The following is a 109,717-nucleotide window of genomic DNA, read 5'->3' as shown; positions in this document are numbered from 1 at the left end:
TGACCAGCCCGCACCACAATCAGCGACATGCCCGATCGCCAGATGCCCGTCCAGACCTACCAGACCCCGCCCACCCGGCCCACCCTGCAACTGCCGACCGGCGCCTGCGATGCCCATGTGCACGTGTTCGGCCCGGCCGCGCGCTTTCCCTACGCGCCGGGCCGCAACTTCACGCCGGTGGATGCGCCCAAGGAAACGCTGTTTGCCCTGCACCGGCAACTGGGCATCAGCCGCTGCGTGATCGTGCAGTCGGCTGTGCACGGCTTCGACAACCGCGCGGTCGAAGACGCGATCCGGGCCGGGCAGGGGGCCTACCTGGGCGTCGCCCTGGTGCCCGCCAACGTGGCCGACAGCGAACTGCAGCGTCTGGCCGCCGCGGGTTTTCGCGGCGTGCGTTTCAACTTCATGAAACACCTGAGTGCTGCGGCCAGCGTGGACGAGGTCGTGGCGCTCACCCCCCGCCTCAAGGCCGCCAACCTGCACCTGCAGGTGCACTTCGAGAGCAGCCTGGTGCACGCCCTGGGGCCGGTGCTGGCGCGCAGTGCCGTGCCCGTGGTGATCGACCACATGGGCCGCGTGGACGCCGCACTGGGCGCCACGCACGCCGATTTCGCGGCCCTGCATGCGCTGCTGGCGAACCCGCTGTTCCATGTGAAGCTCAGCGGCATCGACCGTATCAATGCCCAGCCTGCCGCCGCGCCGGCCTATGCGCAGGGCGTGGCCCTGGCGCGTTTGCTGCTGGAAAGTTATCCCGAGCGCTGCCTCTGGGGCACGGACTGGCCACACCCCAACCACACCCACGTGCCCGACGACGGCGCGCTGGTCGATGCGCTCGCACGCATCGCCCCGGACCCCGCGCAACGCGAGCTGCTGCTCGTGCGCAACCCCCAGAATTTCTATCGCTTCGGGCACTGACTCCATGAACAAGACTGCCACTTCTCCCATCGGCCGCCTCGCCGGCAAGGTTGCCTTCGTCACCGGCGCAGGCTCGGTCGGCCCCGGCTGGGGCAACGGCCGCGCCATCGCCGTGCGTTTTGCCGAAGAGGGCGCCAGCGTCTTCGGCCTGGACCGCGACCTGGAGCGCATGGCCGAGACCGAGCGCCTGGTCAGCGCCGCGGGCGGGCGTTTCATCGGCATCCCTTGCGACGTCACGCACGGTGAGGCCATCGCGGATGCCGTGGCACGTTGCATGAGCGCGTTCGGCCGCATCGACGTGCTGGTCAACAACGTGGGCGGCTCGGCCAAGGGCGGCCCGGTGGAGATGGGCGAAGAGGTCTGGGACGCGCAGATCGACCACAACCTCAAGAGCGTGTTCCTGAGTTGCAAGCACGTGCTGCCGCACATGCTGGCGCAGGGCGGCGGCAACATCGTCAACATCTCGTCCACCTCGGGCCTGCGCTGGACGGGTGCCGCGCAGATCGCCTATGCGGCCACCAAGGCCGGGGTGATCCAGTTCTCGCGCGTGCTGGCCGTGCAGTACGCCAAGCAGGGCATCCGCGTGAACACCGTGGTGCCCGGGCAATTGCACACGCCCATGGTCGAGGTCCGGCTCGCGGGCCAGCGCGCCGGCGGTGATGTCGAGGCGCTGCTGCAGCAGCGCCAGTCGCGCATCCCGCTGCCCTTCATGGGCGACGGTCGCGACACGGCCAACGCCGCGCTCTTCCTGGCCTGTGATGAATCGCGTTTCGTCACCGGCACCGAAATCGTGGTCGACGGCGGCATGTCCGTGCGCTGCGACTGAAGCATATGAAACACCCCCTGGGTCGCTTCGCGCCTTCCCCCTGGAGGGGGACGACGCCAGTGGCCTGGCGAAGCCAGTTCCACGGCGTCCGCTGGAACGGCCGGCTGTGCGGCCTGGGATGTCACGCTGCCCACGGAAATACTGCGACATGAACGCGTCATCACCATCCATGAAACGAGGAGACTCCCCATGAATTTCCATCGCTACCTGCGCCGTGCCGGCCTGCTCTGCGCCATGCTGCTGCTGACGGGGGCTGCACTGGCCCAGCCGGCCAAGGTCACCCGCCTCATCGTGGCCTTCCCGCCCGGCGGCCCGGTGGATTTCGTGGCGCGCACCCTCGGTGAGCAGCTGGGCAAGGAGCTGGGCCACCAGGTCATCATCGAGAACAAGGCCGGCGCCAACGGGGCTATCGCAGCCGAATACGTGGCGCGTTCGGCTCCCGACGCCCAGACCCTGTGGCTGACCAGCGTGGGCGCGGTGGCCATCAACCCCGCGCTCTACGGCAAGCTCTCCTACGACCCGCAGCGCGACCTGAGTCCGGTGTCCGGGGTGGTCAACAACGTCGAGGTGCTGGTGGTCGGGGCCAATGCGCCCTACAACAGCGGTGCCGAATTCGTTGCCGCCAGCCGCCAGAACCCGAGCCAGCCGCTGACCATGGCGTCGTCCGGTACCGGCAGCGTGCCGCACCTGGCCATGGAACTGCTCAACGATGCCGCGAAGATCAATCTGCAACACATCCCCTACAAGGGTGCCGCACCGGCCATCACCGATGTGATCGCCGGCCACGTCAACGGTTTCTTCGGTGACATCCCCGGCCTCATCTCGCACATCAAGTCAGGCCGCCTCAAGGCCATCGGCCTGGCCGCGACACGGCGCCATCCGCTGCTGCCCGAGGTCAAGACCTTCGAGGAGATGGGTGTGCCCGGTGTGGACTCCGACAACTGGTACGCTCTGTTCGCCGCCAAGGGCACCCCCGCGGCCGAGATCGATCGCGTGAACCAGGCGGTGCGGCGCACACTGGGCAACGAGGCCGTGAAAGCCAGGCTGCAGGCCTCCGGCGCTGAAGTCGCGCCGTCCACACCGGCCGCACTGGCCGCGCTGCTGAAGAACGACACGGCCAAGTGGACCCGCGTGGTCAAGGCCAAGAACATCCAACCCGACTGAGATCCCACACCCCATGCGCATCACCCCCGTCACGCCCGGCACCCGGCCCGAACTCGCCGACCAGGAGGCGCAGATCCAGGCCGAGCGCGGCCGCATCTCGCCGCTGTACCAGGTGCTGCTCAACAGCCCGCCCATCGCCCACGGCTGGGAGCAGATGCTCTCGGCCGTGCGCAACCGCAACAGCATCCCGGCCGGCCTGCGCGAGATGGTCATCCTGCGCGTGGCCGTGCTCAACCGCGCACCCTACGAGTTCGACGCCCATGTGCCGCACGCGCTGAAAGCCGGTGTCTCGCAGGTCGTCATCGACGGCCTGCGCGCCGTGCCGCTGGCGGCCGGGCTGCCCCTGTCGCCGGCCGAGCGTGTGGCCCTGCGCCTGACCGATGCCATGACACGCGACGTCGATGTCCCCGAGGCGCTGTACGACGAGGTCAGACAGCACTTCGACGCCCAGGGCCAGATCGACCTGGTGGCGACCGCGGCGGCCTACAACATGGTGTCGCGTTTCCTGGTGGCACTGCAGATCGGGCACTGAGCGTGGAGCAGCCTACCGACTTTCTGCTGCTGCAGTTCGGCGTGGATCTGGCGGCGGTGCCGGAACTGGGGCCGGCCGTGGCGCGCCTGTGCGCCGACAGCCGGGTGCCACTGCAACTGCACCGCTTGGCCGGTACGCCGTCGGGTGAGTTCTATCTCTACCTGCGCGCGCCGGCTGGCAGCCGGCTGCCCGCGCAGGCATTGCCGCCGCTGACCGCACTGCTGCAACGCCATGTCGCGGCGGCGCGCGATGTCCGCGCCTCGCGGCTGCAACTGGTCTTCGAGGCGCCGGGCCATTCGTCCGCGCAGGTGCCGAGCTGCCACTACGTGGTCGAGACGGATCCTGAAGAGGGCTGGATGGACGAGATCGCGCGCTGGTACGACACCGAGCACATGCCGGGCCTGGCGGCGGTGCCCGGTTGCATCCTGGCGCTGCGCTGTCTGAATCACGACCATGGCCCGGTCTCGCTGGCCTGCTACGACCTGGTGAGCGACGAGGTGCTGGGCTCACCACCCTGGCTGGCCGTGCGCCACACCGCCTGGAGCAACATCGCGCGTCCGCACTTCACCAACACCAGGCGCACCATGTTCCGTGCGCTGGGCTGATCGGGGTCGTTCCTAGCGCGCCCGGCGCAGGCAGTCCGCGCGGGCATCCAGGATGCGGTCCTCCGCCTCATGGTAGGCGCGTTGTTGCTCCATGGTCGGCCGGCCCTGTGCCTGCATGCTGGCCCTGGCCTGATCAATCTCCCGGTTCGCCATGTCCGTGCAATGCTGTGCGCGGGCTGCGGCGGCCTGTGCGGTCGGGCTGCCGGGTTGGGGCCGACCGGCTTCCTCGCAGGCCCGGGCCTTGGCCGCTGCGGCTTCCAGCGCGGCATGGATGGGCGCCATGAACTGCTGCTGCGTGCGCGTGTCGCTGCCTGGCGCCGGGGCGCGGGCCATGGCCTCGCGCTGGATGCGGGCTGATTCGGCCTCGAACTCGGCCAGGCAGCGCGGGTTCCCGGCCTGGGCCGTGGTGGCCAGCAGCAGGCTGCAGATGAGGGCAAGGGCGTACTTCATCGCGGATCACTCCCATGAAGGTGTTGGGTGAGGCATTGTGCGGTATGGCGACACCTCCCACGTTCAGGGGATGACGGCGCAGGCGCTAGCGGCTAAAGTCGCGCGATCATTCAAGAGGGAGGCTTCATGAAACGACTCGGCCCGGTCCTGCAATTCCTCGGCTGCGAACAGGAGCAGTGGCGCATCAGCGCCCTGTGGGTGCAGGACAGCGCCGACCCTGCGCCCGTCCTCACGGCCGGCGGCCGCCCCGTGCAGGTGGCGCAGGCGACGGTACCCGGCAGCAGCTGCACGGCCTGGCGTTTCGAGTTCGCCGTCGCGCAGACGGCCGCGGCGCAGGACGTGGCCTACAGCATCGGCGGCGAGCAGCACGGCTTCGCCGTGCCGGCGCGCGCCACCATGCCCTCGATGGCTTACGCCTCGTGCAACGGCTTTTCCGATCCGACCCTGATGAAGAAGGTCAAGGAGCCCAACGCGCTGTGGGCGCGCCTGGGCCGGCTGCACGCGGGCACGGACCGTGTCGATAACCAGGCCTATGGGCCCCTGCACCTGCTGCTGCTCGGCGGCGACCAGGTCTACAGCGACGCCATGTGGGCGGTGATCCCCGAACTCAAGGCCTGGTGCGCGCTGCCGCGCGACAGGCGCTTCAAGGCGCCCTTCACCGCCACCCTGCGCCGCAAGGTCGAGGCTCATTTCAGCAGCATCTACCTGGACCGCTGGTCCCAGCCCGAAGTGGCGACCATGCTGGCCCGCCTGCCCACCGTGATGATGTGGGACGACCACGACATCATGGACGGCTGGGGCTCCTACCCGGTCGAGCAGCACCAGTGCCCCGTCTACCAGGGCATCTTCGAGGTGGCGCGCAATGCCTTTGCGCTGTTCCAGCGGCAGGCCATGGGCGCGCTGCCGCCAGCCACGCTGCCGGGGCAGGACCAGCACAACAGCGCCTGGCGCATCGGCGAGCTCGGCCTGCTGGTGCTCGACATGCGCAGCGAGCGCCGCCCGCGCTCGGGCGACGCGCAGGCCACGGGTGGCGTGCTGCAAGCCGAGCAGGTGCTCAGCCCGAAGAGCTGGGCCGCCGTCTACCAGTGGCTGGCGGCCCAGGAGGCCGCGGGGGGTCTGAAGCACCTCTTCGTCATGAGCAGCATCCCCGTGGTGCACCCGGGCCTTGATCTGATCGAGAAGGTGCTGGGCGTGCTGCCGGGCCAGCAGGAGATGGAGGACGACCTGCGTGACCACTGGGCCAGCACGCCACACAAGGCCGAGCGCCTGCGCCTCATCCACCGCCTGCTGCAGGTGGCGGCCCGGGGCGTGCGCGTCACCATCCTCTCAGGGGATGTGCATGTGGCCGCGCTGGGGGTGATCGAGTCCACGCGCGAGGGCGGCAAGGCCTGTGTCATCAACCAGCTCACCAGCAGCGGCATCGTGCACCCGACCTCTTCGGCGACGGAGGTGTTCGTGCTGGAGCACGTGGCCCGGCACGAGGAACACATCGACCGCGGTATCACCACCCGCATGCTGGAGTTTCCCGCCACGGGCCGCTGCATCAAGGCCAGCCGCAACTTCCTCACCCTGCAGCCGGATGCTGCGGGGGGTGAAAACCGTTACTGGGCCAACTGGTGGGTCGAAGGCGAATCCCACCCCTATACCAAGGTGGTCCACCCCACCACCGCACCGGCCTAGGACCGCGCGGCGAGACTCAACGCCGGCCTATGTTCCCGGGGTTGTGGCCATGACCGTGGCCATGGTGGCGAGGGGCGCCGTGCCGCGGGTAGCCGCCGCCGAAGTACAGTTGCACCCCCGCCGACGGGTAACGGTAGTACGGGTAGGGATAGGCATAGGCATAGGGATAAGGGCGCACATAGTAGACCGGTGGTGTGACGACCACGGGCGGCGCATACACCGGCGCGGCCACGATGGGTTCGGGCGGCGGCGCGCCGGGTTCGCCCAGGTCCGCCGGCGACACGCGCAGCGCGATGGTCTGGCCCGGGTCGTAGGGCAGCTGCACCGTGTATTCCTTGTCGGCGTAGATGTAGATCACGCGGTAGCCCACCGTGCGGTTTTCGTAGAAAGTCTGCACGCTGCAGCGCTGCACCTCGTGCAGTTCGGTGGGGGGAGAGCCTTCGATGCGGTCGCCGATCACCGCGCCACCGATGGCGCCCAGTACCGTGGCCGCGCCCGAGCCTTGCCCGGCCGCGTTGCCGACGATGCCGCCAGCGACCGCGCCGATGGCCGCGCCCGCGCCGCTGCGGGGTGGCTGCACCGCAAGCTGCTCGGTGCCGCACACCCGGCGCGGCACCGGCACCTGCTGCACCACCGGGGTGGAAGACAGCACCAGGCCCTGTTCCTGCGCGGCGCACAGGCCGGCGGCGAGCAGGGCGCCGGCCAGAACCAGCGTTCTTTTCATGGTCTTGCTCCTCGTCATGCCCTGTCTAACGCGGCCGGCCGGCACCCGGCCGACGGCTTGGCCCGTCTTTTACCTGTCGCCTGTGTAAAGACGGCCCGGGTGCGGCGACGGTGTAGAGTTTGCTTGTCCCGGTCCCACCACAACAACGAGGAGACATCATGATCCGTACACATGCCGCCCGGCTTCGGGCTTTCCTGGCCTTCGCCTGCCTGTCCCTGGCCGCCTTGTCGGCCGGCGCGCAGACCAAACCCCGCGTGCTCGACGCGGGCGTCGTCAACCCGGCCTCGGCCATCTACATCGGCAACAGCTTCTTCTATTACAACAACAGCCTGCATGGCCATGTGGGCCAGCTCATCGCGCAGGGCATGCCGGGTCACCGCCACCGCGCCAGCTCGGTCACCATCAGCGGCTCGGGCTTCGACTGGCACGACGTCGACTCCTACTTCCGCCCCAACGCCATCGGCGGTTATTCCTTCGGTCCGAACAACGTGGTGAGCTTCAACAAGCTCGACAAGCTGTTCGACGTGGCCATCATGATGGACTGCAGCCAATGCCCGCTGCATCCGCAGCTCAAGACCGTGTTCAAGGACTATGCGAAGAAGCACAGCGACACCGTGCGCAAGCACGGCGCCAAGCCCGTGTTCTTCATGTCCTGGGCCTACCAGGACGCGCCCGAGATGACGGCCCAGCTGGCCGAGGCCTACACCCAGGCCGCCAACGAGAACGACGTCTTCGTCATCCCCGCCGGCCTGGCCTTTGCGCGTTCCATCGCACAAAAGCCGGACCTGAACCTCTACGTCGCCGACAAGCGCCACCCCAGCCTGGCCGGCACCTACCTGGCGGCCTGCACGGTGTATGCGTCGCTGTTCAAGAAGTCACCCGTGGGCCTGGCCTACAACGCCGGCCTGAGCCCGGAAGTGGCGCGCCACCTGCAGACCGTGGCCTGGGAGACCGTGCAGGCCTATTACCAGCCCTGAGACGGGCCGCCCCGGCCCAAGCGCGGACCGGCCGTCCTGCAAGCACGCGGGCGCGAAGCCGTCTAGACTGTGCCCAGCCATCTAGGAGGTCCCCATGTCCGTGTCCCCACGCCGCGTGCTTCCCGTCCTGGTCGGCATCATCATCGGCCTGCTGGGCACCTTCAGCGTGGCGCAGACGGCGCCTGCCGCAGTAAGGCTGCGCGGTACCGTGGTGAGCGTGGCGGAGGCGTCCCTCGTGCTCAAGACGCGCGAGGGCGAAGTGTTCGAACTGCAGCTCAGCGACAAGTTGCTTGTCAACGAGGTCTATCCCATCACCCTGGCCGATGTGCAGCCCGGCAGTTTCATCGGCACGGCGGCGCTGCCGCAGGCCGACGGCAGCCTGCGCGCGATCGCCGTCACCGTTTTCCCCGATGCGGCCCGCGGCACGGGCGAAGGCCACCGTCCCTTCGACCTGCAGCCCCAGAGCACCATGACCAATGCCACCGTGGCCGAAGTCTCGTCCCTGGGCACGGGGCGCCGGCTGCAGCTGAAGTACAAGGACGGTACGCAGACCATCGTCGTGCCGCCCGAGGCCCCCATCGTCACCTTCCGCCCCGGCGATCGCCGCCTGCTGGTGCCCGGCGCCAGTGTCTCGCTGACGGCGCAGGCCATCCAGGGCAAGCCCACGGCCCTGCGCATCAATGCCGGGCGCAACGGTTTCGTGTTGCCTTACTGAGGGCCGGCAGGCCGGCCCTTACTTCTTGGCCGCGCGGTTGCGTTCCAGCTGCACGTCCACCAGCGCCACCACCTCGTCCACGGCGGGATGGTGTTGGCCCTGCTGTGCGGCGACCGCCTGCACGAGGCGGTCCACGCGTTCGATGTTCGGCGCGCCGGCGTACAGGGCGCGCGCGGCTGACGAAGGGCTGGCCAGTCCCTGCGCGGCCGCGGCGTATTTCTCGAAAGGTACCAGGTCTTCGTCCTTCGCGCCGAGCGACTTGCACAAATCACCGACCCAGTTGTAGACCGCGCGCGAAGTGGCCAGGTCGCTGTGCACCGCTTCCTTGATGGGGCGCACGCCTTGCGGCGTCACGCAGCGGTAGTTCCCGGCCAGCAGCATGCTCCATTTGGCCAGCGGCACGAAGACCGAATCGTGCACCTTGAGCTTCACCGGCAGTTCGACCGGTTTGCCGTCCACCTCGAAGCGGATCGCCTCGATGTCGGCCTGCAGGCGGCGCAGCATGGCGGTGTGCGTGTCGGAGACGAAGCGCGCCGCCTTGAAATTGGTGGGCAGGCGCACCTGCAGCACGTTGACCTGTTCCTCCGGCGGGCGGAAGGCCTGCGGGTCGGGGCTGCACAGCGTCATGCTGGCGGGGTCGAAGCTGTCCCACACCGTGGGGTCGGTATAGGCGTTGCGGCAGGCTTCGGTGGTCACGCCGGGCAGGCGTGCCAGATAGGGCAGGGGCGGCATGTTCATGATGGACATGCATGGCACCTTCGACCTGGCCACGGCATCGAGCAGCTCGCGCACGCCGGGGCTGCGGTACTGCGGCTCCTGCATGGCCAGGCCCACCAGGTCGTAGTCGGCAGGTTTCACGTCGGCCGGGCCCGCAGCCAGGAGCTGTCCCGGGTAACGGCGCGAATCCAGTTCCACCAGGCCTTCGCGGCCCTTGATGGGCAGGCGCACGCGGATGCCTTCGCGGTTGATCAGCGCCACCTCGTTGGGCAGGCACACCAGGGTGACCTGGTGGCCGGCCATGACCAGCTTGATGCCCAGCAGAGAACCGTAGGACGCGCCGAGGATGAGGATCTTGCAGGGCTGGCTCATGATGTCTCCTGGTGGGCGTTACCCCTGTTGTCACTCGTCCGCTGCGCAAGCTGGCACCGGCTGGCTGGGTTTACTTGTTCTTGTCCTTGCCGCGCGGAATGACGGCGGTGACCGGCGGCATCGGGCGGTCGGAGGTCGATGTCTTGGGTGGCGAAGTGTCTTTCTTCGGTTTCTTTGCCATCTTGTTGCTGCGTTGTTCACCTTTGGCCATAAGTCCTCCATGGGTTGCGGTCCCGGAACGGCACCTGACCCGCATGGTAAGCCAGAAAACCGGCCGCATTACAAATCGACACGCACATCTCTTGGAGCGGCCATCACCTGGTGCTAGCATGACCGTCCCGCAACCCTGCATCGGCGTGCGTCCATGAACAGAAGCAGCAGAATCGCCCTGGCCTTCCTCGTCACCGCCGTGCTGGTCGGTCTCATCGCCTGGCTGTTCTGGCCGCAGCCGGTGCCGCCTGCGCCCAAGCCGGTGCCCGTGACCCAGCCCGTGAGCGGCGGCGCGGAGCTCACGGTCTCGCCCGTGCCCTCCAACGACCCCATCCGCCATCCTGTGCAGGCCATCGAGGCCACCGAGGCGCCCCCGCGGCCGCTGCCCGCCCTGGGCGAGTCCGACGCGCGCCTGCAGCAGGACCTCAACGCCCTGGTGGGCCGCAAGAACGTGCAGACCTTCGTGCTGCTGGAGAGCTTCGTGCGCCGCGCCGTGGCCACGGTGGACAACCTGGGGCGCGAACACGCCGCCCCCAGCATGTGGCCCGTGCACCCGACGGCCGGGCGTTTCGCCACGCTCAAGCAGGGCGAGGGTGAGGTCATCAACCCCGACAACGGGCAGCGCTACGTGCCCCTGGTGCAGTTCATCGAATCGGTGGACAGCCGCAAGGCCGTGCAGCTCTACGTCTCGCTCTACCCGCTGTTCCAGCAGGCCTATGTGGAACTCGGCTACCCCAAGGCTTATTTCAACGACCGCCTGGTCGCCGTCATCGACCAGCTGCTGAGCACCCCGGTGATCGAAGGTCCGCTGGCCGTGACCCTGGTGGACGTGAAGGGCCCCATCGCCTCCGAGCGCCCCTGGACCCGCTACGAGTTCTCCGACGAAAAGCTGCAGTCGCTCAGTGCCGGGCAGAAGATGCTGCTGCGCACCGGCCCGGTCAACCACCGCCGCCTCAAGGCCAAGCTGCTCGACCTCCGCAAGCTGCTGACCAAGGCCGCGCTGCCGGCCAGCGTCACCCCTTAGGGCCTCAGAGCGCCAGCATCTGCCCGACACGCGGATCGCTGCGCCCGGCCAGCAGTTGCTGGTAGGTCGCGCTCACGGCCTCGGCGCCGCGGTCGGTGTGGATCACGAGCCAGGGGTGCGCGGGGTTGTTCACCTTGCGCATCAAGGCCGACCAGGCCTCACCCAGGCGTTCTTCGAAACCCGCCGGCCCCCAGCCCTCGGGCGGCGGTGCGCTGCGTTTCTTGCCCTGGGCCGGGGCGAAGAACAGCTCGGGCCGTGGCCCGGGCAGGCCGCCGGCACCGCCCAGCGCTTCCCAGTGGCTGCCGCCCACCGAACAGCTGTATTTCAAGGCCGGGCCGAAATGGCCGTGGATCGTTCTGCGCAGGCCGGCATCGCCGGCGAAGTCGATGTAGACCGTGGGCAGGCCCGGGTCCAGGGTTGTCACATCCTCGTAGCGCGTCAGGGCGCCATAACAGCCCAGCCCGCGGGTGAAGTCCAGGTTCCCGGCCGAGGTGAGCCCGTGCACCGTCGGGCCACCGGCGCGACGTGCCAGGCAGAAGGCCGTGCCATAGGCGGTCTTGCTCGAAGCACTGGACAGCAGCAGCTGGCGCGCGCCAAAGAAGTCGTTCTCCGCCATGAAGTCGTCGATCAGGAAGGAGGTGGTGAACAGCGGGCGCAGCACCGCCTGCTGGCCTTCGCGTGCGGGGTCGTAGGCCGGGTCGGCAGCGCAGAACACCAGCTGGTTGTAGACCGCGGCCAGCTCGTGCCGGTGCACCGCGCCGTCCATGAAGCCGCGCCGGTTCACACGGGTCGCCTGCACCACCAGGTAGCGGCCCATGGGCAGGTAACCATAGACGCGCTGGCCGGTGGCCACCTCTGCGTTGCGCGACTCCACCACCTCGGCGAAACCCCAGACCGGGATGCAGCCCCAGCCCTCGGCACCGCTGGGAAAGAACTGCCAGTACTTCATCTTGTCGCCAAAAGCAGCGTAGGTGATGTTGTTGGCTGTCAGTGCAAAGGACAGGACCTGCAGGCGTACCTCGCCCTCTGCCAGGGGGCGTGCGGTGGGGGCGTCGGGGTCAGGCAGCAGGCGGGTGGCGTGCAGATCGGTGCGGCTGACGCAGAAACGGGTAGCGGTGGCATCCATGGCGGTTCCTTCCGAAGTTGGCCAGAGCATGCCTGCACCCGGCCCGCGCCGCTGTCACCCAGGTGATGTGCGCGGGGTCAGCCTCGCGCCCGCAGGCCCTGTACCAGTGCGCCCAGGGCGATGCCGCCCAGGGCCCACAGCAGGTCCCAGTTCCCCGTGCCCAGGCCGGCGATGGCAGGGCCAGGGCACACGCCACACAGGCCCCAGCCCACGCCGAACAGCGCCGCGCCGACAGCGGTGTCGCGGTTCCAGTTGCTGGGATGGGTGTGGAAGTAGCCGCCGAGCAAGGGGCGGTTGAGGAAGCGGGGCAGTACCTTGTAGGCCAGCAGGGTCACCAGCACGGCGCCGCCCATCACCAGCATCAGGCCCCAGTCTTCAAAACGCAGGAAGCTCAGCACCACTTCGGGCCTGACCATGGTGGCGTAGGAGAGGCCGAAGCCGAACAGGGCCCCGGCGGCCAGCGTGGCCAGCGCGCTCTTGACGTTGTGGTGTGTGCTCATTGGGCAATCTCCGTGCTGCGCACTGCGATACGAACTCCTTCGGGCGGCCGTGCGGCGCTCATGCCAACCACCTCGCGGCCAGGTTCGCCGTCAGGAAGGCCGTGGCCATGAAGGTCAGCACCGCGCCCAGCGAAGGCAGCTGCAGCGAGCCCAGGCCGCAGATGCCGTGGCCCGAGGTGCAACCATTGCCCAGGCGTGCGCCGTAGCCCACGAAGAAGCCGCCCAACGCCAGCTGCCAGGCTGGCACCTGCGTGCCCTGCGCGGCACCGCCGGCAAAACCCAGCCACCACACCAGCGCCCCGACGATCAGCCCGGCCGCGTAGACCAGGCGCCAGCCGCGGCTGTCCACGAAACGTGGTTGCTGGAAAAACGGCCGGCGCACCAGGTAGGACCAGCTGCTGGAAAACACCGTGCTCATGCCACCGATGCGACCGGTGAAGAGGAAGAGCAGGGCCGTGCCCAGCCCGATCAGCAGGCCGCCCAGCAGGTAGTGCTGCCAGCCCAGGGGGAAGAGGGTGGTGAGGAGGTTCATGGCACGGCATTATCCGCGCCGCGGCCCGTGCGGCCTGCCGCCTCCTACCAGGCGGTGTCGATCGCGTCCTGTGACGGGCGCACCGAAGGCGGCGAGGAGACGTTGCCGCCGTCCGAGCCCAGGGACAGGCGCTCGGCCTCGTTGAGCATGTCCAGCGGCACGGCATCGCCGGGCTGCTCCAGCGTGACGATGCCCATGCCCAGTTGCGGCAGGTAGTCGTGCCGGCTCTGGTCGCGGCCCACCACCATCAGCGGGCGGCCCACCGTGACCCGCAGCCGCGCGATCGTCTCGTTGACGAATTCATGGCGCGAGTCGGTGGAGATCACCACCACGAAGCAGCGCGGGTGGTACAGGCCCACCACGCAGCGAAAGCCCGCCGCGCGGCGGATGCGCGCGGCCATCGCGGCCAGGATCTGGTGTTCCACGCCGTGGCCGGCCGCCTGGCCCAGCTCGTAGAGGTTGCGCAGGTGCAGGCATACCACGGTGCAGGTGCCGTGCAGGCGCGCCGTGCGCCAGAAGGCGTGCTCGACCTCGGACAGCAACAGCGAGCCGGTGGGCAGGCCGGTGGCCGGGTCGGCGCCGACCTGCAGGCGCGACAGCCGGGTGAGCTGGCGCTGCTGGCGGTTGCGCACGAAGACCAGCACGCTGCAGGCCAGGAAATACGCCACGGCGATCGTCGCCGTGAAGATCCAGGTGCCCAGGCCGAAGCCGGGCACGTTGAGCCCGCGCAGGTACATGCCGGTCACCAGGGCGGCCAGCAGCACGCAGGCCAGCACCATCCAGCGCGCCAGCGGGTCACCCAGCGTGGCGGCGCGCAGCGTGGCCACCAGGCCCAGCACCGCAGCGGCCATGTTGACTGCGGCCGTGAGCAGCAGCAGCTGCCGGAATTCCTCGGGGCTGGCACCTGCCACCATGGCCGCCAGCAGCAGGGAGGCCAGGAACAGCACGCCGGCACCCCAGGTGGTGATGCGGTAGACCGTGCGGTCCTCGCGGCTGCCGCCGAGCCAGATGCCCAGGTAGTGCAGGGCCATGGCGCCGGCCAGCGGCCCCAGGCTGCCCTTGAGCAGTTGCAGCAGCCACTGCGGCAGGCCGGGCCACAGCACCTCGGGCAGGCCGCTCATCACCACGCAGCTCGCGCCGGCGATCACCACGAAGACCAGGTTGCGCAGCGAGCCACGCTTGCGGTTGAACAGCGCGTCGGCCATGGCCAGCGCAGAGAGGGTCAGCAGACCCCCGAGCATGGAAGACCAGACGGCGACTTCGGAAACGGGCATGCGGCATTATGAAGCGATGCCAGCGGGGTTTGACGAAATTTATTCCTCGTTTTCACGGGGATTTCCCCGGGGAGCCCAGGGGTTGCCGCTGCGGCCTACCAGGTCGTGTCGACGCGGTCGGCCGTCAGCGGCCGGCGGGCCTGGGCCATGGCCTCGTGCTCCACCGCGTCGATCACGTCCTGCGGCACGGAGTGGTCGGGCTGTACCGTGCGCATGGCCAGGCCCACCTGGGGTACGAAGGGCTGGCGCTGGTCCTTGCTGCCCACCACCTGCAGCGGCTGCGTCAACAGGCCCAGCAGGCGGGCGATGTAGCTCTCGTTGAAGGTGCGCTTGCGGTCGACGGAGAACACCACGATGAAACAGCGCGGGTGGTAGATGCCCACCACGCAGCGAAAGCCCGCCGCGCGACGGATGCGCGCGGCCGTGGCGGCCAGGATCTGGTTGTCGCTGGTGCGGCCCAGGGAGTCGCCCAGCTCGTACAGATTGCTCAGGTAGATGCCCACCACCACGCAATGACCGTGCAGCCGGCCGGTGCGCCAGAAGGCGTGTTCCACTTCGCTCAGCAGCTTGGCGCCGGTGGGCAGGCCGGTGGCCGGGTCCCAGCCCATCTCCAGGCGCGACAGCCGGATCAGCTGGCGCTGCTGGCGGTTGCGCACGACAATCAGCACCATCACGATCAGCAGGAACAACACCGCGCCGGCCGCGGTGAGGGCCTGCAGGCCCAGGCCGAAGCCCGGGACATGCAGGGCATGCAGGTACAGGCCGGCCATCAGGCAGGCCAGGATCAGGCAGGCCAGCACCAGCCAGCGCGCCAGCGGGTCGCCCAGCAGGGCGGCGCGCACGGCGATCACCGTGCACAACACCACTGCAATGGCGTTGAACCCTGCCGTCAGCATCAGCAGGCCGTGGAAGTCCTGGGGCGAGACCAGCGTGGCCAGCACCGCCATCACCATCGCTGCGATCAGCATGCCGTAGGCGCCCCAGACCGTGATGCGGTAGACCAGGTAGTCCTCACGGTCGCCGCCGGCCCAGATGCCCAGGAAGCGCAGGCCCAGTGCGCTGCTCAGCAGGCCAAAGCCCGCCTTGAGTGCCATCATGAGGCGTTCGGGCAGGCCGGGCAAAAGCGCTTCGGGCAGGCCGGAGAGGAAGATGCAGGCACTGCCGATCGCGAAGATCAGCAGCATGTTGCGCGCCGCGCCCAGGCTGCGTGTCACCACGGTGTCGGCGGCCGCCAGCAGGACCAGCGACAACACTCCGCCGGCCATGATGGCCCAGATGGTGTTCTCTGCCATATCCATGCCGCAATTATCCCTGTCCTGCCAGGGCGGCACGTGCGTGCAGTGTGACGAAGTTGGCAGGAAGCAACGATTTGCTTGCTACAAAAAAAGAAGCGCGCCAGCAGAGCCGGGACGGGGCTTCGCGCCGGATACCCCGGTGCGTGTCCGGTGACTACAGCGCGGCGTTGTCTGTGGTGGACAGGCTGTCGCTGGGCCGGGTGACAATATTGTCTTCCGAGCGGCCATGCCGCAGGGGCGGGCCCAGGGCCTGGCGCTCGGCCTCGTCGATGGTCGCCATGAGATGGGCGCCTCGTGGATCGAGTGTGACGACACCGACACCTACCCGGGGCCAGAAATCCTGATGCGTGCCGTCCTTGCTGGTCACGGTCACGCGCTCGGCGGCCAGGCTGCGCAGCCGCGCCACGGTCAGCCCGACGTACTGGCGGCGCTTGTCTGCGGAGATCACCACGACAAAGCAGCGCGATTGGTAGAGCCCCACGATGCAGCGGAACCCGGCGGCGCGACGGATGCGGGCCGCCATGGTCGCCAGGATCTGCGGCTCCACGAGACGGCCTTCGGTTTCGCCGAGCCCATACAGATTGTTCAGGCGCAGGCAGACCACCGTGCATTCGCCGTTCAGGCGGGCCGTGCGCCAGAAGGCGTGTGCCACCTCCGACAGCAGCACGGAGCCGGTGGGCAGGCCCGTGGCCGGATCGCTCCCCGTGGGCAGCATGGCCAGGCGTTCGAGTTCGCGGGTTTTGCGGATGCGCTTGATGACCACCACCGAACCGACCAGAAAGTAGGCCACCGTGCACATCGCCGTCAGGATCCAGGTGCCCAGGCCGAAGCCTTCCAGTTCCACGCTGCGCACCCACAGCCCCAGCACCTCCAGGGTCAGGCAGAGGCCGGCCAGCACCACCCAGGGTGCCAGCGGGTCGCCCAGCAGCGCCGCGCGCACCGAGGTCGCCAGGCCCAGCATCACGGCGATCACCGTGATGACCGCGGTGGCGTTCAGCAGCTGATGGAAATGCGCGACGGGCGTCAGCGGCACCAGCAGGCCCAGCACCAGCGCGGCCGCCAGCATGAGGCCCGAGCCCCAGTGCGTGATGCGGTGGGTGACCGGGTCCACCTCCGGGCCGCCCAGCCAGATGCCCAGATAGTGCAGCACCAGGGCAGCGCTCAGCGGACCGGTGCAGACCTTGAGCAGGTCCATGGCGCCCTGTGGTGCCCCGTGAAAGAGCGCTTCGGGCAGGCCGGTGCGCATCATGGCGCTGGCCCCGGTGACGACCACAAAGATCAGATACCGCACGGAATTGATGTTGCGCGTGGCCAGGGCATTGACCACGGCGATCGCCGCCAGGGTCAACAACCCCCCCAGCATGGAAGACCAGACGACAAATTCCGTGATGTCCGCGGGTGCATTATCAGACGGTGCGCTTACGACGAACGGACGCGCCGTCGCGCAGGGCTCAGGCCATTCGGGTCCACACCAGCAGCAGGTTGTTGGCCGGCATGGCGTGGCGCGCGGCCAGTTGCAGGCCGGCGGCGCGGGCCACGCTTTCCACGTCCTCGCGCCGGCGGATACCCCAGTCCGTGTTTTCGGCGCGCAGCGCGGCGTCGAACCTGAGGTTGCCCTCTGCGGTGGGCACCTCGTCTTCCAGGTAGGGCCCGTAGGTCACCAGGTGCCCGCCCTCGGCGAGATGCCCGGCCGCGCCGCGCATCAGGCCCGCGCAGCACGCCCAGGGCGCGATGTGCAGCATGTTGGCGCAGTAGATCAGGTCATGGTGCTCGTGCCCGGTGGGCCAGGAACCGCTCAGCACGTTGAGCAGCTGCGGCGGCTGCACGTTGACCAGCCGCGCTTCGCCGATGCGCACCATGATGTCCGGAAAGAGATCGGCCGACATGTCCGTGGGCTGCCAGGTCCACTGCGGCAGGTTGGCCGCGAACCAGGCCACGTGCTGCCCCGTGCCGCAGGCAATCTCCAGCGCGCGGCCCTGTGCGGGCAGCAGCGTGCGCAGCACTTCCAGGATGGGTTGCTTGTTGCGCTCGGCGGGCGCGCTGAAGGCGAGTTCGTTCATGCCATGTTTGTACCGCAGCTTCGCACTCCAGACCACATGCCGCATACGCGATCGTCTCCCATGAACATGGGGGACCCCCATGTTCATGGGGTAGCAAAAGCCCCAACGCTTCCTAGAGTGAAACCAGCGCATGGAAGAGGAGCCGTGCAGCGCATCGCCCCACACATCACATCAAGGAGATCTTTCCATGCACACCGTCAAGATACTGATCGTCACCGATGGCGGTGGCGGCTACCAGCGCCCCACCGCCATCCCGCCACCTGGCAGCACCGCCTTCCACCTGGGCGAATTCGTCCAGGTTCTGCAGGACACCGACTGGGTGGGCTTCAACCTGCAGATCACCAAGGCCCATCGCCGCAACCCGCCGGGGATTGGCGCCGATGTGGTCGACCTCCGGTTCGATACGCACGACCTCTCGCAGTACGACGAGATCCTGCTCTTTGCCATCGAGCGCGACGACACCGTCGCCAATCGCGCCACGGCGGCCGAGGTGCAGGCCATCTCCAACTTCATGGACGCGGGCGGCGGGGTCTTCGCCACTGGCGACCACGAAGACCTGGGCGCCGGCCTGTGCCGCGAGATCCCGCGGGTGCGCAACATGCGCCGCTGGTATTACGACACGGCACCGGCCGGTTTCCCGGTGGCGCCCTCGGGCAGCTCGGCCGACCGGCACGACACCACGCGCCAGGGCTTCGACGCGCTCTACCAGTTCAGCGACCAGTCCGACACCATTGCCCAGGAGATCACTCCGCGGCTCTACTTCGGCGGCAGCAACCGCTACTTCCACTGGCGCTACCCGCACCCGCTGTTGTGCAGCCCGCACGGCGTGGTGCGCCACCTGCCCGATCACCCGCACGAAGGCCAGTGCGAGGTGCCGGCCAATCTGGGCCTCACCGTCCTGGGCCAGGACGAATACCCCGTGCTGCCCGGCAGCAGCACGCGCCTGGCGCCCGAAGTCGTGGCCACCGGTCGTGTCATCGGCGGGCACAAGCTGCTCGACAACGGCGGGGGCGAGGTCAAGCCCACGGTCAACGAGAAGACCTTTGGTGTCATCGGCGCCTATGACGGCCATCGCATCGTGCGCGGAAGCGCCCGCCTGGGTCGCGTGGTGGTCGACTCCACCTGGCACCACTTCTTCAACATCAACCTGATGGGCGCACAGACCGCCGGCATCGACGGCTCGGGCGGCGACGCCGTGAAGGAGCGCGGCTTCTACGCACCGCTCAACCCGGGGCAGGCCGACCACTACCGGATGATCAGGCACTACTTCCGCAACATCGTCTACTGGCTGATCCCGGCCGGCCGTTACCGCTGGATTTTCGAGGCCTTCGGCCGCTTCGTCGCCTCGCCCTTCTTCTACGAGGAGTTCCGCTTCCCCTTCCGCGACCCTGCGCAGATCCCGATCCGCATCCACTTCGCCCTGGCGCAGCTCGCCGAGCAATACTTTGCCTCGGTGCACGGCGCCTGCTCGGTGCCCCTGTTCGTGGGCGTGCTCTGGCGCGAGATCCCGCCGCTGCGCCCGGTCTGGGACAAGCTCCAGCCCCTGCTCGATCCCTGGCAGCCCGAGCCGCCCCAGCCCAGGCCGGGCCCGGACCCGCTGCCCTGGGCCGCTGGCGGCCCCACCCCGCAGGATCTGATGCGCTTGCTGCTGGGCATCACCGTCGCCACCGCCGTGCTGGCGCAGCGCGAGCTCGACGGCAGCAAGGTCAGGGACCTCATGGCCAGACGCGCCGAACTCTTCGAGACGCTGCTGCCCAAGGTGGCCGACCACGCCATCGGCGAATTCCGCGAGGCCCTCAAGGCCCAGAAGAAGGAACAGGGCCAGCACCTTGAGGCGATGGACGCCTTGATGGGCGTGGCCGGCAAGCGCGGCTGAAGCCCGCCGCAGCCCGGTCGGGTGCCCCGGGCTGCGTGCGCTGCGCAAGGTATTGCGCCGCCGTGCGATAGCATGGGCCCATGAGAGTCCAATACGAGAGCGTTCAAAGCGCTGCGCTGTACCCCGATGTTTTCCGTGTGGCCGCGCCCACCGCCCCCGTGGAGCGGCAGGTGTGGCCGCGCAAACCCGGGGTGTTCATCCGCCTGGCGCAAGCCGGCGAAACGGGCGCCGAGGCGGCTCCCGCGGTGCGCGAGCTGGTGGCCGGGCAGCTGGGCCTGGTGCCGCGCTGGGTCAAGTCGGCCTCGGACGCCAAGTTGCGCTCGACCAAGCTGGACGTGGCGCGCTCGGAGATCGTCACCACCTCCAACAACTTCCGCGAGGCCTGGCTGGCCGGCCAGTTTTGCATCGTGCCCATGATGGCCTTCCTGGAGGACGACTGGCGCAGCGGCAAGGCCGTGCCTACCCGCATCGCCCGCGTGGACGGCCAACCCATGGGCGTGGCGGGCCTGTGGGAGCGCTGGGTGGGGGCGGACGGTGAGGCCATCGTCAGCTACACCCTGCTCACGGTGAACGCCAACAGCCACGCGCTGATGCACCGCTACCAGCAGCCCGGCAGCGAAAAACGCATGCCGGCCATCCTGAACGAAGGTGCGTATGAGGCCTGGCTCGCCGCGCGCCCCGAGAAGGCCAGGGAATTCATGCGGGTCTATCCGGCCACCGCGCTGACGGCCAACCCGGTCGAGAAAATCCGCTGAGCGCCCTGCCCGCCCAGGGGCCGGTGCCTCAGTGCGTCACGAACTCGTAGACGATCTCTTCGCTCTCCACCATGTCCAGCACGTCGTTGAGCACGTCGTCGCTCTCCGTGCTGCTCCAGGTCTCCTCGGGGTCGCTGGCAAACAGCGGCTCGATGGCCAGGTCCATGAACTGGCCGTTGGGCAGCTTCAGCACCGGCGTGCCTTCGGAGGTCTGGACCAGCTCCCAGTCGGCGGGCACGGTCATCTCCAGATTGATCTGGACCTTGAGTTTTTTCATGGTGTTTCCTTGTGATTCAGGCGCTGAGGTTACCCCAGGGGCATGACACCCAGCCCGGCGCTCACCTCGGCGGCGTCCGGCCTGACAAAGGGGGTGTTGTGCTTGCCGGTGAGCGGGCCGCCCCCGGGGATCACCTGGCCCGTCGCGTCGAACCCGATGGCCTTGAATTTCCAGACCGCACCGATGTGCTTGAGGTAGCCCAGGTGCGTGCCGTCGGGCCCGTGCACGCTGCGCACGTCGGGGTTCACCGGGCGCAGGGTGAGGGCCGTCACGCTTCAGCCCGCCTGTGTCTCGGCGGACACCATGTGGCCGCGGCCGGCGTGCTTGGCGCCGTAGAGCGCCGCATCGGCGCGGGCCATCAGCGACTCCAGCGAATCGTGCCGGTCGCGGCACAGCGCATGGCCGGTGCTGAAGTCCAGGTTGAAGCGGATGGCCTGCGGTGCGGCCTTGGCCAGTTCGGCGCGCAGGCGCCGGTCAAAGGCCTGGGCGGCCGCGGTGTCGGCATGCGCCAGCAGCACACAGAACTCCTCGCCGCCCAGGCGCGCGTTCACGTCGCCCGCACGCTGGCACTGCCTGAGCAGGCCGCCGAAGAACACCAGCGCCCCGTCGCCGGCCTCGTGGCCGTAGGTGTCGTTGATGCGCTTGAAGTGGTCCAGGTCGATCATCAGCAGCGACAGCGGATAGCCGTGGCGCTGCGCATAACGCAGGGCCCGGTCCGCCTGCTCGGCCCAGCCGTTGCGGTTGAGCAGGCCCGTGAGCGCATCGGTGACCACCAGCGTGCGCAGCTGGTGCTGAGCTTCTTCACGCCAGGCCGCCAGGATGGCGATGTTGATCAGCACCAGCGTCACGTTGGCCGCCACCAGCGCCGTCAGGTTGACGGCCGTGGGCGCGCGGAAAAAGGGATAGAGCTCGGTGAACCAGGCGCCCAGGATGCCGCGCAGCGCGGTGAGCACGGCCATCAGCCCGACGCAGGCGAACAGCAGGAAACGCCAGTTGCCCTGGCCGGCCCCGCGGTTCACCGGCAGCAGGGCGGCGCGCGCCAGGATCAGCAACTGCCCCGCGATCAGCAGATTGGCCCAGCCCACGCGCACCGGGTAGCTGCCGAAACTCAGCGCGTAGCCCAGGGGCGTGGCCAGCACCAGCACCAGCAGCAAGCGGCCCAGCGGGCGCGGCCCCAGCCAGTCGGCCAGGGCGCGATAGACCAGCCAGTTGCTGAAGCTCAGCAGGCCCATGGCCACGCTGGAGAGCAGCCGGTCGGGCCACTGCTCGCGCCAGAAGCCGGCCAGGATCAGCGCCAGCCAGGCGGCCCCGTTGACCATCAGGGAGGCGCGTGCGTTGCGCGCGGCCGGGCTCAGGTTCTGCCCCATGACCAGGGGCAGGGCCAGTGACATCGCCAGCAGGTTGGCGACGTTCAGAAAAATCAGGGTGGTGGGATCGAGCTGCACGGACGTCGAAAGATGTGTGGCAGGTGCATTTTATGCCGCGGCCTGTGACCGGCCAGACCCGCCGGGCGGCCGCTTCCCGGCGTCTCTCAGGTCGTGGCCGCTCCGGGCGCCACGTCGACCGGCGACATCGGGGCCCGCTCGGCTGAGACCATCTGGCTGCGGCCGGCGTACTTGGCGCGGTAGAGCGCCGCATCCGCGCGCGCCGTGAGCGACTCCAGCGTCTCGTCCCGGCCGGTGCCCAGCGCATGGCCGGTGCTGAAGTCCAGCGCGGCGCGCAGTGCCTCGGGCACCGTGCGGCCCAGCTCCATGCGCAGGCGTTGGTCGAAAGCCTGGGCGGCCGCCGTGTCGGCATGCGCCAACAGCACGCAGAACTCCTCGCCGCCCAGGCGCGCGGTCACGTCGCCGCCGCGCTGGCAGCGCCGCAGCAGGGCGCCGAAGAACACCAGCGCCGCGTCGCCGGCCTCGTGGCCCTGCGTGTCGTTGATGCGCTTGAAGTGGTCCAGGTCGATCATCATCAGCGACAGCGGGTACCCGTGGCGCCGCGCGTAGCGCAGGGCGCGGTCGGCCTGCTCGGCCCAGCCGTTGCGGTTCAGCAGGCCCGTGAGCGCATCCGTGACCACCAGGGTGCGCAGCTGGTGCTGCGCCTCCTCGCGCCAGGCTCCCAGGATGGCGATATTGCCCAGCACCAGCGTCACATTGGTGGCCACCAGCATCAGCAGCAGCAGGGGCGAGGGGGTGTGGAAGGAGGGGCTGAGTTCGGGGTTGAACACGCCCAGGATGCCACGCGTGGCCGTCAGCACGGCCATCACGCCCAGGCAGCCCAGCATCAGGAAACGCCAGCCGCCCTCGCTGTTGCTGTCCGGCGCGGGCAGCAGCACGGCACGCGCCAGGATCAGCAGCTGCCCCGTCAGCAGCAGGCTGAACCAGCCCACGCGCACGGGGTAGTTGTCGAAGTTCAGCGCAAAACCGATGGGCATGAGCACGGCCAGCGCCACCAGCAGCCGGCCCAGCGGGCGCGGCCCCAGCCAATGGTCGAGCGCCCGGAAGATCAGCACATTGCTCAGCCCCATGAGCGCCAGCGCCAGGGTGGACAGCAGCCGGTCGGGCCACAGGCCCGACCAGCGGCTGGTCAGGGCCAGCGCCACCCAGATCCCGGCCTTGACCATGAGCGAGGTGCGGGCCAGTCGCGCGGCCGGACTCAGGTTCTGCCCCATGACCAGGGGCAGGGCCAGCGACATCGCCAACAGGTTGACGACGTTCAGGAAAATCAGGGTGGCGGGGTCGAGTGACAAGGGCAGATCGCGGGGCGGCAGGTCCGAGGCGACCGCCAGTTTAGTCGACAATCCGTACACAGATGTGCATGCATACCACCCGGGCTATGGGCCGGGCAGCCGGTGCCGGCCCTCAGTTGCAGGCGCCGCACTTGTTCGGGTCGACCCGCAGCGCGCTGGCCGTGCCCTTCATGCGGCGGCACGACTCCTGGCGCTCGGCCTCGTAGCCGTTGAAGTTGAATTTGCGCTGCACGCAGGCGTTGCTGGAGGCCAGCACGCAGAACGTGTCGAGCTGCGAGTCGCCATAAGGCCGCGCGTTGGCATTGGCTTCCTGCTGGCAGGCCAGCTCGCCCGCGTCGAAGGTGGCCTTGGGCACGCCGCCCTTCATGGCGCCGCCGCTGCCGGCCCCGCCGCTGTTCGAGCCACCGCCCGCGCTGCCGCCGCCGGCCACGCTCTGCTGGAAGTTGGACACGCCGCTTTGTCCGGCCATGCTGTCCTGCAGGGCGCCCGTGATCACCCGGGCCTGCTGCTCCGGGGACAGCTTGTCGAGCCCGCCGATGGCCGCCCCGCCCAGCAGCGCGGCCGCCTTGCCCCACTGGAAACCCGAGGACTCCTGGCGTTGCGGCTGCGGGGCCTGGGCCTGCTGCTGCGCGGCCGCGTCGGCGCGCTTGCCGTTGACCCAGTTGCCGGCGTAGCGGGTGCCGTCCTTGTAGGTCATGACGCCGTAGCCGGTCTCCTCGCCGTTTTCGTATTGGCCTTCGTAGCGCTGGCCGCTGGGCCAGGTGTAGACGCCCTGCCCGGAGAGCTTGTCGTTCGCGTAGCCGCCCACGTAACGGTGGCCGCTGGCATAGACCATCACCCCCTGGCCGTGGCGCTTGTCCGCGACGTAATCGCCCTCGTAGCGGTCGCCGCTGGCCGCGACAAAGACGCCCTTGCCGTGGTACTTGTTGTCGACCACGTCGCCCTCGTAGCGCTGGCCGCTGGGCCAGGTGAAGACGGCCTTGCCGGTCCGCTTGCCGTTGAGGTAGTCGCCCTCGTAGCGCATGCCGTTGGGGTGGACCACCACGGCCTTGCCGTGGAACTGGTCCGCGAAGAAGTCGCCCTGGTAGTTCGTGCCGTCGGCCCAGGTGAAGACACCCTTGCCCTGCTTCTGCCCGTTGAAGAAATCGCCCTCGTAGCGGTTGCCCGAGGCATAGGCCACGCTGCCGCGGCCGGTCTTTTTGGCGTTCACGAACTCCAGGTCCACCGGCGTGCGTTCGCCGCTGGCGCTGATGCGCGTGCCCTGGCTGGCAATGTCGTTCACGAAGCGGCCCTCGAAGCGCGAGCCATCGGCATACTGCAGCACCCCGTTGCCCTCGCGCTTGCTTGCGACGAACTCGCCCGTGTAACGCTCGCCGTTGGCCAGGACCATCACGCCCTGGCCCTGGTACTGGCTGTTGACGTAGTCGCCTTCGTAACGCTGGCCGTTGGGCCAGACCTGCAGGCCCTTGCCGTGGCGCTGGTCCGCGACGAAATCGCCCTGGTAGCGGATGCCGTCGGCCCAGGTGTAGACGCCCTTGCCCTGGTAGCGGTTGTCGAAGAAATCGCCCTCGTAGCGGTTGCCGCTGGCCAGGGTCTGTATGCCCTTGCCCTGGCGCTTGCCGGCGGCGAAATCGCCTTCGTAGCGGGCGCCGTCTTTCCAGACGAACACGCCCTTGCCGGAGCGCAGGCTCGCGGCGAAATCGCCCTCGTAGCGGTCGCCGCTGGCCAGGGTCAGCACGCCCTTGCCCTGCATCTGGCCCTGGACGAAATCGCCCTCGTAGCGTTGCCCGCTGGTCCAGGTCATCACGCCGGTGCCCTGGGGCTTGCCGTTGGCCATGCTGCCTTCGTAGCGTATGCCGGCATCCCAGACATAGATGCCCTGGCCCGTGGCCGCGTCGAAAGAAAGCAGCTTGTCGGCCCTGGCCGGGCTGGCGGCCAGGACGGTGAAAAGCGAGGCGAGGCCGATCAGGACGGAAAGACGCAGGCGCATGGGTGGGCTCACGAGGTGGTGGAGAAGACGTGGGAATCACTATAAGCGAGCCCCCGGCCCGGCCGGCGTGACAAAAGCACGGCTTGTGCGCCCGGTGAGGCTCAGGCCTGCCAGACCCCGAAGCCGGCCGAGCGCAGGTCGATGCCGATCTCGATCTCCTTGTCCACGGCGTCGTCGTAGCGCATGGGGTTGAAGCCCTCGTACAGGTCGGGCAGCAGGCGCAGGCCGTACTTCGTCACATAGCGGTTGGCCTGGATGCCGGCCTTGTGCTTGTCGAAACGCACGTCCGGGTCCAGGCCCGTCATGCCGACGTAGACACAGGGCTGGCCGTCCACGTAGTTGGGGTTGTTCTTCCTGAACCTGGCCTCGTAGAGCACGTCCCGGGACAGCTCGATGACGTAGACGTGGTAGTGGGGGCGGCGGGGCATGGTGGGCGGGCGGTGGCGTCACGCCATTATTGATGGTGGCGCAAGACGGGGTGCCGTCGCGCGCCGCCTTCGTTTTACGGGCGGGTTTCCAGGTGCCGCGCCAAAGCGGTAATAGTTCGCGCCGTTATTGCGGCGATGTGTGAACTACGCCCACGCAGGGGGATGCCAGATGCACACGGCCTGCCCATACTGGGGCCATCGTTTTCTGGAGGAGCACACCATGAAGTCAGCCGCCCTGTTTGTAGTCCTGACCGCGCTGGCCGCAGGCGGCGCGGCGTGGTCCGATACCCCCCGCCAGAACCAGGCGGTCGTGAGCGGCCAGGTGGCGGCCGAAACCCGCGCGGCCCAGCGCCAGGCGCTGGAGCAGCAGGACGAAGCCCGCTACCGGCTTTGCGACGCGCAGCGCGTCGACAACCCCAGCACCCGCAGCATCGACTTCAGCCCCGCCGGCCGCCGCTGCCTGATCGATGCGCTGGGCCAGGCCGCCTCCGTGCAGGGCACGCTGGTGCTGTTGCGCAATGCCTCGGCCAGCCTGCGCAAGACCCCCGAAGACCAGGCCCTGCGCACGGCCGCGCTGCGCGCCGTGGCGCGCGCCCGCGTGCAGCTGGCCGCCGACCTCATGAGCCTGGGCGCGCGTTTCCGGGACGAAGCCGCCGCACTGGACCTGGCCGAGTTCTCCATTCACCTGCCGCAGCTGCATGACGAGCAGCAGCAGTGGCGGCTGCAGACCTACTCGACGGCCGGGCGCCAGGCGGCCCAGGATTAAGCCGGCGCAGGACGCGCGGGCCGCGCCGGCCTATTTGCGGCGCAGGGTGCCGGCCAGGTCGGTGCCCGGGGACACGGTGTTGAAGACCGTGCCGTACTTCTTCACGTTCTCGTGCAGCAAGGCCAGGCGCTGCGCGCTCTCGTCCGTGTCCACGATGATCTCGTAGCGGATGCTTTCCATCCTGGGTGGCACGTCCTGCCGCACCCCGTCCACCAGCACTTCCACCCCGCGTAGCTGGAACTTCAGGATGGGCACCACCCGCTCGATGCCCTTGACCATGCAGGCCGACAGTGCGGCCAGCAACAGCTCTGCGGGGTTGAAGGCTTCGGGGTTGCCAGCCAGGTCCGTGTCCAGCGCGATCTCGGCGTTCTTGCAGACGGCGCGGCTGCTGTGCGCGTCCACGCGGCGGGTTTCCACGTGGAAGGTCATCTTGGCGAGGGTGGGGGTCATGGTTCTGCTTTCAGCTTGATGACGCAGGCGTGATGGTGGGAGTGGCGGGCCAGGATCAGCCGGCAGCGAGCGCGTCGGCCACTCGCTGCGTGGCGGTCACCAAGTCGCTGACCAGGCGCTCGTCCACATCCAGCAGGCCTTCGTATTCGCCCAGGTTGCGGCGGTTGTGGCACAGGTCCAGCACGCGCCAGACTTCGGGCCCCAGCCCCAGCGTGTGCGGCAGCACCTGGAAGACGATGTAGCGGTTGCTTGCGCGAAAGCCCTGCATGCGCAGCGCGGCGAGGCACAGCGCGTGGGCCGCGTTGTAGGCCAGGTCAAACCGGCTTTCGAGCGACAAGCTGGTGTTGCGCGCGTCGTGCAGCCGCGCTTTGCCGGTGCGCAGCAGCCCGGCCAGTTCCTGCGCGTCCGGTGGCTCGGTCTTGAGCGCCTTGCCGGGGCCGCTCAGATTTTCCAGGGGTGTCGGGGGACCCATGGTGCGCTCACGCCTCCTTGCCGATCAGCCAGATCTTGGGTTGTTTCATGACCCGTGTGATGAAGGCATTGTCACGCAGACGGCGTGCCTTGAAATCGGCCGGGGTGTACAGGCTGGGGTTGACCGTGCGGCCCAGGGTCTGGCTTGCGGGCTCCAGCGCGGCCAATGCCTCGCCGTAGCCCAGGTCCTTGCTCACAATGAGCAGGTCCACATCGCTGTTTGCCGTGTCTTCCTGTTTGGCGATCGAACCGAAGACAAAGGCTTGCTCTATCTGCGGTGCCAGCGGCGTCAGGGCCGCACGCAGCACATCGGCCAGGCCCATGGTCTTGAGGACCAGGCCGCGCAGCTCCGCATAAACCGGCGCCGCTGCATTGGCCTGGTAGTGCTTCTGGTTGCCCTGCTTGTGCACCGTCAACACGCCGGCGGCGGCCAGGTCCGCCAGTTCGCGCTGCACCGCGCCCGCGCCCGACTGCGCCAAGGCGATCACCTCATTGGTGTAGTAGCTGCGGTCCGGCGTGCTGAACAGCACGGCCAGCACACGCTGGCGCACCTTGGGGAACAAGGCGTCGGCCATGCGGCTGGCGGGCTGCGGGGTGACTTGATTCGTACCCATTTTGGGTTCGATCATACCCATTTTGGGTTTATTTGCAAGCCTGCCGCAAGGGCGGCTCACTCCTCGATCTTCACGCCCTTCCAGAAGGCCACGCGGCCCTGGACCAGGTGGGCTTCGGGCTTGGGCTCGTGGTAGAACCACACGGCCTCGGGCAGCATGTCGCCGTTGACCATGAGGCTGTAGTAATGCGCCTCGCCCTTCCAGGGGCAGGTGGTCTTGTGGTTGCTGAAGGTCACGTACTCGCGCTTGAGCGTGTGCGCGGGGAAGTAGTGGTTGCCTTCCACCATGACGGTGTCGTCACTCTCGGCGATGACGGTGTTGTTCCAGGTGGCTTTCATAAATGAAAATTCGGTAGTGTGTTCAGACTTTTCCCAAAGGGAAGTGCTTTTCGAAAATCAACAAGTTCTTTTGTTGGTCATAGTGCCACTTGCGAGGTGCAGCTTGCCTTACGGCTGGCGCGGTGTCTTTTGCTTCCGTTCGGGTAAGCCGCAAAAAGATGGATTGAGCAATCCGGGATCTGGATTCCTCGACTTCTTGTTTTGCCCGAGCATGCAAAGCGTCTGCGCTAGCTGCATTGGTCAGTCGGGCGAAATAAGCATGAAAGCATGCTGCGGAGGCCGCCTCTTCAATTCGCCTTTGCTTGCGATACAGTTGCGTCGCTGTTTCATATAGCTGTGCGCCGAGCACATGTTCATTTCTAAGATATGCAAGCATCCCCAAGTTTGCCAGCGTATGAGGGCTAAGTGCCTTTCTCTCAAGCGCAGCAATTTTTCTGATTATTCTTTCAGCGTTTTCTAGATCACCTTGAGCGCCAGTAGAGAACGCAAGATTGTTTAGTAGCATCGCGTTTTCGGGCTCGGAAATGAGTCCTTGACGCGCGTAGTTGCTTGCATCGGTGAAGTTGCCCGATATTCCGGCAATAAACGAAGCTCCAATCATTGGGCGTGATGCAAAGGGTTCGTCAATATGCCAATTCAAGGCATTGGCAAGTGCCCCCTCGAATTGATCGTTAAGAAGCGAGTGGTAATAGCCGGCTTCGGAGGAAATTGGGTTTTGTAGCCACTCTTCCGGAAGATCAGGTTCTAGATTCAATTGTTTTGATGCCCATTGAACTTGGGCCAAAACGTTTTCGTTTGGTTCCACTAAAGAAATGTTGAACAACCTGCGCGCTTCTTTGTTGTACCCGGCTTCAAGTTCAAGTGTGGCAAGAGATCCCGCAAGTTCAGTTATCTCGTGCGGAGCATATGCGTCAGACGCGACGATTTTCTTTGCTTTCTTTACGAAGCGAGAAGTCTTCCCGAGTATCGAACTGATAGCTAGATGTCCTGCCATCAGCCAAGGATCCTTCTCCGTGCGTGCGGTTTGATCAAGCACTGAAAGGGCGATATCGGGTTCTCGCGCATGTAAAAAAAAGCGCGAAGTCCCTCTGAGAATGGTTCTATTTTGTGGGCTAAGGGCGTGAGCAGTTTGAACTGCCTGCTTCGCTGAAAGCGTATTGCCCGCCGCTGCGTGCAATCTCCCTAGGTCTAGCCATGAGAGGGAGTCTCGCGGAAATCTGCTAAGCCAGCGTCGTGTGTCATGTATGGCTGCGTGAACCGGCTTATTGAGATCCAACGGTCCATGTAAGGATGCCTTGGTAATGTCTCCCGTGTGGATCGCTTCGGCAAGACGGCGTAAGCCAATTGGAACGATGCTCTGGCTGTTCAATACGTAGCCGGCCACAATCCTCAGCTTTTCGTTATCTGGCTGTGAGAGCCCGAAGCGAAGTGCATCGGCGGCCAAACCAATCGAAGGCTCTGCCTCAAATTCCGATGCTACTTTCTTGAGCTGGTCTAGATCCGCATCGCTGAGGCTGTTTTCTCGTTTGAGTAGAGAGTCGGAGTCGTTTTTGAGAAAACGAATTCCTGGGTCGGTCGACTTTGTCCATTGCGGCACAACTCGTCTTTGCCAGGAGATAGTCATATCAACGCTCGGTGTGGAAATTTTCCAGCAATGGCGGCTTGTCTGCTCAGCTTGTCGAACAAAGAGACATAACGCTCCAAGCCAATAGGTCTACCAGTGGCTTGCCGACTCTTGGGGTGACCGCGGTCGTATGGCGATGGATGTGCAAGTTGGTAGAAGGCTTCTCCAAGTTCCGCTCTGCAATAAGCAGGTATGTGACTCTCAACGTAACTGCGAACTCGCGTCATAGCCTGGTCGACATAAGGGAGGACGTCTTCATAGCTTCCTGCCCACGGTGCAACGGTCGCGCTGCGCTGCCATTTAGGCGGTAGCAGGTGTTCTGGCAACGCTTGTTGTAGCAACGAAGTTGTCCCCTGAAGGGTGAAAAAGAAGGCAATCATGCTGCCAAGCATGTATGCATCTGTAGCGTATCGACGATCTAAATAGTCAGGCGGCGTGTGTCCGTAGGCGAACTCAGGGGGGCAGTATGTTGGATCTCCAGGGAATAGTTCTCCATCAAGCGGGCCTTGTTTCCCTTGCACTGAGGCTCTTCCAAGATCGGCGACCTTGTGTTGACCTTCGGGGAATTGCAGGATGTTCGAAGGCTTCAGATCTTGATGTGCGATTCCAGCGCTATGCAACTGTTGCAAAGCCGTTGCGATGTTGTGTAGGACTCGCAATCGCGTAGTTGTATCTTCAGGGGATGGGACTCCGAAAGCCTTTCGGACGTCAGGCCCACCGAGTTCGAATATGAAAATGTGGACACGATTGACTGCTTTGGCGATCGGGTCCTTTGACTCGGTTTCAAGGTCAACCACACCCGATTCAAGGAGTCGAACCACTCGCGATAGGTTCCGGTCGGCGCATTCCTGTAAGACAGCGCCTTCAAACTGGATCATGTCAATCACGAACCGGATAGCGTCGAGTTGCTTGTCTGGCTCCGCCATCAAAGCGCGTGTCAGATCCATTGCTTTGAGGAAAGCTTTTTCGCTCCCTCGCTCAACGATATAGCCTACCGAAAAATTCCCCCCGGTCTCACTGTCGGCTTTTCGCAGCATGGAAGTTACCTTCCACCCGTCGCCTACCGTACGCCCGGTCAATTGATCTCTTGGCGTTGTCATGGCATCTCCCTGAGAAATCATTCTGGCGAGCACGGAGCGTGCTCAAGCTCCGCCATCACCAACCGTCTAAGGCCGAATTTATTTCCCCCAACTATCCTTCAAACCGGTGACCCGGTTGAAGACGGGCTTACCCTTGGTGTGGTCCTTCCGGTCCGCCACAAAGTAACCATGCCGTTCGAACTGGAACTTGTCGTCCGCCGCGGCCTGGGCCAGTGAAGGCTCCACATAGGCGGTGACGGTCTTCAGGCTGTCCGGGTTCAGGCTGGCCAGGAAGTCCTTGCCGCCCGCATCGGGTTGCGGGTCGGTGAACAGGCGGTCGTACAGGCGCACTTCGGCGGCCACGCCGTCGGCCACGGCCACCCAGGTGATGGCGGCCTTGGCCTTCACGCTGTCGGCGCCCGGGGTGCCGCTCTTGGTGCCGGGGATGACCTTGGCCTGCACTTCGGTCACCTGGCCCGCGGCATCGCGTTGGCAGCCGGTGCACTCGATCACGTAGCCGCCCTTGAGGCGCACCACGTTGCCAGTGAACAAACGCTTGTAGCCCTTGGGCGGCACTTCCTCGAAATCCTCGCGTTCGATCCACACTTCACGGCCGATAAGGAAACGGCGCGGCGCGGGGGCGACCTGACCTTCTTCCACGTGGGGCAGGGCGGGCAGGCTGCATTCCTCGGTGTAGTCGGCGCTGCCAAAGGCTTCGGCCCAGTTGGTCAAGACGAGTTTCACCGGGTCCAGCACGGCCATGCCGCGGTGGGCCTTGCTCTCCAGGTCTTCGCGCAGGCAGCCGTCGAGCGTGGCGTAGTCGATCCAGCTGTAGTCCTTGGTCACGCCGATGCGTTCGGCAAACATCTGGATGCTCTGGGGCGTGTAACCGCGGCGGCGCAGGCCGACTATTGTTGGCAAACGCGGGTCGTCCCAGCCGCTCACGTGCTTTTCGTTCACCAGCTGGGCCAGCTTGCGTTTGCTGGTGATGACGTAGGTGAGGTTGAGGCGCGCAAACTCGTGCTGGTGCGGCAGCAGGAAGACGTTGGGGCGCTGGCCGTCCAGGGCGTGGGCCAACAGGGGGGTGAACTGCGCGGTTTCCTTCTTGAGCAGGGCGAAGAAGGCGGGCAGGTCGGTCAGCACGGCATCACGGTTGTGTTCCCACTTGGCGAAGAGGGCGCGCATTTTGCCCTCGGCCTCGCTGGCAAATAGCTTGTCGGCGCGGTTGTGGCAGTGCAGGGCAAATTCCTTCTGCGCCTCCAGGCCCTGGGCTTCGATCTTGTCGATCAAGGCTTTCGCCTGTTCAAACTGCGGCGTGCGCAGGATGGGGGCGATGCGCTCCAGCAGCCAGTCGTAGAAGGGGCGCTGGTCTTCGAACTCCAGCGTGCAGATGCTGTGGGTGATGTACTCCAGCGCGTCCTCGATGGGGTGGGCGAAGGTGTACATGGGGTAGATGCACCAGGTGTCGCCCGTGTTGTGGTGGGTGGCCCGGCGGATGCGGTAGATGGCCGGGTCGCGCAGGTTGATGTTGGGGCTGGCCATGCTGATCCTGGCGCGCAGCACGGCGGCGCCGTCCGCAAGCTTGCCGTCGCGCATCTCGCGGAAGCGGGCCAGGTTCTCGGCCGGCGTGCGGGCGCGGTAGGGGCTGTCCTTGCCGGGGGTGTTGAAGTCGCCGCGGTTGGCGCGCATCTCCTCGGGCGTCTGCTCGTCCACATAGGCGTGGCCGGTTTCGATCAGGTACTCGGCGGCGCGGTACATGAAGTCGAAGTAGTTGCTGGCGTAGTAGAGGTGGCTGTCGCCATGCGCGTCCCACGAGAAGCCCAGCCATTTCACCGCGTCGGTGATGGAGTCGACGTACTCCTGCTCTTCCTTCTCGGGGTTGGTGTCGTCGAAGCGCATATGGCAGACGCCGCCGTAATCGCGCGCCAGGCCGAAGTTCAGGCAGATGCTCTTGGCGTGGCCCACGTGCAGGTAGCCGTTGGGTTCGGGCGGGAAGCGGGTGCGGATGCGGGCCGGGTCGGCCACGCTGCCGGGGGCCTGGGCGTGTTCGGTGGCGGTGCCGGGCTTGTGGCCCCACTGGCGGCCGCTGTAGGTGCCGGCGGCGAGGTCGTGTTCGATGATCTGGCGCAGGAAGTTGCTGGCCTTGGCGGGGGCTTCTTTGTTCTCGGGGGTGCTGGGCTTGCTCATGCAGCCATTTTAGATGCCGCTCCCCGGGGCGCGCGGGCTTGCTACCATGGGCGCCACAGGAGGGCTCGTCATGTCCGAGGAAGCGCACAACGTCAGCGTCACCGTCTCTCAGGCCGTTCTGCAAGCTGCCGTGCACGAGGGCTTGATCACCGGCCAGCAGTCCCGGCAGCTCTGGGCGCGCTGGGAGCAGCAGGCCCGGCCGCCGGCTGCGGCGCCCGCCGGGCTGGCCCCGGGGCCGCGTTTCGGCTTCACCAATGTGCTGTATTACTTTGGCGGGATGGTGGCCATCGGCGCCATGACGCTGTTCATGACGCTGGGCTGGCAGCAGTTCGGCGACTGGGGCTTGCTGGCCATTGCCCTGGCCTATCTGGTGGCCTGCCTGCTGGTGGCCGATACCTTGAAGGGCCGGGGGCTGACCACGCCGGCGGGCATCCTGGCCACGCTGGCGGTCTGCCTGGTGCCGCTGGCGCTGTGGGCGCTGCAAAGCGGCCTGGGGATGTGGCCGCCGGGCGGTCCCTCCAATTACCGGGCCTATCACACGCACATTGACTGGCGCTGGCTGACGCTGGAGTTCGGCACCCTGGCCGCCGGGGTGGTGATGCTGTGGCGCTACCGCCTGCCTTTCATGGTGATGCCCATCGCGGTGACGGTCTGGTACATGTACATGGACGTGGCCAGCCTGCTGATGCAGCAGGCCGGTTTTGAATTCAGGTTCATGCGCGACATGTCCCTGGTCTTCGGCATCGGCACCTGCCTGGTCGCCATGTGGGTGGATACGCGCAGCCGCCTGGCCCAGGCGGCCGAGTGGCGGCAGGACTACGCCTTCTGGCTCTACCTCTTTGGCGCCCTCATGTTCTGGGGCGGCCTGAGCCTGCAGAGCTCGGGCTCGGAGCTGGGCAAGGCGCTGTACGCGCTGATCAATGTGGGCCTGATTTTCGGGGGCGCGGCCATCGGGCGGCGGGTGTTCACCGTGCTGGGCGCCTTCGGGGTGGCGGGTTACCTGGGCTACCTGTCGCACCGCGTGTTCCAGAACAGCATGCTGTTTCCGTTTGCGCTCACGCTCCTGGGGCTGGCCGTGATTGCGCTGGGGATCTGGTGGCAGCGCCATGAGAGGCAGATCGAGGCCCGGCTCGGCGCCTGGCTGCCGGCGGGGCTGCGGCCGCGCTGAGCCCGTTCCGGGGTGGACAGGCTGCGCCGGCCTTGTTAGCATCCTGGCATGCTGCGCTTTTTATCAAATTTAACGGCGTGGGCTGCACTGGCAGCCTGCTTGGTCCAACCCGCCTGGGCGCAAAACACCGGGAACTGGGGCGGCCTGCCCAAGCGGCCGTTTCTTGCCATCGATGGCCAGGCGCATTCGGACGAGGCGTCCTACATCGTCCTGACGCCGGACGATCGGCGGGCCGTGACGGCGGCCTACGACGGCAGCGTGCGGGTGTGGGACGTGCAGTCCGGCGAGATGCTGCAGCGCTTTTTCCTGCCCAGGGGCGCGCCCATCAGCAACCTGCTGCGCGGGCTGGCCATGGCGCCAGACGGCCAGCGCATCGCGGTGACGGGCAACAACATGCGGCGCGCCATCGTCATCCTGTCGCTGCAGACGGGGCGGATCGAGCGTGTCATCACGGGCACGGAGAATTCGTCCATCCTGGCCTGGTCGCAGGACGGTCGTTTCCTGGCGGCGGGCAAACCGGGCGTCCGGCAGGGGGTGAGCGTCTACTCGGCGGCCGACGGCAAGGAGGTGTTCCGGGATGCGGACTTTCCCAGCGCGGTGACGGGCCTGGAGTTCCGCGCCGACGGTGCCTTCTATGCGGCCAGCTGGGACAACCGCGGCCAGACCGTCGTCAGGCTTTACAAGCCCGCCGCCGGAAGTTTTCGCGAGGCAGCGCGCAAGACGCCGCGTTGGGGTGACTACCGCAGCCACTGGGATGCCGCGGGCAAGACCATCCTGCTCGGAGCCCACACCCGCCTGGACGGCGAGACGCTGGAAGAAGTGACACACGCACTGAACCGCTCGGGCATGCCGCCCAACGTGGGTTTCTCCCGCGTGGTGCAGGCGCCCGAGGGCGGCCAATTCTTCGGCACGACCTGGTCCCTGCACAGCGGGCAGGGTTTCCTGCGCCGCTGGGCCGGCGCGCATATCGCCGACAAGACCGATCAGCTGCGCCTGCCGGATGCCAAGGTGGCTGATTTCGCCGTCACGCGCAAGGGCGAGGTGGTCTACCTGACGGATCAGGGCGCGGTGGCCATGGTAGACGCGGACTTCAAGCTGGCGTGGCGCGTGGCGGCCGACGTGGCCGACTTCCAGCGCCGCCCCATGGCGCTGAAGGTGACCGAATCGGGCCTGGTGTATCTGCCGGTGCCCGGCGACGACGGCAAACGCGACGTGGCCTTCAACCTGGCCGAGCCGGGCTACACCTCGGTGCAGCGCCTGAAAGTGTCGTGGAAAGAGCCCTCGGCCAGCGGCCGCGATGTCGGGGTGCTGGCCTGGGAGGGGACGGCGAACGCGACGGTCAATGGCGCGTCCCTGCCCCTGGTCGGCAAGACCGAACGCTCGCTGAGCGTGGCGGCGCACTCGACGGACGGGTCGGTGGCCGTGGGCACCAATTGGGAACGGCTCTACAGAGTCTCCGGCAAGGGCGAGCAGCTCTGGATGAAGTACCTGGGCTCGGATGTGCTGGCGGTGAACCACATCGAATCACGCGACCTGGTCGTGGCGGCGACGGCCAACGGCATGCTGTGGGTGTTCCGCTGGGCGACCGGGGAGCCGGTGATGTCCTACTACCTGCAGCCTGCCAGCAAACGCTGGATTGCCATCAGCAGCCAGGGCTACTACGAGGCCAGCGTGGGGGCCGAAGATTCGGCCGGCTGGATTCTGAACCCCACGGCAGCGCGCGCGGCAGACTTCATGCCCATGTCGCGTTTCCGCGGGACGCTGAGGCTGGAGGGGCTGGCCGGCAAGGCCTGGAGCCTGCGCAGCGAGCGGGAGGCCGTGGAGGGCCTGAAGCCGCTGCTGGCCCCGGCGCAGCCCGCGCCCGTCACGGCGACAGCGCCGGCGCCCGCTGCGGCGGTGGCCGCACCGCCTGCGCTGCCGGCCGCGCCCGAAGCTGCAGCGGTACAACCGGCACCGGAAACCCTGGTCATGTCGGCCTCGGCCGTGTCCCTGGAGGCCCTGCCGCCACGCATCGAGATCGTCGCGCCGGGTTACCAGGTGCGCTCCGACACCCGGCAGATCAGCATCCGCTTTCGCGTCATCTCGGCGCCGGAGGCGCCTGTGACCCAGGTGCGCACCCTGCTGGCCTCGGGCTCGAGCGCGCAGCGCAACCTGGCAGTGGGGGCGCGGCCCCAGGACAACGGCGAGCGCGAGGTGACGCTGGAGATCCCGCCCGAGGACACGGACATCCGGCTGATTGCGGAGAACCGTCACGGTGCGTCGGTGCCGACGGTGATCCGCGTCAATTACACCGGCCCCAAACCTGGCAGCGGCCAGGGCGACCTGTACGTGCTGGCCGCGGGGGTGTCGCGTTACGACAACCCGGACTACAACCTGGGCCTGGCGGCCAAGGATGCGCGCGACTTCGTGGACACGCTGCGCAAGCAGCGCGGTGCGCAGTACGGCGAGGTGCATGTGCGCCAGCTGCTGGACAAGGAGGCGTCGCGCCCGGCGCTCGAAGCCGGGCTGGAGTGGCTGCGACACAGCATGAAACCGCGCGACACGGCGATCGTCTTTCTGGCCGGGCACGGCTTCAACGAGGGGCCCACGTATTACTTCATGACCCGCGATGCGAACCTGCAGAACCTGTCCCAGACGGCGCTGCCGTTCACATCCTTGCGCTCCACGCTGACGGCGCTGCAGGGGCGGGTGATGCTGTTCGTGGACACCTGCCACTCGGGCAATGTGATCGGGCGCATGGCCACCCGCCAGGCGCGTGATTCGACTGGCGCGGTCAATGAGATGGCCAGTTCGGAAAACGGCCTGGTGGTCTTTGCCTCGTCCACGGGCGGGCAGTTCTCGCAGGAGAACGCGGATTGGGGGAACGGGGCCTTCACCAAGGCCGTGGTCGAGGGGCTGCAGGGCGCGGCCGACTTCAAGAAGCGCGGGCGCATCACCTACAAGGGGCTGGACGCCTACGTGTCGGACCGGGTGGATGAACTGACCCGCGGCGAACAGACCCCGGTGACGCCGGTGCTGGCCGGTGTGCCGGATTTCGTCATCGCGCTGTTCAGGCGCTAGGCGCGGCCTGGGCAGCGGGTTACGTCTTGTAACCTCCTTCACAAGCGCTTCGTAGCCGGACCGGGGGTGGCGGCGTTGAGGGTACAGGGCAGCCCACCGGCGGCCCCGTAAAGGAGAAACCTCATGACGACCCAAGCCAAATCTTCCGCTGCTGCCCTGGCCCTGGTGGCCGCACTGGGACTGGGAGGCACAGGCGTCGCCCAGGCCCATGGCTCCGACGATGTGTTCTGGTCCATCGCCATGTCGCAGCCCGGTATCCGGATCGGTGTGTCCAACGGCCCCGTGGTGGTGCCGGCACCCTACCCGGTGGTGGTGCAGCCGCGCGTGGTGTACGCCCCGCAGCCGGTCTATTACCCGCAACCGGTTTACCGGGTGGTCTACCCCGGTCGCTACGAACGCGGCCATGGTCATGGCCACTGGAAGGACCGTGACGAGCGCTGGGAAGGCCACCGTGGCGGCCGCGAGTCTTATGACCGTGGGGGCGACCGCTACGAAGGTCGCGGCCACGAGCAGGGCCGTGCTTACGGCAACGGCCCGCGCCCCGGTACCGAGGGGTATATGGGAAATCGCCGCTGAGGAGTAACATGCCAGTGCGCTGCGGTCCTCCCCCGCAGCTGATCGTGCCTTTGCACGGTCATTACACGGCGCTCTTCGGAGCGCCGTTTTTTATGGCGCCGCTGTTGCGGCGCCGGCCTACATGGCCTTGAAGAGGTGGGCGTAGAGCCGGCTGACGGCCAGGCGCTCGGCGCTGCCGCGCAGCTGCAGGCTCAGGCGCCCCGAGGGATCCCGCGTGACCTGCTCGATGGCGGCGGCGCGCACCACGGTGCCGCGGTGCACCTGCCAGAAGGCCTGCGCGTCGAGCTGGGGCAGCAGTTCCTTGAGCGGGGTGCGGATCAGGGCCTCCTGGCCGGCGGTGATGACCCGCACGTATTTGTCGGCTGCCTCGAAATACAGCACCTCGTCCACCGGCACCATGCGGATCGCCGTGCCCACACCGGCCTGGATGAGCTTGAGAGGCGCCGCTGCAGGCGCTGCGCCCGCCTGCAGCAGGCCGCGCAGCTGGGCCAGCGTTGCTTCAAAATTCATAGCGCCCTGGGACCGTCCGGCCAGGGCCTGCTGGACGCGCATCACGGTTTTTTGGAGGCGGGCCGGCTCCACCGGCTTGAGCAGGTAGTCCACCGCCTGTGCCTCGAAGGCCTGCATGGCGTACTGGTCGTAGGCGGTGACGAAGACCAGGGCGGGGAAGGGGCGCGCATCGGGCCCATGCTGCGGCCATTCGTCGGCCAGGCGGGCGGCGGCGTCCAGGCCGCTGAGGGCGGGCATGCGCACGTCGAAGAAGAGCACGTCGGGCTGCTGCTGCAGGGCCTGTTGCACGGCGCTGGCGCCATCACCGGCCACCCCCACGATGCGCAGTGCGGGCCAGGCGCGCGCCAGCTCGGCCTGCAGGGCCTGGGCCAGCAGGGGTTCGTCTTCGGCGATGAGGGCGCGGTGCGGGTTCATGCGGCGGGGAAACTCAGGGTGACGATGGTGCCGCCGTCGGGCGGGGTGGCGAGGTCCAGCGCGGCCTGTGCGCCGTAGGTGCTGAGCAGGCGCTCGCGCACCTGGGCCAGGCCGAAGCCGGAGCCCGCGGGGGTGGCCGGGGTGTAGCCCATGCCGGTGTCGCTGACCACCAGGGTGAGCGCGCCGCCTTCGCGCCGGGCGCACACGTGCAGGCTGCCGCCTGCCACCTTGGGTTCCAGCCCGTGCAGGATGGCGTTTTCCACCAGGGGTTGCAGCAGCAGGGCCGGCACCGGCTGGGCGGCCAGTTCCGGGGGCAGCTCCAGGCTGTAGCGCAGGCGCGGTCCCATGCGCACGGCCATGAGTTCGAGGTAGTCGCGCAGGCGCTCGAACTCGGCCTGCAGGCTGTGGCTGGTGGCGCGCGAGGCGGCCAGCGTGGCGCGCAGGTAGGCGATCATGCGGTCGAGCATGGCGGTGGCGCGCGCCGGGTCGGTGGCAATGAGTGCGCGCAGATTGGCCAGGGTGTTGAACAGCATGTGCGGCTCAAGCTGCGATTCGAGCAGGCGCAGGCGCGCTTCATCGGCCTGGCGGCGGACTTCGTCCACCTTGCGTTCGAGGTAGGCGCTCTTGCCTTTGCTATAAAAATAATAGCTTCCTGCCATCCCGGCGAGCAGGGTGATGAGGATGGAGCTGCGCAGCAGGTTCTCGCGGCTGGCGGCGTCCACCGCCTGCCAGCCGAAGACGGAACACAGGCGGTCGGCGATGGCGCTGCCCAGCAGGTACCCCACGGCGATGCTGCCCACCACCAGCACGATGCCGCGCCAGCCCCGGGGCCAGCCGGTCTCGTCGCTGCCGGCGAGGAGGTCGCGCCCGAAGTCGATGAGGGCCCAGGTGATGCTGGCAATGAAGAAGGAATACACCAGCGGCGGGCCGAAGGAGCGCTCGGGCAGGAAGGCGTATTGCAGGACGGCGACAAACAGTGCGAAGGCCAGCACCTGCAGGTAGGTGCGGCGTTTGTCGGGCCAGTCGGTCTTTTTCATGGCGCGTCGGGGTGGATGTTCAGCGCCGCAGAGGGGGCATGCGCAATCATTCTAGAGGTGCTGGCGGAAGAAGCCGGCGATGCGCTGGTAGAGGGCGGGCAGCTCCTTGCGGTCGAAACCCGGGGGGTCGGCCAGCAGGCGCGCGATGCGTTCGGGCAGCTTGTCGGCCGGGGGCGGTGGCGCGAGCAGGGCGCCGTGGCCGCCCGTGGGCAGCAGGGCCAGTTGCACGCAACTGCTGCAGGCGGCCAGCACGGGGCCGCTGTGGAAAGCGGGCAGCAGCCAGCGGTCCTGCCCGGCTTCGATCAAGGCCAGGGGAATGACCGGCCGGGCCAGGCTGCCCAGGTCGAAGTCCACCGCAAAGGGCACGGCCGCGATGGCGGCGCGGATGCGCGGATCGGTGTGGCCGTAGAGCGTCTCGTCCTGCAGTTTGTGGCGGATGATGATTCCGGCGATGCCTTGCTTGAGGCCGTCGAGCCAGCCACCGGTGAGTTCGCTGGCCCCGCCGGTGCAGGCGGCGAAGTCTTCGGCCAGGTGCGCCTCGCAGTGGTCGCGCAGGCGCGCGGGGGACCAGCGCCCGCCGGCCAGCGTCAGCGTGGTGTGGCCGCCGGCGGACATGCCGTAGACGCCGACACGCTGCAGGTCGAGCAGGGGCGCGAAACGCACATCGCGGCCCAGCACGTCGATGGCGCGCGAAACTTCCAGCGGGCGGCGTTTCCAGCTCTCGGGGCCGATCTTGCTGTGGTCGCGCCAGTTGTCGCCGGCGTGTTCGGGCAGGGCCACCACAAAACCGGCAGCGGCCAGGGACAGGGCCAGATCGCTCTGCGACCACGGTTCGCCCCCGGAGCCGTGCGAGAGCACGATGAGGCGGCCGTTGCCACGCTCGGGCGCGCCCTGCGGTGCGACGGACAGCGTGAGACGGCCGCGCTGCACGGCCTGAGCCGGGCTGCTGGAGGGGTAGAAGACGGTGACGGGGCCGTCACCCTCGCTGCCGGGCAGTTCGTCCAGGCCCACGGCGGCCTGGGCGGCCAGGCCGATGAGGGCGCTGGCGGCCAGGGTGGCGAGGCGCAGCAGGTGGTTCAGGGTGGGGTGGTTCATGGTGTGCCTGTAGTGTCGCGGTTTACCAGGGATCACGCTGGGCCAGCAGGCGCTGGCGTTCGCGTTCCACCAGGCGCTCGTGCAAGGGGTAGCCGTGGGTGGCCAGCAGCACCGCGAAGCCGTGGAGGGCCAGGCCCAGGCCCCAGCCCAGGGCGGGGTAGACGGCCCAGTGGCGATCGCCCAGGCTGGACAGGCCCGCCAGCAGCAGGTTGACCAGGATGTAGATGCAGGCGTGGAAGTACCAGCCAAGCTTGGCCTTGGCGTGGCGGCGGGCCAGGCGGTCGAGGTCGGCTTCAGGGTGCGCAGTGTGCATGGTGAGCTCCAGGGGGTTGAAGAAGGGATGGAGAAAGGGGTTCAGGCCAGGGCCAGCCACTGTTTCCAGAGCAGGTTGCCGAGGTAGCGGTTGGGCAGCAGGGTGAAGCTGCCGGCCACGATGCAGGCGACGACGTAGGTGATGCGCATGACCCGGCGGTGGCCGGCGATGTCGTGCTGGGCCAGGTACCAGAAGGCGCCGAACAGCGCAAAGAAGACGACAGGGATCAGCAGGTGGATGGGCGTGTAGCCCTCGATGTTCACGATGGTGGTGCTGCGGATGAACAGGGCGGAGAGGGCGGTGACGATCATCAGCGTGACCCAGGCGTAGCCGAAGGCGCGGTGCAGGCGCGGGCGCTGGGTGCGGCTCTGGCGCGCCCACAGGGCCAGCGGGCCGATGACGGTGGCCGACAGCGCGGCGCTGAGGTGGATGGCGATCGTCGGGGTCAGTTCCAGGGCCATGGGGCTCTCCTTGGGGGTTCGATGAGCCGGACTGTGCGACGGCCCCGGCCGCCGGGCCAGTGCCTTGCGACGGAGGGCCGCGGGCGTGACGCCAGATGCCGCCAGGCGGCGCCAGCGGCGGGCGGGTTTGCCGCGTCTTTACACAAGCGACACCTGTCCAAGGCACGGGATATGGCCTTCTTCCTACAATGGACCACATGAAAAAGACATATGTGGCGGCGGGCGCAGTGGCGCTGGTGCTGGTGGGGGCGCTGGGCTGGTGGTGGATGCAGCGCGGCGGCAGCGGCGAGGTGCAGTACCGCACCGCGAAGATCGAACGCGGCCCGCTGCAGGCGGCCGTGGCGTCCACCGGGGCGGTGAGCCCGGTGACGCAGGTGACGGTGGGCACCCAGGTGTCGGGCCAGATCAAGGACCTGTACGTGGACTTCAACGCCGAGGTCAAGGCCGGCCAGCTGCTGGCGGTGATCGACCCGGAGACGTTCGAGTATCGCGTGCGCTCGGCCCAGGCCGACGTGGACGCCGCGCGTGCCGTGGTGCTGACGGCGCAGGCCAATGTGGTGGCCAGCCAGGCCCAGGTGTCGCGCGCCAGGACCGACCTGGCCGAAGCGCGCCGCACGCACGAGCGCAACCTGATGCTGGTGGGCAAGGGCTTCATCGCGCAGAGCACGGCGGACCAGTCCAACGCCCTGGTCAACACCAGCGCCGAATCGGTGAAGGCGGCCGAGGCGCAGCTGGGCGTGACCGAGGCGCAGGTGAAAAGTGCGCAGGCCGCCGTGGCCCAGCGTGAGGCGGCGCTGGCGCAGGCCCGCATCGACCTGGTTCGCACGCGCATCACCTCGCCGGTCAACGGCATCGTGATCAAGCGTTCCATCGAAAAAGGGCAGACCGTGGCGGCCAGCCTGCAGGCGCCCGAGCTGTTCATCATTGCCCAGAACCTGCGCGACATGCAGGTGGAGGCCGCCATCGACGAGGCCGACGTGGGCCGCATCCGCAGCGGGCAGAAGGCCAGCTTCACGGTGGACGCCTTTCCCGGCCAGACTTTCGAGGGGCGGATCGGCCAGGTGCGCAAGGCTGCCACCAATGTGGCCAATGTGGTGACCTATGTGGCGGTGGTGAACTTCTCCAACCCGGACGGGCGCCTGCTGCCGGGCATGACCGCCAATGTGCGCGTGGTGACCGACACGCGCGAGAACCCGCTCAAGGTGCCCAACGCCGCGCTGCGCGTGCGCGTCACCGGCGTGGAGCCGGTGGCCGAGGCGCCCGCCGGCACGGCTTCGGCGCCTGCGGCCGCAGCACCGGCGGCGGGTGGCAACAACCCCTTGAGCGAATTCCGCAACCGCCTGGTCAAGGAGCTGCAGCTGAGCGCAGCGCAGGTCGAGAAGGTGGATGCGATCTACGCGTCGGCGCGGCCGCAGTTCGCGCGCCTGCGCGAGCTGGCCGAGGCCGACCGGACCAAGGCGCGCGAGCGCATCACCGCCGACATCCGCGCGCGCATCGCCGACGTGCTGACGCCCGAGCAGAAGAAGCGCTACGCTGCGCTGCAGGCCGAGGTGGCGGGCCGCACCGTGACGCGCGGGCGCATCTACCTGATGGGCGAGGACGGCAAGCCAGCGGCGTACAACGTGCGCCTGGGCATCACCGACGGCACCAGCACCGAGCTGATCGTGCCGCCGGATGCACCCGAAGCCGCGGTCATGAAAGAGGGCGCCCCGGTGATCACCGGCACGGTGGGGCCCGGCGCGCCGGCCACAGGGTCTGGCGCCCGCCCGCCGACCGGTCCGCGCATGATGTTCTGATCGCGCTGCGGTCCCGCACGAATTTCTGAACGGACGGCAAGGCATGGCCCTGATCGAAGCACGCGAGCTGAGCAAGACCTACACGATGGGGGACACGACCGTGCACGCGCTGCGCGGGGTGTCGCTGGACATCGAGGAGGGCGACTTCGTGGCCATCATGGGGGCCTCGGGCTCAGGCAAATCCACCCTGATGAACATCCTGGGTTGCCTGGACCTGCCCACGGCCGGTCGTTACCACCTGGCCGGCGAGGAGGTGGAGGGCATGCAGGCCAACCAGCTGGCCTCCATCCGCAACCGGCGCATCGGTTTCGTGTTCCAGCAGTTCAACCTGCTGCCGCGTACCAGTGCACTGGAGAACGTGGAGCTGCCCATGGTCTATGCCGGCGTGAAGCCGCTGCCGCGGCGTGAGCGCGCGCTGGCTGCGCTCACGCGCGTGGGCCTGGGCGAGCGCTGGCAGCACACCCCCAGCGAGCTGTCGGGCGGGCAGCAGCAGCGCGTGGCGATCGCGCGCGCGCTGGTGAACGACCCGCAGCTCATCCTGGCCGACGAGCCCACCGGTGCGCTGGACACCAAGACCAGCGACGACATCATGCGTCTGCTGACCGAGCTGAACCAGCAGGGCATGACGGTGGTGATCGTCACGCACGAGACCGACATTGCGGCCTGGGCGCGGCGCAAGCTGGTGTTCCGCGACGGGCAGATCATCGAGGACGTGCGCCAGCCCGGGCACGTCGAAAAGGAGGCGGTGGCATGAACTGGCTGACTGCTCTGCGCACGGCCTGGCGCGCCCTGGCCTCGAACACGCTGCGCAGCATCCTGACCATGCTGGGCATCATCATCGGCGTGGCCGCGGTGATCACCATGATCGCCGTGGGCAGCGGCGCCACCGAGCGCGTGCAGGCGCAGATGAAGGGCCTGGGCTCCAACATCATGCTGGTGGTGCCCGGCGGTGTGTCGCAGGCCGGCGTGCGCCTGGGCGCACAGACGCGCCAGCGCCTGACCGAAGAGGACGCGCTGGCCATCGCGGTGGAGATTCCCGAGGTGCAGGTGGCAGCACCCACCTCGCGCACCAGCGGCCAGGTGGTGTCGGGCAACAGCAACTGGGGCACGACGATCTACGGCGTGACCAACGATTTCCTGGAAGCACGCGACTGGGGCCTGTCCTCGGGCCGCGAGTTCGACCAGGCCGAGCTGGCCGGTTCGGCCAAGGTAGCCTGGATCGGTGCCACGGTGGCGCGCGAGCTCTTCGGCGAGCAGGACCCGGTGGACCAGGTGGTGCGTGTGCGCGGCGTGCCCATGAAGATCATCGGCGTGCTGGCCTCCAAGGGCCAGAACTCCATGGGGCAGGACCAGGACGATGTGCTGATGATGCCCATCAGCACCTTGCGCAACCGCATCTGGGGCGGCGATGCGACCAGCCGCCTCAAGCGCGTGGGCACCATCCTCGTGAAGGTGCGCGAGGGCCAGAGCATGAAAGGTGTGGAGGAGTCGGTGAAGGACCTGCTGCGCCAGCGCTTCAAGGTGCCCAGCGGCGTGGAAGATCCCTTCAACGTGCGCAACCTCACCGAGATCCTGCAGGCGCAGGAAGAGGCCAGCCGCATCATGACGCTGCTGCTGGCGGCGGTGGCGGGCATCAGCCTGATCATCGGCGGCATCGGCATCATGAACATCATGCTGGTCAGCGTGACCGAGCGCACGCGCGAGATCGGCCTGCGCATGGCGGTGGGCGCACGCCCGGCCGACATCCTGGCGCAGTTCCTGATCGAGGCGGTGACGCTGAGCCTGATGGGCGGCGCCCTGGGTGTGCTGCTGGGCGCGGTGGCGACCTGGGGCGTGGGCGCGCTGGCCGGCTGGCAGGTGAACATGTCGATCGGCGCCATCGTGCTGGCCGTGGGCTTCTCGGCCCTGGTGGGCGTGTTTTTCGGTTTCTACCCGGCGCGGCGCGCCTCGCGCCTGCTGCCGATCCAGGCGCTGCGCTACGAGTAGGCGGGGTCAAGACCCCTCTGTCGATATACATATGGATACACGGCCCGCCGGGGAGCCGGCAGAATAAGCGCCTTTGCCGACGAAGGAATTTCAAGTGCCAAGGTTCAGACCCAGCGGTTGCGGATTCGAGCAATCCATGCAGAAGGTCCAGCGTGTGGAGGACTTCCGCGAACTGCTCCAGGTGATCTCCGCCTATGTGGGCCGCAAGGTCAACCCCGAGGAGATCAAGATGGACCCCTACGGCATGGACCCCCGCAACCGATGGGACACCTGGGCGGTGATCCTGGTCGACCACGGTCCGATCGGTTTCACCAACGCCTGCCTGGACCCGGACTTCAACCCCGAACAAAGCCAGTTCTCGGGGCTTGCGCCACTGTAGGGCCTGCCGCCCGCCGCTGTCCGATCGTCGGGGGCAAGCGGGCCGCACGCGGCCTGGATGAACGGCAGGCGCGTCAGTCATGCGCCAGGCCCCGCTCGATTGGATGGAGAATCGGGCTCCATGAGCAATACCCCTTCGCCCGCCGCGCCGCCAGCTTCGCTGGGGGCCGCCTGGCTCGTGGGGCTGGCTTACGTCGTGTTGTTCGTGATGCTCGACTGGGCGAGCTACATCCGGCCGTTCCAGGGCCTCAACATCACGCCCTGGAACCCACAGGCGGCGCTCGCCGTCGGCTTGCTCCTGTGGAACCGGCGCTGGATCTGGATGGTCTGGGTGGGGCTGCTGGCCGCTGAAGTGGTGGTGCGTGGCCAGCCCGTCGACTGGTTGGCACTTTTGACCTCGACCGGCGCGCTCAGCCTGATCTACGCTGCCGTGTCCCAGGGGCTGGCAACCACGCTGGGACGTCCGCCTGCGCTGGCGAAACGACGCGATCTTCTCTGGTTCACAGGCATCCTGGTGGCCGGGGCACTGCTCAATGGTGTGGTCTATGTCATGACCCTGTCGGCAGCCGGTCTGGGGCCCACTGGCCCGATCTACGAAGCCATCATGAGGTTCTGGGTTGGCGATGCCGTCGGTCTGGTCGTCGTGCTGCCGATGCTCTTGGTCATGATGAATCCTTCGCGTCGTGCCGCCCTCGTGGCATCTCTCAGAAGTCCGCGCTGGTGGGGCGTCACGGTTCTGCTGTTCCTGCTGCTGTGGATCGGTTTTGGCCGGTCCGGGCAGGAACACTACAGATACTTCTACCTGCTGTTCCTGCCGGTGGTGTGGATGTCCGCGCAGCTTGGGGTGGTGGGGGCCGTGCTGGCCTCTGGCCTCACGCAAATCGGCCTGATCATCGCCGTCCAGTCGCTGCCGCACCAGGACCTGGCGGTGTTCGAGCTTCAGGTGCTCATGGCGGCCATTTCCATGACCGGCCTGCTGCTGGGTGTCGTGGTGGACGAGAGAGCCCGCGCGGCCGTGGAGCTGCAGAGCAGTCTGCGGCTGGCGGCGGCCGGTCAGATGACGGCGTCGCTGGCGCATGAGTTGAGCCAGCCGCTCACGGCCTTGAGCAACTATGCGCACGCCTGTCAGATGCTGGCAGCCGAATCGCGTGGCTTGCAGGCCGAGGAGCGGGATCGCCTGCTGGAGGTGACCCGGCGCATGGTGGAGGACGCCGCACGTGCCGGGGCGGTGGTCAAGCGCCTGCGCGACTTTTTCAGAACCGGCTCCACCCATCTGGAGGCGGTATCGCCGGCCGCCCTCCTGGGTGAGGCGATCGATGCGCATACGCGTCGCGCCGATGTGCTTCAGATCCGGATGGAAAGCCGGATCGAGGAAGGATTGCCTGCGGTATGGATCGACCCGATCCAGATTGCCGTCGTATTGCGTAACCTGATTGCAAATGCCATAGACTCCGCTTCTTCCGCGGGCGGGGGCGGGCACATCCTGATCAGCGCCGCGATCGCCGATGACGAATTGCGGATCGACGTGCAGGACAGCGGCCCGGGCGTTGACACGGTCCGCGTGCAAACCCTGTTTGAGCCCGGCGCCTCAGACAAGCCGGGTGGCATGGGCATCGGTCTGAGCATCTGCCGTGCCATCGTCGAAGCGCATGGCGGCAGGCTCTGGGCGGAGACCGGGTCTGGCGGACGTTTCTGCTTCACGCTGCCCATGGATAAGGATGATCGTTCCGGAGTGACACATGCATAAAGAGACGGTGTTCATTGTCGATGACGATGCATCGGTTCGAGACTCCCTTGCGCTGCTGCTCAGCCTGCAGGGGTATGTCTCGGCGTCGTTCGCCAGTGCCGAGGATTTCCTGGGTGCGCTTCAGCCCGATTGGCGGGGCTGTCTGGTGCTTGATGTCCGGATGTCCGGCATGTCCGGCCTGGAGCTTCAGCGCTGTCTGCGGGAACGCGCGCCGACCTTGCCCGTCATCGTCATCACGGCCCACGGGGATGTGGCTGCGGCCCGGCAGGCCTTCCTGGCGGACGCGGTGGATTTCATCGAAAAGCCTTTCGATGGCAAGCAGATCCTCGATGCGCTCGCGAAGGCCTTTGCCGGTTTGCGGGCGGTGGCCAGCGCCCAGAAGGAGGGCGCGGAAGCGACCCCGGTGCGAGGTCAGCTCTCGGCACGTGAACGCGAGGTCATGAAGCTGATCGTCGAGGGCCTCCACAATCGCCATATCGCCGACAGGCTGGGCATCAGCCCCAGGACCGTGGAAGTCCACAAGGCGCGTGTGATGGAGAAGCTGGGTGTGCACAACATCGTTGAGCTCGTCCGCCTGGCAGACAAGGGCCTGATCTGACCCCCGCGGCCTGACCGCAGCGACGTCAGAGGTCGGTGTAAAGCCCTTACGTGATGCGCGTACGGGGGTGCCCGAATTTCCTTCTGCGCTGCTGATTGATAACCTCAATCCGTTCCGAGGTTCAAGATGAAGATCTGACAACCTCTTATCCAACGGAGGTTCAGCGTGTTCGGCAGGCAAGGCGTATTCAACCGGAATGGCAGGCACTTCCGTGTCTCGGCAGGCCCATGAACCGGCTCTGGTTGGCGCTGTTGCCCGAGCTTCGGCAGTTCCCCCAGGGCAAGCAGGGCGAGGCGCTGCAACTGGCGCGCGGCTGCGAACTTGAGCCCCTGGAGCTCATCGGCATCGCGGTCTGGCTGGTGCCGGTGATGACACTCGCCAAATACATGCTCAGCCAGGCGTCCCTCGGCGAGGATGCTTTTGCAACGCTGGTGATGAACGTCTTTGTCGTCGTGCCGTTGCTGGCCGCCGTGTTCGCACCCATCCACATCCGCCGCCTGCGCCGCGGCCTTCGCAAGCAACTGACGCAGCAGGGACGGACGTGAGTGTGATCGAGTGGGTGGGCGCAGGGCTGTTTGCCCTGGCTCTGGTGCATACGTTTTCGACGAAATTCTTCGAACGGATGGCGCATCGCCGGCCGGACCATGCCGGCATCTGGCACCTGCTCGGTGAAGTGGAGGTCGTCTTCGGCTTCTGGGCCATGGTGCTGGTGCTGGCCATGGCAGCCCTGCAGGGCACCCAGGCGGCCACCAGCTACCTCGATTCGCGGAATTTCACCGAACCCATGTTCGTCTTCGCGATCATGGTCGTTGCCGGCAGCCGCGCCGTCTTGCAGCTGGCCCGTAGCAGTGTCAACGCCATTGCCCGGTTCGTCCCGCTGCGGGGCGGAATGGCGTTCTATTTCGTCGGGCTGTCGTTCGTGCCGCTGCTTGGTTCGCTGATCACGGAGCCCGCGGCGATGACCCTGGCGGCACTGATGCTGCGGGAGAGGATCTTTGGCGCCAATGCTTCGACCAAGCTGAAGTACGCCACGCTGGGTGTCCTGTTCGTCAACATCTCCATTGGGGGCACACTCACGTCCTTTGCCGCCCCGCCCGTCCTGATGGTGGCTGCCAAGTGGAACTGGGACAGCTGGTACATGTTCGCGCACTTCGGCTGGAAGGCGGCACTGGCCGTCGTGATCAATGCCTTGGTCACCACACTTGTTTTCAGGGGCGAGCTTTCCCGTCTGTTGCGGACCGTGCCATCGACCGAGAAGAATCTCCCTCTGTGGGTCGGCGGGCTGCACATCCTGTTTCTGGCGGGCGTGATCGCATTTGCCCACCATCCCGCCGTTTTCATGGGGCTCTTCCTGTTCTTCATGGGGTTTGCGACGGCGTACCCCCAGTTCCAGGACCGCCTCATGCTGCGGGAGGGCTTGCTCGTGGCCTTTTTCCTGGCCGGCCTGGTCGTGCTGGGCGGGCAGCAGCAGTGGTGGCTTGAGCCGCTCCTGCGGGGCATGGACGCCACGACCGTGTACTTTGGGGCCACCGTCCTGACGGCCGTGACCGACAATGCCGCGCTCACCTATCTCGGCTCCCTGGTCGAGGGCCTGAGCGACAGCTTCAAATACGCGCTCGTGGCCGGCGCTGTGACAGGTGGGGGCTTGACGGTCATTGCGAATGCCCCGAACCCTGCCGGCTTCGCCATCCTGCGCGGCAGCTTTGAAGACGAGGCCATCCACCCGCTGGGATTGCTCGTGGCGGCGCTGCCGGCGACATTCACGGCGATCCTGGCCTTCCAGCTGCTGTGACCGGCGAGGGGCGCTGACGCGCCCGGCGCTGTGCCGCAGGGCGGCACCCGGGCGCCAGCGATAATCCACGGTCTTCATTGGAGTCCCCGTGGATATCACCCTGCTGATCAAGGCCGCCCTGATGGGCATCGTCGAAGGCCTGACCGAATTCCTCCCCATTTCCAGCACCGGCCACCTGATCCTGGCCGGCGCGCTGCTGGGCTTCGATGACGAGAAGGCCAAGGTCTTCGACATCGCCATCCAGACCGGTGCCATCCTGGCCGTGATCCTGGTCTACTGGCAGAAGCTGCGCGCCACCGTGGTGGCCCTGCCCACCAGCCGGCAGGCGCAGCAGTTCACGCTCAATGTGCTGATCGCCTTCGTGCCGGCCGTGGTGCTGGGCCTGCTCTTCGGCAAGGCCATCAAGGCCCACCTCTTCACGGCCGAGGTGGTGGCCACCACCTTCATCATCGGCGGTTTCATCATCCTCTGGGCCGAGCGGCGCCAGGCGCGCGCCGACACCGCATCGCGCATCCTCGACGTGGACCAGATGGGCTGGAAGGACGCCGTGAAGGTGGGCCTGGTGCAGTGCCTGGCCATGATCCCGGGCACCAGCCGCAGCGGCGCCACCATCATCGGCGGCATGCTGCTGGGCCTGTCGCGCAAGGCAGCCACCGATTTCTCCTTCTACCTGGCCATCCCCACGCTGATCGGCGCGGGCGCCTACAGCCTGTTCAAGGAGCGTGCGCTGCTCTCCCTGGCCGACCTGCCCATGTTCGGCGTGGGCCTGCTGTTTTCCTTCATCAGCGCCTGGCTGTGCGTGCGCTGGCTGCTGCGTTTCATCTCCACCCACAGCTTCAACGGCTTCGCCTGGTACCGCATCGTCTTCGGTGTGGTGGTGCTGGCCACGGCCTGGAGCGGCGCGGTGCGCTGGAGCGCCTGAGCATGACGCGGCTCGCCTCACGCTTGCTGTGGGCGATGCTGCTGGTGCCCCTGCTGGCTGCGGCCGGGAAGCCGCCCTCGGGCGTGCGCGTCGACGTACCGGGTGCCGTTGTCCTGACCGGTTACTGGTTTGCAGCTGCAGCGCCGGGGCCGCGCCCTGCCATCGTGGCCCTGCATGGATGCAGTGGTCCCTACGACACGCGCGGGCAGCTGACGGCGCACCTGCGCCGTTACGCGGCGGACCTCAACACCGCGCAGATGCACGTGCTGGTGCTCGACAGCTTCGGCCCGCGCGGCCTGCGCTCGATCTGCGAAATCCCCCAGAGCAAACGTCCCGTGCGCGAAACCGACCGGCGCGCCGATGTCCAGGCAGCGCTGCGCTGGCTGGCGACCCGGCCGGAGGTGGACGCGACGCGCCTGGTGCTGCTGGGCTGGTCGCATGGGGCGCAGACCGTGCTGGCCGCGCTGGATGCCAGCGATGCGGCCGTGCAGGGGCAGACCCTGCAGCCGCGCGCTGCCGTGGCCTTTTACCCCGGCTGCACCGGACCCTTGAAGAACACGGGCTACAAGCTGCAGGTTCCGCTGCTTTTGATGGTGGGCGAGCGCGACGACTGGACGGCCGCCGCGCCCTGTGTGCGCCTGCACCAGCGCCTAGTGGCGCAGGCGCCGCGCTTTGAATTCGAGGTCTATGCCGACAGCTACCACGGCTTCGACAGCCTGTCGCCCGTGAAGGTGCGCGACAACGTGGGCAGCACGCGCAGCGGCCGGGCCACGGTGGGCGGCAACCCGGCAGCCCAGGTGGCGTCGCGTGAGCGGATGTTGCGTTTCCTGGACGAGCAGCTGCGTTAGCCGGCGGCCTTGAGTTCGCGCACGCGCTGCAGGTTGAGCAGTGCGGCCTCGATGGCGGCTGCCGTGGTGACGGGTTGCTCCATGGGGAAGAGGTGCGAGCCGTCCAGCATGCTGATGCGACCCTTGGTCACCTTCTCGGTCATGGCCATGCCGACCTGCTTCATCTCCACCGAATGGCGACCGCCGATGAAGGCGGCTGGGCACTTGAGCGGGTGGCGCTTGAGCAGGTTGTCCAGGTGGTGGGGGATGGTGTTGTAGATGGCGGTCTCGACTTCGCGCGTGAAGCTCAGCACGCGCTTGCCGTCTTCGTCGTGCATGCCGTGCTCCACGTAGTCGCGCAGCACCTGCTCGTCCCAGTGGGCGAAGGCCTTCTTGTGGCGCAGGTGTTCGAAGGCGGTGTCGGCGTCGGGCCAGCTGTTGCGGCGGGCCTTGCTGATGGCACCGGGCGAGACCGCCCCGATGAGCTGGGTGCGCTTGGCCACGTTCACGCTGGTGGCGCGCCAGCCGCCCAGGATGGGCGAGTCGATCAGCAGCACGCCGCAGGCGAGTTCGGGGTGGCGCGCGGCGGCCATCAGGCTGAGGAAGCCGCCCAGCGAATGGCCGACCAGGAAGGCGGGCTCGCCGCTCTTGTTCACCTCGGTGGCCGTGAAGTCGGCCAGCTGCTGCACCAGGTGCGGCCAGTTGCTGGTGACGGGGTAGCGCTCGTCGTGCCCGAACTTGTCCACGGCCTTGACCTTGAAGCCGCGCCGGCGCAGCTCGGCAAAGAGCACGCGGTAGGTGCTGGCCGGGAAGCTGTTGGCGTGCGAGAAGACGATGGGGGGCAGGTGGGAGTTCATGTGCGGGTGGCCAGTTTCTTGAGCGCGTAGAGGGCGTCGAGCGCGTCACGCGGGCTCAGGTCGTCGGGGTTGATTCCGGCCAGCTGGGCTTCCACCGCGCTGGGGGCGCTGGCTTCCACCACGGGCGGCGGCGCGAACAGGTCCACCTGGGCCTGGCTGGCGGAGGCCGAGGTCTCCAGCGCTTCGAGCGCGTGGCGCGCATGGTTGACCACGGCCGCCGGCATGCCGGCCAGGCGCGCGACCTGGATGCCGTAGCTGCGGCTGGCCGGGCCGGGCTGGATCTCGTGCAGGAAGACGATGTCGTGGCCGGATTCGGTGGCGCTCACGTGCACGTTGATGGCGGCGTGGTGCTGGGCCGGGAACTCGGTGAGCTCAAAGTAGTGCGTGGCGAAGAGCGTGAACGCCTGAGTCTTGTCGTGCAGCTGGGTGGCGATGGCGCCGGCCAGGGCCAGGCCGTCGAAGGTGGAGGTGCCGCGGCCGATCTCGTCCATCAGCACCAGGGACTGCGGCGTGGCGGCGTGCAGGATCTGTGCGGCCTCGGTCATCTCCAGCATGAAGGTGGACTGGGCATTGGCCAGGTCGTCGGCGGCGCCGATGCGGGTGTGGATGGCGTCGATGGGCCCCAGGCGGCAGGCGCTGGCCGGCACGTAGCTGCCCATGGAGGCCAGCAGCACGATGAGAGCGACCTGGCGCATATAGGTGGACTTACCACCCATGTTCGGGCCGGTGATGATCTGCATGCGTTGCTTCGGACCCAGGCGCGTGTCGTTGGCGATGAAGGCGCCGGAACTCGTCTCGGCCAGGCGGGCCTGCACCACGGGGTGACGGCCGGCCGTGATCTCGATGCAGGGCTCGTTGGCAAAGCTGGGCGCGCACCACTCCAGCGTGAGCGAGCGTTCGGTCAGGGTGCACAACACGTCCAGCGTGGCCAGGGCCCGCGCCGTGCGCGTGAGGGCGGGGATGTGCGGCGCCAGCTGGTCCAGCAGCTGTTCGTACAGCCACTTCTCGCGCGCCAGGGCGCGCTCCTGGGCGCTGAGCGCCTTGTCCTCGAAGGCCTTGAGCTCGGGCGTGATGAAGCGTTCGGCGTTCTTGAGGGTCTGGCGGCGGCGGTAGTCCTCGGGCACGCGGTCCAGGTTGCTGCTGGTGATCTCGATGTAAAAGCCGTGCACCTTGTTGAACTGCACGCGCAGGTTCGTGATGCCGGTGCGGGCCCGTTCACGTGTCTCCAGTTCCAGCAGGAACCCGTCGCAGTTGTTCTGGATGGCGCGCAGCTCGTCGAGCTCGGCATCGAGACCGTCGTTGATGACACCACCGTCGCGCACCAGGGCGGCCGGCTCGGGCAGGATGGCGCGGGCCAGCAGTTCGGCGCAGCCCGCGGGCGGCAGAAGCTGTTGCGACACCTGTGCCAGCAGGCCGGTCTGTCCATGCAGTACCGGCGCCAGTTGCTCTGTTTTTTGTAGCGTCTGCTGCAGTGCCACCAGTTCACGCGGACGCACCTGGCGCAGCGCGATGCGGGCGGTGATGCGCTCCACGTCGCTGCAGCCCTTGAGCTGCTCGCGCAGCCTGGGCCAGGGGCCGCCTCTGAGTGCGCCAAGGGCGTCGAGCCGCTGCTGCGCCGGGGCGCGGTCGCGCGCGGGCTCCAGCAGCCAGCTCTTCAGCAGACGGCTGCCCATGCCGGTCATGCAGGTATCGAGCAGGGAGAAGAGGGTGGGGCTGTCTTCGCCGCGCAGGGTCTGCACCAGTTCGAGGTTGCGACGCGTGGTTTGCGGCAGGTCGATGAGCTGGTCGTTGCGCTGCACGCGCACGTTGTACACGTGACTCAGGGCGCGGCCCTGGGTGTGTTCAGCATAGGCCAGCAGGGCGGCGGCGGCGGCGTGGGCCTGGGGCAGGTCCTGTGCGCCCCAGCTGGTCAGGCTGGCAGCCTTGAGCTGTTCGAGCAGTTTGCTCTGGCCCAGGGCACTGTCGAACTGCCATTCGGGGCGCAGGGCCAGGGCCACGCCGTTCGTCTGCTTGAGCGCCAACAGGCGTTGTTCGAACGCGGGCGTAGAACCGGCGCTGTAGATGAGCTCACCGGGGGCGATGCGCGCCAGCCATTCGGGCAATTCGTCGGGGCTGCATTCGGCCAGGTAAACCTCGCCCTGGGTCACGCTGAGCCAGGCCAGGCCCAGGGCATTGCGCGGGCCCTGGTGCACGGCCAGCAGCAGGGATTCGCTCTTGTCGCTGAGCAGGGCGGAATCGGTGAGCGTGCCCGGGGTGACCACGCGCACCACCTTGCGCTCGACCGGGCCCTTGGCGGTGGCCACGTCGCCCACCTGTTCGCAGATGGCGACCGATTCGCCCAGCTTGATCAGGCGCGCCAGGTAGGTCTCGACCGAGTGGAAGGGCACGCCGGCCATGACCACGGGCTGGCCGCCGGACTGGCCGCGCTGGGTGAGGGTGATGTCCAGCAGGCGGGCAGCCTTCTCGGCGTCGGCGTAGAACAGCTCGTAGAAGTCGCCCATGCGATAGAACAGCAGGGTCTGCGGGTACCCGGCCTTGAGGCCGAGGTACTGCTGCATCATGGGGGTGTGGAGGGCGAGATCGGCCAGGGTGGACATCCGGGCGAGTCTATCAACACCGGGCGGACCGGCCCCGGCGCGGCGGCGCTTTGGGCCGGGAGTCTGCCGGCGCCGCTACACTGTGGACCAATCAAAAAGTGAGAGTGTTCATTCACATACGGGTGGGGGTTCCATGGGCTTGAGACTCAAATTCAATCTGGTGCTGATCGCGGTCTTCCTGGTCGGCTTTGCTGCGGCGGGCATGATCTCGCGCCAGCTCCTGCAGGACAACGCACGCGACGAGGTGGTGCGCAACGCGCGGCTCATGATGGAGACGGCCCTGTCGGCCCGGTCCTACACGATCGGGCAGATCAAGCCGCTGCTCGACCCCCGGCTGGACGAAGTCTTCCTGCCGCAGAGCGTCTCGGCCTATGCCGCAACGGAGATCCTGTCGGCCGTGCAGAAGAAGCACCCGGGCTACAGCTACAAGGAAGCCACGCTCAACCCCACCAACCCGCGCGACCGCGTGACCGACTGGGAAGCCGACATCGTGCAACAGTTCCGCCAGGACGGCGAGGTCAAGGAGCTGATCTCCGAGCGCTCCGGCGCCACCGGGCGGCTGCTCTACATTGCCCATCCCATCCAGATCACCAATGCCGCCTGCCTGGCCTGCCACAGCGTGCCGGCCGCCGCGCCGGCGAGCATGCTCAAGATCTATGGGGAGGCCAACGGTTTCGGCTGGAAGCACAACGAGATTGTCGGCGCGCAGGTGGTGACCGTGCCGATGGACGTGCCCGTGCAGAACGCCGACCGCGCACTCAAGGCCTTCCTGATTTCGCTGGCCGGCGTCTTCTTGCTGGTCTTCGTGGTGCTCAACATCATGCTGAGCTGGATGATCGTGCGTCCGATCCGCAAGATGTCGCAGGCGGCCGACCAGGTCAGCACGGGCGACTTCGACGTGCCGGAGTTCGCCGAGGGCGGACGTGACGAGGTGGCGGTGCTGGGCGGCGCCTTCAACCGCATGCGCCGCAGCCTGGACAAGGCCATGCAGATGATCGACCGCGGCGACTGAGCCCGGATCGGGGCACGGACATGGAAGACGGTGTGCAACCCGGCGACGCAGCGCCCAGGACCTCGGATGTCGCGGCCCTGGAGCCGGGCCAGACCATCTACGAATACCGCATCGACAAGGTGCTGGGCGGCGGCGGCTTCGGCATCACCTACCTGGCGCAGGACGTGAACCTGCAGCTGCCCGTGGCCATCAAGGAGTACTTCCCGGCCGACGTGGCGGTGCGCGGCGAGGACCGCTCGGTGCGCGTGCGCACGCCCGAAGGCGCCTCGCGCTTCGACTGGGGCCTGGAGCGTTTCGTGGACGAGGCGCGGGCGCTGGCCTCCTTCCGGCACCCCAATATCGTGAAGGTGCTGCGCTACTTCAAGGAAAACGGCACCGCCTACATCGTCATGGACTACGAGTCGGGCGACCCGCTCAAGCACTGGGTGATGCAGCAGCGCGGGCTGGACCAGGCGGCCCTGCTGCAGCTGGTCTACCCCCTGCTCGACGGCCTGGAGGCGGTGCACAAGCTCAACTTCCTGCACCGCGACATCAAGCCCGACAACATCTACATCCGCGCTGACGGCAGCCCCGTGTTGCTGGATTTCGGGGCCGCGCGCCGTGTCAGCGCCGACCACGACATGACCAATATCGTGAGCCCCGGTTTCGCGCCTTTCGAGCAGTACCACAGCAAGGGCAACCAGGGGCCGTGGACCGATCTGTACTCGCTGGGCGCGGTGCTCTACTGGATGACCACGGGGCGCAAGCCGCTGGAGGCCGCGGCGCGCGTGCGCGAGGACGCCATGCCCCGGGCCGTGGACGTGGCTAGCCGCACGGCCTTCGGCGAGCCGCTGCTGCAGGCCATCGACTGGGCGCTGCAGCCCCACGAGAAAGACCGTCCGCAAAGCGTGGCGGCGCTGCGCGAGGCACTGCGCAAGACCGAGTTCGCGCCCACCGAGTTCAGGACGCAGCTGAACACGCAGCTCCACACCCAGGTCCAGACCCAGGTGCTGGACGGTGCGCGCAGCACGTCGCGCACGGCTGGCGATGACCATTCGCGCAAGAACGTGATGGGCACCATCATGTTCCTGGACCTGGTGGCCTATTCGACGCGCAGCGTGGACCAGCAGGTGGCGCTCAAGACCCAGTTCAACGAGCTGGTGAGCAAGGCCATCGACGGGGTGGACGCGTCCTCGCGCATCATGCTGGACACGGGCGACGGCGCCGCCATCTGTTTCCTGGGCGACCCCGAGGAGGCGCTGGTGTCGGCCCAGCTGCTGCGTGACCTGATGCGGCAGAAGTACAACGAGAAGCTGTCCATGCGCGTGGGCCTGCACCTGGGGCCGCTGCGCATGCTCAAGGACATCAACGACCGCGTCAACGTGGTGGGCGACGGCATCAACGTGGCGCAGCGCATCATGGATTTCTCCACCGCGAACCAGATCATGGTTTCGCGCGCCTATTACGACGTGATCTCGCGCATCAGCGATGGTGCCGACGAGCTGTTCGAGTTTCTCGGTGAGCGCTATGACAAGCACCAGCGCGCGCACGAGATCTACCGTCTGCTGGACCAGCGCGGCGCCCGCCTGAGCCTGGCCAACGACGAGGCCACCACGCTGCTGATGGCCGATGTGCAGCCCATCGCGGCCGAGGTGGTGCAGGCCATCGAGACCGAGCTGACCCGGGCCATCGGCCCGCTGGCGCACGTGCTCATGAAAAAGAGCGTGTCCCGTGCCGCCGATGCCCAGGGCCTGCGCGAGCTGCTCTCGGTCTCCATCCAGGACCCGGCCGCGCGTGAGGCCTTCGTGTCGGGCAGCAGCGGCAGCCGTACGGGCGCGAACACCACCCTGCCGCCCGGCGGCCGCAGCAACCCCTCGGTGCGCAGCCAGCCGCTGACGCAGCCGATCACGCGCCCCTACTCCGGCAGCAGCAGCATCAGCAGCCGCAGCAACGCGAGCGGGGTGTCGAACTTCGAGCCGGCCCAGCTGGAGCCGCTGGAGCGCGCGCTGAGCCAGTACATCGGGCCGCTGGCGCGCACCCTGGTGCGGCGCGAGGCCGCGAAGCATCGGGAGTGGGCGGCGCTGCTGCAGGCCCTGGCCCAGCAGATCGACAAGCCCGAGGACCGCCAGCGCTTCATGGCGGCCGGGGTCAAGCTCGCGCGTTGAGTCTGAGGGTCAGGCCAGGCCGAGCAGCCTGGCCAGGCTTTTCTCGTCGCCCGGCGCCTCGATCATGAGGTGCTGCTCCAGTTCCCGCAGGTGCTGGTCCATCAGCTGTACGGCGCTTTCGGCGTCGCCGCGCGCGATGCAGTCCACGATGCGTTCGTGTTCGTCATGCTCGCAGGCCGCGTTGCCCGGGGGCTGGTGCACGGCCACGATGAGCGAGCAGCGCGAGACGATCTCGGTCAGGTAACGCTGCAGGATCTCGTTGCCCGAGAGTTCGGCCAGGCGCAGGTGGTAGGCGCTGGCCAGGCGGGCCCAGGCCGGCTGGGCGAAGCGGTGCATGGCCTGGTGTTCCTCGCGCAGCTGTTCGCGCAGGGCCTTGAGGTCGCGCGCGGTGGCGCGTTCGGTCACCAGGTGCACGATGGCGGCTTCCAGCGCGCGGCGCGCCTCGAAGATCTGGCGCGTTTCCTCGCGCGTGGGCACGGCCACGATGGCGCCGCGGTTGGGGCGCAACTGCACGATGTGGTCGTGCTCCAGTTTTTGTAGCACCTTGCGCACCACCGAACGGCTTACGCCGAAGAGTTCGCACAGCGGGGCCTCGGGCAGCTTGGTGCCGGGCTTGAGGCGCTGGCTCATCACGCTGTCGAAGACGGCGCGGTAGATGCGCTCTTCCACGTCGTTGCCGTCCTCGCTCTTGAGCAGGCTGTCTTCCATGCGCGGCACGGCGGCGGCCTTGCGGGGGGGGGCCGCGCGCTGGGGACGCTTGGCGCGGGCGGTGGTGTCAGTCGATTTCGGCATGCAGGGTACGGGCCAGTCGGATCAATGCCAGGTCGCTGCCTGCGGGGCCCAGCAAGGAGATACCCAGCATATCACCGGAGGGCGCGCGCAAAGGCAGGCTGACCTGGGGCAGGCCCGAGAGGCCGGCGATGCAGGTGATGGCCATGCTGCGCAGGCGCACCGCGTCCACCGCGGTGGGATCGGCATGGCGCAGCGGGGCCAGGCTGGCGGCCGAGGGCAGCACCAGCACGCCGTCCGTACCCAGCAGGCTGCGCACCTGGGCGCGCATGGCGGCTGCGGCACTGCGCGCGGCGGCAGCGGCCTCGGCCGTGACAGTGCTGGCGTTGTGCCAGCGCGCCGCGATGGCCGGGGCGAAGACGGGTTGTGCCTGGCTGATCCAGGCGCCGTGGGTGCGCCAGCCCTCAAAGGCGCCGGCCGTGACATAGGTCTGGCGCCATTGGGCCAGGCCCTGGGGTTCGGCCACGTGCACCACCTCGGGGGTGACGGCCAGGCGCCTGGCCAGCGCGTCACGCACGGCCTGCAGGGGTTCGGTGAAGACGGGGTCGGCCAGTTCCCAGGCATCCTGCGCCACGAGCAGGCGGCGCGGCACGTAGCTGCTGGCGGGCAGCAGCACGGTACCCACGCGTTCGAAGACCTCGCCGTCGCCAGCCAGCCAGGTGGCGGTGTCGAAGCTGGGGTGCAGGGGCACCAGGCCGCGGGTGGAGACCAGGCCGTGGGTGGTGCGCAGGCCCCACAGGCCGCAGTAGCTGGCTGGCACGCGCGTGGAGCCGCCGGTATCGGTGCCCAGTGCGAAGTCGACCAGACCGGCGGTGACGGCGGCGGCCGAGCCGCTGGAGGAGCCGCCGGTGACGCGGTCCGGGTAGCGGGCATTGAGTGGCGTGCCGTAGTGGATGTTGTCGCCGTGCAGGCTGTAGGCCAGCTCGTCGGTCAGCACCTTGCCCATGAGGGTGGCGCTGGCGTCCAGCAGCTGGGCCACCACGTCGCTGTGGCATGTGGCCACGGGGTGGGTGGCCAGCCAGGTGGGGTTGCCGGCACCGGTGGGGTGGCCGGCCACGTCGAACAGGTCCTTGGCGGCGAAGCGCAGGCCGGCCAACGGACCGGAGCCTTGGCCTTCGACGACAAAACGGCCGTGTGGCACCCAGGCGCCGACGGTGTCTGTGATGGGGAAATTCATAGATAGTCCTCGGGGTGCTGGCGGGCCAGGCCCTCCATGTGCTGGCAGATGGCGCCGGGGGTGGTGAACCAGATCTCGCCGCCTTCGCGCGCCGCGGCCAGATGCTGCAGCGCGCGGCGCAGGTGGCGCAGGCGGTAGGGCTGGCCCACCAGATAGGGGTGCAGGGCGATGCCCATGACCAGGGGCTGGGTGCGCGACTGCTCGAGCATCTCGTCGAAGTTGTCGATGACCATCTGCGCGAAATCCTTGCCGTCCATCTGACGGCCCACGATCATGGGGATGTCGTTGAGCTCCTGCGGGTAGGGGATGGACCAAAGGCCGCGGCCATCGCGGGTGCGCATGATCTGCGGTTGGTCGTCATGGCTCCAGTTGAGCGTGTAGTTGTAGCCGGTCTCGGCCAGCAGGTCGGGTGTAAGCGGGCTCTCGGAGATCCAGGGCGAGAGCCAGCCGGTGGGCGCCGTGCCGCTGCGCAGCTGGATGCGTGCACGGCACTGCTGCAGCAGTTCGCGCTCGGAGGTTTCGTCCAGTACACCCTGGCGCTCGGCATTGCTGTGACCATGGCCCACGATCTCGTCGCCGCGCGCCACGCAGGCGGCCACGAGTTCGGGGCAGTGGTCGTAGAGCGCGGTGTTGATCAGTGCGGCAGAGGGCAGACCCAACTGGTCGAACAGCGCCAGGCAGCGCCAGGCGCCCACGCGGTTGCCGTATTCGCGCCAGCTGTAATTGAGCACGTCGGGCTGCGGCGAGGCCGGGCCGATCATGGCGCCCAGGCCTTCACCAAAGGCGAAATGCTCGATGTTCAAAGCCAGGTAGACCGCCAGGCCGGCACCGCCGGGCCAGCGGTAATCCGGCCGGCGCGTGATGGGCCGGTAGGCAAAACGCCCGTGGTCGGGCAGGGGGCCGAGGTATTGGGCCGGCATGGTGTTCATGCGCCTCACAGCGTCGCCAGGCCGGCGCGCACCAGCAGCCATTCGGCGCTGTCGTTCCAGACGTCCATCTGTGTGATCAGGCCCCGCTGCACGACGTAGCGGTCCACATAACGGTTGCCCTCGAAGGGCGTGCCGTCGGGCCAGACGCCATAGAGCGTGCCGCGGCTGTAGACCACGGTCTCTGCCGCTGTGCCGCCGGCTACGGTCTCGGTGGCCTCGATCTTTTTCCTGACCCACTGATAACGCGTGGCGTTGAAGGCCGCGCACTCGGCGGGCACGCGCATCTCACGCCCGCCCGTGAAGCGGATGCGCAGGCCGGGCGCGACAAAGCGGCTGGCGGCGGCGGGGTCCGGGATCATCAGCAGGCGCAGGTATTCGTCCACCACGGCGGCGGGGGTGGCGGCTGCCTCGGTCTGGTTCATGGTCTTGGTTTCCATGGTCGTTTCCCTCTCGTTAAGCCCTCTTTTGGTGCCGGATGCACCATCCGGGTCCATCGGGCGTGTGCGATAAAAGTGATTGCAAAAGATGTGCCATATTGTCAACAATCTAATCATATATATGAAAACAAAGAAATCACCATCGTGAGAACATTGGCACGCGAATTGCATGGTGAAAGAGCCCGCGGGTTGACCCGCTTTCTGTCCTTCCACTCACAGGAGTACCGCCATGAACCCTTGCTCTTTCTCTGCGACGCGTCGCGCGCTGCTGGCCACCGGCCTGGCCCTGGCCGCCGCCGGCCCGGTGCTGGCCAATGAACCCATCAAGATCGGCCTGGTGACGGCGCTGTCGGGTCAGTCGGCCCTGGCGGGCGAGGCCATTACCCGTGGCATGCAGGTCGCCATTGACGAGATCAACGCCAAGGGCGGCCTGCTGGGCGGGCGCAAGCTGGAGCTGGTGCGCCGCGACGACGAGGCCAACCCCGCCAAGGGCGTGGTGGCCGCGCGCGAGCTGATCTACCGCGAGAAGGTGGCCGTGGTCTTCGGCGGCCTGGACACGCCGGTGTCCATGGCCATCGTGCCGCTGATGAACCAGGAGAAGGTGCCTTTCATGGGCCCCTGGGCGGCTGGCACCGGCATCACCAAGAACGGCGCCAATCCCAACTTCGCCTTCCGCGTGTCGGCGGTGGACGAGATCGTGGACGTGGGCATGCTGGCCTACGCGCAGAAGAACTTCAAGAGCGCCAAGCCTGGTCTGATCCTGGTGAACAACCCCTGGGGCGAGAGCAACGAGAAGGGCCTGAAGGCTGCCATGGCCGCCAAGGGCGTGACACCCGCCGGCGTGGAGAAGTTCGAAGGCAATGACGTGGACATGGTGCCGCAGCTCACGCGCCTGAAGGCCGCCGGTGCCGATACCCTGTTCATGGTGGGCAATGTGGGCCCCTCGGCCCAGGTGGTGAAGTCGCTGGAGCGCATGGGCTGGAAGGTGCCGGTGGTGTCGCACTGGGGGCCGGCCGGTGGCCGTTTCACCGAGCTGGCCGGCGCCATGGGCAAGGACGTGCACTTCGTACAGACCTACAGCTTCTTCGGCAAGCAGTCGCCGGTGGGCCAGCGCGTGATCAAGGCCCTGATGGCCAAGTACCCCGCCATCAAGGGCCCCGACGACATCTCGCCCGCCGTGGGTGTGGCCAATGCCTACGACGCCATGCATCTGACGGCGCTGGCCATCCAGGCCGCCGGCTCCACCAGCGGTGACGCCATCCGCCAGGGTTATTACAAGATCGACAAGTACGAAGGCCTGATCAAGACCTACGTCAAGCCCTTCACGGCCGAGGTGCACGACGCGGTGCAGTCCGGCGACTATGTCTGGGCCCAGTTCATCGACAACCGCATCGTGCCGGTCGGCATGAATTGAGCTGCATCAGCAGCGAAGGCAACGAGGGTCATCGCCTTTAGGGGATGGCCCCGATTTTTTGGGTGTGAAGAGGACGCGATATGTCGGAGTTATCCGCGCTGGTCAGCGGCCTGGGCCTGGGCAGCATGTACGGGCTGATGGCCCTGGGCTTTTATGTGACCTATGCCGTCAGCGGCACGGTCAACTTTGCCCAGGGCAGTTCCATGATGCTGGGCGCGGTGCTGACCTACACCTTCGCGCAGACCTGGGGCTGGCCGGGCTGGGCGGCGGTGTTGCTGGCCCTGGCCCTGTGCGCGGTCTACGGCCTGCTCGTGGAACTGCTCGCGGTGCGGCCCTTCGTGAACCGCGGCTCGGACGCCTGGCTCATGGCCACGGTGGCACTGGGCATCGTGCTCGACAACGTGGTCATGGCCACCTATGGCAAGGAGCCGCGCAGCCTGCCCTCTCCGCTGGCGCAGTCGCCGCTGGAGGTGGCGGGGGTCGGCCTGGGGGTCTACCCCTTGCAATTGCTGATTCCCGTCGTGGGGCTGGCGCTGGCCGCCGTGCTGCACACCCTGAGCCGGCGCACGCGCTGGGGCACGGCCATGCTGGCCGTGGTGCAGAACCGTGCGGCTGCACGCCTCATGGGCATCCCGATCCGGCGCGCCGTGGCGCTGGCCTTTGCGCTCTCGGCCCTGTTCGCGGGCATCGCCGGGGTGCTGATCGCGCCGCTGACCAATGTGCACTCCGACATGGGCACGCTGTTCGGCCTGAAGGCCTTTGCGGTGGCCATCCTGGGCGGCATCACGAGCGCCTGGGGCGTGATGCTGGCCGGGCTCCTGTTCGGTGTGGTGGAGGCCTTGATCACTGCCACCCTGGGCTCGGGTTACACGCAGATCCTGACCTTCACGCTGGTGATCGCGGCGCTGGCCTGGCGGCCCAACGGCCTGTTCGGCCGGGCGGAGGTGAAGAAGGTATGAACCCCTCTCTTGTGAAACGGCCCCTGCTGGGCCTGGGCACGCCGCTGCAGATCCTCGCGCTGCTGGTGGTGCTGGCGCTGGGCGCGGGCCTGGCGCTGACGCTCAACGGTTACTGGGTCTTCGTGCTGGCGCAGGTGGCGCTGCTGACCCTGGTGGGTGTGGGCCTCAATGTGCTGGTGGGCCTGAGCGGCCAGGTGTCCTTCGGGCACGTGGGTTTCTACGCCATCGGTGCCTACACGGTGGCCATCCTCACCACCAAGGCCGGTGTCAGCTTCTGGCTGGCCTGGCCGATCGCGGCCGTGATCGGCGGCGCTTGCGGCGCGCTGCTGGCGGTGCCGGCGCTGCGTGTGAAGGGGCCTTACCTGGCGATGATCACCATCGCCTTCGGTTTCATCGTCGAGAACGGCATCATCGAGGCTGGCGCGCTGACCGGCGGGCAGAACGGCATCATGGGCCTGACCGCACCGGCCCTGGGCGGCCTGGCCCGGGGCGAACGCGCCGTGGCCCTGCTGGCCATCGTGGCGGCCGGCCTGGGGTTGGCGGCCTACGCCTGGCTGGCGCGTGGCACCTGGGGTGCGGCCATGCGCGCGGTGCGCGACGCCGAGACTGCCGCCGAATCGGTGGGCCTGAACCCGCTGGTGATCAAGACCGTGGCCTTTGCCGTCTCCGCGCTGTGCGCGGCCGCGGCGGGTGCGCTGTTCGCGCCGCTCTCGGGATTTGTCACGCCGCATACCTTCGGTTTCCTGCAATCCATCCTGTTTGTGCTGGTGGTCATGCTGGGCGGTGCCGGCTCCGTCACCGGCCCGCTGGTGGGCGCGCTGCTGGTGGGCCTGCTGCCCGAGCTGCTGTCGGGGCTGGAAGAATTTCGTTTGCTCTTCTTCGGCGTGCTGCTGCTGGTGGTGCTCTGGGTGGCCCCCGGCGGTGTGGTGGGCGGCTTGCAGCGCCTGCGCGACCGCTGGCAGTCGGCCCCGGCCTACGCACCGCGTGTCCAGACGGCTGGCCGTCTGGCCTTGCCGGCGCGTGCGCGCGTTGGCCTGCAGGCCCAGGGCCTGAGCATGCAGTTCGGTGGCGTGCGTGCCGTGTCCGAGCTGAGCTTCGAAGCGCGGGCCGGCGCGGTGACCAGCCTGATCGGTCCCAATGGCGCGGGCAAGTCCACCGCGCTCAATATGCTGGGCGGTTTTTACCTGCCCACGGCGGGCGCCTTTGTGCTGGGTGCCGAGCCCTTGGCGGGCCGCAGCGCGATGCAGATCGCGCGCCGCGGTGTGGCGCGTACCTACCAGACTTCACAGCTCTTCGGCAGCCTCAGTGTGCTGGACAACGTGGTGCTGGCCATGCAGCGCGGCCGCCTGGGCCCGCTGCTGGGCGCGGCGCGCCGTCGTGCGCCCGCGCACACGGCGCGTGCGACCGAGCTGCTGGCCTTTTGCGGGTATGTCGGGGACCCGGCCGCGCTGGCCGCGGACCTGGCACATGTGGACCGGCGCCTGGTGGAGATCGCCCGTGCCCTGGCCACCGACCCCGAGGCCTTGCTGCTCGACGAACCGGCTGCCGGCCTGTCACGCGAGGACAAGGAGCGCCTGGGCGCGCTGTTGCGGCGCATCGCCGTGGCGGGCATCACGGTGCTGCTGGTGGAACACGACATGACGCTGGTGATGGGCATCAGCGACCACGTGGTGGTGCTCGACGCCGGCGTGCGCCTGGCGACCGGCACGCCGGCCGAGGTGCAGGCCAACCCGGCCGTGCAGCAGGCTTATCTGGGGGAATCCCTCGCAGGTGAAACACAGTCGCGTGCCGTCGACGGCGGTGCACGCCCCGAAATGCTCGGTGTGGGGGCGCTGGTGGCCGGTTACGGCGCCGATCCCGTGCTGCACGGGATCGATCTGCAAGTGCGCCGTGGCGAGGTGGTCGCCCTGCTGGGGGCCAACGGCGCGGGCAAGTCCACGCTGATGAAGGCGCTGGCCGGTCTGCACCGGCCCGTGCAAGGCGGTATCCACCTGGAGGGCCGAGAACTCAAGAACCTGGGCGCCGAGCAGGTGGTGGCCCAGGGCGTGGTGCTGGTGCCCGAGGGGCGCCAGGTGTTTCCTGAACTCAGCGTGCTGGACAACATCCGCCTGGGGGCCTTCCTGCAGCCCGCGGACCGCGAAGCGCGGGTGGAGGAACAGCTGCAGCGTTTCCCGCGCCTGCGCGAGCGCCTGCACCAGCGCGCCGGCCTGCTCTCGGGTGGCGAGCAGCAGATGCTGGCGATCGCGCGCGCGCTGATGTCCAGGCCGCGTATCCTGCTGCTGGACGAACCCTCGCTGGGTCTGGCGCCGAAAATCATTGCCGAGCTGTTTGCCGCGCTGGACCAGCTGCGGCGCGAGGGCATGACCCTGCTGCTGGTGGACCAGATGGCCGGGCTGGCGCTGGCCCTGGCGGACCGGGCCTATGTCATCGAAGGCGGGCGTATCGTGGCCCAGGGTACGGCGGCGGAGATTGCGGCCGACGGTGCCCTGGCCCAGGCCTATCTGGGCGAGCAGGTGGGACATCACTGAGACATCATCGAGAAGTGGGAGCGAACATGGCGATGGAGATCAATGCGCCGGCCGTGCTGGCCGAAGTCACCGCGGCCTTTGCGCGGTACGAGGACGCGCTGGTGCACAACAAGGTGGAGGTGCTGGACGAGCTGTTCTGGGACAGCCCGCACACGCTGCGTTACGGCGTGACCGAGAACCTCTACGGCGCTGCCGAGATCCAGGCCTTCCGCGCCAGCCGTCCGTCGACCGGTCTGATGCGTGAGCTCACGCGCACGGTGATCACCACCTATGGGACCGACTACGCCACGGCCAACACCGAGTTCCGCCGCGCGGGCAGCACGGCCATCGGCCGCCAGAGCCAGACCTGGCTGCGCACGCCCGAAGGCTGGCGCGTGGTGGCCGCGCACGTCAGCCTGCTGGCAGCGCCGGCGGTGTCGACGCGCTGATCAGCGCGCCGCGTAGGGGATGGCGGCCAGGCACAGGCAGGCCACGCTGCTCAGACGCAGGCGCAGCGGCAGGTACCAGCCGGGCAGGGCATGCCGGCGTACCAGGCGCCTGTCCTGAACATAGTGCGCCACGAAGGCGAGGATCAGCAGCAAGGCGGCCAGCACGGTGCCTTGTGCCAGCAGCAGGGGCAGCAGCAAGGCCACCCAGCCGGCCAGGGCCGGTACCACGCTCCAGATGTAGAGGGGTCGGGCCTGGCGCTCCTCGTTGGTGCCCATGGCAAAGGCCCAGTGCAGGGCGCCCACAAAGCTCAGGATGACCGCGCCATAGGCCAGCAGGGCCTGCTGCCAGGCTTCGCGGTGTACCGGATCGGCCAGCGAGCCCCCGGCGCTGAGGGCAAATGGCAGCAGGCCGCCATAACCCAGCCAGGCCACGCTGGCCGGCAGGCGCGGGTTGGCCGCACTCATGGCTGGCGCTGGCTGCGCGCCAGTTCGTGGGCGCGCAGCTGGTCCAGCGTGACATAGTCCAGCGCGCGCAGATGCGTGCATTCGAGCACCACGGGCGGCGCCACACCGGCCTCCAGCGCCTCTTTCCAGCGCAGGGCGCACAGGCACCAGCGGTCCCCGGCTTTCAGGCCGGGGAAGCGGTACTCGGGGCGCGGCGTGACGAGGTCGTTGCCGCTGGCCACGGAGAAATCGAGGAAGGCCTGGGTCAGGCGCGCGCAGATCACGTGTGAGCCCAGGTCGTGCGCGTCGGTCTTGCAACAGCCGTCACGGTAGAAGCCGGTGAGCGGATCGTAGGAGCAGGGCATGAGCTCGGAGCCCAGGACGTTCAGGGTGGTCATGGCCGGAGCTTATGGCAAAACGCAAGGCCAGGCATGGGGCCGGGTATCGTGCCCTCAGGCCAGGGTGCCGACCTCGCCGCGGCGTATGGCGCCCGCACGGGCCTGGATCGCGCCGCGCTCGGCCTCGTCCAGCCGGGCCAGGTTCCTGACCTGCAGGGCTGTACGCGGGTTGCGCGCCAGCAGGGGCTCGTGGCGCAGCAGGAAATCCCAGTACAGCGTGGTGACGGGACAGGCACGTTCGCCGGTGCGCTGGGCCGGGTCGTAGCGGCAACCCTGGCACAGCGGGCTCATGCGTTCGATGTACTTGCCGCTGGCGATATAGGGCTTGCTGGCCATGAGGCCGCCGTCGGCATACTGGCTCATGCCCAGGGTGTTGGGCAGCTCGACCCATTCCACCGCGTCCACGTAGACGCCCAGGTACCAGGCGTGCACCTGCCGGGGTTCCACGCCATAGAGCAGCGCGAACAGGCCGGTCACCATGAGGCGCTGGATGTGGTGCGCGTAGCCGTGTTGCAGCGTCTGGGTGATGGCGTCGGCCAGGCAGGCCAGGTCGGTGCGGCCGTTCCAGTACCAGGCGGGCAGGTCTTCATGGGCCTGCAGGGCGTTGCCTTCGAGGTACTGCGGCATCCGGGTCCAGTAGATGCCGCGCACGTACTCGCGCCAGCCCAGGATCTGGCGTATGAAGCCCTCGGCGCTGGCCAGCGGCACCTGTCCGGCGCGCCAGGCCGCTTCGGCGGCGGCCACCACCTCGCGCGGCTGCAGCAGCTTGAGGTTGAGGGCCGCAGAAAGGTGGGCGTGGTAGAGCCAGGGCTGCCCCGGCCAGATCGCGTCCTGCCAGTGGCCGAAATCAGCCAGGCGGTGCGTGACGAAGTCCTGCAGCGCCTGCAGGGCCTGTTCCCGCGTGACCGGCCAGGCAAAACCCTCCAGCTCGCCCGGGTGGTCGGAAAAACGCTGCTGCACCAGGGCCATGACCTCGCGTGTGATCGTGTCGGGTTCGAAGCGGCTGCGCGGCGGCACGAAACCCGGGCCCTGGGGGCCGAAGGCCTGGCGATTGTCGGCATCGAAATTCCACTGGCCGCCCGCGGGCTGATCGCCGTCCATCAGCACCTGGTGTTTGCGGCGCTGCTCGCGGTAGAAGTACTCCATGCGCAGGCTCTTGCGCCCTTGGGCGTGGGCGGCAAATTCGCGCACCGTGGCGTAGAAATGCCGGTCGGCGCGGATCTCCAGCGGGATGCCCGCGGCGCAGGCCGTCGCTTGCAGGGCCTTGAGCACGCGCCAGTCGCCCGGCCCCGTCATGACGAGTTGCTGTGGTCGCAGGTCGGCGAGGTCATGCGCCAGCTGGGCGGCCAGGCTGCCCCGGTTGCCGGTCTCATCGAGCCGGACGTAATGCAGCGGCCAGCCCGTCTGCACCACGGCCTGCGCGAAATGGCGCATGGCGCTCAGGAACAGCGCGGTGCGGGGTTTGCTGGAGAGGATGTGGGTGGACTCCTCGGCCACCTCGGCCATCCAGACGCGGTCCTGCGTCGGATCGAAGCCGTCGAAGGCGGCGGCCTGCAAGTCGAGCTGGTCACCCAGCACGAGGACGAGCGTGCGCAACGCGCTCATGGGGCGGGCCGGGCGCGGCGGCAGGCATCGGAGCAGTACTTGACCTGTTCCCAGTTCTTTTCCCACTTCTTGCGCCAGCTCATGGGGCGGCCGCAGACGCAGCAGGGCTTGCTGGGCAGGGCCTGTTTGTTGCCTTTGTAGTCTTTGGAGGGGGTCATGGCCTGCGGGAGGATGCGCGGTGCGGCCTTGAATGTAGCGCTTGCCCGGTTTTCCCGCTCCCGCCCCAGGCATGACCCCGTACCGACACCGGCGGGCCCGCAGGCCGGCGGATGCGGCAGGAATACCGGCTTTCAGGACTTATTGCGAGGGGGCCGGGAGGCCTTGGGCCCCAACTCGATTAACATCGTCCAACACTTCAGGGCAGCATCCCCGGGCACGGCCGTCAGGCTCTGCGTGGGGACGCTGCCGACCGGCACGCTTCATGGGTTCTGCTGACGACAAGGACGAGATCACGCGAGTGCGCGCGCAGCTTCGCGAGGCTGAGTTGCGCTTGCAGGAGCGCGAGCGTGACTGGGCCGTGCTGGAGAGCCAGCGCCGCCATACCGAGGCGCTGTTCACCGCCGCCTTCGACGAAAGCCCGGAGGCCATCGGTCTGTCCCGGCTGGACGACGGCCTGATCGTCGATGTGAACCAGGAGTGGCTGGCCCTCACCGGCTACAGCCGCGAAGAGGTGATCGGGCACACGGTGGTGGAAATCGGCCACTGGCCGGACCAGGCCTCCCGCGAGGCGGCCATCGCCGACCTGCGCCAGCACGGACGCCTGCGCGAGCGCGAGGCCATCGTCCATCTCAAGGGCAAGGGCAAGCGCCTCGTGCGCCTCAACGGTACGCTGATCGAAGTCGATGGCGAGACGCACATCCTGATGTACATCAGGGACATCACGGCCGAGCGCATGGCCGAAGAGTCGCTGCGCTCGGGTGAGCTGGCGCTGGCGCAGGCCAATGAGAAGCTCAACGCCCAGCTCGAACTCTACGACCTGACCGAGAGTCTGGCCCGCGTCGGCCACTGGACGGCCAGCCCGGATGCCCAGACCGTCACCTTCTCGCGCGGCCTGCAGAGCCTGTCCGGCGACGAGTCGGGGTCCGCTGTCCGCACCAGCGGCTTCGCTCGTAGCCGCATCCATCCGGACGATCTGCCGATCTTCGTGGCGGCGCGCCAGAGCATGGACGGCCGCCTGCTGACCTACCGCTGGCTGCATCCGGACGGCAAGGTGCACTGGCTGCGCTCGCGCATGCACCGTCATCACAACGCCGACGGCAGCGTGACCGACATCGGTGTGGTGCAGGACGTCACGGTTGAACATGAAGCGAGCCTGGCCTTGCAGGAGAAGCTCGGTTTCATCGAAAAACTCACCAGCCGCGTGCCCGACGTACTGTTCCAGTACCGCTACGGCAAGGACGGGCGGCTCGCCTTTCCTTTCATCAACGAGAGCGTGCGCAATCTGTTCGGCCTGGAGCCGGAGGAGGTGCGCCAGGATGCCCGCAAGATGCTGGCGGTCATCAACCCGGAGGACATCCCGGCGCTGTTCGAATCCATGCGCGCCGCGTTCCATGACGGCGCTTCGTGGCAGCATGAGTTCAGGGTGCGCTCACCTGATGGCCGCACGCACTGGATGCGCGGCAACGCGATCACGATGCGCGAGTCGGATGGGGAACTGTCCTCCTACGGCGTGATGCGCGAGTTCACCCAGCGCAAGATGGCCGAAACCCAGCTGCAGGAAAGCGAGGAGCGCTTCCGCAGCCTGACCGACCTGTCGTCCGACTGGTACTGGGAGATCGACGAACACTTCCGTTTCACGAATTTCGTTGGTTACCGCGATGGCAAGTCCATCCTGACGCAGGAAGACAGCCTGGGCAAGACGCGCTGGGAGCTCGGCGCCCTGAACCTGGGGCCCGAGGACTGGGAGGCCCATCGCCGGGTGCTGGAGTCGCATCTGCCCTTTCGCGACCTGGAGCTGCAGCGGCTCGACGCCGACGGAAAGCCTTACTGGGTGGCCGTCAGCGGCACGCCCATCTTCGATGGCAAGGGCCAGTTCTGCGGTTACCGCGGCATCGGGCGCGACATCAGCAAGCGCAAGAACGCCGAGGACGAGACCCAGCGTCTGGCCTTCTACGACACCCTGACCGGCCTGCCCAACCGCCGCCTGCTGATGGACCGGCTATCGCACGCCCAGGTCACCAGCGCGCGCAGCAAGCGCTACGGGGCCTTGCTGTTCATCGACCTGGACAATTTCAAGGACCTCAACGACACGCTGGGCCATGACGTCGGCGACCTGTTGCTGGAGCAGGTGGCCCTGCGCCTGATTTCCTGCCTGCGCGAGGGCGACACCGCGGCGCGTTTCGGTGGCGACGAGTTCGTGGTGATGCTCGAAGACCTGAACGAGAGCGACACCGACGCCGCGAGCCAGGCCGAGCTGGTGGCCGAGAAGATCATCAACCGGCTCAACGCCCCCTACGAGCTGGTCGGTCGCCAGCACAACAGTTCGCCCAGCATCGGCATCACCCTGTTCTGCGGCGCCTCGCTGGGCGTGGACGAACTGCTCAAGCGCGCCGACGTGGCCATGTACCAGGCCAAGGCGGCCGGTCGCAACACGATGCGTTTCTTCGACCCCGGCATGCAGGCCGCCGTGCTGGCGCGCGCCGCGCTGGACGCCGACCTGCGCCTGGGCCTGCAACGCGAGGAACTGCTGCTGCACTACCAGCCGGTGGTCGATGCCTACAACAAGATCGTCGGCTACGAAGCCCTGCTGCGCTGGCGCCATCCGGGCCGTGGCATGGTGCAGCCGGGCGAGTTCATCCCCATGGCCGAGCAGACCGGCCTGATCCTGCCGATCGGCCAGTGGGTGCTGCGTTCGGCCTGCCGCCAGCTGGTGGCTTGGGGCCAGCAGCCGGCCACCGCCAGGCTGAGCCTGGCGGTCAACGTCAGCGCGCGGCAGTTCCGCCAGGCCGATTTCGTGGCCCAGGTGCAGTCCGTGCTCAACGAGACCGGCGTCGACCCGCAGTACCTGAAGCTGGAGCTGACCGAGAGCGTGCTGATCAGCGATGTGGAAGACGCGATCCGCAAGATGGGCGCCCTGCGCGAACGTGGTGTGCGTTTTGCGCTGGACGATTTCGGCACGGGTTACTCGTCGCTGAGTTACCTCAAGCGCCTGCCGCTGGACCAGCTCAAGATCGACCAGAGTTTCGTGCGCGATGTGCTGACCGATCCCAACGACGCGGCCATCGTGCGCACCATCCTGGCCCTGGCGCAGAGCATGGACCTGCAGGCCGTGGCCGAGGGGGTGGAGACCGAGGGACAGCGCCGGTTCCTGCTGGACAACGGCTGCACCGTGTTCCAGGGTTACCTTTTCGGTCGCCCGGGCCTGCTGGGCCTGCCGGTACTGCCGGCCTGATCCGCCCGGAGCTTGTCTACTCGAAGGCGCCCTGGTCGCGCTCGTCGCCGTTCCCGTTCCCCGACGACAGGCTGAGCTTCTCGGCGTTCTGGCGCGCTTCGGCCTTCTCGCCAGCGCCGGCGAACTTGCTGTACTTGTGCAGCAGGGGCACAAGCTGGCCGTAGATGCGCGGGGCGCCGGCCAGGCATTCCTTCTGTTCCAGGAAGTCGGACTCACCGGTGAAGTTGCCCACCAGGCCGCCAGCTTCGGTGACCAGCAGCGAACCGGCCGCCACGTCCCAGGGGCTCAGGCCGGTCTCGAAGAAACCGTCGGTAAAGCCAGCGGCCACATAGGCCAGGTCCAGCGCGGCGGCGCCCGGGCGGCGCAGGCCGGCGGTGCGCTGCATGATGTCGCTCATCATGGCCAGGTAGGCCGGGAAGTTGTCGCCCTGGCGGAAGGGGAAACCGGTGGAGATCAGGCACTGCGAGAGCTGGGTGCGCTTGCTCACGCGGATGCGGCGCTCGTTCATGTAGGCGCCGCGGCCCTTGGTGGCCGTGAAGAGGTCGTTGCGCGAGGGGTCGTAGATGACGGCCTGCTCGACCTTGCCCTTGACGGCCAGTGCGATGCTCACGCAATAGACCGGGAAGCCGTGGATGAAGTTGGTGGTGCCGTCCAGCGGGTCGATGATCCAGACGTGGTCGGAGTCCTGGGCGCCGCGCGTGCGACCCGTTTCCTCGCCCCAGATGGCGTGGCCCGGGTAGGCGGTGAGCAGGGTCTCGATGATGGCCTCTTCGCTGGCGTGGTCCACCTCGGTCACAAAGTCGTTCACCTGCTTCTGCGAGACACGCACGGCCTCGACGTCGAGCGCAGCGCGGTTGATGATGGCGCCGGCGGCGCGGGCGGCCTTGATGGCCACGTTGAGCATGGGGTGCAGATTGGGGGACGACATAAATTGTGGAGGCGTTGGGGGCGCGGCCGACGGCACGGGCCCTGGAAGCTGAAGAGCAGAAAGCCGTTCCGGCGATGCGGGCGGCGACAATAGGGCCAGATTTTACCCGCACTGCCCGTTTTCCATGCAAACCACCCCTTCCCGTACCCGTTTCGTGCTGATCCAGACCAGCCACGCCGGCAATGTGGGCGCCGCCGCGCGCGCCCTCAAGGTCATGGGCTTCGACGAACTGGTGCTGGTGGCACCGCGCTGGGCCAATGTGCTGCGGCGTGAGGAAACCATCCAGCGCGCCAGCGGGGCGCTGGACGTGCTGGCAAACGCCCGCATCGTTGAGACCCTGGACGAGGCGCTGGACGGCATGACCCACCTGTGCGCCACCGCCATGACCCCGCGCGACTTCGGCCCGCCCACGCGTGCACCGCGCGAGCACTTCGCCCAGCTGGTGGCGGAACAGACACAATTCGCCGCCGGGCCGCCCCAAGGCGAATTAGCCCCCTCGGGGGGCAGCGACCCGCGCAGCGGTGGAGCGTGGGGGCCACATACAGGCGTGGCCTTTCTCTTCGGCTCCGAGCGCTTCGGCATGCGCAACGAAGACGTCTACCGCTGCCACGTGGCCCTGAGCATCCCGACCAACCCCAAGTTCGGCTCGCTCAACCTGGCCGCAGCCTTGCAGGTCATCGCCTATGAATGGCGCCTGGCGCTCGGCGGCTTTGAGGTGCAGGACGCTACGGCCCCGGTCGTGCGAGCCGATGCGCCCCAGGTGGCCGGGATGCTGGCCCACCTGGAGCAGGCCCTGGTGGCCGTGAATTTCCTCGACCCCGAGGCGCCCAAGAAGCTGATGCCGCGCCTGAACAGCCTGTTCAACCGCGCGGACCTGACGCAGGAGGAAATCCATATCCTCAGAGGTGTCGCCAAGGCCATGCTGGAGACGGCCGAGCGGGCCAAGAAGTAAACTGCCCCTATGTTTGCCCGCCTCCGCTCCGACATCCAGTGCATCCTCGACCGCGACCCGGCCGCCCGCAGCGCCTGGGAGGTGCTGACCTGCTACCCCGGCCTGCACGCCATCGTGATGCACCGCTGGGGCCACTGGTGCTGGACCCACGGCCTGAAGTGGCTGGGGCGATTCATCTCGCACGTCGGTCGCTGGCTCACGGGCATCGAGATCCACCCGGGCGCGAAGATCGGCCAGCGTGTGTTCATCGACCACGGCATGGGCGTGGTGATCGGCGAGACCGCCGAGGTGGGCGACGGCTGCACCATCTACCACGGCGTCACGCTGGGCGGCACCTCGCTCTACAAAGGCACCAAGCGCCACCCCACGCTGGGTCGTGACGTGGTGGTCAGCGCGGGCGCCAAGGTGCTGGGGGGCTTTGAAGTGGGCGACGGCGCCAAGATCGGCAGCAATGCCGTGGTGATCAAGCCGGTGCCCGCCGGCGCCACGGCCGTGGGCATTCCGGCGCGCATCATTCCGTCCAAGGCCGGTGAAAGCGCCGACGTGACGGCGCCGGAGAAGAAGTTCACCGCCTACGGCATCACGCAGGAGGACGACCCGCTGAGCCAGGCCATGAAGGGCCTGATCGACAACGCGGGCTCGCAGGAGCACCAGATCGCCCTGCTGTGGCAGGCCATCGAGAAGCTGTCCTCGGGCAAGGCGATGGCCGATTGTGTGCCCGGTGATGCCGCGCGCGAAGAGAACTTCGAAAAAGACAAGCTCAACCAGCTGGTTGGCAAGTAAGCCGCGACTTCAGGCCTTGCTGTTCACGCGTGCGCCCAGCACGTTGATGGCCAGCCCGCCCATCACCAGCGCTGCGGCGCCGAGTTTCCAGGCCTGCAGCGGTTCGCCCAGCAGCAGGGCCGAGGAGCCCATGCCGAACACGGGGATCAGCAAGGCCAGGGGTGTGATGGTGGCGGCCGGGTGGCGCGCCAGCAGCCAGCCCCAGGCGCCGAAGCCGAACAGGGTATTGCCCAGCGCCTGCCAGAGAATGGCGGCCCAGGCCGCGAGGCTGGCGCGCGGCAGGGCTTCGGTGATGGCGGCCGGCCCTTCAAACCACAGGCTCAGCACCAGCAGGGGCGGCACCGCGAACACGCTGCTCCAGACCATGAAACCCAGCATGTCGACCTTGCCGATGCTGCGCGCAAGCACATTGCCGCAGGCCCAGCACAGGGCGCCGCCCAGGGCCAGGACCAGGCCCAGCGGCGTGACGTCGGTGTGGGTCTGGTGGAAGCTCTGCCAGGCGATCAGCGCAAAACCCAGCGTGGCCAGCGCCAGGCCGCCGAACTGCACACGCGGCATGCGCTCGTGCTGCAGCCAGGCCACCAGCAGCAGGGTCATGAAGACCTGCGACTGCATCAGCAGCGAGGCCAGGCCCGGCGACACGTCGTTGCGCATGGCCAGGAAAAGCAGGCCGAACATGAAGCCGATGAACACGCCGTAGCTCACCAGATAGCGCCAGGCCACGGCCGGGCGTTTGATGAAGAGCAGCCAGGGCAGGGCGCTGAGCACAAAACGCAGGGTGGCCAGCAGCAGCGGCGGCAGTTCGGTCAGGCCGAACTTGATGACCACGAAGTTGGTGCCCCAGACCGCGACCACGGCCAGCGCAAGCAGGAGGTGCGAGACGGGCACGGGCTCAGCCGTTTTTCGGCGGGCGGATGGCCGACTTGGGGCGGAAGGCCTTGCAGACCTCGTCCTTGGTTTCCATGTACGGGCCGCCGATCAGGTCCACGCAGTAGGGCACGGCGGCAAAGATGCCGGCCACGATCGACTTGCCTTCGGCGTCCTTCAGGCCCTCCAGCGTTTCCTGGATGGATTTGGGTTGGCCCGGCAGGTTGATGATCAGGCTCTTGGCGCGGATCACCGCGACCTGGCGCGAGAGGATGGCAGTCGGCACGAACTTCAGGCTGATCTGGCGCATCTGCTCGCCAAAGCCCGGCATTTCCTTGTGTGCCACGGCCAGCGTGGCCTCGGGCGTCACGTCGCGCAGGGCCGGGCCCGTGCCACCCGTGGTGAGCACCAGCGAACAGCCGGCGTCCACCAGCTCGATCAGCGTGGCGCTGATGCGGGCCTGCTCGTCGGGGATCAGGCGTGGCTCGAAGGTGATGGGGTTCTTCAGCGCGCGGGTCAGCCAGTCCTGCAGCGCGGGCAGGCCCTTGTCTTCGTAGACGCCGGTGGAGGCGCGGTCGCTGATGGAGACGATGCCGATCTTGATGGGGTCGAAGTCACTCATCGGAGTCCTCAGGGGCTTGCTCTGCGTCGGAGGCGTCGACCGTGGCCAGCAGTTCACGCACCAGCTGGAAGACCTCGCGGTAGGCCCGGCCCTGGCGCGGGGCCAGGCCCTGCGACACGGCGGCCTTGTCGGCGGGGATGGCGTCCTTGCGGGCCTGGCGCACCAGGGCGCGCAGTTGCTGGGTGTCGGTCTGCGGAAAATCCTTGATCCAGGCGGCCACGGCCTCATCGTCGGCGATGAGGCGGTCGCGCCACTGTTCGGCCGTGTGCAGCAGGGCGGTTTCGCGGGCCGAGGGCATGTGCTGTTCGACCAGGGCGGCGCGCGCGGCGTCCAGCACGGCAGGGTCGAGCTGGCGCATGAGCTTGCCGACGAACTGCATCTGGCGGCGCTTGCCCTCGAAGTTGGTGATGCGCTTGGCCTCGGCCATGGCCTCCAGCAGCTTGTCCGGCAGTTCCAGCTTGGCCAGCAGGTCGGCGCGCAGGTTCAGCAGGGATTCGCCCAGCTTCTGCAGCTCGGTGCTCTCGCGCTTGAGGTCGGTGCGGCTGACGTCGGTGTCGCCCCGGAGCTCGCGCTTGAGCTCCAGGTCGAGTTCGCTGCCTTCGGCGACGAACTGGCCTTTGACGTAATAGCCTTTTTTGGGTTTGCGGGACATGTGTGGGGGTGAATTCGTTGTGCCGCAATGCCTGCGTACACGGGCAAGTATCATAGCCTTGCCATGAATAAACCCGATCCTCGCGCCGAAAGCGGCTTCAGCTACAGCCGCGCCTATTTCGAAGAACTCGTGGACGCCGCGCTGGCGCACGCCAAAAAGCTCGGCGCCACCGACGCGGGGGCCGAGGCCTCCGAGGGCTGCGGCCTCAGCGTCTCGGTGCGCAAGGGCGAACTGGAAAACGTGGAGCGCAACCGCGACAAGTCGCTGGGTGTCACCGTCTACCTGGGCCAGCGTCGCGGCAATGCCAGCACCTCCGACTTCTCGCGCGCCGCCATCGAGCAGACCGTGCAGGCGGCCTACGACATCGCACGCTTCACAGCCGAAGACCCGGTGGCCGGCCTGCCCGATGCCGAAGACATTGCGACGCGCACCGATACGCAGCGTGATCTGGACCTCTTCCACCCCTGGAGCATCGACAGCGCCCAGGCCGCCGAACTGGCACGCGCCACCGAAGCCGCGTCCTTTGCGACCGACAAACGCATCACCAACAGCGAGGGCGCGGCGGTGTCGGCCCAGCAGTCGCATTTCTTCAGCGCCCACACCCGGGGTTTTCGCGGGGGTTATCCCAGCTCGCGCCATTCCATTTCGGTCTCGCCGATTGCCGGCAAGGGTGCCGGCATGCAGCGTGACTACTGGTACAGCTCGCACCGCCATCCGGAGGACCTGGCGGTGCCCGAAGCCATCGGTCGTTACGCCGCCGAGCGCGCGCTCAGTCGCCTGAAGTCGCGCAAGATCAGCACCCGCGAAGTGCCGGTGCTGTTCGAGTCGCCGCTGGCTGCCGGCCTGCTCGGTGCGCTGGTGCAGGCCCTCAGCGGTGGCGCCCTGTACCGCAAGAGCTCTTTCCTGCTCGATTCCCTGGGCCAGCAGGTGCTGCCTGCGCACATCGACCTGCTGGAAGATCCCTTCCTGCTGCGCGGCAAGGGCAGCTCGCCCTTCGACGAGGAGGGCGTGCGGGTCCAGCCGCGCTCGGTCATCAACGCCGGGCGCGTGCAGGGCTATTTCCTGAGCAGCTACTCGGCGCGCAAGCTGGGCATGAAAACCACCGGCAACGCCGGCGGCTCGCACAACCTGATCCTGAGTTCGCGCCTCACGAAGGCGGGCGACGACCTGGACGCCATGCTGGAGAAGCTGGGCACCGGCCTCTTTGTCACCGAACTGATGGGCCAGGGCGTGAACTACGTGACCGGCGACTACTCGCGCGGGGCCAGCGGCTTCTGGGTGGACAAGGGCCGCATCGCCTACCCGGTAGAAGAGATCACCATCGCCGGCAATATGAAGGACATGCTCATGGGCATCACGGCCGTGGGCGCTGATGCCTACAACTACGGCGCCAAGACGGTGGGCTCCATCCTCATCAACAGGATGAAGGTAGCGGGCAGTTGAGCCGCCTCAAGCCCATGCAAAAGGCCGCCCCGGGGCGGCCTTTTGTTTTGGCGCGTGCTCACTCAAGCTGGATCTTGGCCTCGTTGACCACGGTCCGCCAGCGGGCGCGTTCCTGCTTGAAGAACTTGTCCTGCTCATCGGGGCTCATGGTCACGACTTCCGCGCCCTGGGCGGTCAGACGGCTGCGTACGTCGGGGCTGCGGATGACCTGGATCAGGGCGGCGTTGAGCCTGTCCACCACCGCCTTGGGCGTGCCGGTGGGCACCAGCACCCCTTGCCAGGTCCCCGATTCAAAACCTTTCAGGCCCTGCTCGGCCAGCGTGGGGATGTTGGCCACCAGGGGCATGCGTGTGGCCTTGGAGATGCCCAGCACCTTGAGCTTGCCGCTCTGCACATGGGGCAGGGTGGCCAGCATGCCGTTCATGGTGACCTGGGTCTGGCCGGCGATGGTGTCGGTCACGGCCTGCACGCCACCCTTGTAGGGGATGAAGGCCCACTCGGCGCCGCTGGCGCGCTGCACGGACACGCCCGCGAGGTGCGGTGCGCTGCCCGTGGCGGTGACGGCGAAATTGAGCTGCGACTTCCTGGACAGGGCCACCAGCTCCTTGAGGTTGTTGGCCTGCACCGAGGGGTGGACCACCAGCATGTGCGGCGAGTAGGCCAGCATGGTCACGCCGCGCAGGTCCTTGGACGGGTCGAAGGGCAGCTTGTAGATCGAGGGGCTGATGGCCAATGCGCCGGTGTCGCACAGCAGCAGGGTCAGGCCGTCGGCCTTGGACTTGGCCACCAGGTCGGCGCCGAGATTGCCGTTGGCGCCGGCGCGGTTTTCCACGATCACGGTCTGCCTGAGCAGGTCCGACAGGGGCTGGCTGATCGATCGCGCGATGATGTCCGAGGAGCCGCCGGGCGGGTAGGGCACGACGATCTTGATGGTGCCGCTCTGGGCGGCGGCACCCAGGCTCAAGGCCGCGAACAGCGCGCCGAGCCAGGTTTTGTGGAATGTGGACAGCATGTGTAGCCCCTTGCTAGTTCTCCGAAAATCGGGTGCCTGGCCTCTGGCTCAGGTCACGGGTGCGGGGTTGAACAAGACGAGTGCGTTGTGCAGCTTCCATTGCTCGGCCCAGGTTTTCTTCTTGCCGCTGGCGACATCGAGCAGCAGGCGGAACAGTTCCCAGCCGGCGTCCTCGATGCTCAGTTCGCCGTCGGCCACACGGCCGGCATTCACGTCCATGAGATCGTGCCAGCGGCGGGCCAGCTCGGTGCGTGTGGCCACCTTGATCACCGGGCATTCGGCCAGGCCGTAGGGCGTGCCGCGGCCTGTGGTGAAGACATGCAGGTTCATGCCCGCGGCCAGCTGCAGCGTGCCGCAGATGAAGTCGCTGGCGGGCGTGGCGGCGTAGACCAGGCCGCGTTGTTCGCGGGCCAGCTTGTTGCCGGGTGAGAGCACGTGGGCGATGGGCGCGGTGCCGCTCTTGATGATGGAGCCCATCGCTTTCTCGACGATGTTCGAGAGGCCGCCGGCCTTGTTGCCCGGCGTGGTGTTGGCGGCGCGGTCCACACGGCCGCGCTCCAGGTACTGGTCGTACCAGCCCAGTTCACGCACGATGGCCTCGGCGACCTCGGGTGTGGCGGCGCGGCTGGTGAGTTGCTCCACGGCGTCGCGCACCTCGGTGTTCTCGCTGAACATGATGGTGGCGCCGGCGCGTACCAGCAGATCGGCCATATAACCCACGGCCGGGTTGGCGGTGACGCCGCTGAAAGCGTCGCTGCCGCCGCACTGCACGCCGACCACCAGCTCGCTGGCGGGCACGGTCTCGCGGCGGCGCCGGTTGAGACGTTCCAGGTGTACCTTGGCGGTGGCGAGGATCGAGTCGATCATGCTCATGAAGCCCACGTGCGCGCTGTCCTGCAGGCAGACCACGTCGAGCACATCGGTTGCACCGCGCTGGTCGCTGATCGGGATGCTGCCCGGGGGCAGCAGGCGCTCGGGCTGCAGCTTCTCGCAGCCCAGGCTGACCACCATGACTTCACCCCCGAAGTTGGGGTTGAGGCTGATGTTGCGCAGCGTGCGGATCGGGATGGGGGCTTCGGGCGCGTCGATGGCCACGCCGCAGCCGTAAGTGTGTTCCAGGCCGACGACGCCGTCCACGTTGGGGTACAGCGGCAGCAGTTCCTTGCGGATGCGTTCGACGGCCACGTCCACCACCCCGGCCACGCACTGCACCGTGGTGGTGATGGCCAGCAGATTGCGCGTGCCCACCGAGCCGTCGGCGTTGCGGTAACCCTCGAAGGTGTAGCCCTCCAGCGGCGCCAGCGGGGTCCGCTTGACCGTGGCCATGGGCAGGCCCTGCAGCTCGCGCGCCGCGGGCATGTCCAGCAGGCGTTCGTGTACCCAGCTGCCGGCGGCGATGGCCGCCTTGGCATAGCCGATGGGCACACCGTAGCGCAGCACGGGCGCACCGGTCGCGATGTCGACCAGCGCGACCTTGTGCGCCTGCGGCACCTTGTCGCGCAGGGTGATGCCCTCGTCGGGCAGGGCGGTGCCGGCCGGCAGGCCGCCCTCGTTGGCGACGATGGCCACGTTGTCCGTGGCGTGCATGCGGATGATGATGGGCTGCGCGTTCATGCTCTAGGTTCTGCTCACACGAGGGTCAGGGGCGATCGACGATCTCGATCCAGTTCGGGTTCTTGCCAACGGGGAGGCGTTGGGTGGGGGTCAGGCGACCGCTCTCGCGGTCGATCTTGTAGAGGGTGACAGAGTTCGAAACCTGGCCGGCGGCGATGAGCCACTGGCCCGAGGCGTCGATCTGGAAACCACGCGGTTGTTGCTCGGTGTCCTGGTGACCGACCAGGCTCAGCGCGCCGGTGCTGGCGTCCACGCGCCAGATCGCCAGGGTGCTGGAGTTGCGTTCGCTGGTGTAGAGGAAACGGCCATCCGGTGTCAGGTGCAGGTCGGCCCCCCAGGGCTTGACGGTGGAACCGGCGGGCAGGGTGGACCAGTGCTGCTTGGGGCTCAGCTGGCCCCTGGTCGCGTCGACCTCGAGCAGCTCCACCGTGGCGTCGAGTTCGCCCAGCAGGTAGGCGTGGCGGCCGTTCGGGTGGAACACCAGGTGGCGCGGGCCGCTGCCCGGGCGTGCCGCCATGGCCGGCGGATCATTGGGTGTGAGCTGGCCGGTGGCGGCGTCGAAGCGCCACTGGAAGACCTGGTCGGTGCCCAGGCTGGTGATGTAGACATGGCGGTTGGCCGCATCGGGCACGGCCGCATGGGCGTTCTTGCCGTTGGACACGATCTGCACGGCGGCAGCGGGTTTGCCCTCGGGACCGATGGGCGAGACGCTGGCACGGTGGCCGCCATAGGAGGCGGCGAAGAGCCAGCGCCCGCTGCGGTCGGTGGCGATGTTGGCCATGCTGTCCGGCAAGGCCGCGCTGCCCAGAGCGCTCAACTGACCCGTCACACCATCGATCGTGAAGGCTGCAGCAGTGTAGGGATCGGAGCGCAGGGCCACGTAGAGCTTCTTCTGGTCCGGGCTCAGCGCCAGCGGCATGGCCGTGCCACCCACGGGCACGGCCTGGAGGGCACGCAGGGTGCCCTGGCGCTTGTCCAGTTCCAGCACGCTGATCTCGCGGCTGTCGGCGTTGGTCACATAAGCCGTGGCGGTGGTGGAGGTGGCGCAGCCTTGCAGCATCAGGACACCCGCGACTGCGGCTCCAAAGAGGAGTCTGTGCCAAGACATGAAAGCGGTCTCCTTGAGGTTTCCGGGTTCATTTCATCAGGCCCGGCAGCCACAGCGAGAAGGCCGGCACATAGGTGACCAGCAGCAGGCAGACCCCCAGGGCGCCGTAGAAGGGCGCGATGGAGCGCATGACCTGCCCGACCGATATCTCCCCGATCGCGCAGCCCACGAACTGGACGGAGCCGACCGGCGGCGTGTTCAGGCCCAGTGCGCAGTTGATCAGCATCACGATGCCGAACTGCAGCGGGTCCATGCCGAATTGCATGGCGATGGGCATGAAGATGGGGGTGCAGATCAGGATGGTGGCGGCCATGTCCAGGAAGGTGCCCAGCAGGAACAGCAGCACGTTGATCATCAGGAAGATGACCCAGGGCTCGCTGCTCACGCTTTGCATCAGCTCGCCCGTCTTCTGCGGCACTTCGTACAGCGCCATGAAATAACCGAAGGCGGCCGAGATGCCGATGAGCAGCAGCACCACGCCCGTGGTCTTGCAGGCCTTGGCACAGGCCTTGAGGAAGTTCTTCCAGCTCAGCGAGCGGTAGACCACGGTGGTGATCAGCAGCGCCCAGGCCACGGCGATGGAGGCGGACTCCGTTGCCGTGAAGACCCCCGAGAGGATGCCGCCCAGGATGATGACGACCACCAGCAGGCCCGGCATGGCCGCGGCGAAGGCCAGACCGACCTCGCGCCAGCCGGGGAAGGCGCCGTGCGTGGGGTAACCGCGTTTCACGGCCACCCAGTAGGCAGCAGCCAGGTTGCACAGCGTCAGCAGGATGGCCGGGATCAGGCCGGCCAGGATGAGGCCGACGATGCTGATCGAGGCGATGCCCGAGGTGGCCAGCGTGAAGATGATCAAGTTGTGCGAGGTCGGCATGATGGCGCCGACCAGGGCCGCATGGGTGGTGACGTTGACCGCGTAGTCGGCGTCGTAGCCCTCCTTTTTCATCAGGGGGATCATCACCGAGCCCATGGCCGAGACATCGGCCAGGGGCGAGCCGGCAACACCGCCGAACAGCGTGCAGCCCACCACGTTGCTCATGCCCAGGCCGCCGCGCACATGGCCCACCAGGCTGTTGGCGAAACGCACAATGCGCTCGGCGATGCCGCCGTAGAGCATGAGCTCACCGGCGAAGACGAAGAAGGGGATGGCCAGGAAGCTGAAGACCTGCATGCCGCCGACCATCTTCTGGAAGACGACGGCCACGGGCAGGCCGGCCGCGATGATGGTCGCCACGGAGGACAGGCCAATCGCAAAAGCCACGGGCACGCCCAGCAACAGCAGGACGGTGAAACTCAGGGCGAGGACGGTCAGTTCCATGCGGGCACCACTTCCTTGCCTTGCAGCAGCGCTGCGATGTGTTCAATCGAGAACAGGACGATCAGGATGCCGGCGATGATCAGCGGCACGTAGTCGATCCCGTCGGGGACGGGGAGCATGGGTTTCTTCTCGCTCCATTTGGCGGAGGCCCACAGCCAGCCGCCCTTGGCCATCAGCGCGCCGAACAGGCCCACCAGCGCGTGGATCAGCAGTTCGATGCCGTGTTGCCATTTCGGCGGCAGCAGTTGCACCATCGACTCCAGGCCGATGTGGCCGGCATCGCGTACGCCGACCGCCAGGCCGAAGGCCGTGACAAAGAGGACGAGCAACATGGCCAGGGCCTCGGCCCAGGTCGGTGTGTCGTTGAAGACGTAACGGCCGATCACCTGCCATTGCACGCACAGGATCACGGCGAGCAGGCCGACGATGGCGAGGCCCAAGCTCAGGCGTGAGAGCCCGGCGCAGAGTTTTGTGTACATATCTGGGATTTAGGGGAGTTGTTCCAAGGCTGCCGAGGAGCCGGCTTGGCCGGACCGCTGGCAGCGCCCCCTGGAGGGGGAGGCGCCAGCGGCGCCTCGCGGGTGGGCCTTACTTCGTGTCCTGCACGGCCTTGACCAGGCGCTTCATGTCGGGCGTGGTCATGAACTTCTCATACACCGGGCCCATCACGGCCTGGAAGGACGCCTTGTCGACCTCGATGATCTGGGCGCCCTGGGCCTTCACGTTGGCCAGCGACTTGGTTTCCTGCTCGTCCCACTTCTTGCGCTGGAAAGCCACCGATTCCTTGGCGGCCGAGCGGACCATGTCCTGCTCCGCCTTGGACAGCTTGTCCCAGGTGATCTTGGACATCAGCAGCATTTCCGGTGCCATCGAGTGCTCGGTCTTGGAGTACATCTTGACGGCCTCGGCGTGCTTGGCGGTGTCGAAGGAGGGGATGTTGTTCTCGGCCGCATCGATGAGGCCGGTCTTCAGACCCGTGTAGACCTCGCCGTAGGGCATGGGCGTGGCGTTGGCACCCATGGCGCTGACCAGGGCGACCCACAGGTCGGACTGCTGCACGCGGATCTTCAGGCCCTTGGCATCGGCCACGGTCTTGATCGGCTTCTTGGCGTAGATGGAGCGGGCGCCGCTGTCATAGAAGGCCAGGCCGATGAAACCGGCCGACTCGCAGTTCCTGAGGATTTCCTCGCCGATCGGGCCGTCCAGCGACTTGCGCATATGCTCCACCGAGCGGAACAGGAAGGGCATGGTGGGGACCTGCGTCAGCGGGCAGATGCCGTTCATGGGGCTGATGTTCACGCGGGTCATTTCCAGCGCGCCGATCTTGACCTGGTCAATGGTTTCCTTCTCGGAACCCAGGGCGCCCTTGTTGAAGACCTTGATCTTGTGCTTGCCGCCACTCTTCTTCTCGAGCTGCTCGCTCATGTACTTGACAGCCACCACGGTGGGGTAGTCGTCGGCGTTGTGGATGTCGGCCGAGCGGAACTCCAGGGCCTGGGCGGCGCCTGCCAGGCCGAGCGCTGCCAGCAGCGTGATGAGGGTGCGGGGATGGGCTTTCACTTGGGTCTCCTTGTGGTTTGAGGTGGGTGCGTTGGGAAAGGGGGAGTCCAGGGCTCAACTCTCGAACGGCCCCTGCTTGACGAAGCCGCCGCCCTGGTAGATGGCGATCGGGTCCTTGCCGTCGAGGTGGGGCTGGCGGGCCTCGACCGCGGGGCGGAAGCGCTCCGAGCTGTCCTGCGGGCGGTAGCCGATGTGGCGGGCCTGGGTGTTGTCATACCAGGCCGTGGCGTTGTCGCTGATGCCATAGATGACGCTGTGTCCGACGATGGGTGCCGTCAGCGAGGACATGACCAGGCGCTCCAGGTCGTCGTAGCTCATCCAGCTGGCCAGCATGCGCCGGTCTTTGGGTTCGGGGAAGGAGGAGCCGATGCGCAGCGAGACCGTTTCGATGCCGTAGCGGTCCCAGTAGAACTGGGCCAGGTTCTCGCCGAAGGCCTTGGACAGGCCGTAATAGCTGTCGGGGCGCATGCGCACCTCGGTACCGATCACCTCGTCCTGACGGTAGAAGCCCGTCACATGGTTGGAGCTGGCGAAGACGATGCGTTTGGCGCCGTGCCGGCGGGCGCCTTCGTAGACATGGTAGGTGCCGAGGATGTTGGCCGGCAGGATCTCTTCGAAAGCGTGTTCGGTCGAGATGCCGCCCAGGTGGACCACCGCATCCACTCCCTTGAGCAGGGCATCCACGGCCTTTTTGTCTTCCAGGGCTGCGGGCATGACCTCCTCGCCGGGGCCGGCCGGGCCGAGGTCGGCGATGTCCGACAGGCGCAGCACATCACAGTAGGCCTTGAGGCGGGCGCGCAGTTCCTTGCCCAGGCCACCGGCGGCGCCGGTGAGCAGGAGTCGGCTGAAACGAAGAGGGGTGGGGTGGGCAGTCGGCATGAAAATCTTGGGGCGGGGGTGCTGGGGTGGATCGGCTACAGTGTTGTTACGACTTGCATTTTGTCGTCAGTTGTCATACAACTATCTTCCTTGATGCGAACCGATCTTGTCAATCTCAAAATACCTGGGGTAAACCCTGATGAGCTCTAGCCTTCCGCCCGTCCAACGTCGCCGGCCCCGCACGCTGGCGCTGGAACTCGTCGATTCTTTGGGCGACCGGATCCGCGACGGCCGCATCGTCCCCGGCGACAAGCTGCCGACCGAGGCCGCCATCATGGAGGAGTTCGGCGTGAGCCGCACCGTGGTGCGCGAGGCGATTTCCAAGCTGCAGGCCTCGGGCCTGGTGGAGACGCGCCACGGCATCGGCACCTTTGTCGTCGGCCTGGGCGATGGCGCGGCCTTCCGCATCGCGCCGGAGCAGATCGCCACCCTGCATGACGTGATCGCCGTGCTGGAGCTGCGCATCGGCCTGGAGACCGAGGCCGCCGCCCTGGCCGCGGCGCGGCGCACCGAGCGCAACCTGGCAGAAATGCGCTCGGCGCTAGATGGTTTTGCCGCCGCGCTGGCGGAGGGGCGTGATGCCGTGGGCCCCGACTTCCAGTTTCACCAGGAAATCGCACGCGCCACGCAGAACCCCCACTTTGCCGAACTCATGAGCACCCTGGGCGCGATGATCATCCCGCGTGCCCGCCTGGGGGCGGCCGAGGGGGTCAGTGAGGCCCAGCGCAGTTACCTGCTGCGCGCCAATGCCGAGCACGAGAACATCTTCGATGCCATCGCCAACCGGGATTCGGATGCGGCCCGCGCGGCCATGCGCACGCACCTGGCCAACAGCCGGGAGCGCCGCCGCCGTGCGGCCGTGCTCTCAGCCGACCCCGCTGGCAAGTAGCTTTTCTGGTGTTTTCCGGGATCTCGGGGCCCGGAAGGGGCTTGGACAAGACGTTTCTGTGTTGTATGATGACTGACAACAAAAGATCTGTCCTGTCTTTTATCGCCCTGACTTCCGGAGACTCACCATGCAAGCCCAAGAACTCAAATCCATCATGTCCAGCGGACTGCTGTCCTTCCCGCTGACCGACTTTGACGCGCAGGAAAACTTCAACCCCAAGGGTTACGCCGCCCGCCTGGAGTGGCTGGCCCCCTACGGCGCCAGCGCACTGTTCGCCGCCGGCGGCACGGGTGAGTTCTTCTCGCTGACGGGCGACGAGTACACCCGCATCATCAAGACCGCCGTCGACACCTGCCGCGGCAAGGTGCCCATCATCGCGGGCGCCGGTGGCCCCACGCGTTTTGCCATCCAGTGCGCACAGGAGGCCGAGCGCGCCGGTGCCCACGGCATCTTGCTGCTGCCGCACTACCTGACCGAAGCCGGCCAGGAAGGCCTGATCGCCCATGTGGAGCAGGTCTGCAAGAGCGTGAAGTTCGGTGTCATCGTCTACAACCGCAACGTCTGCCGACTCACGCCCGACTCCCTGGCCATCCTGGCCGACCGCTGCCCCAACCTGATCGGCTTCAAGGACGGCATCGGCGACATCGAACTCATGTCCTCTGTCTACATGAAGATGGGCGACCGTTTCGCCTACCTGGGCGGCCTGCCCACGGCCGAGGTCTACGCCGCGGCCTACAAGGCCCTGGGCACGCCGGTCTATTCCTCGGCGGTGTTCAACTTCATTCCCAAGACCGCGATGGACTTCTATCATGCAGTGGCCAGGGACGACATGGCGACCCAGCATCGCCTGCTGCGGGAGTTCTTCATGCCCTACCTGCAGATCCGCAACAAGGGCCAGGGGTACGCGGTGAGCATCGTCAAGGCCGGCGCCAAGCTGGTCGGCCGCGATGCCGGCCCGGTGCGTGCGCCACTGACCGACCTGAAACCGGCCGAGATGGAAGAATTGGCCGCGTTGATCAGGAAGCTGGGCCCGCAGTAAATCCGTTCCCCATCACAACGAAGGAGACCACGATGAAAAAGTTTCTGTCCCTGCTGGTACTGACCGCCGCCACCTGCAGCGCCTGGGCCTGGCCCGACAAGCCCGTCACGCTGCTCGTGCCTTTCCCGCCGGGCGGTTCGACCGATCTGATCGCCCGCACCCTGGCGCCCAAGCTGCAGGAGAAGCTGGGCGGCAGTTTCCTGGTCGACAACAAGGCCGGCGCGACCGGCACCATCGGCGCCGGCCAGGTGGCCCGCTCGGCACCCGACGGCCACACCCTGCTCGTGGCCTCGCTCGGCCCCTATGTGATCGCCCCGCATCTGATGGCCAAGGTGCCGTACGACGCGCTCAAGGATTTCGACTACATCAGCGTGGCCGTGCAGGCGCCCAACGTGCTCGTGGTGCCCGCCGCCTCGGCGCACAACTCGCTGGCCGACGTGCTGGCCTGGTTGCGCGCCAACCCCGACAAGATGACCTTCGCCTCCTCGGGCAACGGCAGCAGCGACCACCTCACCGCCGAGCTGTTCTGGCAGCAGACCAGGACCACCGGCATCCATATCCCCTACAAGGGCGGCGGCCCGGTGATGAACGACCTGCTGGGCAACCAGGTGGATTCGTCCTTCATGAACATCAACACGGCCATGCCGCAGATCAAGGCCGGCAAGCTCAAGGCCCTGGCCATCACCAGTGCCCAGCGCTCGCCGCTGCTGCCGAATGTGCCCAGCCTGGAAGAGTCCGGCATCAAGGACGCCAACGTCTATTCCTGGCAGGCCATCGCCGCGCCCAAGGGTCTGCCGGCCGACATCAAGGCCAGGTTGCACGCCGCCATCGTGGCCGGCCTGAACGACCCGGCCGTCAAGCCCAAGCTGCTGGACCTCGGCTTCGAGATCGTGGGCAGCACGCCGGCGCAGTTCACGGCCTACCAGGCCGCGGAATTCGCCCGCTGGAAGCAGCTCATCACGAGCCGCAAGATCTCCGCCGATTGATCCCGGCCCGCCTGCACCTGCCCCGGCCGGGGCGGGTGCAGGCGGGCTGATCCTGTCCTTGCGATTGCCCTCATGTCCACCGCCTCCACCCCCCTGGTCACCGAACTGCGCGTCATCCCTGTCGCCGGCCGTGACAGCATGCTGCTCAACCTCAGCGGCGCCCATGCCCCCTTCTTCACGCGCAACCTGCTGATCCTGCGCGACAGCGCCGGCCACACCGGCGTGGGCGAAGTACCCGGCGGCGAGAAGATCCGCCAGACGCTGGAGGACGCGCGCGCCCTGGTCGTGGGCCAGCCCATCGGCGCGCACCAGCGCGTGCTGCAGCAGGTGCATCAGAAGTTCGCCGATCGCGACGCCGGTGGCCGCGGCCTGCAGACCTTCGACCTGCGCACCACCATCCATGCCGTGACGGCCGTCGAGTCTGCGCTGCTGGACCTGCTGGGCCAGCACCTGGACGTGCCCGTGGCGGCCCTGCTCGGCGAAGGCCAGCAACGTGACGCGGTGGAGATGCTCGGTTACCTCTTCTTCGTGGGCGACCGCAAGAAGACCGACTTGCCCTATGCCAGTGAGCCGGGCGCCGACAACGACTGGTTCCGCCTGCGGCACGAAGAGGCCATGACACCGCAGGCCGTGGTGCGCCTGGCCGAAGCCGCGCGCGAAAAGTACGGCTTCAACGACTTCAAGCTCAAGGGTGGTGTGCTGCGCGGCGACGAAGAAGTCGACGCCGTGATCGCGCTGCACGAGCGCTTCCCGCAGGCGCGCGTGACGCTGGACCCGAACGGCGGCTGGTTGCTGAAAGACGCGATCCGCCTGGGCCAGCGCATGCGCGGGGTGGTGGCCTATGCCGAAGACCCCTGCGGTGCCGAAGACGGCTTTTCAGGCCGCGAGGTCATGGCCGAATTCCGCCGCGCCACCGGCCTGCCCACCGCGACCAATATGGTGGCGACCGACTGGCGCCAGCTCAGCCACGCGCTTTCGCTGCAAAGCGTGGACATCCCGCTGGCCGATCCGCATTTCTGGACCATGGCCGGCTCGGTGCGCGTGGCGCAGACCTGCCGCGACTGGGGTCTGACCTGGGGCTCGCACTCCAACAACCACTTCGACGTCTCGCTGGCCATGTTCACCCACGTGGGCGCGGCCGCGCCCGGCAAGGTCACGGCCATCGACACGCACTGGATCTGGCAGGACGGCCAGCGTCTCACCAAGGAGCCGCTGCAGATCGTGGGCGGCCACGTGCAGGTGCCCAGGAAGCCCGGCCTGGGTGTGGAACTCGACATGGTCGAGGTTGAGAAAGCACATCAACTCTATCTGCAGCACGGCCTGGGCTCGCGCGACGACGCCACCGCCATGCAGTACCTGATCCCCGGCTGGAAGTTCGACAACAAGCGGCCCTGCATGGTTCGCTGATTTTCCGAGACAAACATGAGCACCCACTTTTCTTCCTGCAACGCGCGCACCGGCGAAGTGCTGGACACGCTGACGGCTTCCACGGCGGCTGACATCGACGCGGCCGCCCATGCCGCCGCCGCCGCTTTCCCGCTCTGGCAGGCCAGCAGCGGCGTCCAGCGCGCCACGCTCTTGCGTGCCCTGGCTAGCGGTCTGGAAGCCGGTCGTGAAGCCCTCGTGGCCCTGGCCGACCAGGAAACCGCGCTGGGCCCCGTGCGTCTCAACGGCGAACTCGATCGCACGGCCTTCCAGCTGCGCCGTTTCGCCGGCATCGCCGAGCGTGGTGTGCCTTTCGATCACCTCGTTGACCCCGCCGTGGCCGGTGCGCCGCCCGCGGGTCATCCCGCCATGCAGCGCTGGGCTGTGCCCCTGGGCCCCGTGGCCATGTACGCGGCCAGCAACTTCCCCTTCGCCTTCTCGGTGCTCGGCGGCGACACGGCATCGGCCCTGGCCGCCGGTTGCCCGGTGGTGATCAAGGGCCATCCGGGCCATCCGCAGCTCACGCAGCAGACCTGGGCGCTGATCCAGCGGGTGTTGGCCGCGCAGAACCTGCCGGCCGGCCTCGTGGGCCTGGTGCAGGGTGCGGCTAACGAGGTGGGGGTGCAGCTCGTGCGTCACCCGGCCATCGCGGCCGCGGCCTTCACGGGCTCGACGCGCGGCGGTGCCGCGCTGGCGGCCGAGGCCGCGGCGCGTCCGCGCCCGATTCCCTTCTATGGCGAGCTGGGTTCCATCAACCCCGTGATCGCCTTGCCGGCCGAGCTGAAGGCCAAGGGGGCCGAGCTGGCCACCACGCTGGCCGGCTCCATCACCCTGGGCTGCGGCCAGTTCTGCACCAACCCGGGTGTGATCGTGCTGCTCGATGCCGGGCAGGCCGATGCCAAGGCCGTCAACGATGCCTTCGTGCAGCAACTGGGTCTGGCCCTGGCCGGCCAGAACCCGCATGCCATGCTCACGCAGGGCATGCGCAGGAACTTCGAGGCCGGCATCGCCCATTGGGGCGAGGCCGGTGCCGCCTTCGTCGTGCACGAGGTCGCCGCTGCGGATCAGCCGCCGCGCCCGGTGCTGGCGCAGGTGGGCGCGGACGCTTTCATCGCCAAGCTGGCCCTGCGTGAAGAGGTCTTTGGTCCCAGCAGCCTCGTGGTGCGTGCGGCCAGCGTGGCCCAGGTCCTGCAGGTGTTGCAGGCCGTGGGCGGCTCGCTGACCGTCACGGTCTGGGGCGCGCAGACCGAGAGCGCCGATGTGCAGGCGCTGGTGCGCGGTGCCATGGCCATCGCCGGCCGGGTGCTGTTCGCCGGTGTGCCCACGGGCGTGGCCGTCACGGCCGCCCAGCAACACGGCGGACCCTGGCCCAGCAGCACGCGGCCCGAGAGCACTTCGGTCGGTGATGCGGCACTGGTCCGTTTCCTGCGCCCGGTTTCGCTGCAGGATGCGCCGGCCTGGCTGCTCGCGCGCCAGGGCCGGCCACTCTGATTTAGCCCGGTTTTAGCCCCAGGTCCGCGCCAGGGCCTGGGCCGCTTGCTGCAGCCGCGGCAGCTTTTCGATCGCCTGCGCCAGCGACATGCGGGCCACCGGGGCCTGCAGCGCCACGGCGCAGCGCGCGCCTTGGCCGTCCGGGCCGCGCACCGGTACGGCCACGCAGACCAGGCCTTCGACGAACTCCTCCGCATCCACCGAATAGTCTTCCTTGCGGATGCGCTTGAATTCGGCGTCCAGTGCGGCGCGTGTGGTCAGCGTGGTCGCGGTGTGCCGCTCCAGCGGCAGGCCGTCGAGCAGGGCGTTGCGCTGCGCGGCCGGCAGGTGGGCCAGCAGCAGCTTGCCGCTGGCCGAGCAGTGGATGGGCACGCGTGTGCCGGGCCGCAGGTTGAGCTGCAGCGGGAAGGCCGATTCGATGCGGTCCAGGTAGAGCACCTCGCTGCCCGAGAGCGCGGTGAAGTTGCAGCTCTCTCCTACATCGGCCACCAGCTGGCGCAGCACCGCGTGGCGCACACCCTGCTGCGTGCTGCCAGCCAGGGCGCCTTCGGACAGGCGCAGCAGGCGCGGCGCCAGCGCGTAGCGGCGCCCGTCGGGTTCGCGCAGCAGCAGCTCGCCGGCCTCCAGCTGCGCCAGCATGCGGTGCACCGTGGGCTTGGGCCAACCGCTGGCCGTCACGGCTTCGGCCAGGGTCAGCGCACGCCCTTCGCGCACCAGCACTTCGAGCAGGTCGAAGAGGCGCAGGCCGGGGGAGGGGACTGATTTCTCTGTCATGAATCTCTGATTTCGAGACGATTTAATAAAATATTCCGGAATATTCTCGCACTCTCTTACAGTCCAGCACAAGACCAGAGCCCTTGGCACCCAAGCGGCCGCCCACAAGAACACCGATACCGGAGACCTATGCCCGCCGCGCCCCTGCCGTTTCGCAATGCCGTGATCACAGGTGCCTGTGGCGGCCTGGGCCAGGCCCTGGCGCGCGAACTGCTGGCCGCGGGCGCACAGGTGGCGCTGGTCGGCATGAACCGCGAGGCGCTCGAAGCGCTGGCGACATCGGCCCCGGGCCGCTGCGCCATCTACACCCCCGACGTGGCTGACAGCGTGGCCATGCAGGCCCTGGCGGCTGACTGGATGCAAAGCGCCGGCCTGCCGGACCTGGTGATCGCCAATGCCGGTGTGGCCGGTGGCTACGAAACCGCCGAGGCCGGCGACCTGGCCGTGATGCGCCGCATGCTGGAGATCAACCTGCTGGGCCCGGCCACCACCTTCCAGCCTTTTGTAGCGGCCGTGCGCGCGCAGCCGCAGGCGCGCTGTGCCCTGGTCGGCGTGGCCAGCATCGCCGGCTGGCGCGGCATGCCCGGCAACGGCGCCTACTGCGCGAGCAAGGGCGGCCTGATCCGCTACCTGGAGAGCCTGCGTGCCGAATGCCGTGGCAGCCCCCTGAGCGTGCACACGGTCAGCCCCGGCTACCTGCGCACGCCGCTCACGGCGGGCAACCGTTTTGCCATGCCGGGGCTCATGTCGGCCGAAGACGCCGCGCACGCGCTGTTGCGGGGTGTGGCGCGCGGGCGCGAGCACATCGTGCTGCCCCGGCGCATCGGCTGGCTCGCGCGCCTGCTGTCCTGCCTGCCGGCGCGCCTGCATGACCGCCTGCTGCGCAGCCAGCCGCGCAAGCCGCGCGTCGGCGAAGCCGGCGCCACCGCCATCCCCGGCCTGAACCCGCCGCCCCGGCCTTGAGCCGTGGGCCGCACCATTTCCCCGAACGACCACGAGACAAGCAGCCCATGCCGACTGATTCCCCCACCACCGTTCCCACGCAAAAGATGATCGCGCTCATCGGCGCCGGCCCCTCGGGCCTGGCGGGCGCACGCAACCTGCAAAAACTCGGTTTGCCCTTCCAGGGCTTCGAGGCCTACTCCGATGTGGGCGGCCTGTGGAACATCGACAACCCGCGCTCCACCGTCTATGAATCGGCGCACCTGATCTCCAGCAAACGCACCACCGAGTTCACCGAGTTCCCCATGCCCGAGGGCACGGCCGACTACCCCGGCCACCGCGAACTCTGCCGCTACTTCAGCGACTTCGCCGAGCACTTCGACCTGCGCCGCCATTACCGTTTCGGCGTGCGTGTACTCAAGGTCGAACCCGTCAGCGACAGCCCCGACACGCTGTGGCGCGTCAGCATTGACGCGGGTGACGGACGCATCGAGACCGCCGAGTACAAGGGCGTGGTCATCGCCAACGGCACGCTGGCCGAACCGAACATGCCGCGCTTCGAAGGGCGTTTCGACGGCGAGCTGCTGCACACCTCGGCCTACAAACACGCCCGGCAGTTCACGGGCAAGCGCGTGCTCATCGTGGGCGCGGGCAACTCGGGCTGCGACATCGCGGTGGACGCCGTGCACTACGCTCAGGGTGTGGACATCTCGGTGCGACGCGGTTATTACTTCGTGCCCAAGTACGTGTTTGGCAAGCCGGCCGACACCCTGGGCGGCAAGCGCCCGCTGCCGGCCTGGCTCAAGCAGAAGGTCGACAGCACCGTGCTCAAGTGGTTCACGGGCGACCCCACGCGTTTCGGTTTCCCCAGGCCCGAGTACAAGATGTACGAGTCGCACCCCGTGGTGAACTCGCTGATCCTGCACCACCTGGGCCATGGTGACATCCACGTCAAACCCGACATCGCGCGCTTCGAGGGCCGCACCGTGCACTTCAAGGATGGCAGCCAGCAGGACTACGACATGGTGCTGGCCGCCACCGGCTACACCCTGCACTACCCCTTCATCGCGCGCGAGCACCTGAACTGGCGGGGCATGGCCCCGCAGCTGTATCTGAACATCTTCACGCCGCGTTTCCAGCGCCTGGCCGTGCTGGGCATGATCGAGGCCAGCGGCATCGGCTGGCAGGGCCGTTACGAACAGGCCGAACTGGTGGCGCGTTATTTCAAGGCGCTCGATGAAAACCGGTCGCAGGCCCACGCCCTGCAGGCCGCCATGGCCGGGCCCGCGCCCGACCTGACCGGTGGCTACCACTACCTCAAGCTCGAACGTATGGCCTACTACGTGCACAAGGACACCTACCGCGCCGCCGTGCGCAAAGCCGCGGCCGCACTGGCCTGACCCACGGAGAAATGCCATGCTGCCGGTCGACGAGATACGCCTGAACTTCAACCCCGCCTCGCTGGTGGTGCTCAACGCCGTGCTGGGTTTCCTGATGTTCGGCATTGCCCTGGACACCCGGGTGGAGGACTTCAGGCGCGTGGCCCGCATGCCCTGGGCCATGACGGTGGGCATCGCCGCGCAGTTCATCGTGCTGCCCGCCGTCACCTATGTGCTGACCCTGCTGCTGGGCGTGGGCCCCAGCATCGCGCTGGGCATGATCCTGGTGGCCTGCTGCCCGCCGGGCAATGTGAGCAACATCCTCACGCACCGCGCGCGCGGCAACGTGGCGCTGTCGGTGTCCATGACGGCCATTTCCAACGCCATCGCCATCGTGGTCATGCCACTGAACTTCGCCTTCTGGGGCAGCCTGCACCCCGATGCCTCGGCTTTGCTCAAGACCATCGCGCTGGACCCGGTCGAGATGGTGGGGCACATCGTGGCCATCATCGGCCTGCCCTTCGTGCTGGGCCTGCTGTGTGCGCACCAGCTGCCCAACTTCACGCAGCGCGTGAAGAAGACCGTGCGCATCGTGAGCTTCCTGGCGCTCATCGCCTTCATCATCGGCGCCATCGCCGGCAACTGGCGCTTTTTCCTCGACTACGTGGGCCTGGTGCTGCTGGCCGTGGTGCTGCACGATGCGTTGGCCTTCGGCACCGGTTACCTCTGCGCGCGCCTGACCGGCCTGCAGGACTACGACCGCCGCGCCGTGAGCATCGAGGTGGGCATACGCAACGCCGGCCTGGGCCTGGTGCTGATCTTCAGCTTCTTCGGCGGCCTGGGCGGCATGGCCGTGGTGGCCGGGGTCTGGGGCTTCTGGGACATCATCGCCGGCCTGGCCCTGGCCAGCTGGTGGGGGCGCCGCGCGCCGGTGCCGGCGCCGGAGGAGTTGCGCGCATGAGCCTGAACACCACGCCGCGCGCGCGGCGCATCCTGGTCACGGGCGCCGACGGTTTCCTGGGCCGCGGTGTGGTTGCCGCCCTGTCGCGGCGGACGGATACCGAGAAGGTGCTGGCGCTGGACGTGCGCGACGTGCCGATGAAACGACGCGAGGCCGGCGTGGCCTACCGCCAGCAGGACGTGCGTGACCCGGCGCTGCGCAGCACCCTGCGCGAGCACGCCATCGACACCGTGGTGCACCTGGCTTCCATCGTCACGCCGGGGCGCGACTCCAACCGCGCCTTCGAATACGACGTGGACGTGAACGGCACGCGCAATGTGTTGCAGGCCTGCGTGGACGAGGGCGTGCGCCATGTGCTGGTGTCGTCCAGCGGCGCGGCCTACGGCTACCACGCCGACAACGCGCCCTGGCTCACGGAAATGCATGCGCTGCGCGGCAACGAAAGTTTTGCCTACGCGCACCATAAGCGCCTGGTCGAGGAAATGCTGGCCGACTGGCGCCAGAAACACCCGGAGCTCGCGCAAACCGTCTTCCGCATCGGCACCATCCTGGGCGAGCGGGTCGACAACCAGATCACCGCGCTCTTCGAGAAACCCCGCCTGCTGGCCGTGCGCGGCAGCGACAGCCCCTTTGTCTTCATCTGGGACGAGGACGTGACGGGCGCCTTTCTTCATGCCCTGGAAGGTGCCACGCCCGGCTGCTACAACCTGGCCGGCGACGGCGCGCTCACCATCCACCAGATCGCCTTGCGCCTGGGCAAGCCCACGCGCGAGCTGCCGGCCTGGCTGCTGATCGCCGCGCTGAACATCGGCTCGCGGCTGGGCCTGACCCGTTACGGCCCCGAGCAGCTGGACTTCCTGCGCTACCGGCCCGTGCTGCTCAACACCGCGCTCAAGCAGCGTTTTGGCTATGTGCCGCGCAAGTCCAGCGCCCAGGCGCTGGACGCCTTCATTGCTGCGCGGGAGCGCCAGGGGCGTTCGGTGACGCGGAGCGAAGCCGCGTGACGCAGCGTGCCCTTTCCAGCGGGGACCTGCTGCGGGTCCTGGGCGTGGTCGTCATCTGGGGCCTGAACTTCGTCGTGATGAAGATGGGCCTGCAGTCGCTCAGCCCCATGCTGCTGGGCGCGCTGCGCTTCACGGCGGCCTCCCTGCCTTTCCTGCTGTTCGTGCCGCGGCCGAACCTGCCCTGGACCTACGTCGTCGCCTACGGCCTGGCGCAGGGTGTGGGCCAGTTCGGCCTGCTGTTCCTGGGCCTGAAGCTCGGCATGACGGCGGGCATGGCCTCCGTGGTGATCCAGACCCAGGCGCTCTTCTCGCTGTTGATGGCGGTGATGCTGCTGGGCGAGCGCGCGCGCGGGTCGCAATGGCTGGGCCTGTGCATTTCCCTGGCGGGGCTGTTCATGATCGCCAGCGCGTATGGTGAGGGTGCACAGCAGATGACGCTGGCAGGTTTCATCCTCACGCTGGGCGCGGCCTTCATGTGGGCCGTCTCCAACCTGGTGGCCCGCAAGGCCGCGCAGGCCGGGCACTACGAGGCTTTCCCCTTCATCGTCTGGAGCAGCCTGGTGCCCATCGTCCCCTTTTTCGCGCTGTCGTGGTGGCTGGACGGCCCGCAGCAGATGCGCGCGCAGCTGCTGGCCTTCGATGGCCGAGCCCTGTTCGCCGTGCTCTACCTGGCCCTGCTGGCCACGCTGCTGGCCTACAGCCTGTGGACGCGCCTGCTGCAACGCCACCCGGCCGGCCGCGTCACCCCCTTCTCGCTGCTGGTGCCCGTGGTGGGCCTGGTGGCCGCCATGGCCCTGCTGGGCGAACAGCCCAGCGCATTGCAGTGGGCCGGCACCGTGGCCGTGCTGTGCGGCATGCTGGTCAACCAGATGGGTGGCTGGTGGGTGGGGCGGCGCTGAGGTCTGGGCCCCATCCCTAATTTAAGGATTGGCTTATCGAGTCACTCAATTTCACTAGTAGATTTTTGTTGACACTAGTGAATTACTAGTAAATACTGGCAACTCCTTTTGCTAGGAGATTCACATGCCTCAATTCAATGTAGATGAAGATTTGGCCGCCCTTGTAGAGCGGCTAGCGAAGCCCAAGCCGTTTGAGAATCTTTCTTTCAATAGTGCCTTGCGCCGAGTTCTGCAAAGCCACATTGGGCGTCCAAAGACGGCTGATCGAGACGAAGAGTTGGAGCAACTTCTTGCGGAAGCTATGGCCGCAGCTAAGGCTAGCAAGAAGGCGCCATCACCAAGTGCCGCTGAATGGGTCGCAGCTGTTCCGGAGCTGAAGGCAAAGAGGGGGCTTAGCACTTGGAAGGCAATATGCAATGCACTCCGAATTGATACCGCAGGTGATTCCGCGCGACGCAAACTTAAGAACTGGGTTAAGGCAAACCGGCCTTCTTGGCCTCCTGTCCCGGACATTGACTAGGGCGCTGTTCAACCTATCAATCGAGAGGTTTTGTCATGACCCCATCCCCCGATGACCTCGCCGATGCCAACCTGCTGCAGGCGCTGCGCGAGCATGCGCGCTGGCAGGCCCCCTGTACCTGCGTGGAAGAGGGCGGTGTGCTGTTGATGGCGGGGGCGAATGCCTTTCCCGGGGCGTTCCGCAACTGCGTGGTGCGGGTCGATGCAAGCGTGCCGGCCGCCGAGGTGCTGCAGCGGTCGCAGGCCTTCTTCACAGAGCGGGGCAGAGGCTACACGCTGCTCGCACGGGCCAGCCGTGACGCCGATCTGATCGCGGCCTTGCAGGCCGCGGGCATGACACCGCTGGCCGACAGCCCCTGCATGTTGATTGAAGCGCCGGTGGAAGACCCCAAGCTTCCGGCCGGTATCCACGTCGAGTCCATGACGACCTTGCGCCATGTGCAGGACGCCGTGGCCATCAACGCCGAGGCCTACGAGGCGCTCAAGCTGCCGGCGGTCGAGACACAGGTGTTTTTCGGGCGGCCGCAGGAAGTGCTGTCGCCGCGCATGGTGGGTTTTGTCGCCTACCGTGACGGTGTGCCGCTGTCCACGGCGCTGACGCTGCTCAGCGGCGAGGGGGCGGGCGTGTACTGGGTGGGCACGGCGGCCGCGGCGCGGCGTTCGGGCCTGGGGGAGTTGTGCACACGGCTGGCGACCAACGCAGGGTTCGCGGCCGGTGCGCGGGTGGTGACGCTGCAGGCCAGCCCCTTCGGCGAGCCGATCTACCAGCGGCTCGGGTACCGGACCTACGACCGGCAACTGCGCTTCCGTTTCCCGGCACCGGTGGGCGCCGGGGCCTGAAAGCTCAGCCGGCCAGCGCGGCCTTCACGGCGGCCGAGACCTGGCCCATTTCGGCCTTGCCGGCCAGGCGGGTCTTGACCACGCCCATGACCTTGCCCATGTCGCCCGGGCCTTTGGCGCCGAGTTCGGCCACGATGGCTTTTACTTCGGTCAGCACTTCATCCGCCGAGAGGCGCTGGGGCAGGTAGGCTTCTAGCACCTTGATCTCGGTGCTTTCCTTGTCGGCCAGGTCCTGGCGCGCGGCCTGCACATAGGCGGCGACCGAGTCCTTGCGTTGCTTGATGAGCTTGTCGATGATGCTGACGACGTTGGTGTCATCCAGCGTGACGCGCTCGTCCACTTCCTTCTGCTTCATGGCGGCCAGCAGCAGGCGGATGGTGCCCAGGCGCTCGCTGTCCTTGGCGCGCATGGCGGCCTTCATGTCTTCAGTGATCTGGTCTTTGAGGGACATATCTATCTCCGGAAAAAACAAAACCCGCGCCTGGCGTCCCGAGCGCGGGTTGTCTGATGTGCCGTGAGGTCGGGGACCCCAGGACGATCAGTACAGCTTCTTGGGCAGCTGCATCGAGCGGATGCGCTTGTAGTTGCGCTTGACGGCAGCAGCCTTCTTGCGCTTGCGCTCGGACGTCGGCTTTTCGTAGAACTCGCGGGCGCGCAGGTCGGTCAGCAGGCCCAGTTTCTCGATGGTGCGCTTGAAGCGGCGCAGAGCCACGTCAAACGGCTCGTTTTCTTTAACACGGATGGTCGTCATTACGTCATGGTTTCCGAAATGTGCGGACAGAGGGTGGGCAGGAGATCGGGCCTGCACGCCGTGAATCGCGAAATGCCCCGCCTGTAACTAGTATTTGGCCGGCGGGGCTATGCCAGCAAAGTCAAGCATTATAACGGGTTAAGTCAGCCGGGCAACCCGGCCCGGAACGGGCCGAAAACCTGGGCCGCCAGCGGCGGCCTGCCCCCTGGAGGGGGCAGCGCCCCACACGAAGTGGGGGCGCAGGGGGAAACCTAGTGCGGCCGCAGGTCCTGGGCTAGCGCCACGCCGCAGGCGTGGGCGCTCGCCCAGGACCACTGGAAGTTGTAACCACCCAGCCACCCCGTGACATCCACCACTTCACCGATGAAGTACAGCCCCGGCTGCTTTTGCGCCTCCAGGGTCTGGCTGGACAGCTCCCGCGTGTCCACCCCGCCGGCCGTGACCTCGGCCTTGGCATAGCCCTCGGTGCCCGTGGGCGTCAGTTCCCAGCGGGAGAGCTTTTCAGCCAGGGCGGCCAGGGCCTTGTCGGCGGCCTCGTTGATGGGGCGTGCCCAGGCCGGGTCCTGCCCGGCCCAGGCCTCGGCCAGGCGGCTGGGCAGCAGGGCGGCCAGTTCATTGACGACGAGCTTGCGCGAACGCAGCTTGGCGTCCTGCAGCAGGGGCAGCAAGTCACGCTCGGGCGCCAGGTTGATGCGGATGGGCGTTTGCGGCTTCCAGTAGCTGGAGATCTGCAGCACCCCCGGGCCCGAGAGGCCGCGGTGGGTGAACAGCAGGTCTTCGAGAAAGGCCGTGCGCTCCTTTTTCGTCCCCGTCTCGATCTGCACCGGCAGCGCCAGCCCGGCCAGGCCGGCGTAGGGCGCCCAGGCCATGCCGTCGAAGGTCAGCGGTACCAGGGCCGGTCGGGTTTCGACGATCTTCAGGCCGAACTGGCGGGCGATGCGGTAGCCGAAATCGGTGGCGCCGATCTTGGGGATGGACAGGCCGCCGGTGGCAATGACCAGGGACTTGCAGGCGACGGGGCCCTGGTCGGTGTCGAGCTCATAACCCGCGGCGCCATGACGCACGGCCCGCACCCCGCAGGGTTGCCAGCGTGTCACGCCGCCCTTGTCGCACTCACGCAGCAGCAGCTGGATGATGTCGTCGGCCGAGCGGTCGCAGAAGAGCTGGCCCTTGTGCTTCTCGTGAAAGGCGATGCCGTCGCGCTGCAGCAGGGCGATGAAGTCGGCCGGGGTGTAGCGCGAGAGCGCCGAGCGGCAGAAGTTCGGGTTCTCGCTGATGAAGTGCTTGTGCGGCTGGCGCACGTCGATGTCGCGGTTGGTGAAGTTGCAGCGCCCGCCGCCCGAGATGCGGATCTTCTCCGCCACCTTGGGGGCGTGGTCGATCAGCAGCACCCTGGCGCCACGCTGCCCGGCCACACCGGCGCAAAAAAGGCCGGCGGCGCCGGCCCCGATGACAACGGCATCGAAAGTCTGCATCAGCCTTTCCAGGTGAAGGGGAACTTCAGCTGCTTGAAGAAACCGTTGGGCACGTAGTCGCCCAGCACGCCATAGCGCTCGGGCCAGAGCTTGGTGCTCTTGACGGCGGTGCCGAAGAGATAGTCGAGGAAGGCGAAATGTGCCGCGTAGTTGCGGTCCAGGGCTTCCTGGTCCTGGCTGTGGTGCCAGTGGTGGAAGTTGGGCGTGACGATGATGTAGCGCAGCGGGCCGAGGCGTACGCTCACATTGGCGTGGTTGAACACGGCCTGGAAGCCGACGATCACGATGTAGGTGTCGATCACTTCCTTGGAGAAGCCCAGCACGAAGATGGGTGCCAGCACCAGGGTGCGGGTGATCAGCAGTTCGAGGATGTGCTGGCGCGAACCGGCCAGCCAGTCCATGCTCTTGGCGCTGTGGTGCACGGCGTGCAGGCGCCACAGCAGGGGCACCTCGTGGTAGGCGCGGTGCGTCCAGTACTGCACGAAGTCCGACACCAGCAGGATCAGCAGCACCGCCGCCACGAAGGGCAGGTCGCGCACCCAGGCCTGGATGCCGTCGGCCGCGGCCCAGCCGAAGAGGCGGTGCACCAGCAGGTTGGTGGCCAGCAGGATGAAACCCACCACCATGTGGTTGACGATGAAGTGGTGCAGGTCGGTCTGCCATTCGGGGCGGAAGACGGGCTGGTCCTTGCGCAGGGCAAACAGCTTCTCGACGAAGATGAAGATCAGCGAGGAGCCCAGCAGGTCCAGGATGAACCAGTCCAGGCCGATGTAGGGCGTGTGGTCGGCGAAGTCGTTCACCGGCACCTTGTGGCCGCCCAGCAGGGCGGTCAGCGCCACCAGCAGGAAGGCGAAGGCCGAGAGCCAGCGCGAGCGGTTGAAGAGCACGTTGACCAGCGACAGGCCGCCGGCCACCACCATGGCGACGAACATGATGGTGCGCACCGTCTCCACGTTGTAGCTGCGGCGCAGTTCCGGCGTGGTCAGGTATTCGGGGAAAAGAAAGGCCAGCACGCCCAGGAAACAGAGGAACGCCAGCGCCAGGGCGATGACACCGGTCACCAGGCCGGAGCCGGGTCTGAGTTCGCCGGCGCCCTCGGCGAGTTCATTGAGCTCTTTCAGCATGTCGGTCTCCCCTGGTGGTGTGTGGCCGTGGTGCTCACCACGGCTTTGGGCAGCAGTGTAGCGCCGGCCCGGGGCCGGCCGATTCGCCCGGCCGGGGTGTCTTCAGGCCGCCAGCTTGTTGCGGTCAGCCAGCACCGCGGCCTTGCGCGTGAGGCCGTCGATCTCGCCCGTGATGTCGGACAGCACGTTGGCCACCACGGCGAATTCGCGGCCGTGCTGGCCGGCACGCGCGGCCATGATCTGGGCGTTGAAGCTCACCACCTTGGCCTCCTTGGCCACGCTCTGGATGTCACCCACGATGCCGGCCAGCTCCTTCATCATGGCGTCGGACTTGGCCCGGGTGATCTCGTCGAAGGCCGTGGTCGCGGTGTTGAGCGCCTCCAGGATGCGGTCGGTGAAGCCGACCAGCTCGATCAGCGATTCAGACACACGGGGTGCGCGCCGTTCGATCTGCTCCAGCGTGCTGTGCATGAGCTGCATGAAGTTCTCGATGACGGGGCCCACGCCGAGCGTGCCGTGGTAGGTGGCTGCTATCTTCTGCGCACTGGCCGTCTCCAGCTGGCGGGGCGTGGCCAGCAGGTGCGACTGGCTCTCGGTGAAGATCTGCAGGCTGCGCCGGGCCTCGGCCAGCCGCTGGCCATCATCGCGCGCGGCCAGCAGGGTCTGCAGGATCATGCGTTGCGAGAGCATGCGCTGGCGTGCCGCCAGGTTGACCAGCGACAAGCCCTTGATGTGGGCCGGCAGGGCCTGCGTGCTGGTGAGTGCGTGCGGGGTGAGGGGTGTGACAGCGGGGTTGGGCTTGTAGTTCATGGCGGGGACCGGCAGGGCGGGACCCGATGGCCCCGTTCAGGTACCCCAAGCAAGCCTTGGGCCAGCCTGCTGCAGCTGCAGGACGCCTTGCAGCACGTCACCCACGACGATGACGCAGGGGCTGCCGAGTTCTTCACGCACCAGCGTGGCGTGCAACTGGTCCAGTGTGGTGAGGGCCTGGCGCTGCGTGGGCAGGGAGGCGCGTTGCACCAGAGCCACCGGTGTGTCGCCGGGCAGGCCGCAGAGCAGGCCCTGTTCGATCTGCAAGGCGCCGCTCACGCCCATGTAGATCACCATGGTGAGGCGGGCGGCGTAGGCGGTGGCGGCGATGGCTGCCCAGTCCGGGCCGTGGGCGCCGGGTTTGGCGTGTCCGGTGAGGAAGATCACACCCTGCGCATGCTCACGGTGCGTCAGCGGCACGCCCAGGCTGGTGACGGCCGCCAGGCCCGAGGTGATGCCGTTGACCACGTCCACGCGGATACCGGCCTCCCGCAGGTGCTCCACCTCTTCGCCGCCGCGGCCGAAGATGAAAGGGTCGCCGCCCTTGAGGCGCACCACGTGCTCGCCTTCCTGCACGGCGGTGATCATGAGTTTCTCGATGAAAGACTGGGGCGTGGAGGTGCAGCCCCCGCGTTTGCCCACGTGCACGATGCGTGCGGTGGGGGCGGCATGCGCCACGATGGCCTCGTTGACCAGGTCGTCGACCAGCAGCACGGTGGCGCGCTGGATGGCTTTCAGCGCCTTGAGCGTGAGCAGCTCGGGGTCGCCAGGGCCGGCGCCGACCAGGGTGCAGGAACCGGTGAGGGGTGCGGTGTTCGTGTGCATGCCCTGGCCTTGCAAGTTTCAGGCCGCCTGCTTCAGCGGCACGACGCGACGCACCAGGCGCTGCAGTTCGGGCACGCAGGAGCCGCAGTTGGTGCCGCACTTCAGGGCCTGTTGCAATGCACTGAGGCGTGCGCTCTCGCTGCCGCTGCAGGAGGCCAGCGTGGCTTCGATGGCGTTCTCGCCCACGTTGAAGCAGGTGCAGACCTGGCGGCTGCGCGCAGGCACCGCCACCGGGGCCTGGGCGCCGGGCAGCAGCAGCAGGCGGCCGTAACTCTGGGCCGGCAGCTCCTGTTGCAGCAGGGAACGGATCCAGGCCTCGGCGCGCGTGTCGCCGGCCAGCAGCACGGCCTGCAGCGTGGTCTGCTCGCCCTCGCGCTGCAGGCGCGCGGCGCGGCGTTGGCCGCGCTTGCGGTCGGCGTAGCGCAGCGTGCCGGCTTCGTCCAGGCCCAGCAGCAACTCGATCTCGGCCAGCAGTTCCTCGGGCACGGCCTCCTGGGCCGCGGCGCGGAACAGCACGCCCTGGCGTTCTTGGCCCGCCGCGCCGTTCAGCGGCGCGGCATTCGAAAACGGCACGCAGCTGGCAAAGGGGAAACGCAGCATCAGGCGGCGCAGCGCCTCGCGCGTGGCCAGGGCGCGGTCGGGCGGCAGCCAGGCCATGGCCAGCAAGGTCCAGGGCAGTTCGGCCTTGAGGACCTTGACGGCTGCGTGCTTGAGCTCCGGCTGTTTGGAGCTGGGGCAGAAGGCCGAGGTGGTCAGCGCGTTGACGCCGGCCAGGGGCTGGCCTGTGCTGCTCATGCCGCTGAGGTATTCGGCGCCCCAGTGCATGGCCATGAAGACCTGGCCGCTGGCCAGCTCCTCGCTGGCCTGCAGCGGCACCAGGATGGAGCCGCGCTTGCTGGTCACGTGCGCCAGCTCGCCTTCGGTGAAGCCGCGGCGTGTCATGTCGCCGGGGCTCATCTGTACGCAGGGCTCGGCCACGTGGCCGAAGAGGCGGCCCAGGGTGCCGGTACGGCTCATGCCGTGCCACTGGTCGCGCAGGCGGCCGGTGGTGAGTGCGAAGGGGTAGCGCGATTCGCGCGGCTCGGCCACAGGCTTGTAGACCGTGTTGGCAAAACGCGCGCGGCCATCGTCGGTGGGGAAGATGCCGTCTTCGTAGAGGCGGGCCTTGCCGGTGGATGCGTCTTCCGGCAGGGGCCATTGCTGGGGCGCCTGTTCGATCTGCACGTAGCTCATGCCGGTGATGTCGAGGTCGCGTCCGCGGGTCGACTCCCGGTGTTCGTTCCAGACCGCTTCGGGGCGGTCGTAATTGAACAGCCCGGCGCGCGGGCCGATGCCCAGCGCTTCGAGCCGGCGCGCGAAGTCCACGCCGATCTGCCAGTCGTGCCGTGCCTGGCCCGGTGCGGGCACGGCGGGGCGTACGCGGGTGATACGGCGTTCGCTGTTGGTGACCGTTCCGTCCTTCTCGCCCCAGGTGCTGGCGGGCAGCAGCAGGTCGGCGTAGTCGCAGGTGGTAGGGGTGGCAAAGGCCTCCTGCACCACCACGAACTCGGCACGTTCCAGGGCACGGCGCACCGTGGCCAGGTCCGGCATGCTCTGCGCGGGGTTGGTGCACGCTATCCACAGCGCCTTGATCTCGCCATCGGCCGCGGCCTGGAACAGCTCCACGGCGGTCTTGCCCGGCTTCTCGGGCACGGTGGGGATGCCCCAGAGCGCGGCGACTTCGGCGCGGTGCTGCGGGTTGGCCAGGTCACGGTGCGCACTGAGCAGGTTGGCCAGGCCGCCAACCTCGCGCCCGCCCATGGCATTGGGCTGGCCGGTCAGCGAGAAGGGGCCGGCGCCGGGCTTGCCGATCTGGCCGGTGGCCAGGTGCAGGTTGATGAGTGCGGCGTTCTTGGCCGTGCCGCTGCTGCTCTGGTTCAGTCCCTGGCAGTAGAGGCTCAGCGTGGCCTTGGAGGTGGCGAACAGGCGCGCAGCTTCGTACAGCGTGTCCTTGCTGATGCCGCAGGTCTGCGCCACCCTGTCGGGCGTATCGTCGCGCACGGTGGCCTTGAGTTCCTCGAAGCCGCGCGTGCGCGTGGCGATGAAACTGGTATCGGTCCAGCCTTCCCACAGCATCAGGTGCAGCATGCCGTTGAAGAGCGCCACGTCGGTGCCGGGCTGGATCTGCACAAAGAGGTCGGCGGTGCCGGCGGTATCGGTGCGGCGCGGGTCGACCACCACGATCTTCATCTGCGGGCGCTGCTTCTTCGCTTCCTCGATGCGGCGGAACAGGATGGGGTGGGCCCAGGCCGTGTTGGAGCCGGCGATGAACAGGCAGTCGGCGTGGTCCACGTCCTCGTAGCAGGCCGGCGGCGCGTCGGCACCCAGGGTCTGCTTGTAGCCGGCCACCGCGCTGCTCATGCACAGGCGCGAGTTGGTGTCGATGTTGTTGGTGCCGATCAGACCCTTGGCCAGCTTGTTGAAGACGTAGTAGTCCTCGGTCAGCAGCTGGCCGCTCACATAGAAGCCCACGGCGTCGGGGCCGTGCGTGCGGATGGTGTCGGCAAAACGCGTGGCGGCCAGGTCCAGCGCGGCGTCCCAGCCCAGGGGCTGGGGCGTTTCACCGCGCTGCAGGCGGCGCATGGGCTGCAGCAGCCGCGTCTGCGCGATCACCTCGGGCGTGGCGGTCAGGTGCAGGGTGGAACCCTTGGAGCACAGGCGGCCGAAGTTGGCCGGATGGTCCGGATCGCCGCGCACGCCGATGATCTGCTCGCGCCGCGACTCGATGATGACGCCACAGCCTACGCCACAGTAGGGACAGGTGGAGCGCGTCTCCTTATGCATGCAAGGCCCCTACGGAGGTGTTTCCGTTGCTCGCAAAGCGATCCGTGGCGCCAGCCGCGAGATCGCAATAGGGGCAGGTTGATCGTGTTTCCTTGTGCATGTCGTCAGACCCTCAACTGCCTAGACGTTGCTCTCAGGCGCAGGACGCCGTCTTGCGCGTGCAGGGACCGGCCACGGGGGGCTGGATGTCCAGCGCCAGGGTGGCGAGTTCCTGGCCATCCAGGTGCACCACGCCGTCTTCCACCTTCACGGCAAAACGCGGGGTGCTGCCTTCATCGGGTGCGCGGGCGCAGCCGGTATCGAGACCGATGGTCCAGTTGTGCAGGGGACAGGCCACGCTGCTGCCGAAGACGATACCTTGCGAGAGCGGGCCGCCTTTGTGCGGGCAGCGGTCGAGCAGGGCGTAGACCTGGTCCTGGTCGTTGCGGAACACGGCCACGGCCATGCCCTGCGGGCGGTTCACACGGCGCGAGCCGAGCACGGGGATATCCTCGACGCGGCAGATGGGTTTCCATTGAGTCATGATGCGGCTCCTTCGATGACGAGTGGGATGAACTGGCGCGTGTCGACGCGGGCCTTCTCGCCCTCGAACCAGGGATCGGGCTCGCCGTCCAGCGCGAACTGCAGGCGCTCCCACAAGGCCCGGCGGCCTTCGTGGTCGTCCAGGATCTTCTTCTTCACGTAGTCCAGGCCCACGCGGTTTACGTAATGCACCGTGCGCTCCAGGTACCAGCCCTCTTCGCGGTAGAGCTGCATGAAGGCGCCGGTGTACTCCAGCACTTCTTCAGCCGTCTTGAGCTTGGTGAAGAAATGCGCCACCTCGGTCTTGATGCCGCCGTTGCCGGCGATGTGCATCTCCCAGCCGGAGTCCACGCCGATGATGCCCACGTCCTTGATGCCGGCCTCGGCGCAGTTGCGCGGGCAGCCCGAGACGGCGAACTTCACCTTGTGCGGCGCGTACATGCGCCACATGGCGCGCTCCAGGTCCTTGCCCATCTGGGTGCTGTCCTGCGTGCCCATGCGGCACCATTCGCTGCCCACGCAGGTCTTCACCGTGCGCAGGGCCTTGGCGTAGGCGTGGCCGCTGGGCATGCCGATGTCGTTCCACACGGCCTGCAGGTCTTCCTTCTTGACGCCCAGCAGGTCGATGCGCTGGCCGCCGGTGACCTTGACGGTGGGGATCTTGTACTTGTCCACCGCATTGGCGATGCGGCGCAGCTCGTCGGCCGTGGTCTCGCCGCCCCACATGCGCGGGATCACGCTGTAGGTGCCGTCCTTCTGGATGTTGGCGTGGCTGCGCTCGTTGATGTAGCGGCTCTGCGGATCGTCCTTGGCCTCCTTGGGCCAGGTGCTGATGAGGTAGTAGTTGACGGCCGGGCGGCAGCTGGCGCAGCCGTTGGGCGTCTTCCAGTTCAGGCTCTTGAAGACGTCGGCGATGGTCAGCAGCTTCTCCTTGCGGATGGCCTCGCGCACGGCCTGGTGGCCGTGCTCGGTGCAGCCGCACATGGCCTTGGTCTTGGGTGTGGCCGAGTAGTCGCCGCCGGCCGTGAACATCAGGATCTGTTCCACCAGGCCGGTGCAGGAGCCGCAGCTCGCGCTGGCCTTGGTGTGCTTGCGCACCTCGTCCAGCGTGAACAGGCCTTTTTCCTTGATGGCCTTGCAGATGGTGCCCTTGGTCACGCCGTTGCAGCCGCAGACCTCGTCCGTGTCGGCCATGGCGGCGGCCTTGCTGTGGCCCTCGTGGCCGGCGTCGCCGATGTTCGATTCACCGAACATCAGGCGGTCGCGGATGTCGCCCACGCTGCGGCCGTCGCGCAGCAGCTTGAAGTACCAGGAACCGTCCACCGTGTCGCCGTAGAGGCAGGCGCCCACCAGCTTGTCGTCCCGGATGACCAGCTTCTTGTAGACGCCGCCGGCCGGGTCGCTCATGACGATCTCTTCGGT

106 protein-coding genes (1 of these 106 running past the window's edge) are annotated in these 109,717 nt (G+C 67.6%); 46 read left to right on the top strand and 60 right to left on the bottom strand.

Annotation, left to right across the window (positions count from 1 at the left end; translation table 11 throughout):
• Positions 1-27: 27 nt before the first annotated feature.
• From AC1RRP_RS01655 to AC1RRP_RS01635, 5 genes are all read left to right on the top strand, one after another.
• Positions 28-915, top strand: coding sequence for an amidohydrolase family protein (locus AC1RRP_RS01655; RefSeq protein WP_493032598.1), 888 nt, complete (start codon positions 28-30; stop codon positions 913-915).
• Positions 916-919: 4 nt separating this feature from the next.
• Positions 920-1,741 (top strand): SDR family NAD(P)-dependent oxidoreductase, encoded by an 822-nt coding sequence (locus tag AC1RRP_RS01650; protein WP_493032595.1) that lies wholly within the window; start codon positions 920-922, stop codon positions 1,739-1,741.
• Positions 1,742-1,930: 189 nt separating this feature from the next.
• Entirely contained in the window at positions 1,931-2,905 is a 975-nt protein-coding gene (locus AC1RRP_RS01645; RefSeq protein ID WP_493032583.1) for a Bug family tripartite tricarboxylate transporter substrate binding protein, read from the top strand.
• A 13-nt stretch (positions 2,906-2,918) separates the two neighbouring features.
• Positions 2,919-3,437 (top strand): carboxymuconolactone decarboxylase family protein, encoded by a 519-nt coding sequence (locus AC1RRP_RS01640; protein ID WP_493032582.1) that lies wholly within the window; start codon positions 2,919-2,921, stop codon positions 3,435-3,437.
• Positions 3,438-3,439: 2 nt separating this feature from the next.
• Positions 3,440-4,042 carry a hypothetical protein gene (locus AC1RRP_RS01635; protein ID WP_493032581.1) on the top strand — a complete coding sequence of 201 codons (603 nt, stop codon included), beginning with the start codon at positions 3,440-3,442 and terminating at the stop codon, positions 4,040-4,042.
• Positions 4,043-4,054: 12 nt separating this feature from the next.
• Here the strand turns inward: AC1RRP_RS01635 and AC1RRP_RS01630 are convergent, their stop codons facing one another.
• A complete protein-coding gene (locus tag AC1RRP_RS01630; protein ID WP_493032580.1) occupies positions 4,055-4,492 on the bottom strand; it encodes a hypothetical protein in 438 nt (145 codons plus the stop codon).
• 126 nt (positions 4,493-4,618) lie between these two features.
• Between AC1RRP_RS01630 and AC1RRP_RS01625 the strand changes: the two genes are divergently transcribed.
• Positions 4,619-6,172, top strand: coding sequence for an alkaline phosphatase D family protein (locus AC1RRP_RS01625; RefSeq protein ID WP_493032579.1), 1,554 nt, complete (start codon positions 4,619-4,621; stop codon positions 6,170-6,172).
• A 16-nt stretch (positions 6,173-6,188) separates the two neighbouring features.
• Here the strand turns inward: AC1RRP_RS01625 and AC1RRP_RS01620 are convergent, their stop codons facing one another.
• On the bottom strand, positions 6,189-6,896 hold the full coding sequence (locus AC1RRP_RS01620; protein WP_493032578.1) for a glycine zipper 2TM domain-containing protein: 708 nt from the start codon (positions 6,894-6,896) through the stop codon (positions 6,189-6,191).
• A 158-nt stretch (positions 6,897-7,054) separates the two neighbouring features.
• Here AC1RRP_RS01620 and AC1RRP_RS01615 point away from each other — a divergent pair, with 158 nt between their 5' ends.
• Positions 7,055-7,873: a hypothetical protein gene (locus AC1RRP_RS01615; protein WP_493032577.1), complete on the top strand. Its 819-nt coding sequence runs from the start codon at positions 7,055-7,057 to the stop codon at positions 7,871-7,873.
• 94 nt (positions 7,874-7,967) lie between these two features.
• Positions 7,968-8,588, top strand: coding sequence for a hypothetical protein (locus AC1RRP_RS01610; protein WP_493032576.1), 621 nt, complete (start codon positions 7,968-7,970; stop codon positions 8,586-8,588).
• A gap of 18 nt (positions 8,589-8,606) precedes the next feature.
• Here AC1RRP_RS01610 and AC1RRP_RS01605 read toward each other — a convergent pair whose 3' ends face one another.
• Together AC1RRP_RS01605 and AC1RRP_RS01600 are read right to left on the bottom strand one after the other, a co-directional pair.
• Positions 8,607-9,677 (bottom strand): ketopantoate reductase family protein, encoded by a 1,071-nt coding sequence (locus AC1RRP_RS01605; RefSeq protein ID WP_493032575.1) that lies wholly within the window; start codon positions 9,675-9,677, stop codon positions 8,607-8,609.
• A 70-nt stretch (positions 9,678-9,747) separates the two neighbouring features.
• Positions 9,748-9,888 carry a hypothetical protein gene (locus AC1RRP_RS01600; RefSeq protein WP_174252829.1) on the bottom strand — a complete coding sequence of 47 codons (141 nt, stop codon included), beginning with the start codon at positions 9,886-9,888 and terminating at the stop codon, positions 9,748-9,750.
• 153 nt (positions 9,889-10,041) lie between these two features.
• Here AC1RRP_RS01600 and AC1RRP_RS01595 point away from each other — a divergent pair, with 153 nt between their 5' ends.
• The gene (locus AC1RRP_RS01595; protein ID WP_493032574.1) at positions 10,042-10,911 is read left to right on the top strand and encodes a DUF3014 domain-containing protein; all 870 of its coding nucleotides are present in this window, start codon (positions 10,042-10,044) and stop codon (positions 10,909-10,911) included.
• Positions 10,912-10,915: 4 nt separating this feature from the next.
• Here AC1RRP_RS01595 and AC1RRP_RS01590 read toward each other — a convergent pair whose 3' ends face one another.
• The 7 genes from AC1RRP_RS01590 to AC1RRP_RS01560 form a co-directional block, all read right to left on the bottom strand.
• The gene (locus tag AC1RRP_RS01590; RefSeq protein WP_493032573.1) at positions 10,916-12,037 is read right to left on the bottom strand and encodes a DUF2855 family protein; all 1,122 of its coding nucleotides are present in this window, start codon (positions 12,035-12,037) and stop codon (positions 10,916-10,918) included.
• Between the two features lie 77 nt (positions 12,038-12,114).
• A complete protein-coding gene (locus AC1RRP_RS01585; protein ID WP_493032572.1) occupies positions 12,115-12,537 on the bottom strand; it encodes a DUF6691 family protein in 423 nt (140 codons plus the stop codon).
• A gap of 58 nt (positions 12,538-12,595) precedes the next feature.
• Positions 12,596-13,069: a YeeE/YedE family protein gene (locus AC1RRP_RS01580; RefSeq protein ID WP_493032571.1), complete on the bottom strand. Its 474-nt coding sequence runs from the start codon at positions 13,067-13,069 to the stop codon at positions 12,596-12,598.
• A 44-nt stretch (positions 13,070-13,113) separates the two neighbouring features.
• A complete protein-coding gene (locus AC1RRP_RS01575) occupies positions 13,114-14,343 on the bottom strand; it encodes a diguanylate cyclase domain-containing protein (RefSeq protein WP_493032570.1) in 1,230 nt (409 codons plus the stop codon).
• Between the two features lie 95 nt (positions 14,344-14,438).
• Positions 14,439-15,641, bottom strand: coding sequence for a hypothetical protein (locus AC1RRP_RS01570; RefSeq protein ID WP_493032569.1), 1,203 nt, complete (start codon positions 15,639-15,641; stop codon positions 14,439-14,441).
• 151 nt (positions 15,642-15,792) lie between these two features.
• Positions 15,793-17,001, bottom strand: coding sequence for a hypothetical protein (locus AC1RRP_RS01565; protein ID WP_493032568.1), 1,209 nt, complete (start codon positions 16,999-17,001; stop codon positions 15,793-15,795).
• Positions 17,002-17,089: 88 nt separating this feature from the next.
• On the bottom strand, positions 17,090-17,698 hold the full coding sequence (locus AC1RRP_RS01560; RefSeq protein ID WP_493032567.1) for a DUF938 domain-containing protein: 609 nt from the start codon (positions 17,696-17,698) through the stop codon (positions 17,090-17,092).
• A gap of 187 nt (positions 17,699-17,885) precedes the next feature.
• Here AC1RRP_RS01560 and AC1RRP_RS01555 point away from each other — a divergent pair, with 187 nt between their 5' ends.
• Together AC1RRP_RS01555 and AC1RRP_RS01550 are read left to right on the top strand one after the other, a co-directional pair.
• Positions 17,886-19,574, top strand: coding sequence for a hypothetical protein (locus AC1RRP_RS01555; RefSeq protein ID WP_493032566.1), 1,689 nt, complete (start codon positions 17,886-17,888; stop codon positions 19,572-19,574).
• A gap of 80 nt (positions 19,575-19,654) precedes the next feature.
• Complete coding sequence (locus tag AC1RRP_RS01550) at positions 19,655-20,329, top strand: SOS response-associated peptidase (RefSeq protein ID WP_493032565.1); 675 nt, start codon at positions 19,655-19,657, stop codon at positions 20,327-20,329.
• Positions 20,330-20,357: 28 nt separating this feature from the next.
• Here the strand turns inward: AC1RRP_RS01550 and AC1RRP_RS01545 are convergent, their stop codons facing one another.
• From AC1RRP_RS01545 to AC1RRP_RS01520, 6 genes are all read right to left on the bottom strand, one after another.
• Positions 20,358-20,606 (bottom strand): hypothetical protein, encoded by a 249-nt coding sequence (locus tag AC1RRP_RS01545; RefSeq protein ID WP_493032564.1) that lies wholly within the window; start codon positions 20,604-20,606, stop codon positions 20,358-20,360.
• Positions 20,607-20,635: 29 nt separating this feature from the next.
• Positions 20,636-20,878 (bottom strand): hypothetical protein, encoded by a 243-nt coding sequence (locus AC1RRP_RS01540; protein WP_493032563.1) that lies wholly within the window; start codon positions 20,876-20,878, stop codon positions 20,636-20,638.
• A 3-nt stretch (positions 20,879-20,881) separates the two neighbouring features.
• The gene (locus AC1RRP_RS01535; RefSeq protein WP_493032562.1) at positions 20,882-22,051 is read right to left on the bottom strand and encodes a GGDEF domain-containing protein; all 1,170 of its coding nucleotides are present in this window, start codon (positions 22,049-22,051) and stop codon (positions 20,882-20,884) included.
• An 86-nt stretch (positions 22,052-22,137) separates the two neighbouring features.
• Positions 22,138-23,343, bottom strand: coding sequence for a GGDEF domain-containing protein (locus AC1RRP_RS01530; protein WP_493032560.1), 1,206 nt, complete (start codon positions 23,341-23,343; stop codon positions 22,138-22,140).
• Between the two features lie 112 nt (positions 23,344-23,455).
• Positions 23,456-25,333, bottom strand: coding sequence for an MORN repeat-containing protein (locus AC1RRP_RS01525; RefSeq protein WP_493032559.1), 1,878 nt, complete (start codon positions 25,331-25,333; stop codon positions 23,456-23,458).
• A 101-nt stretch (positions 25,334-25,434) separates the two neighbouring features.
• Positions 25,435-25,761 (bottom strand): hypothetical protein, encoded by a 327-nt coding sequence (locus AC1RRP_RS01520; protein ID WP_493032558.1) that lies wholly within the window; start codon positions 25,759-25,761, stop codon positions 25,435-25,437.
• Between the two features lie 220 nt (positions 25,762-25,981).
• Between AC1RRP_RS01520 and AC1RRP_RS01515 the strand changes: the two genes are divergently transcribed.
• Positions 25,982-26,527 carry a hypothetical protein gene (locus tag AC1RRP_RS01515; protein ID WP_493032556.1) on the top strand — a complete coding sequence of 182 codons (546 nt, stop codon included), beginning with the start codon at positions 25,982-25,984 and terminating at the stop codon, positions 26,525-26,527.
• A 30-nt stretch (positions 26,528-26,557) separates the two neighbouring features.
• On the opposite strand, the gene AC1RRP_RS01510 is transcribed toward AC1RRP_RS01515, so the two are convergent.
• The 7 genes from AC1RRP_RS01510 to AC1RRP_RS01480 all read right to left on the bottom strand — a co-directional run bounded on the left by AC1RRP_RS01510 (position 26,558) and on the right by AC1RRP_RS01480 (position 33,290).
• The gene (locus AC1RRP_RS01510) at positions 26,558-26,977 is read right to left on the bottom strand and encodes an OsmC family protein (RefSeq protein ID WP_493032554.1); all 420 of its coding nucleotides are present in this window, start codon (positions 26,975-26,977) and stop codon (positions 26,558-26,560) included.
• 55 nt (positions 26,978-27,032) lie between these two features.
• A complete protein-coding gene (locus AC1RRP_RS01505; protein ID WP_493032552.1) occupies positions 27,033-27,449 on the bottom strand; it encodes a hypothetical protein in 417 nt (138 codons plus the stop codon).
• A gap of 7 nt (positions 27,450-27,456) precedes the next feature.
• The gene (locus AC1RRP_RS01500; protein ID WP_493032550.1) at positions 27,457-28,077 is read right to left on the bottom strand and encodes a nucleotidyltransferase domain-containing protein; all 621 of its coding nucleotides are present in this window, start codon (positions 28,075-28,077) and stop codon (positions 27,457-27,459) included.
• A gap of 41 nt (positions 28,078-28,118) precedes the next feature.
• Positions 28,119-28,400 (bottom strand): DUF427 domain-containing protein, encoded by a 282-nt coding sequence (locus AC1RRP_RS01495; protein WP_493032548.1) that lies wholly within the window; start codon positions 28,398-28,400, stop codon positions 28,119-28,121.
• A gap of 22 nt (positions 28,401-28,422) precedes the next feature.
• Complete coding sequence (locus AC1RRP_RS01490; protein ID WP_493032546.1) at positions 28,423-30,024, bottom strand: hypothetical protein; 1,602 nt, start codon at positions 30,022-30,024, stop codon at positions 28,423-28,425.
• The gene (locus tag AC1RRP_RS01485) at positions 30,021-31,061 is read right to left on the bottom strand and encodes a protein kinase domain-containing protein (protein WP_493032544.1); all 1,041 of its coding nucleotides are present in this window, start codon (positions 31,059-31,061) and stop codon (positions 30,021-30,023) included. Before AC1RRP_RS01485 ends, AC1RRP_RS01490 begins: the two co-directional genes overlap by 4 nt.
• A 141-nt stretch (positions 31,062-31,202) precedes the next feature.
• Positions 31,203-33,290, bottom strand: a complete 2,088-nt coding sequence (locus AC1RRP_RS01480; RefSeq protein ID WP_493032542.1) for a glutamine--tRNA ligase — start codon at positions 33,288-33,290, stop codon at positions 31,203-31,205.
• A gap of 70 nt (positions 33,291-33,360) precedes the next feature.
• Here AC1RRP_RS01480 and AC1RRP_RS01475 point away from each other — a divergent pair, with 70 nt between their 5' ends.
• The 3 genes from AC1RRP_RS01475 (at position 33,361) to AC1RRP_RS01465 (ending at position 38,094) form a co-directional block, all read left to right on the top strand.
• Positions 33,361-34,458 (top strand): DUF2157 domain-containing protein, encoded by a 1,098-nt coding sequence (locus AC1RRP_RS01475; RefSeq protein WP_493032541.1) that lies wholly within the window; start codon positions 33,361-33,363, stop codon positions 34,456-34,458.
• Between the two features lie 99 nt (positions 34,459-34,557).
• The gene (locus tag AC1RRP_RS01470; RefSeq protein ID WP_493032539.1) at positions 34,558-37,518 is read left to right on the top strand and encodes a hypothetical protein; all 2,961 of its coding nucleotides are present in this window, start codon (positions 34,558-34,560) and stop codon (positions 37,516-37,518) included.
• Positions 37,519-37,641: 123 nt separating this feature from the next.
• A complete protein-coding gene (locus AC1RRP_RS01465; protein ID WP_493032537.1) occupies positions 37,642-38,094 on the top strand; it encodes a hypothetical protein in 453 nt (150 codons plus the stop codon).
• Positions 38,095-38,211: 117 nt separating this feature from the next.
• On the opposite strand, the gene AC1RRP_RS01460 is transcribed toward AC1RRP_RS01465, so the two are convergent.
• The 5 genes from AC1RRP_RS01460 to AC1RRP_RS01440 are packed head-to-tail and all read right to left on the bottom strand — an operon-like array spanning position 38,212 to position 41,918.
• Complete coding sequence (locus tag AC1RRP_RS01460) at positions 38,212-39,018, bottom strand: LytR/AlgR family response regulator transcription factor (RefSeq protein ID WP_493032535.1); 807 nt, start codon at positions 39,016-39,018, stop codon at positions 38,212-38,214.
• Positions 39,015-40,055, bottom strand: coding sequence for a sensor histidine kinase (locus AC1RRP_RS01455; protein ID WP_493032533.1), 1,041 nt, complete (start codon positions 40,053-40,055; stop codon positions 39,015-39,017). Before AC1RRP_RS01455 ends, AC1RRP_RS01460 begins: the two co-directional genes overlap by 4 nt.
• Before the next feature lie 51 nt (positions 40,056-40,106).
• Positions 40,107-41,150 carry an alpha/beta hydrolase family protein gene (locus tag AC1RRP_RS01450; RefSeq protein ID WP_493032531.1) on the bottom strand — a complete coding sequence of 348 codons (1,044 nt, stop codon included), beginning with the start codon at positions 41,148-41,150 and terminating at the stop codon, positions 40,107-40,109.
• Between the two features lie 22 nt (positions 41,151-41,172).
• On the bottom strand, positions 41,173-41,463 hold the full coding sequence (locus AC1RRP_RS01445) for a 2TM domain-containing protein (protein ID WP_493032529.1): 291 nt from the start codon (positions 41,461-41,463) through the stop codon (positions 41,173-41,175).
• A gap of 41 nt (positions 41,464-41,504) precedes the next feature.
• On the bottom strand, positions 41,505-41,918 hold the full coding sequence (locus AC1RRP_RS01440) for a DUF2306 domain-containing protein (RefSeq protein WP_493033422.1): 414 nt from the start codon (positions 41,916-41,918) through the stop codon (positions 41,505-41,507).
• Between the two features lie 203 nt (positions 41,919-42,121).
• Here AC1RRP_RS01440 and AC1RRP_RS01435 point away from each other — a divergent pair, with 203 nt between their 5' ends.
• From AC1RRP_RS01435 to AC1RRP_RS01390, 10 genes are all read left to right on the top strand, one after another.
• Positions 42,122-43,720 carry an efflux RND transporter periplasmic adaptor subunit gene (locus AC1RRP_RS01435; protein ID WP_493032527.1) on the top strand — a complete coding sequence of 533 codons (1,599 nt, stop codon included), beginning with the start codon at positions 42,122-42,124 and terminating at the stop codon, positions 43,718-43,720.
• 43 nt (positions 43,721-43,763) lie between these two features.
• Positions 43,764-44,474: an ABC transporter ATP-binding protein gene (locus AC1RRP_RS01430; protein ID WP_493032525.1), complete on the top strand. Its 711-nt coding sequence runs from the start codon at positions 43,764-43,766 to the stop codon at positions 44,472-44,474.
• The gene (locus AC1RRP_RS01425) at positions 44,471-45,706 is read left to right on the top strand and encodes an ABC transporter permease (protein ID WP_493032523.1); all 1,236 of its coding nucleotides are present in this window, start codon (positions 44,471-44,473) and stop codon (positions 45,704-45,706) included. The genes AC1RRP_RS01430 and AC1RRP_RS01425 overlap by 4 nt, the downstream gene beginning before the upstream one ends.
• A gap of 136 nt (positions 45,707-45,842) precedes the next feature.
• Positions 45,843-46,085, top strand: coding sequence for a hypothetical protein (locus tag AC1RRP_RS01420; RefSeq protein ID WP_493032521.1), 243 nt, complete (start codon positions 45,843-45,845; stop codon positions 46,083-46,085).
• 120 nt (positions 46,086-46,205) lie between these two features.
• Positions 46,206-47,831, top strand: coding sequence for an ATP-binding protein (locus tag AC1RRP_RS01415; protein WP_493032518.1), 1,626 nt, complete (start codon positions 46,206-46,208; stop codon positions 47,829-47,831).
• A complete protein-coding gene (locus AC1RRP_RS01410) occupies positions 47,824-48,429 on the top strand; it encodes a response regulator transcription factor (RefSeq protein ID WP_493032516.1) in 606 nt (201 codons plus the stop codon). The genes AC1RRP_RS01415 and AC1RRP_RS01410 overlap by 8 nt, the downstream gene beginning before the upstream one ends.
• A gap of 227 nt (positions 48,430-48,656) precedes the next feature.
• The gene (locus tag AC1RRP_RS01405; protein ID WP_493032514.1) at positions 48,657-48,974 is read left to right on the top strand and encodes a hypothetical protein; all 318 of its coding nucleotides are present in this window, start codon (positions 48,657-48,659) and stop codon (positions 48,972-48,974) included.
• Positions 48,971-50,221 carry a putative Na+/H+ antiporter gene (locus tag AC1RRP_RS01400; RefSeq protein ID WP_493032512.1) on the top strand — a complete coding sequence of 417 codons (1,251 nt, stop codon included), beginning with the start codon at positions 48,971-48,973 and terminating at the stop codon, positions 50,219-50,221. Before AC1RRP_RS01405 ends, AC1RRP_RS01400 begins: the two co-directional genes overlap by 4 nt.
• Before the next feature lie 88 nt (positions 50,222-50,309).
• A complete protein-coding gene (locus AC1RRP_RS01395; protein WP_493032511.1) occupies positions 50,310-51,143 on the top strand; it encodes an undecaprenyl-diphosphate phosphatase in 834 nt (277 codons plus the stop codon).
• Positions 51,144-51,145: 2 nt separating this feature from the next.
• Positions 51,146-51,991, top strand: coding sequence for a dienelactone hydrolase family protein (locus tag AC1RRP_RS01390; protein ID WP_493032509.1), 846 nt, complete (start codon positions 51,146-51,148; stop codon positions 51,989-51,991).
• On the opposite strand, the gene AC1RRP_RS01385 is transcribed toward AC1RRP_RS01390, so the two are convergent.
• Together AC1RRP_RS01385 and mutS are read right to left on the bottom strand one after the other, a co-directional pair.
• On the bottom strand, positions 51,988-52,827 hold the full coding sequence (locus tag AC1RRP_RS01385; protein WP_493032507.1) for an alpha/beta fold hydrolase: 840 nt from the start codon (positions 52,825-52,827) through the stop codon (positions 51,988-51,990). The two genes, AC1RRP_RS01390 and AC1RRP_RS01385, sit on opposite strands and share 4 nt — an antisense overlap.
• Positions 52,824-55,424: a DNA mismatch repair protein MutS gene (gene mutS, locus AC1RRP_RS01380; RefSeq protein ID WP_493032505.1), complete on the bottom strand. Its 2,601-nt coding sequence runs from the start codon at positions 55,422-55,424 to the stop codon at positions 52,824-52,826. Before mutS ends, AC1RRP_RS01385 begins: the two co-directional genes overlap by 4 nt.
• A 133-nt stretch (positions 55,425-55,557) precedes the next feature.
• Between mutS and AC1RRP_RS01375 the strand changes: the two genes are divergently transcribed.
• Together AC1RRP_RS01375 and AC1RRP_RS01370 are read left to right on the top strand one after the other, a co-directional pair.
• Complete coding sequence (locus AC1RRP_RS01375) at positions 55,558-56,436, top strand: Tll0287-like domain-containing protein (protein ID WP_493032503.1); 879 nt, start codon at positions 55,558-55,560, stop codon at positions 56,434-56,436.
• A gap of 20 nt (positions 56,437-56,456) precedes the next feature.
• Positions 56,457-58,580: a protein kinase domain-containing protein gene (locus AC1RRP_RS01370; protein ID WP_493032501.1), complete on the top strand. Its 2,124-nt coding sequence runs from the start codon at positions 56,457-56,459 to the stop codon at positions 58,578-58,580.
• A gap of 9 nt (positions 58,581-58,589) precedes the next feature.
• Here AC1RRP_RS01370 and AC1RRP_RS01365 read toward each other — a convergent pair whose 3' ends face one another.
• From AC1RRP_RS01365 to AC1RRP_RS01350, 4 genes are read right to left on the bottom strand one after another with little or no spacing between them, the layout of a single operon-like run.
• A complete protein-coding gene (locus AC1RRP_RS01365; protein WP_493032499.1) occupies positions 58,590-59,372 on the bottom strand; it encodes a GntR family transcriptional regulator in 783 nt (260 codons plus the stop codon).
• Complete coding sequence (locus AC1RRP_RS01360) at positions 59,356-60,546, bottom strand: amidase (RefSeq protein WP_493032497.1); 1,191 nt, start codon at positions 60,544-60,546, stop codon at positions 59,356-59,358. Before AC1RRP_RS01360 ends, AC1RRP_RS01365 begins: the two co-directional genes overlap by 17 nt.
• Complete coding sequence (locus AC1RRP_RS01355) at positions 60,543-61,466, bottom strand: polysaccharide deacetylase family protein (protein WP_493033420.1); 924 nt, start codon at positions 61,464-61,466, stop codon at positions 60,543-60,545. The genes AC1RRP_RS01360 and AC1RRP_RS01355 overlap by 4 nt, the downstream gene beginning before the upstream one ends.
• A gap of 14 nt (positions 61,467-61,480) precedes the next feature.
• The gene (locus tag AC1RRP_RS01350) at positions 61,481-61,912 is read right to left on the bottom strand and encodes a nuclear transport factor 2 family protein (RefSeq protein ID WP_493032495.1); all 432 of its coding nucleotides are present in this window, start codon (positions 61,910-61,912) and stop codon (positions 61,481-61,483) included.
• Between the two features lie 229 nt (positions 61,913-62,141).
• Here AC1RRP_RS01350 and AC1RRP_RS01345 point away from each other — a divergent pair, with 229 nt between their 5' ends.
• The 4 genes from AC1RRP_RS01345 to hpxZ all read left to right on the top strand — a co-directional run bounded on the left by AC1RRP_RS01345 (position 62,142) and on the right by hpxZ (position 67,241).
• A complete protein-coding gene (locus AC1RRP_RS01345; protein ID WP_493032493.1) occupies positions 62,142-63,326 on the top strand; it encodes an ABC transporter substrate-binding protein in 1,185 nt (394 codons plus the stop codon).
• An 80-nt stretch (positions 63,327-63,406) separates the two neighbouring features.
• Complete coding sequence (locus tag AC1RRP_RS01340; protein ID WP_493032491.1) at positions 63,407-64,285, top strand: branched-chain amino acid ABC transporter permease; 879 nt, start codon at positions 63,407-63,409, stop codon at positions 64,283-64,285.
• Complete coding sequence (locus tag AC1RRP_RS01335) at positions 64,282-66,813, top strand: branched-chain amino acid ABC transporter ATP-binding protein/permease (protein WP_493032489.1); 2,532 nt, start codon at positions 64,282-64,284, stop codon at positions 66,811-66,813. The genes AC1RRP_RS01340 and AC1RRP_RS01335 overlap by 4 nt, the downstream gene beginning before the upstream one ends.
• Positions 66,814-66,839: 26 nt before the next feature.
• Complete coding sequence (hpxZ, locus tag AC1RRP_RS01330; RefSeq protein ID WP_493032487.1) at positions 66,840-67,241, top strand: oxalurate catabolism protein HpxZ; 402 nt, start codon at positions 66,840-66,842, stop codon at positions 67,239-67,241.
• Here the strand turns inward: hpxZ and AC1RRP_RS01325 are convergent, their stop codons facing one another.
• Genes AC1RRP_RS01325 through AC1RRP_RS01310 form a run of 4 tightly spaced genes read right to left on the bottom strand, consistent with a single transcriptional unit; the run spans position 67,242 to position 69,846 of the window.
• Positions 67,242-67,706 carry a DUF3429 domain-containing protein gene (locus AC1RRP_RS01325; protein ID WP_493032485.1) on the bottom strand — a complete coding sequence of 155 codons (465 nt, stop codon included), beginning with the start codon at positions 67,704-67,706 and terminating at the stop codon, positions 67,242-67,244.
• Complete coding sequence (locus AC1RRP_RS01320; protein ID WP_493032483.1) at positions 67,703-68,083, bottom strand: DUF2237 family protein; 381 nt, start codon at positions 68,081-68,083, stop codon at positions 67,703-67,705. The genes AC1RRP_RS01325 and AC1RRP_RS01320 overlap by 4 nt, the downstream gene beginning before the upstream one ends.
• 54 nt (positions 68,084-68,137) lie before the next feature.
• The gene (locus tag AC1RRP_RS01315) at positions 68,138-69,688 is read right to left on the bottom strand and encodes a cryptochrome/photolyase family protein (RefSeq protein WP_493032481.1); all 1,551 of its coding nucleotides are present in this window, start codon (positions 69,686-69,688) and stop codon (positions 68,138-68,140) included.
• A complete protein-coding gene (locus AC1RRP_RS01310) occupies positions 69,685-69,846 on the bottom strand; it encodes a DUF2256 domain-containing protein (protein ID WP_493032479.1) in 162 nt (53 codons plus the stop codon). Before AC1RRP_RS01310 ends, AC1RRP_RS01315 begins: the two co-directional genes overlap by 4 nt.
• A gap of 263 nt (positions 69,847-70,109) precedes the next feature.
• On the opposite strand from AC1RRP_RS01310, the gene AC1RRP_RS01305 reads away from it, so the two are divergent.
• Positions 70,110-73,079, top strand: a complete 2,970-nt coding sequence (locus AC1RRP_RS01305) for a sensor domain-containing protein (RefSeq protein WP_493032478.1) — start codon at positions 70,110-70,112, stop codon at positions 73,077-73,079.
• A gap of 16 nt (positions 73,080-73,095) precedes the next feature.
• On the opposite strand, the gene AC1RRP_RS01300 is transcribed toward AC1RRP_RS01305, so the two are convergent.
• Positions 73,096-74,007: an inositol monophosphatase family protein gene (locus AC1RRP_RS01300; RefSeq protein WP_493032476.1), complete on the bottom strand. Its 912-nt coding sequence runs from the start codon at positions 74,005-74,007 to the stop codon at positions 73,096-73,098.
• Between the two features lie 124 nt (positions 74,008-74,131).
• Between AC1RRP_RS01300 and AC1RRP_RS01295 the strand changes: the two genes are divergently transcribed.
• On the top strand, positions 74,132-74,959 hold the full coding sequence (locus AC1RRP_RS01295) for an RNA methyltransferase (RefSeq protein WP_493032475.1): 828 nt from the start codon (positions 74,132-74,134) through the stop codon (positions 74,957-74,959).
• 9 nt (positions 74,960-74,968) lie between these two features.
• A complete protein-coding gene (cysE, locus tag AC1RRP_RS01290) occupies positions 74,969-75,742 on the top strand; it encodes a serine O-acetyltransferase (protein WP_493032473.1) in 774 nt (257 codons plus the stop codon).
• 9 nt (positions 75,743-75,751) lie between these two features.
• Here cysE and AC1RRP_RS01285 read toward each other — a convergent pair whose 3' ends face one another.
• Genes AC1RRP_RS01285 through yjgA form a run of 3 tightly spaced genes read right to left on the bottom strand, consistent with a single transcriptional unit; the run spans position 75,752 to position 77,883 of the window.
• A complete protein-coding gene (locus AC1RRP_RS01285) occupies positions 75,752-76,630 on the bottom strand; it encodes an EamA family transporter (RefSeq protein WP_493032471.1) in 879 nt (292 codons plus the stop codon).
• A gap of 4 nt (positions 76,631-76,634) precedes the next feature.
• Positions 76,635-77,231 carry a molybdopterin adenylyltransferase gene (gene mog, locus AC1RRP_RS01280; RefSeq protein WP_493032469.1) on the bottom strand — a complete coding sequence of 199 codons (597 nt, stop codon included), beginning with the start codon at positions 77,229-77,231 and terminating at the stop codon, positions 76,635-76,637.
• Complete coding sequence (gene yjgA / locus AC1RRP_RS01275) at positions 77,224-77,883, bottom strand: ribosome biogenesis factor YjgA (protein ID WP_493032467.1); 660 nt, start codon at positions 77,881-77,883, stop codon at positions 77,224-77,226. The genes mog and yjgA overlap by 8 nt, the downstream gene beginning before the upstream one ends.
• Positions 77,884-77,946: 63 nt before the next feature.
• On the opposite strand from yjgA, the gene pmbA reads away from it, so the two are divergent.
• Positions 77,947-79,326, top strand: a complete 1,380-nt coding sequence (gene pmbA, locus AC1RRP_RS01270; protein ID WP_493032465.1) for a metalloprotease PmbA — start codon at positions 77,947-77,949, stop codon at positions 79,324-79,326.
• Between the two features lie 58 nt (positions 79,327-79,384).
• On the opposite strand, the gene AC1RRP_RS01265 is transcribed toward pmbA, so the two are convergent.
• From AC1RRP_RS01265 to AC1RRP_RS01235, 7 genes are all read right to left on the bottom strand, one after another.
• On the bottom strand, positions 79,385-80,338 hold the full coding sequence (locus AC1RRP_RS01265) for a Bug family tripartite tricarboxylate transporter substrate binding protein (RefSeq protein ID WP_493032463.1): 954 nt from the start codon (positions 80,336-80,338) through the stop codon (positions 79,385-79,387).
• 48 nt (positions 80,339-80,386) lie between these two features.
• The gene (gene garD, locus AC1RRP_RS01260) at positions 80,387-81,952 is read right to left on the bottom strand and encodes a galactarate dehydratase (protein WP_493032461.1); all 1,566 of its coding nucleotides are present in this window, start codon (positions 81,950-81,952) and stop codon (positions 80,387-80,389) included.
• A gap of 25 nt (positions 81,953-81,977) precedes the next feature.
• Positions 81,978-83,060: a lactonase family protein gene (locus AC1RRP_RS01255; RefSeq protein ID WP_493032460.1), complete on the bottom strand. Its 1,083-nt coding sequence runs from the start codon at positions 83,058-83,060 to the stop codon at positions 81,978-81,980.
• Between the two features lie 28 nt (positions 83,061-83,088).
• Positions 83,089-84,378, bottom strand: coding sequence for a TRAP transporter large permease (locus AC1RRP_RS01250; RefSeq protein WP_493032458.1), 1,290 nt, complete (start codon positions 84,376-84,378; stop codon positions 83,089-83,091).
• Complete coding sequence (locus AC1RRP_RS01245) at positions 84,369-84,857, bottom strand: TRAP transporter small permease (RefSeq protein WP_493032456.1); 489 nt, start codon at positions 84,855-84,857, stop codon at positions 84,369-84,371. The genes AC1RRP_RS01250 and AC1RRP_RS01245 overlap by 10 nt, the downstream gene beginning before the upstream one ends.
• A gap of 109 nt (positions 84,858-84,966) precedes the next feature.
• Positions 84,967-85,938: a TRAP transporter substrate-binding protein gene (locus AC1RRP_RS01240; protein ID WP_493032454.1), complete on the bottom strand. Its 972-nt coding sequence runs from the start codon at positions 85,936-85,938 to the stop codon at positions 84,967-84,969.
• Between the two features lie 54 nt (positions 85,939-85,992).
• Positions 85,993-86,817, bottom strand: a complete 825-nt coding sequence (locus AC1RRP_RS01235; RefSeq protein ID WP_493032452.1) for an NAD-dependent epimerase/dehydratase family protein — start codon at positions 86,815-86,817, stop codon at positions 85,993-85,995.
• Positions 86,818-86,956: 139 nt separating this feature from the next.
• On the opposite strand from AC1RRP_RS01235, the gene AC1RRP_RS01230 reads away from it, so the two are divergent.
• The 5 genes from AC1RRP_RS01230 to AC1RRP_RS01210 all read left to right on the top strand — a co-directional run bounded on the left by AC1RRP_RS01230 (position 86,957) and on the right by AC1RRP_RS01210 (position 92,647).
• On the top strand, positions 86,957-87,706 hold the full coding sequence (locus AC1RRP_RS01230; RefSeq protein WP_493032450.1) for a FadR/GntR family transcriptional regulator: 750 nt from the start codon (positions 86,957-86,959) through the stop codon (positions 87,704-87,706).
• A gap of 127 nt (positions 87,707-87,833) precedes the next feature.
• Positions 87,834-88,745, top strand: coding sequence for a 5-dehydro-4-deoxyglucarate dehydratase (gene kdgD / locus AC1RRP_RS01225; RefSeq protein ID WP_493032448.1), 912 nt, complete (start codon positions 87,834-87,836; stop codon positions 88,743-88,745).
• 32 nt (positions 88,746-88,777) lie between these two features.
• The gene (locus AC1RRP_RS01220) at positions 88,778-89,731 is read left to right on the top strand and encodes a Bug family tripartite tricarboxylate transporter substrate binding protein (RefSeq protein ID WP_493032446.1); all 954 of its coding nucleotides are present in this window, start codon (positions 88,778-88,780) and stop codon (positions 89,729-89,731) included.
• A 72-nt stretch (positions 89,732-89,803) separates the two neighbouring features.
• Complete coding sequence (gene gudD, locus AC1RRP_RS01215; RefSeq protein ID WP_493032443.1) at positions 89,804-91,138, top strand: glucarate dehydratase; 1,335 nt, start codon at positions 89,804-89,806, stop codon at positions 91,136-91,138.
• A gap of 15 nt (positions 91,139-91,153) precedes the next feature.
• Positions 91,154-92,647 (top strand): aldehyde dehydrogenase (NADP(+)), encoded by a 1,494-nt coding sequence (locus AC1RRP_RS01210; RefSeq protein ID WP_493032441.1) that lies wholly within the window; start codon positions 91,154-91,156, stop codon positions 92,645-92,647.
• Between the two features lie 12 nt (positions 92,648-92,659).
• On the opposite strand, the gene AC1RRP_RS01205 is transcribed toward AC1RRP_RS01210, so the two are convergent.
• Positions 92,660-93,421 (bottom strand): IclR family transcriptional regulator, encoded by a 762-nt coding sequence (locus AC1RRP_RS01205; RefSeq protein ID WP_493032439.1) that lies wholly within the window; start codon positions 93,419-93,421, stop codon positions 92,660-92,662.
• A gap of 129 nt (positions 93,422-93,550) precedes the next feature.
• On the opposite strand from AC1RRP_RS01205, the gene AC1RRP_RS01200 reads away from it, so the two are divergent.
• The 6 genes from AC1RRP_RS01200 (at position 93,551) to AC1RRP_RS01175 (ending at position 99,965) form a co-directional block, all read left to right on the top strand.
• A complete protein-coding gene (locus AC1RRP_RS01200) occupies positions 93,551-94,384 on the top strand; it encodes an SDR family oxidoreductase (protein ID WP_493032436.1) in 834 nt (277 codons plus the stop codon).
• A 47-nt stretch (positions 94,385-94,431) separates the two neighbouring features.
• Complete coding sequence (locus AC1RRP_RS01195; RefSeq protein WP_493032434.1) at positions 94,432-95,763, top strand: flavin-containing monooxygenase; 1,332 nt, start codon at positions 94,432-94,434, stop codon at positions 95,761-95,763.
• 16 nt (positions 95,764-95,779) lie between these two features.
• Positions 95,780-96,703: a bile acid:sodium symporter family protein gene (locus tag AC1RRP_RS01190; protein WP_493032432.1), complete on the top strand. Its 924-nt coding sequence runs from the start codon at positions 95,780-95,782 to the stop codon at positions 96,701-96,703.
• Positions 96,700-97,707 carry an SDR family oxidoreductase gene (locus tag AC1RRP_RS01185; RefSeq protein ID WP_493032430.1) on the top strand — a complete coding sequence of 336 codons (1,008 nt, stop codon included), beginning with the start codon at positions 96,700-96,702 and terminating at the stop codon, positions 97,705-97,707. The genes AC1RRP_RS01190 and AC1RRP_RS01185 overlap by 4 nt, the downstream gene beginning before the upstream one ends.
• The gene (locus AC1RRP_RS01180) at positions 97,704-98,606 is read left to right on the top strand and encodes an EamA family transporter (RefSeq protein ID WP_493032428.1); all 903 of its coding nucleotides are present in this window, start codon (positions 97,704-97,706) and stop codon (positions 98,604-98,606) included. The genes AC1RRP_RS01185 and AC1RRP_RS01180 overlap by 4 nt, the downstream gene beginning before the upstream one ends.
• 555 nt (positions 98,607-99,161) lie before the next feature.
• A complete protein-coding gene (locus tag AC1RRP_RS01175) occupies positions 99,162-99,965 on the top strand; it encodes a GNAT family N-acetyltransferase (protein WP_493032426.1) in 804 nt (267 codons plus the stop codon).
• A 4-nt stretch (positions 99,966-99,969) separates the two neighbouring features.
• Here AC1RRP_RS01175 and AC1RRP_RS01170 read toward each other — a convergent pair whose 3' ends face one another.
• The 9 genes from AC1RRP_RS01170 to nirB all read right to left on the bottom strand — a co-directional run.
• Positions 99,970-100,416, bottom strand: a complete 447-nt coding sequence (locus AC1RRP_RS01170) for a GatB/YqeY domain-containing protein (protein WP_493032424.1) — start codon at positions 100,414-100,416, stop codon at positions 99,970-99,972.
• A gap of 87 nt (positions 100,417-100,503) precedes the next feature.
• Entirely contained in the window at positions 100,504-100,716 is a 213-nt protein-coding gene (gene rpsU / locus AC1RRP_RS01165) for a 30S ribosomal protein S21 (protein WP_057675259.1), read from the bottom strand.
• A 251-nt stretch (positions 100,717-100,967) separates the two neighbouring features.
• Positions 100,968-102,191: a BaiN/RdsA family NAD(P)/FAD-dependent oxidoreductase gene (locus AC1RRP_RS01160; protein ID WP_493032422.1), complete on the bottom strand. Its 1,224-nt coding sequence runs from the start codon at positions 102,189-102,191 to the stop codon at positions 100,968-100,970.
• Positions 102,191-103,315, bottom strand: coding sequence for a sterol desaturase family protein (locus tag AC1RRP_RS01155; protein ID WP_493032420.1), 1,125 nt, complete (start codon positions 103,313-103,315; stop codon positions 102,191-102,193). The genes AC1RRP_RS01160 and AC1RRP_RS01155 overlap by 1 nt, the downstream gene beginning before the upstream one ends.
• Before the next feature lie 102 nt (positions 103,316-103,417).
• Entirely contained in the window at positions 103,418-104,125 is a 708-nt protein-coding gene (locus AC1RRP_RS01150; RefSeq protein WP_493032418.1) for a methyl-accepting chemotaxis protein, read from the bottom strand.
• Between the two features lie 36 nt (positions 104,126-104,161).
• Positions 104,162-104,950 carry a uroporphyrinogen-III C-methyltransferase gene (gene cobA, locus AC1RRP_RS01145; RefSeq protein ID WP_493032416.1) on the bottom strand — a complete coding sequence of 263 codons (789 nt, stop codon included), beginning with the start codon at positions 104,948-104,950 and terminating at the stop codon, positions 104,162-104,164.
• Positions 104,951-104,968: 18 nt separating this feature from the next.
• Positions 104,969-107,773, bottom strand: coding sequence for a nitrate reductase (locus AC1RRP_RS01140; RefSeq protein ID WP_493032414.1), 2,805 nt, complete (start codon positions 107,771-107,773; stop codon positions 104,969-104,971).
• 133 nt (positions 107,774-107,906) lie between these two features.
• Positions 107,907-108,296, bottom strand: a complete 390-nt coding sequence (gene nirD, locus AC1RRP_RS01135) for a nitrite reductase small subunit NirD (protein WP_493032412.1) — start codon at positions 108,294-108,296, stop codon at positions 107,907-107,909.
• On the bottom strand, positions 108,293-109,717 hold the 3' portion of the coding sequence (gene nirB / locus AC1RRP_RS01130) for a nitrite reductase large subunit NirB (protein ID WP_493032410.1). Its footprint extends 1,035 nt past the window's final position; 1,425 of the gene's 2,460 nt are visible here — the last part of the coding sequence; the start codon falls outside the window, past its right edge — the gene reads right to left on this strand; its stop codon occupies positions 108,293-108,295. Before nirB ends, nirD begins: the two co-directional genes overlap by 4 nt.

The sequence above is a fragment of the Hylemonella sp. GW821-FHT12C09 genome (assembly GCF_058807395.1).
This window is presented reverse-complemented; position numbering and strand designations above follow the sequence as displayed.

Excerpts from the sequence above, each read along its gene's own strand:
- AC1RRP_RS01655 (WP_493032598.1), top strand. The coding sequence starts at position 28 with ATGCCCGATCGCCAGATGCCCGTCCAGACCTACCAGACCCCGCCCACC.
- AC1RRP_RS01650 (WP_493032595.1), top strand. The coding sequence starts at position 920 with ATGAACAAGACTGCCACTTCTCCCATCGGCCGCCTCGCCGGCAAGGTT.
- AC1RRP_RS01645 (WP_493032583.1), top strand. The coding sequence starts at position 1,931 with ATGAATTTCCATCGCTACCTGCGCCGTGCCGGCCTGCTCTGCGCCATG.
- AC1RRP_RS01640 (WP_493032582.1), top strand. The coding sequence starts at position 2,919 with ATGCGCATCACCCCCGTCACGCCCGGCACCCGGCCCGAACTCGCCGAC.
- AC1RRP_RS01630 (WP_493032580.1), bottom strand. The coding sequence starts at position 4,492 with ATGAAGTACGCCCTTGCCCTCATCTGCAGCCTGCTGCTGGCCACCACG.
- AC1RRP_RS01625 (WP_493032579.1), top strand. The coding sequence starts at position 4,619 with ATGAAACGACTCGGCCCGGTCCTGCAATTCCTCGGCTGCGAACAGGAG.
- AC1RRP_RS01620 (WP_493032578.1), bottom strand. The coding sequence starts at position 6,896 with ATGAAAAGAACGCTGGTTCTGGCCGGCGCCCTGCTCGCCGCCGGCCTG.
- AC1RRP_RS01615 (WP_493032577.1), top strand. The coding sequence starts at position 7,055 with ATGATCCGTACACATGCCGCCCGGCTTCGGGCTTTCCTGGCCTTCGCC.
- AC1RRP_RS01610 (WP_493032576.1), top strand. The coding sequence starts at position 7,968 with ATGTCCGTGTCCCCACGCCGCGTGCTTCCCGTCCTGGTCGGCATCATC.
- AC1RRP_RS01605 (WP_493032575.1), bottom strand. The coding sequence starts at position 9,677 with ATGAGCCAGCCCTGCAAGATCCTCATCCTCGGCGCGTCCTACGGTTCT.
- AC1RRP_RS01600 (WP_174252829.1), bottom strand. The coding sequence starts at position 9,888 with ATGGCCAAAGGTGAACAACGCAGCAACAAGATGGCAAAGAAACCGAAG.
- AC1RRP_RS01595 (WP_493032574.1), top strand. The coding sequence starts at position 10,042 with ATGAACAGAAGCAGCAGAATCGCCCTGGCCTTCCTCGTCACCGCCGTG.
- AC1RRP_RS01590 (WP_493032573.1), bottom strand. The coding sequence starts at position 12,037 with ATGGATGCCACCGCTACCCGTTTCTGCGTCAGCCGCACCGATCTGCAC.
- AC1RRP_RS01585 (WP_493032572.1), bottom strand. The coding sequence starts at position 12,537 with ATGAGCACACACCACAACGTCAAGAGCGCGCTGGCCACGCTGGCCGCC.
- AC1RRP_RS01580 (WP_493032571.1), bottom strand. The coding sequence starts at position 13,069 with ATGAACCTCCTCACCACCCTCTTCCCCCTGGGCTGGCAGCACTACCTG.
- AC1RRP_RS01575 (WP_493032570.1), bottom strand. The coding sequence starts at position 14,343 with ATGCCCGTTTCCGAAGTCGCCGTCTGGTCTTCCATGCTCGGGGGTCTG.
- AC1RRP_RS01570 (WP_493032569.1), bottom strand. The coding sequence starts at position 15,641 with ATGGATATGGCAGAGAACACCATCTGGGCCATCATGGCCGGCGGAGTG.
- AC1RRP_RS01565 (WP_493032568.1), bottom strand. The coding sequence starts at position 17,001 with ATGCTGGGGGGGTTGTTGACCCTGGCGGCGATCGCCGTGGTCAATGCC.
- AC1RRP_RS01560 (WP_493032567.1), bottom strand. The coding sequence starts at position 17,698 with ATGAACGAACTCGCCTTCAGCGCGCCCGCCGAGCGCAACAAGCAACCC.
- AC1RRP_RS01555 (WP_493032566.1), top strand. The coding sequence starts at position 17,886 with ATGCACACCGTCAAGATACTGATCGTCACCGATGGCGGTGGCGGCTAC.
- AC1RRP_RS01550 (WP_493032565.1), top strand. The coding sequence starts at position 19,655 with ATGAGAGTCCAATACGAGAGCGTTCAAAGCGCTGCGCTGTACCCCGAT.
- AC1RRP_RS01545 (WP_493032564.1), bottom strand. The coding sequence starts at position 20,606 with ATGAAAAAACTCAAGGTCCAGATCAATCTGGAGATGACCGTGCCCGCC.
- AC1RRP_RS01525 (WP_493032559.1), bottom strand. The coding sequence starts at position 25,333 with ATGCGCCTGCGTCTTTCCGTCCTGATCGGCCTCGCCTCGCTTTTCACC.
- AC1RRP_RS01520 (WP_493032558.1), bottom strand. The coding sequence starts at position 25,761 with ATGCCCCGCCGCCCCCACTACCACGTCTACGTCATCGAGCTGTCCCGG.
- AC1RRP_RS01515 (WP_493032556.1), top strand. The coding sequence starts at position 25,982 with ATGAAGTCAGCCGCCCTGTTTGTAGTCCTGACCGCGCTGGCCGCAGGC.
- AC1RRP_RS01510 (WP_493032554.1), bottom strand. The coding sequence starts at position 26,977 with ATGACCCCCACCCTCGCCAAGATGACCTTCCACGTGGAAACCCGCCGC.
- AC1RRP_RS01505 (WP_493032552.1), bottom strand. The coding sequence starts at position 27,449 with ATGGGTCCCCCGACACCCCTGGAAAATCTGAGCGGCCCCGGCAAGGCG.
- AC1RRP_RS01500 (WP_493032550.1), bottom strand. The coding sequence starts at position 28,077 with ATGATCGAACCCAAAATGGGTACGAATCAAGTCACCCCGCAGCCCGCC.
- AC1RRP_RS01495 (WP_493032548.1), bottom strand. The coding sequence starts at position 28,400 with ATGAAAGCCACCTGGAACAACACCGTCATCGCCGAGAGTGACGACACC.
- AC1RRP_RS01490 (WP_493032546.1), bottom strand. The coding sequence starts at position 30,024 with ATGACTATCTCCTGGCAAAGACGAGTTGTGCCGCAATGGACAAAGTCG.
- AC1RRP_RS01485 (WP_493032544.1), bottom strand. The coding sequence starts at position 31,061 with ATGCTGCGAAAAGCCGACAGTGAGACCGGGGGGAATTTTTCGGTAGGC.
- AC1RRP_RS01480 (WP_493032542.1), bottom strand. The coding sequence starts at position 33,290 with ATGAGCAAGCCCAGCACCCCCGAGAACAAAGAAGCCCCCGCCAAGGCC.
- AC1RRP_RS01475 (WP_493032541.1), top strand. The coding sequence starts at position 33,361 with ATGTCCGAGGAAGCGCACAACGTCAGCGTCACCGTCTCTCAGGCCGTT.
- AC1RRP_RS01465 (WP_493032537.1), top strand. The coding sequence starts at position 37,642 with ATGACGACCCAAGCCAAATCTTCCGCTGCTGCCCTGGCCCTGGTGGCC.
- AC1RRP_RS01460 (WP_493032535.1), bottom strand. The coding sequence starts at position 39,018 with ATGAACCCGCACCGCGCCCTCATCGCCGAAGACGAACCCCTGCTGGCC.
- AC1RRP_RS01455 (WP_493032533.1), bottom strand. The coding sequence starts at position 40,055 with ATGAAAAAGACCGACTGGCCCGACAAACGCCGCACCTACCTGCAGGTG.
- AC1RRP_RS01450 (WP_493032531.1), bottom strand. The coding sequence starts at position 41,150 with ATGAACCACCCCACCCTGAACCACCTGCTGCGCCTCGCCACCCTGGCC.
- AC1RRP_RS01445 (WP_493032529.1), bottom strand. The coding sequence starts at position 41,463 with ATGCACACTGCGCACCCTGAAGCCGACCTCGACCGCCTGGCCCGCCGC.
- AC1RRP_RS01435 (WP_493032527.1), top strand. The coding sequence starts at position 42,122 with ATGAAAAAGACATATGTGGCGGCGGGCGCAGTGGCGCTGGTGCTGGTG.
- AC1RRP_RS01430 (WP_493032525.1), top strand. The coding sequence starts at position 43,764 with ATGGCCCTGATCGAAGCACGCGAGCTGAGCAAGACCTACACGATGGGG.
- AC1RRP_RS01425 (WP_493032523.1), top strand. The coding sequence starts at position 44,471 with ATGAACTGGCTGACTGCTCTGCGCACGGCCTGGCGCGCCCTGGCCTCG.
- AC1RRP_RS01420 (WP_493032521.1), top strand. The coding sequence starts at position 45,843 with ATGCAGAAGGTCCAGCGTGTGGAGGACTTCCGCGAACTGCTCCAGGTG.
- AC1RRP_RS01415 (WP_493032518.1), top strand. The coding sequence starts at position 46,206 with ATGAGCAATACCCCTTCGCCCGCCGCGCCGCCAGCTTCGCTGGGGGCC.
- AC1RRP_RS01410 (WP_493032516.1), top strand. The coding sequence starts at position 47,824 with ATGCATAAAGAGACGGTGTTCATTGTCGATGACGATGCATCGGTTCGA.
- AC1RRP_RS01405 (WP_493032514.1), top strand. The coding sequence starts at position 48,657 with ATGAACCGGCTCTGGTTGGCGCTGTTGCCCGAGCTTCGGCAGTTCCCC.
- AC1RRP_RS01390 (WP_493032509.1), top strand. The coding sequence starts at position 51,146 with ATGACGCGGCTCGCCTCACGCTTGCTGTGGGCGATGCTGCTGGTGCCC.
- AC1RRP_RS01385 (WP_493032507.1), bottom strand. The coding sequence starts at position 52,827 with ATGAACTCCCACCTGCCCCCCATCGTCTTCTCGCACGCCAACAGCTTC.
- mutS (WP_493032505.1), bottom strand. The coding sequence starts at position 55,424 with ATGTCCACCCTGGCCGATCTCGCCCTCCACACCCCCATGATGCAGCAG.
- AC1RRP_RS01375 (WP_493032503.1), top strand. The coding sequence starts at position 55,558 with ATGGGCTTGAGACTCAAATTCAATCTGGTGCTGATCGCGGTCTTCCTG.
- AC1RRP_RS01370 (WP_493032501.1), top strand. The coding sequence starts at position 56,457 with ATGGAAGACGGTGTGCAACCCGGCGACGCAGCGCCCAGGACCTCGGAT.
- AC1RRP_RS01365 (WP_493032499.1), bottom strand. The coding sequence starts at position 59,372 with ATGCCGAAATCGACTGACACCACCGCCCGCGCCAAGCGTCCCCAGCGC.
- AC1RRP_RS01360 (WP_493032497.1), bottom strand. The coding sequence starts at position 60,546 with ATGAATTTCCCCATCACAGACACCGTCGGCGCCTGGGTGCCACACGGC.
- AC1RRP_RS01355 (WP_493033420.1), bottom strand. The coding sequence starts at position 61,466 with ATGCCGGCCCAATACCTCGGCCCCCTGCCCGACCACGGGCGTTTTGCC.
- AC1RRP_RS01350 (WP_493032495.1), bottom strand. The coding sequence starts at position 61,912 with ATGGAAACCAAGACCATGAACCAGACCGAGGCAGCCGCCACCCCCGCC.
- AC1RRP_RS01345 (WP_493032493.1), top strand. The coding sequence starts at position 62,142 with ATGAACCCTTGCTCTTTCTCTGCGACGCGTCGCGCGCTGCTGGCCACC.
- AC1RRP_RS01340 (WP_493032491.1), top strand. The coding sequence starts at position 63,407 with ATGTCGGAGTTATCCGCGCTGGTCAGCGGCCTGGGCCTGGGCAGCATG.
- AC1RRP_RS01335 (WP_493032489.1), top strand. The coding sequence starts at position 64,282 with ATGAACCCCTCTCTTGTGAAACGGCCCCTGCTGGGCCTGGGCACGCCG.
- hpxZ (WP_493032487.1), top strand. The coding sequence starts at position 66,840 with ATGGCGATGGAGATCAATGCGCCGGCCGTGCTGGCCGAAGTCACCGCG.
- AC1RRP_RS01325 (WP_493032485.1), bottom strand. The coding sequence starts at position 67,706 with ATGAGTGCGGCCAACCCGCGCCTGCCGGCCAGCGTGGCCTGGCTGGGT.
- AC1RRP_RS01320 (WP_493032483.1), bottom strand. The coding sequence starts at position 68,083 with ATGACCACCCTGAACGTCCTGGGCTCCGAGCTCATGCCCTGCTCCTAC.
- AC1RRP_RS01315 (WP_493032481.1), bottom strand. The coding sequence starts at position 69,688 with ATGAGCGCGTTGCGCACGCTCGTCCTCGTGCTGGGTGACCAGCTCGAC.
- AC1RRP_RS01310 (WP_493032479.1), bottom strand. The coding sequence starts at position 69,846 with ATGACCCCCTCCAAAGACTACAAAGGCAACAAACAGGCCCTGCCCAGC.
- AC1RRP_RS01305 (WP_493032478.1), top strand. The coding sequence starts at position 70,110 with ATGGGTTCTGCTGACGACAAGGACGAGATCACGCGAGTGCGCGCGCAG.
- AC1RRP_RS01300 (WP_493032476.1), bottom strand. The coding sequence starts at position 74,007 with ATGTCGTCCCCCAATCTGCACCCCATGCTCAACGTGGCCATCAAGGCC.
- AC1RRP_RS01295 (WP_493032475.1), top strand. The coding sequence starts at position 74,132 with ATGCAAACCACCCCTTCCCGTACCCGTTTCGTGCTGATCCAGACCAGC.
- cysE (WP_493032473.1), top strand. The coding sequence starts at position 74,969 with ATGTTTGCCCGCCTCCGCTCCGACATCCAGTGCATCCTCGACCGCGAC.
- mog (WP_493032469.1), bottom strand. The coding sequence starts at position 77,231 with ATGAGTGACTTCGACCCCATCAAGATCGGCATCGTCTCCATCAGCGAC.
- yjgA (WP_493032467.1), bottom strand. The coding sequence starts at position 77,883 with ATGTCCCGCAAACCCAAAAAAGGCTATTACGTCAAAGGCCAGTTCGTC.
- pmbA (WP_493032465.1), top strand. The coding sequence starts at position 77,947 with ATGAATAAACCCGATCCTCGCGCCGAAAGCGGCTTCAGCTACAGCCGC.
- AC1RRP_RS01265 (WP_493032463.1), bottom strand. The coding sequence starts at position 80,338 with ATGCTGTCCACATTCCACAAAACCTGGCTCGGCGCGCTGTTCGCGGCC.
- garD (WP_493032461.1), bottom strand. The coding sequence starts at position 81,952 with ATGAACGCGCAGCCCATCATCATCCGCATGCACGCCACGGACAACGTG.
- AC1RRP_RS01255 (WP_493032460.1), bottom strand. The coding sequence starts at position 83,060 with ATGTCTTGGCACAGACTCCTCTTTGGAGCCGCAGTCGCGGGTGTCCTG.
- AC1RRP_RS01250 (WP_493032458.1), bottom strand. The coding sequence starts at position 84,378 with ATGGAACTGACCGTCCTCGCCCTGAGTTTCACCGTCCTGCTGTTGCTG.
- AC1RRP_RS01245 (WP_493032456.1), bottom strand. The coding sequence starts at position 84,857 with ATGTACACAAAACTCTGCGCCGGGCTCTCACGCCTGAGCTTGGGCCTC.
- AC1RRP_RS01235 (WP_493032452.1), bottom strand. The coding sequence starts at position 86,817 with ATGCCGACTGCCCACCCCACCCCTCTTCGTTTCAGCCGACTCCTGCTC.
- AC1RRP_RS01230 (WP_493032450.1), top strand. The coding sequence starts at position 86,957 with ATGAGCTCTAGCCTTCCGCCCGTCCAACGTCGCCGGCCCCGCACGCTG.
- kdgD (WP_493032448.1), top strand. The coding sequence starts at position 87,834 with ATGCAAGCCCAAGAACTCAAATCCATCATGTCCAGCGGACTGCTGTCC.
- AC1RRP_RS01220 (WP_493032446.1), top strand. The coding sequence starts at position 88,778 with ATGAAAAAGTTTCTGTCCCTGCTGGTACTGACCGCCGCCACCTGCAGC.
- gudD (WP_493032443.1), top strand. The coding sequence starts at position 89,804 with ATGTCCACCGCCTCCACCCCCCTGGTCACCGAACTGCGCGTCATCCCT.
- AC1RRP_RS01210 (WP_493032441.1), top strand. The coding sequence starts at position 91,154 with ATGAGCACCCACTTTTCTTCCTGCAACGCGCGCACCGGCGAAGTGCTG.
- AC1RRP_RS01205 (WP_493032439.1), bottom strand. The coding sequence starts at position 93,421 with ATGACAGAGAAATCAGTCCCCTCCCCCGGCCTGCGCCTCTTCGACCTG.
- AC1RRP_RS01200 (WP_493032436.1), top strand. The coding sequence starts at position 93,551 with ATGCCCGCCGCGCCCCTGCCGTTTCGCAATGCCGTGATCACAGGTGCC.
- AC1RRP_RS01195 (WP_493032434.1), top strand. The coding sequence starts at position 94,432 with ATGCCGACTGATTCCCCCACCACCGTTCCCACGCAAAAGATGATCGCG.
- AC1RRP_RS01190 (WP_493032432.1), top strand. The coding sequence starts at position 95,780 with ATGCTGCCGGTCGACGAGATACGCCTGAACTTCAACCCCGCCTCGCTG.
- AC1RRP_RS01185 (WP_493032430.1), top strand. The coding sequence starts at position 96,700 with ATGAGCCTGAACACCACGCCGCGCGCGCGGCGCATCCTGGTCACGGGC.
- AC1RRP_RS01175 (WP_493032426.1), top strand. The coding sequence starts at position 99,162 with ATGACCCCATCCCCCGATGACCTCGCCGATGCCAACCTGCTGCAGGCG.
- AC1RRP_RS01170 (WP_493032424.1), bottom strand. The coding sequence starts at position 100,416 with ATGTCCCTCAAAGACCAGATCACTGAAGACATGAAGGCCGCCATGCGC.
- rpsU (WP_057675259.1), bottom strand. The coding sequence starts at position 100,716 with ATGACGACCATCCGTGTTAAAGAAAACGAGCCGTTTGACGTGGCTCTG.
- AC1RRP_RS01160 (WP_493032422.1), bottom strand. The coding sequence starts at position 102,191 with ATGCAGACTTTCGATGCCGTTGTCATCGGGGCCGGCGCCGCCGGCCTT.
- AC1RRP_RS01155 (WP_493032420.1), bottom strand. The coding sequence starts at position 103,315 with ATGCTGAAAGAGCTCAATGAACTCGCCGAGGGCGCCGGCGAACTCAGA.
- AC1RRP_RS01150 (WP_493032418.1), bottom strand. The coding sequence starts at position 104,125 with ATGAACTACAAGCCCAACCCCGCTGTCACACCCCTCACCCCGCACGCA.
- cobA (WP_493032416.1), bottom strand. The coding sequence starts at position 104,950 with ATGCACACGAACACCGCACCCCTCACCGGTTCCTGCACCCTGGTCGGC.
- AC1RRP_RS01140 (WP_493032414.1), bottom strand. The coding sequence starts at position 107,773 with ATGCATAAGGAGACGCGCTCCACCTGTCCCTACTGTGGCGTAGGCTGT.
- nirD (WP_493032412.1), bottom strand. The coding sequence starts at position 108,296 with ATGACTCAATGGAAACCCATCTGCCGCGTCGAGGATATCCCCGTGCTC.